Consider the following 113188-nt stretch of genomic DNA (forward strand, 5'->3'; position numbering starts at 1 on the left):
CCGGCATCGACCACCTGCAGACGCACCGCTGCGGCACCCTTGGCGCTCGGCATCACGGTGACGCCGTCGGCGGCCTTGCGCACTTCCTGCGCATGCGCGGCATTGGCCAACAAGGCCAACGACAGCGCCACGCATTGCGCGAGCGGCCGACGTCGGGATGCAGGCGCGCGGCCGGCGGAATGGTGGGTGGTTTGCATGTTCACTCCCTTTGAATGGCGAAACACTGCCGCGGGGGCGGCAGCACTGGGTTCGATGGATGTGCGGTGCACCGCACGCCACGCACTGCGCGGCGTGCGGGACTTAGTTGTAGGTGGCCAGCTTGATCTTGAGCAGCTGCGGTGCGCTGGAGAAATTGACGCCGTAGTCGGTCTGGTCGCCATTCCAGTTGCGCTGGAACTGCCAGGTGTCGCCGTCGTACTGGCCCTCTTCCACCCGGTCGTACAGCATGTTGGCGGTGGCTTCGCTGGCCGGGTGCAGGGTCACGCGCACGTGGTAACCGGTGACCAGGAATTCGTCCGGACCCAGCTCGGCAATCAACGCCGCGCCGATCGGCTCGGGGTTGCCCGGCGGCTCGCCCTTGAACCAGAACTGCGGCACGCCGTAGGTGATGGTGGCGCTCCAGCGATCGTTGAGCTTGAGCTCCTGCACGGCCTGGCCGGGTTCTTCGGCGGTGCCATGCAGCTTGCCTTCGGATGCGGCCTTGGCGAACGGACGCATGCCCAGGCTCACCAGCTTGAAGCCCAGCGCGAACGGCGCCAGGGTTTCTTCGTTGACGTGCTTGGCGCCCAGCGGATAGTTGGAATAGCGCGTGTAATCCATGCCGAATGCCGACCAGCCGATGCCGTCATGCCCCAGCGTGGGGAACAGGTAACGCGCATATTCCGGGCGGTTGCCGGTTTCGGCCACGAACAAGGCATTGTCCGGGCGCGCGTAGCGCTCCAGCACCGTGGTGTACATGCGGTACTCGGGCATGTAGATGTCCGGTGCCAGCAGGTCGATATGCGGTCCGGCGGCCTTCCACACGTCGAGCACGTTATCGGTGGGGCCACCGCTGGCGTACTGGCCGGGCTGGCCCGGATTGAACGGGCCACGCAGTGCGGCATTGACGTACATCGGCAACGGATAGGCTTGCTTGCCAGCTTCGGCCACCTGATCGATGTAACGGCCGATTGACCATGCGTGGAAGATCTCGTCGGCATCGGCGCCAAACACCTGCGCCCAGCTGCCCGGCTGCTTGTTCAAGCGCTTGAGCAGTTCGTCCGGCACCGGGCCGTCGAACAGCTTCTGCGCCATCGGCGAGAAGTCGCGCACGCTGCCGTAGGTGCCCGGTTCGTTTTCCGGCTGGATCATGATCACGGTGTGCTGCGGATCGACCTGCTTGAGATGCTGCATGAAGGCGACGAACGCCTTGCGGTCGGCATCCAGCGTGGCCTGCGCATGCGGCGACAGCGACCCGATCGCCTTGCCTTCGCGCGTCACCACGCGCGGGAAGCGCTGGTTGTCGGTCTTCACCCAATGCGGCGCGTAGGCCGGGCCATTGTTCTTCCAGGTGGCAAACCACAGCAGCACCAGCCGCACCTTGTGCTCGCGCGCCTGCGCCAGCAACGTGTCGACAAAGGAGAAATCGAACTTGCCTTCTTCCGGCTCCACCTGCTCCCAGGCGATCGGCACCTGCACGGTGTTCGGGCCCAGCACCTGCATCGCCGGCCACACCTTGTCCATCACGCCGGGATAGTTGCTGGAATTGTTGACCTGCGCGCCGAGGATCAGGAACGGCGCGCCGTCCACCATCAGGGCGTGCTTGCCGTCCTTGCTGACGAACTGCGGCATCGGTGTCTGCGTCGCCGGTGCGGCGGCAGGCGCCGTGGCCGGTGCCGTGGTGCCTGGCGTTGCGGCGGCCTGCGGCTTTGCAGCGCTGTCCGGCTCGCCGGACTGGCAGGCGGCCAGCGCCACCGCCAGGGAAGACAACAGCAACGGCCGCAGGCAACGGCCGGCCAGCGAACGGGGGATCACGCGTGCAACGGGGGAATGCATGGACATAGGACTCCGTGTCACCAGGTATCGGTTCGGAAGGGGGAAACGGGCAATTGCTCGCGGTTGACCAGGTTGGCGGCGGCGGGGTTTTCGCTCCAGCCGTAGCGCACTGCCACCGGCGCGGCCACCGCATGGCTGCGCACGATCACCCGGTCGCCAGCGATGCGCGCCTGCGCCGGGTGGAACCGCTTGTCCGCACCGGCCACCGCAAAGCCCTGCAACGTACCGCCGCCGCGCACCTGCAAGGCACTGCCCTGCAGATCGAACTGCACGCTGGCCTGGCCATCGGCATAGCTGGCGCGGGCGAACACCGGCGCGCTGTACACCAGCGTTTCGCCGTAGGCCACATGCCGCGCAGCGAGCGCCAGGCGATGGCCCACGTCGCGCTTGTTGGTGGGGTGGATGTCGGTGGGATTGCCGATGTCGATGATCACCGCCTGCCCGGTCGCCGGCAGCGCCAGCGTCTTGGACTGCGATTCGCGCAGCAGCGCCCACGGACTCAGATCGCCGGTGTCGCCGCCGGCCTTGAAGTTGGCCAGCTGCACCCACAGGAACGGCAACCGCTTGGCACCGCGCTCGGCGCGCCACTGCTGGATCATCGCGGCGAACTGGTCGCGGTATTTCACCGCACCAGTGTCGGTGGCGTTGGTTTCGCCTTGGTACCAGATCACGCCCTTGACCGGGAAGGGCTGCAGCGGGTGGATCATCTGGTTGTAGAGCAGCGTGGGGAGCTGGTTCTTGTTGTCGGTGAGCGACACGCGCACCTGCGCCGGGCGGAATTTCCAGCCGGTCAGGGAACGCTGGGTGCTGCCGACCTGCACGAAGCGCTGTTCGTCCGGGCCGTGCATGCCGCCACCGCCACTGAGGTCTTCCACGCGCACCGCGATCTGGTTGACGCCGGCCCGCAGCGCCGCCGCCGGCACTGCATACACACGCGGCAGGTTCCACTGTTTCTCGGTCTGGCCCACCTGCTGGCCATTGACGTAGGTGATGTCGGAATCGTCAATCTGGCCCACGCCCAACTGCACGCCGGCTCTGGCTTCGGCGGCGGTCAGGGTAAAGGTGGTGCGGTACCAGGCAATGCCGTCCATGCCCTCATAGCCGCTGAGTTCCCACTGCTGGGTTACCGGGATGCTGTCCCAGTCGCGGTCATCGAATTCGGGCGTGCGCCACTGCGGGGTGTCGCCTTCAACCCTGGGCCAGCGCCCGATGCGCTTGCCGGTGGCGGCCTGGGCGGCCGCATCGCGCTGCTTGATCGCCTCGATCGCGCCTTGGTTTTGCTCGGCTTTCAGGCCCAGCGAGGCCGCGTCCATCCACGCCTCGATCGCGCTGCCGCCCCAGGTGCTGTCGACAATGCCGATCGGTACGCCCGTGCTGGCGCGCAACTCTTTCGCAAAGAAATAGCCCACCGCCGAAAACGCACCTGCGTTCTCCGGCGTGGCCGCTTTCCAGTCGCCACCGGTGAGCTTGGCCTCCGGCTGCACCGACCACGACTTGGGCACCTTGAAGTGGCGCAGCTGCGCATCGTTGGCCGCCGCCACCGCCTGCGGGCCATCGCTGGCCTGGGCCAGTGGCCACTCCATGTTCGATTGCCCACTGGCCAGCCAGACATCGCCGACCAGCACGTCGCGCACCTGCAGCGCGCCGCCGTCGCCACGCACGCTCAGCATGTACGGGCCACCGGCAGTGTGTGCAGGCAAGCGAACCTTCCACTGCCCCTGCGCGTCGGTCTTGGCGGTGGCCTGCTTGCCATCGAAACTCACCGTGATTGCGGCGCCGGGCGTGGCCCAGCCCCATACCGGCATTGCCTCATCGCGCTGCAGCACTGCGCCATCGGCAAACAGCAACGGCAGGCTCGGTTGCGCGGCGGCGCTGCCGCTGGCCAACAACATACCCAGCAGGCAGGCGCGGGAAATGTGGGACGGGGTCATGCGGTGATCTCCAGGGTCGGCGGTGTCACGGCGCCCGCAGCGGCCAGGCCGGCGGCGCCGTACACGGTAAAGCAGCAGGACGTCGCGGACAGGCATGCACTGCTCATCTCGGATCGCCGTAGAAAATGCCGCGGCCGCCGGTGGCAAAGTACACACGCCCGGCGATGCGCGGATCACCGGTCACGCTGTACGGGCGCCCGAAGCGGTGCGCGTCATCGTTGATGCGCTGCCACTGCACGCCGCCATCGTCGGAGCGGAACACGCCATCCACGCCCTGCACGCGCCCGGCCAGATACAGCGCCGGCGGCGCACCGGCACGCAGCGCCTTGCCGATGCCGAGCGAGCGCGCTTCGTCTGGCTGTGAGAGCACCTGCAGCGCGCCGTCCTGCCAGCGCATTACACCCTTGCCGGGGCTGGCCAGATACACCACGCCTGCGCGCCACGGGTCCGGACGCAGCTGCGGGCGGGTGCGCTCATCGCGCGCCGGGCTGCCCACCTGCACACCGGTCGCACGGAAACTGCGCGCGGCATCAGTGCTCTCGTACAGCTGCCCGCTGGCGACATCCACCGCATACCAGCGCCGTGCATCCACCCGATCGGCCACCACCAGCGCGGTGTCCGGCAGGCCGTCCACACGCTGCCACTGCGCGCCGAAGTCGGACGTGCGCCAATTGCCGCCGCGCGCCGGTGCCCACACCACCTGCGCCGCATCGGCCCCAATGGCAATGCTGCCGGCGCCCTGCCCGGCTGGCGGCTCACTCGCAAACGCCGTCCACTGCTTGCCGCCATCACGCGAATACAGCGCGCGGATTTCGTTGCTGCGGCGATCGCGCACGGTGCCGCTGCGCACCACCCACTGCGGCGCCTGGCCGGCGGCATCGATGCTTTCGCCATTGGTCAGCCGTGGGCCGGCGTACTGCAACTGCGCGCGGTCCAGGTCGTCATGCCGGAAGCCATCGATATCGCCAAGTGCGCTGAGCAAATGCGCGCCGGCCATCGGGCTGAGCAGGTCCAGCGGCACGGTTTCTTCCAGCCCACGGTCCTGGAACCACCACTGCAGCGGGCGCTGCGGTGCGGCGAAATCCTGCAGATTGCGCGAGGCCCAGATGCCGTAGCCGGTCACGAACAGCGCGTGGTTGCCGTCGAACGGATCGATCGCCAGCGCCCCCATCCAGTGCGGCGTGGCATGTGCGGTCCACGGCGCGGCGCTGTGATCGAACACCGCATCGGCCAATAACGGCGTCCAGTGCTTGCCACCATCCACGCTGCGATACAGCTCGTCGCGCGGCGTGCGCCGGCGGAAGGTGCTGGCCAGCAGCACCTGCGGATCTTGCGGATCCACCGCCACCGCGCCCCAGCCGAATCCATCGCCACTGGCTGGCTGCGGAATCGGGCTGATCTCGCGCCAGCGCCCCTGTGCCGGCGTGAATTTCCACAAGGCTCCCCCGGCCATCAGATCCGGCCCGGGCTGGTCGCCATAGCTCAGATACCAGTGCCCATCGCTGCCGCCGGCCATGTGGCTCGGGCGTAGGCCGCGTGGTTGCCCGGCCACCGGCGCCCAACTGCGGCCGGCATCTTCGGACACATACAGGCTGGTCTGTTCGGTGGACACGCCCACGTAGATGCGCGGTGTTGGCGTGCCGGTGTTGCCACTGGCTGCGTCGAACACGACAAAGGCGATCCCCACCGCCTGCTCGCGCCCAACATGATTGCGTGCGGTGGCACCGGCCAGCGCGGCGTCGGGAAACGACGCCACTTTCGCCCAGTGCGCGCCGCGATCGTCGCTACGCCACAGGCCGGCATCGCGCGAGCCCAGCAGCAGCACGCGGCCATCGTGTGGGTCTACCGCCAGCCGCTCGCCATTGGCGCGGCCCAGCTGGTTACCACCCAGTTTGAACGGCAGGTCGGCACGCTCGAACGTGCGGCCGCGGTTGAACGAGCGCAGCACCGCGGCATTGCCGGCGCGTTCGTGCATATAGGTGCCGGCCGCCAGATACAGCGCATCGGCATCGGCAGGATCGACGGCGAATGCGTCGATGCCCATCAGGTTCCAGTCGTCAGCGCCCAACCAGTCGGTCAGCGCGGTCCACTGCTGCGCCTGCGCATCCCAGCGGTACGCGCCACCCACATCGGTGCGCGCATAGGCCAGACCACGTTCGGCGGGATGAAACAACACACCGGTGACAAATCCGCCACCGCCAATGGCAACACTGCGCCACTGGTAGGGCCCGGACGTGGCGGGCTCGGCCGCACGCACGCTGGGCGTCGAAAAGAGCAACAGCAGCAGGCTCAAGACAGCCAGCCATGCTCCTGTTGTGGTGGTGCGGCGCTTAGTAGGCGGATCGATCATTGCGATCATTCCTCCGGCTCCCCTCGCGATCGACGGCAACGCCGTCGATAGGAAAAACACCAGTCCAACGAGCTGCCTGCACAGCTCGCCGGACCGGCGACGCACTTCCTACGGCGCGTTCTACAGGCTGGCCCGCAACGTCAGGCCATACCGACGATCGTTGATCACAAAGTCGCGATAGCGCGACTCGGTTCCCAGGTAGCTTTCGCGACGGGTATCGAGCAGATTCACGCCGTCCAGCGAAATCGACCACACATCATTGATGTTGAAACGCAGCGAGGCATCCAACTGGCCGAAGCCCTTGTTGTAGACCGGCAGGTTGCCGGTGCCGTTGCCCGCGGTGGTCACCAGCCAGTCGCTGCGCCAGTTGTAGGCCACACGGCCCTGGAAGCGCGCCGTTTCGTAGCTGAGGATCGCGTTGTAGCTGTTCTTGGACAGGCCTTCCAGCGGCACCGTCAGCGACTGGCCGTTGGTGTCGGTGGCCGTCGGGCTCGGCGCCTCGCTGTCGACGTAGGTGTAGTTGGTCTGCAGGCCGAAGCCGCTCAGCCAGCCCGGCAGGAAGTCGAAGAACTGCGTGTAGCCCAGTTCCGCGCCGCGGATCTTGCCGGCATCGCCGTTGACCGGACGGGTGATCTGCCACACCTGGCCGTCGTACACCTCGTTGAAGACGGCGTTGGCGATGAAGCCTTCAACCTTCTTGTAGAACAGGGTGCCGTACATCATCGAGCCCTGGCCGAAATACCACTCCAGCGCGGTGTCGAACTGGTCAGCCTTGACCGCTTCCAGGCTCGGGTTACCCGCGGTGCCGGTGAAGGTCGAAGCGCCGTTCGAGGTGCCGGTGCTCAGGCTCAGGTTCGGGTTGAGACGGTCGAAGGTTGGACGCGAAATACCGCGCGAGGCCGCAAAACGCCACTGCAGCTGATCGCTCAGCATCCAACGCAGATTCAAGCTCGGCAGCACGTCGGTGTAGGTCTGCTGCGCAGCCACCGGAATCAGGCCACCGCCCTCGGCATCGGTACCGGTCCGCACGCCGTTGGAGCCGACTTCGGTGCGCACCACGCGCACGCCGATGTTGCCGTCGAACGGAATCGAATCGCTGTCCACACCGAAGCGCAACACACCGTAGGCCGCGTAGGTCTTCTCGGTCTGGGTGTTGATGTTGTTCGGCGCAAACTCCAGCGGGGTACCGCCGAAGGTTGCCAGGGTCTGCTCGTAGTTCGCCACTGCCGCATCCGATGCCGTCAGCGTGCGGCCGAAGGTGCTGCTTTCACCGCGGAAGAAATCGGTGATCGGATTGGTCACCACGCCGATGCTCGGGAACTGCGAGAACGGCGTGCCCGAGCAATCGTTGATGCACATGAAGCGGTACACGTTGCCCTTGGTCTCGGCATCGCGATCGGTGTAGCGCACGCCGGCCTTGAAGCTGCGCACGAAGTCGCTGTCGAACGCCAGGTCCATGTCGGCGCGCCAGGCGAACTCGGTGCCCTTGTTGTCGTCCTTGTTGTCCAGGTGCCAGCGCCAGCCGTCATAGTTGTTGACGTCGGCCAGGTAGCCTTCCGCGCCACTGGCGTCGGTGACCGACAGGCGCGGCAGATCGCCACGGAAGTCGACGTTGAACTGCGGGCTGCTGTCCTGCCCGGTCGCCACGATGTAGCGCGTGCCGGTGGTGGTGGCATCGACATACTGGAAGTCGGTGCTCAGGGTCAGCTTCTCGTTGACCGTCCACTTGGCGCCCAGCGAGTAATCGGTGGTCACCGAGTGACGCTCGGTCAGGCTGGTGTTGGATTCGGTCGGCACGTTCTGGAACGAGCCGTTGACGAACTCGTTGCGGTCGTTGACCTGGATGCCGGGCAAGCCCTGCATCGGGTTGGCGCCGGTCAGCGCGAAGAACGAGTAATCGTGCCAGCTGAAGTCATAGTCCGAACGCAACACCTGCGTGTAGACCTCGACCGAATCGTTCGGGCGCCACTGCATCGCAAACGCGCCGGTCTTGCGCTCGCGCTCACCGATGGTGGTGTTGATGCCGGCACCGTGCGGCACCGACACGCCCTGGCCTTCGTAGCCTGGCAGGTCGGTCTGGGTGTACCACGGCTCGATCGAGATGGTGTCCTGGCGGAACGGGCTCTTTTGCTGCGAGTAGTTCACCAGGATGCCGATCTCGCCGATGCCGGTCTGCCAGCGATCGCTGAACAGGCCCGAGAACGCCGGCTTGCCGTCGTCGGCCAGGTCGTAATAGTTGTACTGGACGCTGCCGGCGATCTTGCGGCCTTCGTAGTCGAACGGCAGGCGCGTACGCAGGTCGACGGTGCCGCCCAGGCCACCTTCGATCATGTCGGCCGACGGGTTCTTGTACACGTTGACGCCGCCGAGCAGTTCGGCCGACACGTCTTCGAAGCTCAGGCCACGGCCGTCGTTGGCGGTGAAGATGTCACGGCCATTGAGCTCGGTGCGCACCTGGGTCAGGCCGCGGATGGCGATCGAGCTGCCTTCGCCGTAGTTGCGCGAAATCTGGATGCCGGAGATGCGCTGCAGCGCCTCGGCGACGTTGTTGTCGGGCAGCTTGCCGATGTCTTCGGCGACGATGGAGTCGACGATCTGCTCGGCGTTCTGCTTGACCAGCTGCGCCTTGGTGACGCTGCTGCGCGTGCCGGTGACCTGCACGGTGTCCAGCTGCTGGGTGGTCGCATCCGATGCCGGTGAGGCAGTGGTGGTCGCATCCTGCGCATAGGCCTGCGCGCTCAGCAGCGTGGCCACACTGATGGCCATCACGGAGCGGCGGAATTCACGGATCGAACGCTGACCCACAGCCCGGCCTGCCGGAATGTGGCGATGTTGCACTGACATGGTGCTCCCTCCCAGGACGCATGTACTGCTTATTTTTTGGCGGGCAGGTGCGCGAACGCCCTGCCCTGTCGTCGTTGCTGCCACATCCGGCCGCGGCAAGGGCCTTGGGCTGGTGGATGCGCGGTAATCCCAACAAGGCTTACCTAGCGGCTGCGGCGGGAGCATAGGGCGGGCCTGTCATGCCACACCAATGAAATATTCCTGGAAAGGTATTCAAAACGACTATAGCAAGCCGGAGAAACCTGCTGTCTCTGGCATTGCGGCCTTCGCGCCGCGGCAGCGGGCGCGCGGGCCTGCAGCTGCAAGCCCGCGCACACTTGCCGCGTGACGCGGCGCACTACCAATTCATGCGCAGCACCAGCGAGTAGCGGCGGTCGTTGACGAACGAGGAGCGCGTGTACAGCCGCGGATCCACTTCGCCGCCCTCGTACGAGGTCGGCCCCATCAGCACCTTGGTCACGGTGTTGGTCAGGTTGTTGGCCTGCAGCCCCAGCTGCAGATGGTCGTTGAAGCGGTAGAAGAACGAGCCATCGAGCTGGCCGTAGTCATCGGCCCAGGTCGGCAACCGGGTGGCCGCATCGCTGGTGGTCAGCAGGTAGCGCGAGCGCCAGTTGTAGGCCAGGCGCAGCGACAGCGGCCCCTTCTCATAAATGCCAGCCAGGTTATAGCTCCGCCGCGACAAACCCTCCAGCGGCAACTCCACACCGGTGACCGTGGTGTTGGTGTACGGGTCGGTGGCAGTGTTGGCGCCGCCCTTGCTGTCGACGAAGGTGAAGTTGGCATTGATGCCGAACCCGTTCAGCCAACCCGGCAGGCTGTCGAAGAACTGGGTGTAGCCGAACTCGGCGCCGCGGATGGTGCCTTCGTCCATGTTGTACGGGCGGGTCACCAGCCACGGCCGGTTGTCGTAGATCTCGCTGCGGGTCTGGGTGGAGAAGTAGTCCTTGACCTTCTTGTAGAACAGCGTGGTGTAGAGCATGTCGCTGGTGTCGAAGTACCACTCCAGCGCGGTGTCGAACTGGTTGGCCACCATCGGCTTGAGGTTCGGGTTGCCGGCGGTGCCAACGAAGTCGGTCGCCTGGCCGGCGTCGTTGGTTTCCACATTGAGCAACACGTACGGCTGCAGCTGGGTGTAGTCCGGGCGCGCCATCGCCTTGGAGGCGGCAAAACGCCATTGCAGGCTGTCGCTGAAACGCAGCCGCAGATTCAGGCTGGGCAACACGTTGGTGTAGCTGCCTTGCGAATTGTTGTCGAAGTACTGCCCGGTGTAGCGCGCCTGCAACTCCGGCGAGACGTTCAGCCCGGCCAGGTTCTGGAACTGGCCAAAACCTTCGGCCTGGGTCTTGGTCTGCACCACGCGCACGCCGATATTGCCGTCCACCGGAATGCCCCACGCTTCGTCGTTGCCGAAGTACAGCGCCGCATACGCTGCCTGGGTGCGCTCGTACTGGCGATTGGTGTCCTGCGGCTGATAGGTGTCCGGTGCCCAGCCATAACCGCGCAGCGCCACGATCTGCTGGATCATCTGCGAGGCGGAGCCGTAGTTGTTGACCAGGCTGCTGTTGGGCACCACCAGCGTGGTCGGCACGTTCACGCCGCCCCGGAAGAAGTTGGAAAAGGTGAACAACGACGACTGGTCGGTCATGAAGTCCGACATGTTGGCCAGCCCGTTGCTGGTGCCCGGAATGGCGGCCCAGTTGTCGGAGATCACGCCCCAGTTGTAGCCGGAATTCTTGTTGATCTGGTTGCGGTCGGTGGCGCGCATGCCGAAGCGCGCAAAGCGCAGCCAGCTGCTGTCATCGAAGGTGTATTCCAGATCCACGCGCGTGGACAGCTGGCGCCCGCGGTTCTTGCCCAGGTGGTCCATCGCCGCCGCCCAGAAGTAATTGGACGGGTCCTGGGTGAACGCCGGGTTGGCGATCTGCACGCTGGGATATTTGCCGGAGACATCGTAGGTCAGCCCCGGCAGATAGGTGGCGCTGAACACGGTGAAATCCAGCTGCTCGTTCTCCGATTGCACCAGCTGCATGTCGCCCTTGATCTGCAGGTTGTCGTTGAAGAAGTGGCTGAAGCCCACCGACAGGTCGGTGGTGGTGGTGCGTTGTTCGGAATAGCGGTTGTCGGTGTTGAAGCGCACGCCATCGCCGGTGAGCGCGCCGCGCCACGAGCTGGACACCGGCGAGCCGCGCAGGAAGGCGCCGCGATCGTCGTAGTCGAAGGTGGTACCCGGCGCCGGGGTGATGCTGTTGTTGCTGTCGTTGAAGAACGCCGCGCGCTCCTGCCAGTTCATCTCATACCGTGAGCGCAGGAACTGGGCATAGATCTCGGTGGCATCGCTGGGCTTCCACTGGAAGGCCGCGGCAATGCCGTCGCGCTTGCGCTCGAAATCCAGCTGGCGCCAGTTCACCCCGCCCGGCACATAGACCTCGCTGCGGCCACTACCGGCCAGCACCGCGTCGTCGGTGCGGCGCACATAGGGCTCGACCTGGATGCCGTCCGAGCGCGTGGCCAGCTCCGAATGGGCGATGTCGATCATGAAGCCCATTTCGCCGATGCCGGTGTTCCAGCGATCACTGAACAGGAACGAGGCCGACGGCTTGTACTTCTTGCTCATGTCGCCGTAGTTGTAATCGACATTGCCACCGACGATGCGGCCTGGATTGTCGAACGGCATGCGCGTGCGCAGATTGACCGTGCCGCCCAGCCCGCCTTCGATGATCTCGGCCGAGGGATTCTTGTACACGTCCACACCGGCCATCAGTTCGGCCGGCACGTCTTCAAAGCTCAGGCCACGGCCGCTGGCGGCGCTGAAGATGTCGCGCCCGTTGAGCTCACCGCGCACCTGGGTCAGGCCGCGGATCATCACGCCGCTGCCTTCGGCGGAGAAATGGTCCGGGTCGCTGCGGGCGGCAAAGTGGTCGATGGTGACGCCACTGACGCGCTGCAGGGTTTCGGTGACGCTGCGGTCGGGCAAGGCACCGATGTCTTCGGCACTGACCGAATCCACGATCTGGGTGGCGTCGCGCTTGATCACCTGGGACTTGATCAGGCTGGCGCGCACACCGCGCACTTCCACCGTATCCAGGTCCACCGCGCTGCCGCCAGCGTTGGTGAGTGGCGCCTGCTGAGCATAGGCCGGTGCCGCGAGCAGCACGCCGATGCTGATGGCCATGGCGGAGTGACGCAGGCGAACCAAACGACGCGCACGCGCGCCCGTGCCTGCCGAAGCATGGCTGGAAAATGTGTACATCCGAATCCCTCCCAGGACGCAAGACGACTGAAGACTGGTTGTCGCGACCGATGGGGTCGCGTGATCGATGGGACCTGGGCACTGGGGCCCGGTTCCGCTTCCCACTACATGGCGGCTTGGCCGCCGATCACTTGCCCGACTTCACGTGCGCTTCAGCGTGCGATCTGACGCACAGGTATAGGCGCCCGGTCTAGCGCCAGCCAATGAAAAATTCACAGGCTGGTATACCAAAAAGGAATGGAAATGGAAGAGCCTGCTTAGACAGGCGATTCCGGGCTGCGCAGGCCCGGATACAGGCGACGCGCGGTGCTGCGCAGCGCCTGCAAAATGCGCTCGGCGCCGGGCGGCAGGATGTAATCGCGCCGACGGATGATGCCGAACGACTCCATCCGCACGCCCAATTCGATCGGCAGCACGGTGAGCAACTTGGCCTGGATCAGCGGCGCCACCGACTCCACCGGCAGCGCGGTCAGCATGTCGCTGCCGCGCAGCAAGGTGGAGGTCACCGGCAGCGACGAGGTCTCGATTGCATTGGTCGGGGTCTGCACGCCGTGCTCCATGAACATCGAATCCAGCCGCGCGCGCAGCACGCTGTCTGCCGGCGGCAGGATCCAGCCGTGGCGGACCAGATCGGCGTGCTGCAGGTTGGCGCGGCTGGCCAGCGGGTGGCCGGCGCGGGCGATCACCGAATGCGGCTCGTCGGCCAACGGCTCGAATTCCAGCTCGCCCACGCCTTCAGGCCCCAGGATGCGGCCGATCACGATGTCCAGCTGCCCATCCAGCAGCTTGGCCACCAGCGGCCGGCTGTAGTCCATCTCCACCCGCACCAGGATGTCGGGGAACTCGCGTTTCACCTCGGCGATCGCCTGTGGCACCAGGTTGGTGCCCGGATTGACCACCGTGCCGATCGAGGCCTGGCCCATGCGGCCGGCCCGCAACGCGGCGATCTCTTCCTGCGCCCGGCCGATCTCCGACATTGCCGCGCGGGCGCGGCGGATCAGCACGTGCCCGTACCAGGTGGGCTCTACGCCGCGCGCGTGGCGCTCGAACAGCTTCACCCCGAGCATGTCTTCCATTTCCGCCAGCAGTTTGGAGGCGGCCGGCTGGGTCATGCTGGCGGCCTCGGCCGCACGCAGGACCGAGCGCTGTTCGTGCAGATGCAACAACAACAACAGCTGGCGGGTCTTGAGCCGGGCTGCGTTGAACCAGGGAGTACCGGAATTTGCCATGGGGTGCCGTCGCGGACGTGTATTCGTCGGAGGAATAGAATATGCCGAAAATTTCATTTGCAGCACATATCTCCCCGCGCGAGGCTATCGAGCGCCGCAGCAGGAGCCCCTACCTCCCGGGCGCGGCCAGAACAGTCGTGGTTGCCCGCCAGATGGCGGCAACACGCGGATGCCATGACCGCCGAGGAGGAAGACGATGACGCCATCTTGCCGGCCAACCGCAGGCAGCCGGCCTGCGCCCGTGCTTGCGGCAATTGCCGCGCCGGGCAGCCGTAGTGTGCGCCGTGCCGCCGCCTCCGTGCCCGGGTCTGCAACGCGCACCGCCTGCCCTGCCCGATCGCGCAGCCGCGCCCCTTCCCCCGACATCGAGGGCCGCCTGGCCGTCGATGGCTGTATTCCGCTCTAGTGCGAGTAACCCGATGACTGCATCCACCACCCCCGTGTTCAACCCGTTCGCCCTGCCGCTGGTCGCCATCCTGCGTGGCATCACCCCGGAAGACACGCTGGCGCATGTCGGTGCCTTGATCGACGCCGGATTCGACGCGATCGAGATCCCGCTCAACTCGCCGCGCTGGGCCGAGAGCATTGCCCTGGCACAGCAGCGCTACGGCGCGCGTGCCTGGATCGGCGCCGGCACCGTGCTGCGCAACGAAGACGTCGACACGCTGGCCGAGATCGGCGCGCGTTTCATCGTCACCCCCAATACCAGGCCTTCGCTGATCCGCCACGCGGTGTCGCGCGGGCTGACCGTGGTGGCCGGCTTTGCCACCGCCAGCGAAGCCTTCGATGCCATCGACGCCGGCGCGCAGATCCTCAAGCTGTTCCCCGCGGCCACCTATGGCGCGGCGCATGTGCGCGCCTTGCGCTCGGTGCTGCCGACCCACGTGCCGGTCTATGTGGTCGGCGGGGTGAGCCCGCAGACCCTGGCCGGCTTCATGGCGCAGGGCGCCGCCGGCGCCGGCATCGGCGGCGAACTGTACAAACCCGGCCAATCCCTCGAAACAACCCAGACGCATGCACGCGCCTTTGTGCAGGCTTACCAGGAACTGCAAGGATGAAGATCACCCGCCTCACCACCTACCACGCCGCACCGCGCTGGTTGTTCCTCAAGGTCGAAACCGACGAGGGCATCACCGGCTGGGGCGAGCCGGTCATCGAAGGCCGTGCGCGCAGCGTGGAAGCCGCTGTGCACGAGCTGGCCGGCTACGTGGTCGGCAAGGATCCGGCCCGCATCAATGACCTGTGGCAGACCATGTACCGCGCCGGCTTTTACCGAGGCGGCGCTATTTTGATGAGCGCCATCGCCGGCATCGACCAGGCGCTGTGGGACATCAAGGGCAAGGCGCTCGGCGTGCCGGTGTACGAGCTGCTGGGCGGGCTGGTGCGTGATCGCATGAAGACCTACCGCTGGGTCGGCGGCGACCGCCCGGGCGCGATCATCGCGCAGATCAACGATTACCGTGCGCTGGGCTTTGACACCTTCAAGTTCAACGGCACCGAGGAAATGAAGCTGATCGACAGCGCGCGTGCGGTCGATGCGGCGGTAGTCAAGGTGGCCGAAATCCGCGAGACCTTCGGCAATAGCATCGATTTCGGCATCGACTTCCACGGCCGCGTCGGTGCGCCGATGGCCAAGGCGCTGCTGCGCGAGCTCGAACCGTTCAAACCGTTGTTCGTCGAAGAACCGGTGCTGGCTGAGCAGGCCGAGTACTACCCGCGCCTGGCCGCGAGCACCTGCATTCCGCTGGCTGCCGGCGAGCGCATGTTCTCTCGCTTCGAGTTCAAGAACGTGCTGTGCGCCGGCGGCATCGGCATGGTGCAGCCGGACCTGTCGCATGCCGGCGGCATCACCGAATGCGTCAAGATCGCCGCCATGGCCGAAGCTTACGATGTCGGCTTCGCACCACACTGCCCGCTTGGCCCGATCGCGCTGGCCGCCTGCCTGCACGTGGACTTCGTCTCGCACAACGCGGTGCTGCAGGAACAGAGCATCGGCATCCACTACAACGAAGGCGCCGACCTGCTCGATTACGTCATCAACAAAGAAGATTTTCACTGTGTGGATGGCAGCATTGCCGCACTGCCCAAGCCCGGGCTCGGTGTGGAGATCAACGAAGACATGCTCAAGCGCGCAAACGAAAATCCGCCGGACTGGCGCAACCCGGTGTGGCGTCACGCCGACGGCAGCATCGCCGAATGGTGAGCACCGCCGACCACACCGCCATCCTGGCCGTCGACAGCCGCTGCACGCATGGCGAAGGCGTGCTGTGGTGCGAGCAGCGTGAAGCGCTGTATTGGGTGGACATCAGCGAAAAACGCCTGTGGCGGCATCACCCCGGCAGCGCGCAGACGCGCTTCTGGACGCTGCCGGACCGCCCGGGCTGCATCGGCCTAATGGACGATGGCCGCGTGCTGATCGCGCTGGCCAAGGCCATCTGCATCGCCGACCCGGACAACGCCGACGGCGACACGCTGCCGCTCGACCATCTGGCCGATGTCGAAGCCGACAACCCGCTCACGCGCAGCAACGACGGCCGCGCCGATCGCCATGGCAACTTCGTGTTCGGCACCATGGACGAGCACGACGACAAGGCCGGGCGCGGGGCGATGTACCAGTTCTCGCTGCGCCACGGGCTGCGTCGTCTGCCGTTGCCGGGCGTGTCCATTCCCAACTCGATCTGCTTCAGCCCGGACGGCCGCACGCTGTACTACTGCGATTCGGTGCGCCCGCAGATCCTGCGCTGCGATTACGACCCGGCCACCGCGCAAACCAGCAACACGCGCGTGTTCACCACCCTGGATCGCGACGATGCCGAGCCGGATGGCTCCATCATCGACAACGCCGGCCACTTGTGGAACGCGCAATGGCGCGCCTGGCGCGTGGTGCGGTATCGCCCGGACGGCAGCGTGGAGCGGATCGTGCAGATGCCGGTCAAGCACCCCACCTGCAGTGCCTTCGGCGGTGCTGCACTGGACCGTCTGCACGTGATCAGCTCGCGCCTGGACCATAGCGATGCCGAGCTGGCACAGACCCCGCAGGCCGGCGGTCTGTACGTCTGCGACCTGCCGGTGCGCGGCCTGCCCGAAAGCAGGGTGGCCAGCGCATGATCGCGATTGATTGGGGCACCAGCAGCCTGCGCGGTTATCTGCTCGGGCCCGATGGCCAGGTGCGCGACCACCGCCGCGGCGCCGACGGCATCCTGGCCTGCCAGGGCCGCTTCAACGCGGTGCTGGAAGCGCTGATCACCGGCTGGGACGGCCCGGTACTGCTGTCGGGCATGATCGGCAGCCGCAATGGCTGGGTCGAACAGGCCTATCTGCCCTGCCCGGCCGACACCGCGGCGCTGGCCCAGGCAATGCAGCGCTACGACGACCTGCTCCCCGGCCGCACGCTGTGGTTCGTCCCCGGCGTCAGCGTCGGCGAACACGACGGCACTCCGGATGTGATGCGCGGCGAAGAAACCCAATTGGTGGGCCTGCTCGCCGCGCTTGGCGACGGCGAGCACATCGCCTGCCTGCCCGGCACCCACAGCAAATGGGCCCGCCTGACGCACGGCCAGCTCACCGGCTTTGCCACCGTCATGACCGGCGAGCTGTATGCACTGCTCCGTGAGCACAGCATCCTGGGCAAGCTGATGCAGGACGACGGCGGCAGCCTGGATGAGGGCGCCTTCCTGCAGGGGGTGACGCGCAGCGCCGAGCCCGGCGGGCTGAGCCATCACCTGTTCGGCACCCGCACCTTGGGGCTGTTCGAGCGCCTGCCCGCGCAGGCATTGCCGTCCTACCTCTCTGGCCTGCTGATCGGCCACGAACTGCGCGACCACCGCGGCGATCACCGCGCAGTGCACCTGGTCGGCAGCCCCGCCCTGGCCCAGCGCTACGCCCTGGCGTTGCAGCACCTGGGCGTGACTTCCCAGCTGCACCCGGAGGACCTCGCCGCCGCCGGCCTGTTCGCGCTCGCGCAACAGCGCGGCCTTGCCTGACCTGAGCAACGCCTTCTCGCAGTGAGGCGAGAAGGCGCGGGCCGCGCGCCACCAGCACAGGTTCGCCCTAATGCCCGCGCCCCGAGCGCCGGTCAAGCGCGAGGCGGCAGCACCCGCCAACCGCCCCCGCACCGCCAAATCACTGCAAGATCACGCCTCACCCGCACACCCACCACGCGACTGCTTTAGAATTGCGCGGCTTAACGCCGGAAGTTGCCATGCCTTTTGTTGTCACCGAAAACTGCATCAAGTGCAAATACACCGACTGCGTCGAAGTCTGTCCGGTGGATTGCTTCCACGCAGGCCCGAACTTTCTGGTCATCGACCCGGATGAGTGCATTGATTGCACCCTGTGCGAGCCCGAATGCCCGGCCAACGCGATCTATCCCGAGGACGACGTGCCGGCGGGACAGGAAGCCTTTGTTGCCCTCAACGCCGAGCTGGCCAAGGCCTGGCCGGTGCTGACCGTGCGCCAGGAGCCGCTGCCCGACGCCGCCGAGTGGGACGGCAAGCCGGACAAATTGCCGCTGCTGCAGCGCTGATCCCAGCGCCGCCGGCCGCAAATACAAAACGGGCGCCCTGGGCGCCCGTTTTGCTGTCTGCACTGCCAACCGGCCTCAGCCGCCCAACTTGCCCTTCAGCGAGGCGATCAACGCCACCGGCGCCGCCGCAGTGGCAGGCATGCCGCGCGGATCAACCGCCGAGACGTAGCTGCCGGCTTCGACCTTGACCACGCGCACCAGGAAGCTGGCGCCCTCGTAGGTGACGTCGTAGGAGCCCAGCATCTGCGCCTTGCTGGCGATGGTCAGGCCCGGGATATCGGCCAGCGCGTCGCCCACCTTGGCAAACACCGCATCGCGCTCGCCCGGCACGGTGAAGCCGCTGTTGGCGCTGGCCGACGGCGGCGTATTGGCGTTCTGCTGGGTGGTGGACGCCAGCGTCGGCACCTTCATGGCACCGGAGGTGTCGGGCAGGTTCAAATCCGGCGGCACTTCCAGCGGACGTGCCTCCGGGGCCAGCGCATAGTCGCCGCGCGCGCCCTTGTGGAACCAGCTGCAGCCGCTCGTGGCGGCGACAGTGGCGGTCGCCAGCAGCGCGAGCGAGAGCACGCGGACGGGGGAAACGGAATGACGCATCGATAGATCTCCTGGGTCAGGCCGCGAGCATTTCGCGGCTGGAAAGCGCTTCCAACGCAATTGCGTTGGCGGCAAGGCGGTCGGCGGCCGGCTGATGGGCCGCGGAAAGTGGCAGCAACGGCAAGCGCAGGCCGTGGCCGATCCCGGCGCGCTGCAGCAGCGCCTTGACGGGGATGGGATTGGATTCGATGCCGCAGAAGCTGTGGTACTCGCTCAGACGCGTGTCCCAGGCGTTGGCGGCCTCGTGTTGACCAGTGCGGGCCAGATCGCAGAGCCTGCGGTAGGCCGACGGCAGCGCGTTGGACGCCACCGACACCAGGCCGTCGGCGCCGGCCAGCATTGACTGCGCGGCGCTGCCGTCGTCACCGCTGAGCACCACGAAGCTGTCGCTGCGCAAGGCCACCAGCGCGGCAACCCGCTCCGGTTCGCTGCGTGCTTCCTTGATGCCGACGATGTTCGGGTGGCTCACCAGCGCAGCGACCGTTTCCGGCAGCAGGTCGCAGCCGGTACGGCCCGGCACGTTGTACAGCACCACCGGCAGGCCGCCGTTGTCGGCAACCGCCTGAAAGTGCGCCAGCAGGCCGGCCTGGGTGGGCCGCACGTAAGGCGGCGTCACCACCAGCGCGTACTGCGCGCCCAGCGCGGCGGCACGCCGGGTCTGCGCAATGGTTTTTGCGGTACCGGAGAGCCCGGTGCCAGCCAGCACCGGCACCCGGCCGGCCACCTGCGCCACGGCCGCACGCACTAGCGTGTCGTACTCGTCGTCGCTCAGTGCCGCCGCTTCGCCGGTCGAGCCGGCAACCACGATTCCCTGGACACCGCCGTGCAGCTGCTGCTCCAGCAGCCGCCGCCAGGCATCCAGGTCGAGTGCGCCGTCCGGCCCGAAAGGGGTCGCCAGCGCGGTGATGATGCCGGAAAGGGACAAGATTCTGCTGCTCTTACGTGACAGGAAAGGCCCGCGCGCACGCGGGTTGTGGCCGCCTGCATGTTACTTGCGGCGCGAAAGCACGGGCAAGTATGCTGGTCACCGCCAGGGCGCCTGCCCGGGCGGCCATTCAGCCTGATGCAATGCCGGAAGCCCCTTTGACTGACTCGACTCCCCGGCCTTCGCCGACCGAAAACCACCTCCTGATCAACGCCTACACGACGCATCCGGAGTCCCCCCTGTTGCCCGTCACCCGCCGCATCGCCGACAGCGGCTGCAATCTCGTGGACGCCCGCCTGGCCACCGTGGGGCGCGATGTCTCGGTCACCGCGCTGGCCACCGGCTCCTGGGACTCGGTTGCCAAGCTCGAAGCCATGCTGACGCGGCTCGAACGCGAAGAAGGCCTGAAGCTGGTGTGGTACCGCACCGGCCCCAAGCAGGCGCAATCCAATCTGCTGCCGTACATCGTCGAGGTGATCGCCGCCGACAAGCCCGGCATCCTGTTCCAGCTGGCCGATTTCTTCGACCGCCAGGGCATCACCATCGAGAACCTGCAGAGCACCCGCTACCGCGCAATGCAGACCGGTGCGGAGATGTTCTCTGCGCAGGTGACCATCGGCGTGCCGGCCAACATGCACATCGCTGCCTTGCGCGATGATTTCCTGGAATTCTGTGATCACCTCAATCTCGACGCGATCATGGACCCGATGAAGTTTTAAGACAGGAGTTCGCATGGCCATCGCGATGTCCGCGCTGAAACAGATGTTCGACCACATCCGCTCGGAAACCGACTGGAACCTGGACGGCCCGTTGCGCTGGGAATACTTCTTTGCCGATCCGGCCCAGCAACCGCTGCAGCAGCTGGCCGAACAACTGACCAAGGACGGCTACCGCGTCATCGATATCTTTCTCGGCGAACGCGACGAGGACGATGGTGACGACGAAGAGTCGTACTTCCTGCATGTGGACAAACTGGAACACCACACCCTGGAAACGCTGAATCAGCGCAATGCTGCGTTCGATGCACTCGCCAAACGTTTCCATGTGGCTGCTTATGATGGGATGGACGTCGGGCCGGCCTGATCGGCACCGACCGCCTCTCCCCTTCAGGCTGAGCAACGATGACCGACGCTGTACTGGAACTGCCCGCTGCAACCTTCGATCTGCCGCTGTCGCTGTCCGGCGGCACCCAGACCACCTTGCGCGCCCATGCCGGCCACTGGCTGGTGATTTACTTCTACCCCAAGGACAGCACGCCCGGCTGCACCACCGAAGGCCTGGACTTCAACGCGCTGCTGCCGGAATTCGACAAGGCCGGCGCCAAGATCCTGGGCGTCTCGCGCGACTCGGTGAAGTCGCACGACAACTTCTGCGCCAAGCAGGGGTTTGCATTTCCGCTGGTCAGCGACGGCGATGAAGTGCTGTGCCGCGCCTTCGACGTGATCAAGGAAAAGAACATGTACGGCAAGCAGGTGCTCGGCATCGAGCGCAGCACCTTCTTGCTGTCGCCCGAGGGGCATGTCGTGCAGGAATGGCGCAAGGTCAAGGTGGCCGGCCATGCCGACGCCGTGCTGGCTGCAGTAAAGGCGCACGCCAAACAGTGAGTTCCCTCGTTTCCCGCGTCCTCCATCACCCTGCCTGCGCAGGCGTGATGGCTCGCCCCTGCTCCATCACTTGGAAGACCCAATGACCCGAGGCAAGCGCATCTACGTGCTGGACACCAACGTGCTGATGCACGATCCCACCGCGCTGTTCAAATTCGAAGAACACGATGTCTTCCTGCCGATGCAGGTGATCGAAGAACTCGACAACGCCAAGAAGGGCACCTCCGAAGTCAGCCGCAACGCGCGCCAGGTCAGCCGCTTCCTGGACGAATTGCTGGAGAACACCAACGCCGAGCAGATCCAGGCCGGCATCCTGCTGAGCCACCCGCAAGGCATCCAGCTCAAGGGCCAGGCCGCGATCGGCCGGCTGTATTTCCAGATCCACCCGATCGAGCCGGGCCGCACCTTCGGCGCGATGCTGCCGGACAACAAGATCCTCGCCTCGGTGCTGGCGCTGCGCGAAGAAAACCCCGATGTGCCGGTGATCCTGGTGTCCAAGGACATCAACCTGCGCATCAAGGCCTACATCAGCGGCCTGGTTGCCGAGGACTACCAGAACGATCGCGCGCTGGACGATTTCAGCCTGCTGTTCACCGGCGCGATCGAGCTGCCGGAAGACTTCTGGCAAAAGCACAACGAGGACCTGCGCAGCTGGAACGAGCGCGGACGCACCCATTACGAGATCGTGCTGGCCGACGACGAAGACTGGTATCCCAATCAGTACCTGTATCTGCCGGGCGAAGACGAAGTGGAACTGCGCGTGGCCAAGGTCGGCGGCGGCAAGGCCACGCTGTGCCTGGTGGATGATTTCCGCCATACCCAGCATGCGGTCTGGGGCATTGCCGCGCGCAACCGCGAGCAGAACTTTGCGCTCAATGCGCTGATGGACCCGGAGATCGATTTCGTCACTCTGCTCGGCACCGCCGGCACCGGCAAGACGCTGCTCGCGCTGGCCGCGGGCCTGGCGCAGACGATGGACCAGCAGCGTTACCGCGAGATCATCATGACCCGCGCGACGGTGAGCGTGGGCGAAGACATCGGCTTTCTGCCCGGCACCGAAGAAGAAAAGATGACCCCGTGGATGGGCGCGCTCACCGACAATCTGGAAGTGCTCACCCACAACCAGGACGGCGGCTCATGGGGCCGCGCGGCCACCAACGATCTGCTTGCCAGCCGCATCAAGATCCGCTCGATGAACTTCATGCGCGGGCGCACCTTCCTATCGCGTTATCTGATCCTGGATGAAGCGCAGAACCTCACGCCCAAGCAGATGAAGACGCTGATCACCCGTGCCGGCCCCGGCACCAAGATCGTGTGCCTGGGCAACGTGGAGCAGATCGACACGCCCTACCTCACCGAAACCACCTCGGGCCTCACCTACGCGGTGGATCGCTTCAAGGCCTGGCCGCACAGCGCGCACATCACGCTGCGTCGCGGCGAGCGTTCGCGTCTGGCCGACTTCGCTTCGGAGGTGCTGTGATGCCCACGCTGCGCAGCGCTGCGGCGCTGACGTTGCTCACCCTGGCTGGCTGCGCAACCACGCAGCCGGCCAGCGTGCCGACCAACCTGAAAAGCGGCCAGTCGTGGGTGATCACACGTCAGACCATCGCCGAGCAGGTGCTGGACACCTGCTCGCGCGACAGCCCGGCACGCCAACCGGGCAGGATCACCGGCTACTGGGCGCCGACGCATCAGCAGATCGAATTGCTGGAATCGCGCCAGGACGCACTCACCCCTACCATCGCCGAGCCGCGCGACTTCGATCGGCAATACGTGGGCGTGGTCGTCGATGGGCGTGAGCTGATCTACATCAACGCGTTCAAGCTGCCCGACAGCCCATCACTGAAACCGGCCACGACCGCAGTGCGCGCCTGTGATGGCGGCGCTGCCTTCTGGGGCGCGTTGTACGACCCGCAAACTGGCGCGTTTTCGGAAATCGCCATCAACGGCGGCGCCTGATCGACCACGACCCAAGGCGTTGAGCGGAGTCTGCACAGCCGCGCCACGGCAGTGCAGAATCGCCGCATGACCACGCCCAGCACGCTGTCCGCATTGACCATCGCCGGTTCGGATTCCGGCGGTGGTGCCGGCATCCAGGCCGATCTGAAGACCTTCGCCGCGCATCGCGTGCACGGCTTGTCCGCCATTACCGCGCTGACCGCGCAACACACCCGTGGTGTCACCGCCGTGCACGTGCCGCCGCTGGCCTTCCTGCGCGCCCAGGTCGATGCCTGCTTTGCCGATTTCCAGATCCAGGCGGTCAAGCTCGGCATGCTGGCCAACGCCGAGGTCATCCACTGCGTGGCCGACCTGCTCGAACAGTACCGCCCGCCATTCGTGGTGCTCGACCCGGTGATGGTGTCCACCAGCGGTGCGCGTTTGCTCGAAGACGCCGCATTGGACGCACTGCGCACTCGCCTGTTGCCGCTGGCGAGCTTGATCACGCCCAATACGCCCGAGGCCGAATTGCTCACCGGCCGCCGTATCGACACCCCCGATGCCGCCGACCATGCGACCGCCACGTTGCTGGAGCTGGGCGCCAACGCCGTGTTGCTCAAGGGCGGGCATTTGCGCGAAGGCACACGCGTGATCGATCGGTTCGACGATGGCGTTGCGCAGGAAATCTTCATGCACCCGCGCCTGGAACTGGACGCACACGGCACCGGCTGCACCCTCTCTGCCGCCATTGCCGCGCAGTTGTGTCAGGGCCTGTCGTTGCTCAACGCCTGCGAGGCCGCGATCGATTATGTGGCCCGTGCAATTGCCAATGGCCAGCGTCCGGGCCAGAGCGATGTAGTGGTGCTGGATCACGTTGGTGCCGCGCCGCACGCATGGGATTGATCAACGCCGCGTATGCGGCCACCGCGGCGGATGGGCACGGCTGGCAGGTGCTGCACTACGCGCCTGCGCACCCGGTCGCCAGCCTGTTGTGGTTACCCGCACTGGGCGTGGCGGCCCGGCATTACGCGCCCTTCGCGCAGGCATTGGCCGAGCTTGGCATTGCGGTCTTCGTGCACGAATGGCGTGGCAATGGCAGCAGCACCCTGCGTGCATCGCGTCACCACGATTGGGGGTTTCGCACCCTGCTTGAACATGATTTGCCGGCCAGCCAGGCCATTGTCGCTACGCAGTTACCGCCGCTGCCGCGGCTGCTGGGCGGCCACAGCCTGGGTGGGCAACTGGCCTGCTGCCATGCCGCGTTGCATCCAGGCAGCGCGGCGCGCCTGTGGCTGGTCGCCAGCGGCTCGCCGTACTGGCGCAACTTTCCGCCACCGCTGCGTTATGGGCTGCCGTTGGCGTACCGGTTCCTGCCATGGCTGGCACGTGTGCAAGGCGTGCTGCACGGGCGGCGGCTCGGCTTTGCGGGGACCGAAGCGCGCAGCCTGATCGCCGACTGGGCGCGCGTTGGCCGCAGCAATCGCTACCGCGCTGCAGGCGCACCGTGGGATCTGGAGCAGGCACTGGCCAGTGTCATCTGCCCGGTCGACGGTGTGGTGTTCGCACACGACCGCTTCGGCCCCGCCACAGCGCTGCACGCGCTTTGCGCCAAGATGCCGCAGGCGCCCACGACGCTGCGCCTGCTCGACGACGCAGCGCTCGGCGTGCGCAGCGATCATTTCGCGTGGATGCGTGCACCCATCGCGGTCGCCGCTGCGTTACGCACGTCGCTGCACGATCGATAGCGCCACGGGATCGTCACAAAGGGATTGACGCACGCGTCAGGCATCCGCATAATTCCGCTCCTGACGAGGCGCCCGTAGCTCAGTTGGATAGAGTACCTGGCTACGAACCAGGCGGTCGGGAGTTCGAATCTCTCCGGGCGCACCATCTTCAGAACAACATAAGACAGCCTTCAACCGCTGTCTTTTTAGTTACAAAGGTTCGATCGCATTGCGGCGGATCTGCACCACTCAAACAAGACATGCGCCCGTAGCTCAGTTGGATAGAGTACCTGGCTACGAACCAGGCGGTCGGGAGTTCGAATCTCTCCGGGCGCACCATTCTTGGAAAAACGACCAGCTTGCTGGTCGTTTTTTTTGCCTATCAGATCCAGTGGACTGTCCGTCAGGCCAGCGCGCCTGCTTCGCCGGTCGGCGCAAGCGCGGCCAATGGCACCAGTGACACCACCGGATGCCCCGCATCGCGCCAGGCATCCAGCCCACCCAGTAACGGACGCACATCGCGATACCCGCGCTCGCGCAAGCGCCCAGCCAACCAGGCGGCGGACACTTCATCCGGGCAGGCGCAATAGATCACCACGCTGCGATCGCGCGGCACCGTTGCCAGGATCTGCGCCAGCTCGCGCTCATCGGCGAACACCGCACCGGGAATCGTGTACGGCTGCAGATCGCGAAAGCCCTGCGCGCGGATATCCAGCACCGCCGGCCGCATCGCTTCGTCGGCGGCGAGCATCGGCACCAGTTCTTCCACCGCAATGCGCGCGGTCTCCAGCGAGCGCAGCAGCGTATGGCGGCGCCACCAGCGCCAGCCGACATAACCGGCCAACAGCAACGCCACCACCAGCACGGCGCCCGAGCCCAGGGTGGAGAGAAAGTGCAGCACGTCCTGCACCTGATTGGCGAACAGTGCGCCCAACCCAAGCCCCACCGCGGCCCATAGCAACGCGCCAAACGCGTCGTAGCGCAGGAATGCTCCTGGCCGCACCTGCATCGCGCCCGCCATTGGCACCGACACCATCGACAGGCCAGGCACGAACTTGGCCACCGCCAGCACGCGTACGCCCCAGCGCCCGAAGAAACGCTCGGTCTTCTTCATGCAGGTATCGCGCGACAGCGACAGCCGGCACAGCGACTGCAAGGTGCGATTGCCGAAACGGCGCCCGGCCAGATACCAGACCAGATCGCCCAGCACGCTGGCGAATACCGAAACAGCCAGTGCTGCCAGCGCGGCACTCCACGCGGCGTTGCCGCCATGCAAGGCATAGCCGGCGCCCACCAGCACCAGGGTCGGCATGGCCGGCACCGGCAGACCGAGCGACAACGCCAGCACGTTGGCGAACACCAGCGCCAATCCGTACTGTTCGATCAAGCCTTGCATGCGACACCCTGGCGCGACGGCGAGCGGCCATTATCCGCCTATCGCTACGCCACCGGCTGCCCAGTGGCGACGGAACGATACGTTTCGGCCAGCTGCTCCAGCCAGCGCGCAAATAACCCGTCGCTGCGCAGCGCCTGCCGCCACCAGCCCAGCGCCTCGCCCTCCTCGCCCGGGCGCCACGCCAGGTAGAACGTCTCGTCCGGCTTGTGCGTTTCCACCGCAAGCGCGCGCAGGGCGCCGGCCTGCAATGCGCCGCGCGCGTAGGGCTCGGGCAGGAAGCCATAGCCGGCCCCAGCCAGCTGCAGCTGCAACTTGGTCTGCATGTCCGGCACGGTGAGCACGTCGCGGCCGGAGAGCAGCCCCACCGTGCGTGGCAGCAGCCGGCGCGCAGAGTCCGCTGCCGCGATCGCGCGATGCTCGGCCAGCTCCGCCACGCCCAGCACTCCGGCGTCCACCAGCGGGTGCGTAGCGGCCACTGCAAACACGAACCGCAGCGAGCCGATCGGTTCGGCCACATAACCGCCACCGCTCGGCCCCTCGCCAGCAGCAACCACCAGATCCACGCGTCGATCCAGCAACGCCTCCCAGCTGCCGGAGAGCGACTCGCTCACCACGCGCAACCGGGTGCTGTCGGCGATGCGATAGAAGTCCAGCAATTGCGGCAGCAGCAATGACGCCGGCAGGACCGCGTCCAGGCCAATGGCGAACTCCGACTCCCAGCCGGAGGCGACCCGCCGCACCCGCACTTCCAGCTCTTGCGCCGCGCGCAGCAGTTGCCGCCCCTCACGCAACAGCTCGCGGCCGGCCTGCGTTGGCATGGCCTTGGGGCCAACGCGCTCGAACAACAGCACCCCCAGGTCCTCCTCCAGCTTGGAGACCGTGTAGGAGATCGTCGACGGCACCTTGAACAGCACCTTCGCCGCAGCGGTGAAAGAGCCACGGCGGTCGATCGCGTCCAGGATCTGCAAGGCATCCAGGCTGATTTTCATTGTTCGGTTTTTTCGATGATAGCAGTCAAATCTACTCGCTTTTTTTACCCGGGGCACCTCTCCAAACTACGCATCAACGGAACGGGCAAGCAAAACGCACCTTCCGCCACATTCGAATCTTTCCAAGGAGAAGCACCATGTTGACTGTCCGCAAGAGCGAAACCCGTGGCCGCGCCGAGCACGGCTGGCTGTCCTCGCGTCATACCTTCTCCTTCGCCAGCTACCACGATCCGCGCCACATGGGCATCGGCCCGCTGCGCGTGATCAACGAAGACAAGGTAAAGGCGGGCGAAGGTTTCGGTACGCATGCCCACCGCGACATGGAGATCATTTCCTACGTGCTGGACGGCGCACTGGAGCACAAGGACAGCATGGGCACCGGCTCTGTCCTGCATTACGGCGATGTGCAGCGCATGAGCGCCGGCAGCGGCGTCACCCACAGCGAGTTCAACCACTCGGCCAGCGACCCGGTGCACTTCCTGCAGATCTGGGTGATGCCCGAGCGCAACGGCATTGAGCCCAGCTACGAAGAAAAGCATTTCGACGCCGACAGCAAGCGCAACACCTTGCGCCTGATCGCCTCGCCCGACGGCGACGGTGGCTCGCTGAAGCTGCACCAGGATGCGCGCCTGTACGCCACCATCCTGGACGGCGAAGGCCGTCTGCAGCACCCGCTGGCTCAGGGCCGCCTCGGCTATGTGCAGGTGGCGCGCGGCAGCCTGACCGTCAACGGCCAGGTGCTGTCGGCCGGTGATGCCTTGCAGGTGACGGGCGAGCCGGAGATCGTGCTGGCCGATGCCCGTGATGCCGAAGTGCTGGTGTTCGACCTGCCGCAGTGAGTGGTTGGCAGTGCCTCGCCTTCATGCATCGGAGTCACGTGCACGGCGATTGCGCACCAGTAATGCAAAAACCCGCCGACTGGCGGGTTTTTGTTGTGGCATCGGCTGCCTCGACGGCAGCAGGCGTTAGAACATGCCTGCTTGATTGAATGACAGGTGACGTAGGCACCGTGTCATGCCAAGGGTGGAGCCGCCTTTGCGCTGCGGCTTGCGCTCCTGCTTGGCGGCGATAACGGCCGTAGAACCATAGGCGCTGCGCTTCTTGCAGTAGTCGTCAACCACGCGACGACACCGGCCAAACGCAATGAAAGCGCCGCGATTTGATGCGATGCAAGCAATCCGAACCAACGCACGACGATTCGAGAAGCACTCTGCTCGGCACGTCACAAACCGCAGGACGTACAAGCGTGCATTTCGCACAGGCCTGCTCTGCAACGTGGGCGCTTCCGGGTCCACCGCACTACGCACAAATCGCACCACACGCGCCACACGGCGACCAACGCGGAGCACTCCAGCGGCGCTGCACACACGGCGCGTTGCATCACTCGCTAGCCACGCACTGAGCATACCGGTCGATCAGCAGAACGAGCATGCCTGCAACTGCTCCAGCACACGCGCTTCATCCAACCAACCGGCACTCCAACCTACGTGCAAGCGAAACAGTCAGCGCCCGCAAACAATGCTAGCCACATGCATCACGCACGCCGTGCCAGCACCTCCACCGCGGGTGCGTCCTGCGGCGGCTGACCAACCTCGTCGCCATTGACCAGCGCGAACAGCGCGTCCGCATCAGCCTCCAGCACACGCGCAGAGCGCGCCAGATCATCGACCATCCGCGCCTGATCACGCGCCTGCACACCGATCGACTGCAGCGCTTGGTTGGCAGTGGAAATGTCCTGCGCCTGCACCTGGCTGGCTGCGGCGATCTGCTCCACGGTCGCGGTCACCTTCAACACCGAGGTGACCATGTCCTGCATCACCTTGCCGGCCTGCTCGGCCAGGCGTGAGCCATCGCCCACCTGATTGGTGGCGTCTTCGATCAGCGAGCGAATTTCGCGCGCAGACACGCTGCAGCGCTGCGCCAGGCTGCGCACCTCGGTCGCCACTACGGCAAAGCCCCTGCCCTGCTCACCTGCACGCGCGGCTTCCACCGCCGCGTTGAGCGCCAGGATATTGGTCTGGAAGGCAATGCCGTCGATCACCTCGATGATCTGGCCAATACGGTCGGTCGCCTTGCGAATGCTGGAAGTGGTTTGCACGACCTCGGCAATGACGTGCGCGCCCTTGCGCGCCACAGTGGCTGACTCTTCGGCCATGTGTTGCGCAGCGCCGGCGTTTTCCGAATTGGCGCGCACCGTCTCGGCTAGCTGCTCGATGCTGGTGGATGTCTGCTGCACGGCATCGGACTGGCTGGCTGCACGGCTCACCAACTCCTGATTGCTTGCCGAAATATGGTGCGCCTCGCGCTGCACGTTCTGCGCGATGCCCATGGTTTGCCGCACCAGATCGCGCATGCGCTCGGCCGAGCGCACCTGGTCGGTGACGTCGGTGGCGTACTTCACCACTTTGTATGGGCGCCCGGATACATCCAGGATCGGGTTGTAGGAGGCCTGGATCCAGGCTGTACTGCCATCCTTGCGCAGGCGCCGATACCGGCCCGCATCGAACTGCCCGCGCGCCAGCTTGGCCCAAAACTGACGATAGTCTTCCGAGGCGCTGTAGGCAGCATCGACGAACACGCTGTGATGCTTGCCGATCGCCTCGTCGGCGCGGTAACCAAGGATCGCCAGAAAGTTGTCATTGGCGCTCAACACCCGGCCATCCAGGTCGAACTCAATCACACCCATCACCTTGGCAATCGCCTGGATCCGGCCGTCCGCATCGGCGGATTCCACCACCTGGCGCGTGATGTCGGTGGCGTACTTAATGACCTTGTAAGGGCGCCCGCGCTCGTCCAGCACCGGGTTGTAGGAGGCCTGGATCCAGACCTCGCGCCCGTCCCTGCCCACGCGTTTGTAGCGCCCGGCATCGAATTCGCCGCGCCCGAGCTTTTCCCAGAACACGCGGTACTCGGCCGACTGCCGCTGCGCCGGTTCGACAAACAGACGGTGGTGCTGACCACGGATCTCTTCGAGCCGGTAGCCCATGACCTCTAGGAAATTGGCATTGGCATCGAGCACCGTGCCATCCAGCGAAAACTCGATCACCGCCATCACCTTGTCGATCGCGTCGATGCGGCCTTCGAAATCGGCGGTCTGGCGCACCTGCGCGGTGATGTCGGTGGCGTACTTCACCACACGATACGGCTTACCGGAGCGATCCAGCAGCGGGTTATAGGAGGCGTTGATCCACACCTCCCGCTCACCATTACCCAGGCGGCAATAGCGCCCGGCATGGAAGTCGCCGCGCCGCAGCGTGTCCCAGAACTGCCGGTACCCATCGCTCTCGCGCTCGCTCGGGTGCACGAACATGCGGTGGTGCTTGCCGACCACATCTTCAAGCCGATAGCCCATCAAGGCGAGGAAGTTGTGGTTCGCATCCAGGATGCGGCCCTCCAGATCGAACTCGATGACGGCCATGACCCGATCCATCGCGGTGGCCTTGTGCTGCAGCCCTCGGGTCCAAAGAGAGGTAAGACGTCCAACAAGCGGCTGCAAGCGCATTCCAACTTTCCGTGGTGTGGGTCACATCTTTAGCGGCTTACTGATTGAATTCTTGACCGTTTCCAAGCGCGCATGGAGGCAGGTTTATGCATGATTTATGGCGAAAACCGGGCTCTTCTGGACCGACCACGTCACTGAAGAAGCTTAGGTAGCGCTATCGCGCGACCGCCTATCGATCAGTTGTTCCTATCCATCGGCGGCCGGCATGGCTGGCGCGCATGCAAAGGCCGCCCTGGCATTGCGAGTTCAGTCTTCGCAATGCGATGAAATCGCTCCAAGGACGAAGCACCCACGTCAGGCGGCAATCGCACTATCGTTTCGTGGACGCCAAGGAAATAGATCGCGTGATCATCGGACGCGGTGATGTGTCACGGATGCGGTTGAAACACCATCGCATCCTTTGATGCGACCACGACGCAACGCATCCAATCAATGCCAGCCACGCCAGTAGCCTCAATCTGCGGGCAGAGACTGTCGCGCCGAAATTCCGGAGCGACCTTCGCTAGAAACCGAAACCATCACCAAGCGAAGGCATCTCACCCAGATCAGCCGGCGAGCCAGTGCGGCCGAAGTACGCCAGACGATGCTGCGTTTAGCTGTTTAGCTGATCGAACACAGGATGTAGCCAAAGGAACAGCCATGCGCTCAAGGCCAGGCGATACGCGGCCAGACGCCGGACCCAGCAAAACAGCCGAATCGCACGTCGGCACGCGCTGGTGCCATTCGACACCGGCACAGCAATGCACGGCACCAGCAGCCGCCATCGCGCTATCCGCAACTCCAAGATGCCTGCATAGATCTGCAAGTAGCGCCGAGGCGGCTTCAGACACTGCATGCGGGCGGACAAGGTCATCGCCTGCAAGTGATCGCACTGCACGTGTGATGTTGGGTAGCGCCGCCCGCCTGGACAATCACTTTGACCACTGCAACCACACGGAGCATCCGAGCGCGCGAAGCAGGTGGCGCAGTATCTTCTACTTGGCGAACGCACAAATGAAAACACCCGCAAATCAGGGATTTGCGGGTGTTTTTTAACTGGCGGAGCGAGAGGGATTCGAACCCTCGATAGAGCTTTTGACCCTATACTCCCTTAGCAGGGGAGCCCCTTCAGCCGCTCGGGCATCGCTCCAGTTTTTGCATCCTGCCGCAGTGTCTCGTGGCAGGCCGCGAAGAATACCGGGTAAGAGGGGCTAACGTAAACCCTTTTGAATCGATCAGTCCGAAGAATCGTCGTTGTGATGCGCACCGGACGCAACCGGCTCGTCACCGCGCTGGATGCGCTGATAGATTTCTTCGCGATGCACGGCAACATCCTTAGGCGCGGTAATGCCAATGCGCACCTGATTTCCCTTGACGCCGAGCACGGTCACGGTGACCGAGTCGCCGATCATCAGGGTTTCGCCTACTCGGCGAGTGAGGATCAACATTTTGCAAATCTCCTGGAACTGGCGGGTATCCCACCAGCATCGACGGCCTCCTGAATGAGACGCGCCCTAGGTAAAGGGGATAAAGACCAGAAATGGTAGCGGGACATCCTGCCAGCCAGCAAGGCTTGGCAGGACAAGTGTTCAGCCCAAGTGTTGCTTGACCCAGGAGGGCACGCCTTGGAGCGCAGTCGCAAGGGCGGGCCCGTCCTCGCCACCACCCTGGGCGAGATCCGGACGGCCACCGCCCTTGCCCCCGATCTGACTGGCGATATGGCCGAGGAGTTCCCCTGCCTTCACCTTGCCAGTTGGGCTGCCGTTCACGCCGGCCACCAGGGCGACCTTGCCGCCTGCAGCGCCGGCCAGCACGATCACCGAATCGCCCAATTGTTGTTTCAGGCGATCCATGGCCTCGCGCAGCGCCTTGGCCTCGAATCCTTCCAGACGCACCGCGATCACCTTGACGCCAGCCACGTCCACCGCGCTGGCGCCGAGGTCGGCGGTCGCGCCGGATGCAAGCTTGGCCTTGAGCGACTCCAGCTCGCGCTCCAGGCGCTTCTGGCGATCGGTCAGCGCCCGCACCTTGTCGACGATCTCGGTGCTGTTGCCGCCGAGCAGGCTTGCGGCCTCACCCAGACGACGCTCCTCTTCAGCCACGTAGTCGAGTGCGCCCTGCCCTGTCACCGCTTCGATGCGGCGCACGCCGGAAGAGACGCCGCCTTCAGAGGTGATCTTGAACAAGCCGATGTCACCGGTGCGGCTGACATGGGTGCCGCCGCACAGTTCGGTCGAATAGCCGCCCATCTTGAGCACGCGCACGCGCTCGCCATACTTTTCGCCAAACAGGGCCATTGCACCGAAGTCCAAGGCCTCCTGCATGGCCATGTTGTGCACTTCAACGCTGTGATTGGTGCGCACTTCCGCATTGACCTTGCGCTCGATCACTGCAAGTTCTTCCGCAGTGATCGGCTGGAAATGCGAGAAGTCGAAGCGCAGGCGATCCGGCGCCACCAGCGAGCCCTTCTGCTGCACGTGGGTCCCGAGCACCTCGCGCAAGGCGGCATGCAGCAGATGCGTGGCCGAGTGGTTGAGGATGGTCTTGCCACGACGCTGCACATCGATACCACCGGACAACACGTCGCCAAGTTTCAGCATGCCCTCCGCGATACGTCCGACATGCCCATGGAATTGGCCCGCGAACTTTTGTGTATCGGCGACCTCAATGCTGACGTCCGTGCCGCTGAGCTGACCGCTGTCGCCGACCTGGCCGCCAGATTCGGCGTAGAACGGCGTGCGATCGGTGAACACGATGACCTCATCACCGGCCTCGGCACGGTCCACCGGCCGCCCCTGCTTGAGCAGCGCGACGACCTTCAGCGCATCCGCGTCCTGGGCTTCATAGCCGAGGAATACGGTTGGCGCCATGGTGGCCACCAGATCCGCAGGCAGCGCCACGCCGCCACCGAACTTGCCTGCCGCGCGCGCGGTTTCGCGCTGACGCTCCATGGCGAACTCGAAGCCCTCCATGTCCACGCGCATTCCGCGCTCACGTGCGATGTCGGCGGTGAGATCGACCGGGAAGCCGTAGGTGTCGTAAAGACGGAACGCATCCGCGCCCGGAATGATCTCCTGCGAGCGCGACGCGACGTCGTCGAAGATCTTCATGCCGGCGTCGAGCGTCTCGGCAAACCGTTCTTCTTCGGCCAGCAACGCACGCGCCACAGTCTCCTGCGCGACCACCAGCTCGGGATAGGCCTCGCCCATCAGCTCGACCAGCGTTGGCACCATCTTGCTGAAGAACGGCTGGCGGACGCCCAGCATCCAGCCATGCCGCAACGCGCGACGGATGATCCGGCGCAGCACATAGCCACGCCCTTCGTTGGATGGCAACACGCCATCCACGATCAGGAACGAACAGGCGCGGATGTGATCGGCGATCACCCGCAGCGACTTGTTTTCCAGATCCGCAATACCGGTTAGCGCGCTGGCCTTACCGATCAGCGCCTGGAAGACGTCGATTTCATAATTGGTGTGCACGTGCTGCAGGATGGCGGCCAGCCGCTCCAGGCCCATGCCGGTATCCACGCACGGGGCCGGCAACGGCACCAGGGTGCCGTCTGGCTGGCGATCGAACTGCATGAACACCAGGTTCCAGATTTCGATGAAGCGGTCGCCGTCTTCATCGGGCGAACCCGGTGGGCCGCCGGCGATGTGATCGCCATGATCGAAGAAGATTTCGGTGCACGGACCGCAGGGACCGGTGTCGGCCATCTGCCAGAAGTTGTCCGACGCATACGGCGCGCCCTTGTTGTCGCCGATGCGCACGATGCGGCTTTCCGGGATGCCGATCATGTCGCGCCAGAGTTCAAAGGCTTCTTCGTCGGTGTGGTACACCGTGACCAGCAAGCGATCAGCCGGAAGCTTCCAGACCTGCGTCAGCAGCTCCCACGCCCAGGCAATGGCGTCCTTCTTGAAGTAATCACCGAACGACCAGTTGCCCAGCATCTCGAAGAAGGTGTGGTGGCGCGCGGTGTAGCCCACCGAATCCAGATCGTTGTGCTTGCCACCGGCACGCAGGCAGCGCTGCACGTCCGCGGCACGCACGTAGCTGCGCTTTTCCGCGCCAAGGAAGACATCCTTGAACTGGACCATGCCGGAATTGGTGAATAGCAAGGTCGGGTCGTTGCCCGGCACCAGCGGCGCGGATGGCACGATGGTGTGGCCCTTCCCCTCGAAGAACGCGAGGAAGTCACTACGGATCTGGGAAGTGCTGAATTTGGCAGGTGCGTTCATGGGCTGGCATTGGGCGGGCGGTGGTCCCGGTCACCCCATGAGATGTGGGCGCAGAGGGGCGGAACAACCTGAAACCACGAAGGGTAGCAGGCCTGACGCCCTCAGTCCTCAAGGTCGAAGCGTGTTGCCAGCCGAATGCTGTTGCCATCGAAGCCGCGCCGCGCCAGCAGGTCGGCAGCCTTGCGCCGCTGTACCAGGTCAACCGGCCCATCCTCGCCGAAACGACGACGTATCAAATCGCGTGCGTTCTCGGTCCAGTCCCCTTCGAACGTCGCCATCGCTGCACTGACCGCGTCGCTATCCAGGCCGTGGGTTCCGAGTTCTGCGCGGATGTGCAACGGCCCATACCCCGAACTGGCCCGGTTACGGACCACCGAGGCAGCAAAGCGTACATCGTCCTGCCAGCCCTCGCCTGCGAGCCGCTCCACGGCCGCCTGTGCGGCCTCGGGCTCGACTCCACGCGCCTGCAACTTGCGGTTCAACTCTTTTTTGGAATGTTCACGGCGCACCAGTAATCCCAGTGCACGTTGGACCGGCGTCTGTTCCTTGAACCGACGTCCCCGCTTCGGTGCGGGCGTTTGCTCACTCATCGTGACGTGTCCCGAAGGTAAATGCGCCGTCCGTGGCGCCCGCCCTCCTGGCTTTCAATAGAACTACCGCGAGGAGCGACGGCACTGACTCCGCCGTCCCCGCGATAGGGAAAACTCACTCGCTCTCGGTCTCGCCGGCTTCACGCGGTGCCTCGGCGGGCTGGAACTTCTCGCGCAGCTCGGCTTCGAGCTTGATCGCCACCTGCGGGTTGTCGCGCAGATACCCGCGGGCGTTGTCCTTGCCTTGGCCGATACGCTCATCGCCGTAGCTGTACCAAGCACCTGCCTTGTCGACCAGCTTGGCTTCCACGCCCATATCGATCAGCTCACCCTCGCGGCTGATGCCTTCGCCGTACAGGATCTCGGTAATGACCTGCTTGAAAGGAGGTGCCAGCTTGTTCTTGACCACCTTGATCTTGGTCTGGTTGCCGATGATCTCGTCACCCTTCTTGATCGCACCGATGCGGCGGATATCCAGGCGCACCGAGGCGTAGAACTTCAACGCATTGCCGCCGGTGGTCACTTCCGGGCTCTGGCCCGGCATCATCACGCCGATCTTCATGCGAAGCTGGTTGATGAAGACCACCAACGTGTTGGAGCGCTTGATGTTGCCGGTGAGCTTGCGCAGCGCCTGGCTCATCAAACGGGCCTGCAGGCCAGGAAGCTGGTCGCCCATCTCGCCTTCGATTTCGGCCTTCGGAGTCAGCGCGGCAACCGAGTCGATCACCACGATGTCCACCGAGCTCGAACGCACCAGCATGTCGGCAATTTCCAGCGCCTGCTCACCGGTATCCGGCTGCGACAGCAGCAGGTCATCGACATTGACGCCCAGCTTGGCGGCATAGATCGGGTCCAGCGCATGCTCGGCGTCGATGAAGGCCGCGGTGCCGCCCAGCTTCTGGCATTCGGCAATGGCCTGCAGGGTCAGGGTGGTCTTGCCCGAGGATTCCGGCCCGTAGATCTCGACCACGCGGCCCTTCGGCAGGCCGCCGATCCCCAGTGCGATGTCCAGCATCAGCGAACCGGTCGGGATGACCTCGACGGCCTCGATGACCCGGTCGCCCATTCGCATCACCGAGCCTTTGCCGAATTGCTTTTCGATCTGGCTCAGGGCGGCGGAAAGGGCGCGCTTCTTGTTCTCATCCATCTGGGTGATCCTCGTCAGTGATTTCGGTATGGGGCTAATGTAGCGGCGGTGTATCGCACGGACTGAGACTGCCTGCGACACACTTAGATTAGGGAGGCCAACCTGGTGGCGGCAGCGGGAAATTCTGCGCTACCGGCTCGGGAAACGGCCAGCGCATGCATCGGCGCAGTGCTCAACGGTTGGGCCGCAACAGGCCGCAATACAGGCCCTCGATGGCGAAATCCTGATCCGGCAGCACTTCGATCGGCGCGTAGTCCGGATTGCGCGGCAGCAGCCGGATGCGGTCCTTGCCGATCTTGAGCAACTTGACGGTGATCTCTTCGTCGATCCGCGCCACCACGATCTGCCCCGAGCGGGCGTCGCGGGTGCGATGCACACCGATCAGGTCGCCGTTGAAGATGCCTTCGTCGCGCATCGAATCGCCCTGCACCTTGAGCAGGTAATCCGGCGATGGCGAGAAGAACACCCGGTCCAGCACCACGAAATCGTCTGACCCGATGTCGGCGCCGATCGGCAGCCCGGCCGCCACTCGCCCTAGCACCGGCAAGCGCAGCACATCATCGCGAACCGGCTCCTCTGCAGAGGTGGCCTTGGCGTGCGCAGCGGCGCCGGCCAACCGGATACCGCGCGCCTGGCCCGGCACGCGGCGGATGGCGCCGGCCTGCTCCAGCGCTTCCAGATGGTATTGCGCGGCGCGCACGCCCTTGAAGCCGAATGCCCGCGCGATCTCGGTCTGCGAGGGCGGTACGCCATCGGTCTCGATCCGCTCGGCGATGAGGGCGAGGATTGCTTGCTGGGTATCGGTCAGGTCCATGGTTAGTAGTATTACTACTAACGACCATCCACGCAAGCGATTGCTTGCAGCGCCGCAGGGACGGCGTCAGCGGCGGCTGCGCCAGATCGAAAACAGGATCCAGACCCCGCACAAGGCCGCGCCGATGAACCCGCTGACGCCCAGTGCCAGCAGCCATCGGCTGGCAATGCCGCCAACGCTGTTCATCACGATCGACGAGCCAATCACTAATGCGGCGGTGACGATTCCCATGGTGAGGCGGTTGGCGGCGCGGTCGACCTGCTCGCCGAATTCGCGCAAGGCACGCGTTTCCACATGCAACTGCAGCTTGCCGCGCCGCGCGGCCTGGATCAGCCGCTTGAGATCGCGCGGCAGATCGCCGATCAGGTCGATCGCCCCGGTCACCGTGCGCCGGCCACGCCGCAGCATCGCGCTGGGCGCATACCGCTGCAGCACCACGCGTTCGAGATACGGGCGGGCTTCGCTGGCCATGTCGAAATCCGGGTCGAGCTGGCGCCCCATGCCTTCCAGGGTGAGGAAGGCCTTGATCATCAGCGCCAGGTCCGATGGCAACGTCAGCCCGTGATCGCGCAGGATGGCGGTGACATCGCCCAGCATCGCGCCGATGCGCAGTTCCTTGAGCGGTACGCCGCGATAGGCATCGACGAAGGCGCCGATGTCCTGTTGCAGGCGCGGCTCGTCGATGTCCAGGCTGGTGCCGGCCCATTCCAGCAACACGTCGATCACCGACTCGGCGTCGTAGCTCACCATGCCGTGCAAGAGCTGCGCGACCTGGAAACGGCGCTGTTCGGAAATGCGCCCGACCATGCCGAAGTCGATGACCGCGATGCGCCCGTCGCGCAGATAGAAAATATTGCCGGGATGCGGATCGGCATGAAAACAGCCGTCCTGCAGCACCATCTTCAACACGATGCCGGCGCCGGTGCGTGCCAGCGCCTTGCGGTCCAGGCCGGCGGCATCCACAGCGACCAGATCGCGCCCGGGAATGCCGTCGACGAAGTCCTGCACGTTGAGCGACTCGCAGGTCCATTCCCAATGCACGGCGGGAATGAGGATCTGTGGATCGTTGGCGAAGTTGGCGGCGATGCGCTCGGCATTGCGGCACTCGGCGGCGAAGTCCAGCTCGCGGCGCAGCGACAGCGTGAACTGCTGCACCACTTCGGCGGGGCGATACCGCTTCAGATCCGGCGCGCGGGTTTCGACGATTTCGGCCAGCCGTGCGAGCAGGCGCAGGTCGGCATCGATGGTGTCGCCGATGCCGGGGCGCCGGATCTTGAGCACCACCGCGGTGCCGTCGGCCAGCCAGGCGCGATGTGTCTGCGCCAGCGATGCGGCCGCCAGTGGTTCTTCATCCAGCCGCGCGAAGACCTGCTCCGGCTCCATTCCCAGCGCAGCCACCAGCTGCGGGCGAATGTGTTCGAACGGCAGCGCCGGCACCGCGTTCTGCAGCTCGCCGAGTTCCTCGATCCAGTCTGGCGGCAACAGATCCACGCGCGTGGCCAGCACCTGCCCCAGCTTGACGAAGGTTGGACCGAGCTCTTCCAGCGCGCGGCGGACACGCGTGGCCGCGGACATGCGCAGACGGCCTTCGGCATTGGTCCAGTGCAACAGCCGGCCCGCACGCTCCAGCACGTCGGCCAGGCCGATCCGCCGCACCACATCGCCGAAGCCATAGCGGATCAGGACGGATGCAATTTCCTGCAGGCGCCCAAGGTCACGGACGGTGCCAAGTGCTTCCCACATCAGCGCGCTCCTTGCGACGCAGCGATCGCGCAACGCAGCGACGCAGATGCCTGGACACTGCCCTGCACGTTGACTCGCCATAACGCAGCGGCCGCGCGCGCAAGCCACGCGGACCCCACAGCATCAGCACGCAGTGCCATCCACACAGACTGTTGAAAGCGAGGCGCATGCTGCGGCACACGCGTGCGCGCACTGGGACGCAGCAGGCCCGTGGCGAGCGACTGCGCGACGAGCGCGCGCAAGGAGAAAGCAGGAGACAAACGCATGGGTCATGCACACGGGAACGATGTACGTTTGTAGCCGATCCGCCCGCATCTGTCGCCTGCGCAGCTGAAGCAGACGCCGCATCCAGGCCTTGGATTACCCAGGCCATGCAGCGCGGAAGCGCGCGCAGGCGGGCGCTGCACCTATCTCAGTAACGCAAGCGCAGCGTCATGCCGAAGGTGCGCGGCGCACCCAAAAATGCATTCCACGAGCCGGCCTGCAGCGGCGCATCGATGGCCACCTGCCGATAGGTCACATTGCCAAGGTTCTCGGCCCAGGCTTCCAGTTGCCAGCGTTTATCGCTGGCGCCGATGCCCAATCGCGCGTTGACGATGGTGTAGGACGGCTGCAGCTTCTGCGGATCCAGGTCGGTGCCGACGTTGTAATCGGAGCTGTACTTGGCGCCCAGATTGGCGCGACCGATCAGCTGGCTGCCGATAGCGTGTTCGTAGCTCAGCGCGAGGTTGCCGGACCAGCGCGGCGCAAAACTCGTACGGCTGCCGGGCAGCAATGCCAGGTCTGCATCGGGCAGGCGGTCCTGACCGTAGGCGGTATCCGTATAGCTGAGGCCACCTTGCAGCATCAGGCCGGGCAACCCGGTCTGCCACAGCACTTCCGCGTCCACGCCTTGCGAGATCACTGTCGGAATGGCGCGCACCACGAAGCTGGTGCCCAGAAAATTATTGAGCTGGAAGTCGCTGAAATCCTGGTAGAACAACGCGGCGTTCAGTAGCAGGTTGCCACCCAACCACGTGGTTTTGGCGCCAAGCTCGTAACTGTCGACGAACTCGCCCGGGAAGGCGGTGTCGTCCACCGGCACGATGCCTTGCACGCCACTGGACAAACCATCGGCAGATTGCACGCGGTCCAGATTGAAGCCGCCGGCCTTGTAGCCGCGCGCCGCCGACACATACGTCATCAGCGCGTCGTTCCAGCGATACGCCAGCTTGGCAGTGCCGGACCATTCGCGCTCGGTGAGTTGTTGTTGGGTCCTGCGGCCGTCATGCGCCACATTGCTCCACGGCAGGCAGGTAAAGCCCACCACTTGCGGAGCGATGCTCGGCACGGCTGCTGCCGGTACGCCACGCGCAGTCAGCGCCGCACCAATGCGTCGCGCCGCAGCCGGATCCAGCTGCCCGTTCGCAGCGAAGTAGCTCGCGCAGGCCGGGCTGCCATCCGGGTTCTCGAACGAGGAAGCCAGCGCCTTGTGTTCGTGGGTGTAGCGCAGCCCCACCACCACATCCAGCGCATCGGTGGCGTGCCAGGTGTTGTTGGTGAACACCGCAACGCTCCGGCCATCCTGGCGGAAGCGGTCCTGGCTGCCCTGGCCGCGAAACAGCGAACCGGTGGGCAAGCCGGTGGCATCGGCGAGAAAGCGCGGTGCATCTGCACGTGCGGCCAGCGCAGGGTTGATGCGTCCCAGCAGCGCCGTGGAGAGGTACGGCTCGTAGGCCGTTCCAAAGCGGTACGACTCGTTGCGATGCACGGTTTCATCGGCGTAGAACGCACCCACCATCCAGTCCAGCTGCTCACTGGAACCGGCCAGCCGCAGCTCCTGGCTGAAGGTTCTGAACCCGGTGAGCATTTCATCCTGCTGCGGTGCGCGGTACAGCACGTCTGCGGCACTGAAATCGAAATCCAGGCCGTTGACCGAGGTCCAGTCACGTAACGCGGTGATCGACGTCAGCACCGGCGCGCCCAGCCAGGGCGTGGTCCAGTCCACCTGCGCCGACACCCCACGGTCGCGAATGTCCTGCGCGGTGCTGCGATTGCTGTAGGCCAGCCGCCGGGATGGATCCGCCTGCCCGATGATGCCCTGCCCGCCCGGCGTTAGTGCGTTGAGGATCGCGGCGGTCGGCCCACGCTCGGTGGTGACGGTGACACAGCAGTTCTCGTCGCGATTGGTGGCATCGGCGGCGATATTGATGGCCAGATCATGCGACGGCTCCCACAGCAGCTGGATGCGGCCGGTCTCCAGATTCTGGTCGCCGTCGTCGGTCGCCGTGCGCGGGCCGGCACCAGTCACGACATTTTCAAACCCGTCGCGGCGGCGTTTGGCGGCATAGACGCGCAGCGCGCTGGTTTCTCCCACTGCATCGTTGAATGCCGCAGCCAGACCGAACGCTCCGTAGTTGCCGGCCGTCAGTTCCGCTTCCGCACTGCGCGTGAAGCTGGGGCGGCGCGTCACCACATTGATGACGCCGGCCGAGGTGTTCTTGCCGAATACAGTGCCCTGTGGACCCTTCAGCACCTCGATGCGTTCCAGCTCGCCGAGGTCCGAGAACCCCACACCGTTACGCGCACGCGGCACCCCGTCGATCACCACGCCCACCGAAGATTCCAGGCCTGCGTTGTCGCCCACCGTGCCGATGCCGCGGATACGTGCAGTGGTTTGCGCGGCGCTTTGGGTACTGGTGACGATCAATCCCGGCACCAGCACCTGCAAATCCTTGATGTCGTGGACGCCGTTGTCCAGCAGCAGTTGCTCGGGCAGCACCGAAACGATGATCGGCACGTCCTGCAATGCTTCTTCGCGCTTCTGCGCAGTGACCGTCAAGGCGGCCAAGGTCGCCGGTTCCGTGCGCTCGGCAGGCGCGTCACTCTGCGCTTGTGCGTACAGCCAGGGCGCGTGCGTCGCTACGAAGATGGCAAGCGCAAGCTTGCCACCGCGTCGATGGTCGATATGCATTGGGTTCCCCGGCGGTGAGACGCTGCGACTGCATCATGCGGCGACGGCCGCGAGATGTGTCGCAAGCGACGCTACCGTTCGCGCATCTACCCAGCGGGCGCATGACCGAATCCATCGCTCGCGCGACGAACGCCAGGCGACTCCGTGCTCGCTTGTGTGAGCACGGCCGCGGTTTACAGCAGCCATCAACACGACTGCGCGGCCGCCAGGGGAGCGCGGCCGGCGCTCGGAATTCTCGTTTGCAGCCGTACACTCCGGATCCTCTGCGCCGTCCGAGCTCGCCTGCCAATTGCTTGCTACGTTTTGTCAGCCACTCTTAGATCGGTCGTGACCTCGCAGGATGCGGTACTGCCGCTGCTTACATGCAACGCGAACGGCCTCTCGCGCTGAGGCGCGGCCTTACAACTACCGGGTATTCGACACTTCAGGGATGACGGCGCCGCAGCGCGTGCCTGCAGCACCCACAAAGCAGCGCGCCGTGCAGCAGTGTGCATGCGCGTGCTAAAGCAGGGCGCTCAGGCCACGTAGCGCAGCGGCCACCGTCTGCCGACGTACCGCGTCGCGGTCGCCGCTGAAATGGAACAACTGCGCAGTGGCGTAGCCGCCGCGCCGCTTCCAGCCGATCCAGACCGTCCCGACTGGCTTGTCGTCGCTTCCGCCACCGGGCCCGGCAATGCCCGTCACCGCGACGGCGATGCTGGCACCGGAATTGACCAGCGCGCCGGAAACCATCTCGATCACCGTCTCGCGACTCACCGCACCATGTACTTCCAGCGTCTGCGGCCGCACACCAAGCAAGGCCTGTTTGGCCTCGTAGCTGTAGGCGGCCATGCCGCACTCGAACCAGTGCGAGGAGCCGGCCACGTCGGTCACCGCCTTGGCAATCCAGCCGCCGGTGCAGCTCTCGGCGGTGACCAGGCGCTCGCGCGCGGCAAGCAACTGCTGCCCCAACACCTCGGACAGCTGCTGCAATTCGGAATCGGTGGACATGGACATGGGCACGGCGTGTGGGGAATCGACGTTTTAGCCCAATTCATCGCCAATGTCTGCGGTGAGACCAGCACAGGACAGGTTACTGGGCGGCCGCGGTTCAGTGGCTACATGGGCAGCGCGTCGCCACTGCCCCGACGCGGGCTGCACCAGAAAAGAATAGCCACCGCGTCAACCGACCAAGCTGGCCGTCTGCTAGCCGCAGACACGCCTATAGCTCTTTGCGAGATTCTCGGCCGCGTGTGCGATGCGCATTGCGGGGCCGCAGGCGACCACAGGAAGGTGGATCTGCCGCTAACAGACTCCATCGGTCGCCAGCATGCAGTACACGCGCGTTACGCGATGCCGCGGGAGCAACGGATGACATGCAATGCCGGAGCGGCCGCATTGCAGCGGCCGCACCGCCATGCATCAGGTCTCCCAGTCCTCACGGCGATCCGGCAACAACGCGCGCAGCGGTGCACCGTCTTCGCCGGCGGCAAGACGTTCGGCTTCGACATAGGGCAAGTCGACTTCCAGCAACCAGCCCTCCTCGTCCACCTGCTCGCTACGGATCACTTCCAGCTGATGCAGCCTGGAGCGCAGACGACCGGCAGAGGCCGGCAAGCGAAGCGAACCGGTGATGTGCCGCAGGTCCAGCCGATGGCCCAACGCACGCTGCAGTTCTTCCAGGCCACGTCCATCACGCGCAGAAATCCAGACGCGCTCGCGGCGTGCCTGGTCGGGGATGCCGTCCTGCGCGTCATGGCGCACCTCGGCGCCCTCGATCTTGTCGATCTTGTTGAACACCAGCAGCTGCGGCAGATCGCCTGCACCGACGGCCTGCAAGACCTCATCGACCTGATGGATACGTTCTTCGCGCAACGGGTCCGCCGCATCGACGATATGCAACAGCAGATCCGCATCGCGCGCTTCGGACAAGGTCGACCGGAATGCAGCCACCAGTTCGTGCGGCAGATCCCGCACGAAGCCCACCGTGTCGGCCAGCACCGCGCTGCCGCCTGGCAAGGCAATGCGCCGCACCGTGGGGTCGAGCGTGGCGAACAGCTGGTCGGCCGCGTAGGCATCGGCGCCGGTCAACGCATTGAACAGCGTGGACTTGCCGGCATTGGTGTAGCCCACCAGCGCAATCCGCGGCAATTCGCTGCGCATGCGCGCACGACGCATCTGGGTACGCTGCACTTCGACTTTTTCCAGCCGCTTCTGCAACTGTTCCACACGCTTCTGCAGCAGGCGGCGGTCGGTTTCCAGCTGGGTTTCGCCTGGGCCGCGCAGACCGATCGCACCGCCGCGCTGACGTTCCAAGTGAGTCCAGCCGCGCACCAGGCGCGTGGCCATGTGGCGCAGCTGCGCCAGTTCCACCTGCAACTTGCCTTCGTGGCTGCGCGCGCGTTGCGCGAAGATATCCAGGATGAGCCCGGTGCGGTCGATCACGCGCCGCTCCAGATACCGCTCGAGATTGCGCTCCTGGCCAGGCGACAAGGTGTGGTTGACCAGCACCAGATCCGCGCCGGTGGCCTCGGCCGCAGCCTTGACCTCTTCCAGCTTGCCGCTGCCGATCAGTGTCGACGGGCTGGGTTTATCGATGCGCGCGGTGAGCGTGGCCGCTACCGTGGCGCCCGCCGACTTGGCAAGCTCGGCGAACTCCTCCAGCACATCCTCTTCGGCAGGCCCACCGGAGTGGGTCTGAATCAACAACGCGTGTTCACCCTTGCGTGAGCGATCAAACACGCGCTACTCCATCATTGCTCGACGTCGTCATCTTCCGCCTGGTTGTTTTCATTGGATTGCACATAGCCGCCACCCGGGCCCACGCGCACGTTGCGCGCCGGAACAACGGTGGAAATGGCGTGCTTGTAGACCATCTGGCTCACGGTATTGCGCAGCAGTACCACGAACTGGTCGAACGATTCGATCGTACCCTGCAACTTGATGCCGTTGACCAGATACACAGAGACCGGCACCCGCTCGCGACGCAGCGCGTTAAGGAATGGATCCTGTAGAGATTGCCCCTTGGCCATCGAAAAATCCTCTTCATTATTGTTCTTATGATTCCGGTCGACCCTGCTTTCCCCAGCCGGTCCCGGAAACGGGATGTTACACGGCTGAAGGCTGCTGCATAGTGCGCTGTTGGCCGAGGAAGCCGGCAACGGCCTGTTCCAATTGACCGCGATCACGCTCCGGGTCGAACCAGCGTGCGTCGAGCTCGCCACGCAGCCAGGTCAGCTGCCGCTTGGCCAGCTGCCGGGTGGCCTGCACTGCCTTGTCGCGGAACTCGGCCAGGCTGCCGGCCCCATCCAGATACTCCCAGGCCTGCCGGTAGCCCACTGCCCGCACCGCCGGCAAATCCAGTGGTGCCGCCACCGCGCGCATCTGCGGCAACGCGCGCAGCTGCTCGACCTCGGTCAGGAAGCCGTCCACCAACATCGCGTCCAGGCGCATGGCAATGCGTGCATGCAGCACCGCGCGTTGCCGGGGCGCGAGCACCAGTTTGAGCACCCGCACCGGCGCACGTGGGCCCGCCGGTCGCGTCTGCCAGTAGCTGATCGGCTTGCCGCTGATGCGGTAGACCTCCAGCGCACGCTGGATGCGTTGCGGGTCGGTGGCATGGATGCGCGCGGCAGCAACCGGATCAATCCGTGCCAGTTGCGCATGCAGTGCCCCCCACCCCACCTGCTCGGCTTCGGCAGCGATCGCCAGCCGCACCGCGGGGTCGGCTTCGGGCATCTGCGCCAGCCCCTCCAATGCCGCACGGAAATACAGCCCCGTCCCGCCCGCCAGGATCGGAATCTTGCCGCGCGCTACGATCTGCGCCATGGCGGTGCGCGCGTCTGCGGCAAATTCCGCCGCCGAATAAACCTGCCACGGATCGCGCAGGTCGAGCAGATGGTGGGGAACGGCCGCACGCATCGCCGCGTCCGGCTTGGCCGCACCGATGTCCAGCCCGCGGTAGACCAGCGCGGAGTCGACACTGACGATCTCGCCGCCCCAGCGCTGCGCTGCCTCGATCGCCAGTGCCGTCTTGCCGCTGGCGGTCGGGCCCATCACGGCGATCGCCAGCGGGCGCTGGTCGGCTGCCATCAGTCCTCGTCCGGCCAGCGAATCGTCGGCGCCGCAGGTGCTGCCACGCGCGGGGTGGGAATTGCAGCCACCGCACGCCATACCTTCAATGCATCCACGGTCGCCGCCACGTCATGCACGCGCAGCAGTTGCGCGCCCTGCTGGGCGGCGATCAGATGCGCGGCCACCGAGCCATGCACGCGGTCGGCCGCAACCTGACGACCGGTCAATTCACCGATCGTGCGCTTGCGCGAGAATCCCGCCAGCACCGGCAGGCCAAATTCCTGCAGCCGCTGCAGTTGCGCCAGCACGGTGAGGTTGTGCACGGTGCTCTTGTCGAAGCCGAATCCGGGGTCAAGGATCAGCCGCCGCTTGTCGATGCCGGCCATTTCCGCAGCAAAAATGCGCTCGGCCAGAAAGCGATGCACCTCGGCCACCACATCGTCGTAATGCGGCTCGGCCTGCATCGCGTGCGGTGCGCTCAGCGCATGCATCAGCACCACCGGCACTGCGAGTTCCGCAGCGGCCTCCAGCGCGCCCGGCGACCGCAACGCGTGTACATCGTTGATCATGCCCGCGCCCGCGGCGACTGCGGCGCGCATGACCTCGGGCTTGTAGGTGTCCACGCTGATCGGCACAGCGGTCTGCGCGCTCAGGGCCTGGATCACCGGGATCACCCGCTGCAGTTCCTCTTCCAGCGATACCGCACTGGCGCCAGGCCGGGTGGATTCACCGCCCACATCCAGCACCGCCGCACTTTCTGCGACCAGTCGCAGCCCATGGGCCACCGCCGCGTCCACCGTCGTGTGCTGACCGCCATCGGAGAACGAGTCCGGCGTGACATTGACGATGCCCATCACCTGCGGGCCATCCAGGCGCAGGAGGCGGCCGGCGCAGTTCAATTGCGGTGTGGTGTCGAACATCGGCAATTCTCGATCAGGAAGAAGGATCCGCATGCGCACTTGGCATGCAGCCGTGCGCGCATTTCGCTGCGCAGCATCTTGTCGCGGAACGCGGACGCGTGGTTGAGACAGCGGCGACCTCAGCCCCGCTTACTTGGCGTGGGGCGGGCATTGTCGCGCAGCGCATCGGCCTCTGCACATCATCCCTGCACTCGCCGTCGGTGGCGCAGGAGCCACTGACATTGGACCGGCAATTCAATCCACACAATGCAACAAGGCCAGGATCGCTCCTGGCCTTGCGCGTTTCATCCAGCTGTCCACCAGGCGTTATAGCTGCTCGGCAGGACCTGCGATCGGCGGCAACGGACGCGGGCTACCCTTGTCGTTGTTGTTGCCACCGTCCTTGTCGGACTTGCCCCAGCCAGCTGGCGGCGGCGGGTCGCGGCCTTCCATGATGGCGTCGATCTGCGGCACGTCGATGGTTTCGTACTGCAGAAGCAGCTGCGACATCGCATGCAGCTTGTCCAGATTCTCCGTGAGGATGGTCTTGGTCTTGCTGTACGCCTTGTCCAGGATCGACCGCACCACTTCGTCGATCTTGCGTGCGGTCTCATCCGAGACGTTCTTGTGCTGGGTCACCGAACGGCCCAGGAACACCTCGTCCTCTTCCTCGCCGTAGGCCACCGGGCCGAGTTCGTCAGACAGGCCCCACTTGGTGACCATGTTGCGGGCCATCTTGGTGGCGCGCTCGATGTCGTTGGACGCACCGGTGGTGACCTTGTCGCCACCGAAGATCAATTCTTCGGCAACGCGGCCGCCATACAGCGAGCACAGCTGCGATTCGATCGCCACGCGATTCATCGAGTAGCGGTCACCTTCCGGCAGGTACATCGTCACGCCCAGGGCGCGACCACGCGGAATGATCGTGACCTTGTAGACCGGGTCATGCTCAGGCACCAGGCGGCCGACAATGGCATGACCAGCCTCGTGATATGCAGTCAGGGTCTTCTCGTCCTCGCTCATGGCCATCGAGCGGCGCTCGGCACCCATCAGGATCTTGTCGCGTGCACGGTCGAAGTGGTCCATGCGGACTTCCTTCTCGTTGCCACGTGCGGCAAACAACGCAGCCTCATTGGCCAAGTTGGCTAGATCGGCACCGGAGAAGCCCGGGGTACCACGTGCAATCACCAGCGGCACGACGTCGTCGGCCAGCGGCAGCTTACGCATGTGCACGCGCAAGATCTGCTCACGGCCCTTGACGTCCGGCAGGCCGACCACGACCTGGCGGTCGAAGCGACCCGGACGCAGCAGCGCGGGATCCAGCACGTCGGGGCGGTTGGTCGCAGCAATCACGATCACGCCTTCGCCGCCTTCAAAGCCATCCATCTCGACCAGCAACTGGTTGAGGGTCTGCTCGCGCTCGTCATGACCGCCGCCCAGACCGGCACCGCGATGACGACCCACCGCATCGATTTCGTCGATGAAGATGATGCACGGCGCATGCTTCTTGGCCTGCTCGAACATGTCGCGCACGCGGCTGGCGCCGACGCCCACGAACATTTCGACGAAGTCCGAACCGGAGATGCTGAAGAACGGCACCTTGGCTTCGCCAGCGATCGCCTTGGCGAGCAAGGTCTTACCGGTACCCGGCGGGCCCACCATCAACACGCCGCGCGGAATCTTGCCGCCCAGCTTGGTGAACTTGGTGGGATCGCGCAGGAAGTCGACCAGCTCGCCCACTTCTTCCTTGGCTTCGTCGCAGCCCGCCACGTCGGCGAAGGTGACCTTGACCTGGTCTTCGCCCTGCAGCTTGGCGCGCGACTTGCCGAAGCTCATCGCCCCCTTGGCGCCGCCGCCACCGCCCTGCATCTGGCGCATGATGAACAGCCAGAAGCCGATGATCAGGATGACCGGCAGGAAGTTGAGCACCAGCGACCAGAAGCCCGGCCCGGTGGACGGCTTCTGGCGGGTCATTTCGATGTTCTTGCTGTACAGCACGTCGACCAGCTTGTCGTCGCGCGGACCGTAGACGGTGGCTTCGCTGCCGTCGGTGCGCTTGAAGCGGATCGCGTTGACGGCCAAGTTGGTCTCATCGGTGTAATCCACCGACTTCACCCGGCCCGAATCCACTTCCTTCAGGAACTGGGTATAGGTGATCGAGTCAGGGCCCACTCCGCCGGCCATGCGCGGCGAGAAGCTCTGGAAGACGACCATCAGCACAACCGCGACGACCACCCATAGCAGCAGATTCTTGGTCAAGTCGTTCATCCTCATTGGCTCCGGTGCCCTCTACTCTTCTATTCTTGAAAAAACAATCATCGTAGGCAGCTTACTTGATCTGGGCACGCTTGCCCTGACCAAGCACATAAACTTCCGCGGAGCGCTTTCGCGAGGCCGCCGGCTTGCGAATCGTCACCTTCTCATAGCGGCGGCGAAGCTCACGAATGTAGTCGTCGGACCCTACACCCTGGAACAGCTTGATCAGGAATGCCCCGCCCACCTTGAGGTGGGTGTCGGCAAATTCCATGGCAAGTTCCGCCAGGTGCATCATCCGCGGTTGGTCGACCGCATCCATACCGCTCTTATTGGGGGCCATATCCGACAGAACAAGGTCTACCGGCACATCGCCCAGCATGGCCTCGAACTCCGATAGGACGGCCTGCTCCCTGAAGTCGCCGTGAAGGAACTCCACCCCGGCCAGCGGCGGCATCTCCAGGATGTCCAGCGCCACCACCCGGCCGCTCGCACCCATCGACTTGCGCACTTGCTGAGACCATCCGCCCGGCGCCGCGCCCAGGTCGACCACCACCATGCCGGGCTTGAGCAGGCGGTCGCGCTGCAGCAGCTCTTCCAACTTGTAGGCGGCACGCGAGCGCATGCCTTCGGCCTGGGCCTTTTTGACGAAGGGGTCGGCGAAGTGTTCCTTGAGCCAGCGCTGGCTGCTTTTACTACGGGAAGGCATTGGCAAAGGGGTCCGAACGGGCCGCCATGATACCCTGAACACCCTTTGCTTCCTTTCGATCCTGCATGTCCATCGTTCTAACCTCCGCCCAGAACCGTTTCCTGCGCGGCCAGGCCCATGATCTCAAAGCACTGCTGCAGACCGGCGGCAAGGGCGTCACGCCGGCATTCGTGGCCGAGCTGGAAGACGTGCTCGAACGCCACGAGCTGATCAAGGTGAAGGTGGCAGCGGAAGACCGTGAAACCCGCGACGCGTTGATCGCCGAGATCATCGAACACACTGGCTGCGCGCTGGTGCAGCGCATCGGCCATGTCGCCATCCTGTACCGCCCCAGCAAGGAAAAGCGCCAGATCGTGCTGCCGCGCGGCTGACCCGACGAGTTCTGCCATGCCTTTGAACCAGGAACACCCCGACTACACCTACGCGCTACGCGCAGCCGATGGCCGCCACGCCAAGGTGAACGAGCAGATTCTGCAGCAGAGTTTCATCCTGATGCCCGACGAGCTGGTGGAACACTGGCCCGTCTCCTCGCTTGACCAGCTGCAGCCTGCCCACATGGACGCCGTGCTGGCGTTGAGCCCGGCAGTGATCCTGCTGGGGACCGGCGAGCGCCAGCAGTTTCCGTCTACGGACGTCCTGGCCGCCTGCCTGACCCGCGGCATCGGCCTGGAAGCCATGACCAACGCGGCGGCGGCACGCACCTACAACGTGCTGGCCAGCGAAGGCCGCCGGGTGGCGCTGGCGATGATCGTAGGCGGGTGAGTTGGGGATTCGGGATTCGGGATTCGGGATTCGGGATTCGGGATTCGGGATTCGGGAAAGCCTGCCTAAGCACTCGTCGCTGTCAAGCAAGCCATGCCACTTCGCTGGATGACGCGCCCTTGGTGAAGCGCAGAATTCGCGCCTTACCGTAGTGCCTCAGCCCAAGGCCGGCACGATTCCCGACTCCCCATTCCCGACTCCCAGCTTCACTTCTTGGGCAAATACAGCAGCGGGTCAACCGGCTTGCCGTTGTAGCGGATCTCAAAGTGCAGCATGTCGCGGGCGGCGCCGCTGCGGCCCATCTCGGCGATCTGCTGCCCGGCCTTCACGTTCTGGCCTTCGTTGAGTAGGCGCTTGCGGTTGTGGCCGTAGGCCGACAGCCACTGATCGTTGTGCTTGATGATGATGAGCTCGCCGTAGCCGACCAGGCCGGCGCCGGAATACACCACCACGCCGTCAGCTGCGGCGCGCACGGCTTGCCCGCTGGCACCGGCAATGTCGACGCCTTGCTTAGTGGTCTCGCCGGTGACGAAGGTCCCCACCACCACGCCGTCGGCCGGCCAGCGCCAGCTGAAGCCGCTACTGACCGGGGCCGCAATCGGTGCGGCCGGGCGCGGCGGAACCACGGTGCCGCCACTGGCCACCGGTGCACTTGCACCAGGCTTGCTCGCGCCGGGCGGATACAGCTTGAGCGTCTGCCCGGGGTAGATCGTGTTCGGCGAAGACAGCCCGTTCCAGGCAGCCAGGTCCGGCGCGGTGATATTGGTACGGCGCGAAATCGCATACAGCGTGTCGCCGCGCTGCACGGTCACGGTTGCACCGGGACGCGGCACCGACGGACGCGGCGCTGCACTGGGCCGTGAAGCGCCACCACCACTGCCCGAGTTGGGCGAGCGCACCACTGTCGCACTGCTGCAGGCCGTCAGCCCTGCCGCCACTACCAGCATCACCGCTGTCTTGCGTACCGATTTCATCTGCGCCCTGCTCATCCGTTCGTTGCCTTCCACACCAGCCAGCCGGCCACCATCGCCAGGACCGCCATCGCCACCCAGCCCAGGGGTTCGATCCAGCGGTGCAGCGCCGCTTCCGCACGCGCGCCGCCAAGGCGGATCGCGCCGGCCACCAGGTACACGCGCTTGCCGCGCCCCACCAGCATGCTGGCAATGAACGGCAGGATCGGCACGCCGACCACGCCCGAGGCCCAGGTAAAGATCTTCAAGGGAATGGGCGTAAAGCCCACGATCACCAGCAACCAGAACGCCTTCCACGGCGATTCGGCCACCACCTGCCGCAGGTTCTGCACCTGCTCGTCGATGCGCGCGCTCCAGCCCAGCCACTCGATCAGCGGCTGCAAGGCAGCGAACGCGAAGTGACCAAGTAGATAGCCCACCAGCGCACCGCTGAGCGATCCGATCAGGCTCAGCGTGGCGAACCACAGCGCGCGTCGCGGTTCTGCCAGCGACATCGGCGCCAGCATCACTTCCGGCGGGACCGGAAAGATGAAGCCCTCGACGAAACTGAGGCCGGTCAGCAGCGCTGGTGCGCGGCGGTGGCGGGACCAACGGATGGCCACGTCGTACAACGGCCCGAATATCTTCATCGAGAAACTCTCATGGGTTCAATCCAGCATGCCCGACAACAGCGGGACGAACGTGACCGGCGCCAGAACCTCTTGCGCGATCTCGCCATCGGCGCCGCGCGTCAGCTGCACCAGCGATTGCGACGAGGCGCCACCGACCGGGGCCACCAACCGGCCACCGACCGCCAGCTGATCGACCAAGGCGTCGACCAGCGCCGGCGCGGCCGCGGTGACCACGATCGCATCATAGGGGCCGTGTTCCGGCCAGCCGATCCGGCCATCGTCGTGCTTGCTGCGCACGTTCATGCCCAGATGGCGAAAGCGCTTGCGCGCTTGGCGCAGCAGATCGCCGATGCGCTCGACGGTATAGACCTCCAGGCCCAGTGCCGCCAGGATCGCGCCCTGGTAGCCAGAGCCGGTGCCCACTTCGAGCACTTTCTTCGGCGCCACCTGCAGCACTGCCTCGGTCATGCGCGCGACCACCCATGGCTGGGAAATGGTCTGGCCATGGCCGATCGGCAGCGCGGTGTCTTCATAAGCGCGCGAGGCCAGCGCTTCATCGATGAACAGATGACGCGGCACGGTACGCACGGCGTTGAGCGTGGCTTCGTCCTGGATGCCGGACTCGCGCAAACGCTCGACCAGACGGTCGCGCACCCGCTGCGAGGTCATGCCAATCCCCACCGATTCTGGTTGCAGGCGCAGCCGCGGGGTCATGCCGGCGCGTCCAGCGCAGCGGTCAGGCCGCCGACCCAGCCGGCGACGGTGTCCAGCGCCTGGTAGCGAGTGAGATCGACATGGATCGGCGTGATCGAGATATGCCCGGTGCGCACGGCGTGGAAGTCAGTGCCGGCGCCGGCATCCTGCTCGGGACCGGCCGGGCCAATCCAGTACACGGTACGGCCACGCGGATCGCTCTGCGGCACGCACGGCTCGGACCGATGCCGGTTGCCAAGACGCGTCACTTCGAAACCGAGCACATCCGCCCAGGCCAGATCCGGCACGTTGACGTTGAGGATGGTGTCGGCGGGCAATGGATCGGCCTTCAACCGCGCCACGATTTCCACCGCGGCGCGCGCGGCGGTCTCGAAATGACGGGCTTCGTGATTCTGCGTCACCAGCGAGACCGCCACTGCGGGCAGGCCGAGAAAACGCCCTTCCATCGCAGCAGACACCGTGCCCGAATAGATCACGTCGTCGCCGAGATTGGCGGAATTATTGATGCCCGAGACCACGATATCCGGGTCGTAATCGAGCATGCCGGTGAGCGCCAGATGCACGCAGTCGGTGGGGGTGCCGGCAACCGCGCAGGTCTGTGCGTCGATGCGGCGGGTGCGGATCGGCACATCCAGGGTCAGCGAATTGCTGGCACCAGAGCGATCGCGATCGGGCGCGACTACCATCACTTCATGACCGGCGCGTCGCAGCGCCTCGGCCAGGATCTGGATGCCGGGGGCGTCGACACCGTCGTCGTTGCTAACCAGTACGCGCATGGGACTCCTCGGAAAACCCGGCCATGATACCGGATGCGTCCGTCCGCTTCGCGCTTGATCTTCGCTTGCGCCTGAGGTTGGGCAGGGTACGCTGTGACGATGTCGCATCCTGAAGACGAAGACGACGGCGCGCTGTTCCGTGCAGCCATTGGCGAAGTGAAGCCGATCCGCGCCGTTGCGCCGCCCGCCAACACCAAGCCGCGGCCAAAGCCGCGTGCGCGTATGGCCGAGCGCGACGAAGCCGAGGCGCACAGCGAATTTGCGCGCCTGCTGCGTGATTCTTCGCCGCTGGAAGCTGGTGACACCGCCAGCTACCGGCGCGACACCCTGCCCGCGCGGCTGTTTCAGCGACTCAAACGCGGGCAGTTTTCGGTGCAGGACGAACTGGACCTGCACGGCGCCACTGCCGCACAAGCCGACGCCTTGCTACGCCAGTTCCTGTTGGAGGCGCATGCACACGAGCACGGCTGCGTGCGCATCATCCACGGCAAGGGCCTGCAATCGGACAGTGGCGCACCGGTGCTGAAGAATCTGGTGGACCGTGTGCTACGCCAGCGCAACGATGTGCTGGCCTTCCATTCCGCACCGCCGACGCAAGGCGGAACCGGTGCTCTGCTGGTGTTGTTGGCACGGCGTTAGAGCAGCTATCAAAACGACTGCGCAGCCGCCAGGCGGGCGCGGCCGGTGCTCAAAATCGGTATGTACTGCTCCTGCACACCGGCTCTTCCGCGCCGCCCGCAACCACCTGGCGGCTGCTTACTACGTTTTGATAGCCGCCCTTAGTCGCACCGGTCATGCACCGTAGGAGCGGCCTTGGCCGCGATGCGTTATCGGGAACGCCTCATCGCGGCCAAGGCCGCTCCTACGGGAATGCTAGTGCTGGCGTACCACTCAGCCCTCGGAACGCGACTGCGGTGCAACGCGCGCTGCATCGACGACCTCGCCCAGTTCCCACAACACCGCGGTTGCGTAGCAGCCCGGTGGCAAGGCGAAGGTGAGCTGCAGCGTCTGCGCGTCCAACCAGGCATGTGCCAACGCCTGAGGACGCAGCCGCAACGCGCGGCGCTCCTGCTTGAGGCCGGCCGCTTCCAGGCCCGTGCGCAACGCAAGCGATTGCGGATCCGACAGTGCCGCCTGTTCAATCGCCGCGGCATCAGCGCTGCAGCGTAATTCGCCAGCGCCCCACAACGGGCCGCTGGGATGAATGTCGAAACGTGCAAGACGCTCGGCCAACACATCGCTCCAGGGTTCGGGACCGAACACGCTGCGTGAGCCGTCCAGCATCCAGGCCTCGCCGTCCAGTGGCGCATCCCAATTGCCCTGCTCCACGCGCGCACTCAGCACCTGGTTGAACAGTGCCGAGCGTGCTGCCGACAACAGTAGCGAACGTTGATCGTTGCGCAGGCGACGCTTGGGTGCCGGCGCGAGCGTGCCATCCAGCTGCCGCGTGTAACCGAACATCGCCAATGCCGCGGCGACATTGCCGCCATCGCGGCCGAAGCGCTGCTCGCCAAACCAGTTGGGGATGCCGCGCGCAGCGATCGCGTGCAGGCGCGCATCGATGGCCGCCTGATCGCCCACCACCTCACGCAGCGTCAGCATGAAGCGATTGCCATGCAAGGCGCCGCGCTGCAGCTTGCGGTTGTGCCAGGTGTGCTCCACCACCTGCATGTCGTCATCGTCCAGCGCGCTCAGGTCCGGGGCGATGCGCTTGGGCAGATGCACGCTGAAGCGTTGCGTGGTCACCGCGTGGCGGTCCTTCAGACCCGCGTAGCCAATGCCCATCTCCGCAATGCCGGCCCACTGCGCCAAACGCTTGGCCACGTAAGCAGTGTTCTGGCCACGCTTGCGCACGGTCAGCAGCAGATGCTCGCCTTCACCCGATGCATCGAACGCGGGCAACTCATCAACCTGGAAATCCTCGGCAGTGCTGCGCATTGCCGCAGTGAGCACCGCGGCGCCATGCGCGCGCGGCAAAACGGGTGAATCGCTCATGGGAAAGTCCAGTGAGATGCGACAGGTGATGTACGCATGCTGCCGGCACCGCCGGCGTCACAATGCAATCGCACGCCTCGCGCGTGCGACGCCAGTTAGGCGGCGATCTTGCCGAGCAGCACCGCGGCCTGTGCGGCAATGCCTTCGCTGCGCCCGGTGAATCCCAGTTTCTCGCTGGTGGTCGCCTTGATGCTCACCGCATCCAGTTCGATGGCCAGCAGCCCGGCAATGCGCTCGCGCATCGCCAACGCATGCGGGCCTACCTTGGGCCGCTCGCAGATCACCGTGATGTCGGCATTGCCCACCCGCCAGCCCCGATCACGCAGCAACTGGTCGCAGTGCTGCAGGAACTGCGCACTGTCGGCACCCTTCCAACGCGCATCGGAGGGCGGGAAATGCACGCCGATATCGCCCAGCGCCAAACCACCGAGCATCGCATCGCACAACGCATGCAGCACCACGTCGCCATCGCTGTGTGCCAGCACACCGTGACTGTGCGCCACGCGCACGCCACCCAGCATTAGATGATCGCCCGGGCCGAACGCATGCACGTCGTAACCCTGGCCGATGCGGAAATTGAAGGACATGTTGCTTACACCTCTTCGGAACCGGACGCCGCAGAACGCGCACCGGAAAAAACGGACGTTGCAGCAGAGGACATAGCGCTGCGCTCAGCCTCCCGGCTTGCGCCACCGCGGTCGCGGTTCGCCAGCTCGAATTCAAAACGCGCCAGGTCCGCAGGCGTGGTCACCTTGAAGTTGTCTTCGGCACCTTCCACCAGCAAGGGACGCAAGCCAAGCCGCTCGATCGCCATCGCCTCGTCGGTCACGTCCACGCCGGCAGCCGATGCCTCGGTGAGACCGCGAATCAACTGATGGCGCCGGAACAACTGTGGCGTCAACGCGCGCCACAACCGCTCGCGCGGCTCGGTGCCGTCGATCCCGCCATCGTCGCCTGCGCGTTTGAGCGTATCGCGCACCGGCGCGGCCAAAATGGCACCGACCGGATCGCCGCGGCCGATCTCCAGCAACCGGTCCAGATCGGCCAGCGCCAGGTTGGGCCGGGCCGCATCGTGCACCAGCACAAAGTCATCGGCGCGCACGCCGTCGGGTAACGCCAGCAACCCGGCCAGCACCGACGCCGCACGCGTGGCGCCGCCCACGCAGGTGAGCACGGGCTTGGCGTGCACGGCTGTCCAGCCCGGCCAGTCGGCATCGTCGGGAGCAATCGCCACCACGATCCCGGCCACCGCCGGATGTGCTGCCAGGGCCGCCAAGGTGTAGGCCATCAGCGGCTGGCCCGCCGCGTGCAAATACTGCTTCGGCACCGCACCGCCGAAGCGCGTGCCACGCCCGGCCGCCGGGACGATCGCCCACACCGAGCCGGTCATGGGTGATCTACCGGGTCGGCAGACGCCGCGGGCGGTTGTGCAGGCGGTGCTGCTTCCTGCGCTGCCGGTGGCAACAGCGGCGCATCTTCGACCACGCGATAGAACGTTTCGCCGGGCTTGATCATGCCCAGCTCGCTGCGCGCGCGTTCCTCGATTGCCGCCTCGCCGTCCTTCAAATCCTTGACCTCTGCCGCCAATGCCTGATTGCGTTGGCGCAGGCCTTCATTATCCCGTGTCTGATGGGCAACCTGGGCTTCCAGCATCATCACTTCACCGGAATTCCCAGGCCCGAACCAGAAGCGGTACTGCAGCCACGCCAGCAGTACCGCCAGCACCAGCAGGAGCCAGCGCCAGTTGCGCACGGCTTATCGCTTGAGCGAAACGAACGCGTCGCGGCCGGCGTAACGCGCGCCGGACCCCAGTGCCTGCTCGATGCGCAGCAACTGGTTGTACTTGGCCACGCGGTCGCTGCGGCACAGCGAGCCAGTCTTGATCTGGGTGGCGGTGGTGGCCACGGCGATATCGGCGATGGTGGTGTCTTCGGTCTCGCCCGAACGGTGCGACACGATCGAGGCGTAGTTGGCCGCATGCGCCATGGCAATGGCTTCCAGCGTCTCGGTCAGCGTGCCGATCTGGTTGACCTTGATCAGGATCGCGTTGGCGGTGCCGCTGTCGATGCCTTCCTTGAAGATCTTCGGGTTGGTCACGAACAGATCGTCGCCCACCAGCTGCACCTTCTTGCCGACGCGATCGGTCAGCAGCTTCCAGCCGGCCCAGTCGTCTTCGGCCAGGCCGTCTTCGATGCTGATGATCGGGTACTGCGCCACCCAGTCGGCCAGGAAGTCGACGAACTGCTCGCTGGTCAGGCGCTTGTTCTCGCCGACCAGGTTGTACTTGCCGTTGTCGTAGAACTCCGACGAGGCCACATCCAGGCCCAGCAGGATGTCTTCGCCAGCGGTGTAACCGGCCTTGCCGATCGCCTCGAGGATGGTGTCCAGCGCTTCGACATTGCTGCGGAAGTCCGGGGCGAAGCCGCCCTCGTCACCCACCGCCGTGCTGAGGCCGTGGCCCTTGAGCACCGACTTCAGCGAATGGAAGATCTCGGTGCCCGCACGCAGCGCTTCGGAGAACGAGCTGCAGCCCACCGGCAGCACCATGAATTCCTGGAAGTCGACATTGTTGTCGGCATGCGCGCCGCCGTTGATGATGTTCATCATCGGCACCGGCAGGGCGACATCGGATTCGGTGATGGTGGACAGGTACTGCCACAGCGGCTGCTTGCGCGAGGCGGCGACCGCATGCGCGGCGGCCAGCGACACCCCAAGCAGCGCGTTGGCGCCCAGGCGGCCCTTGTTCTCGGTGCCGTCGAGGTCGATCAGGCGACGGTCCAGACCCTGCTGGTCGGCCGCATCGAAGTCCTTGAGCGTCTCGGCGATGGTGCCGTTGACGTTCTCCACGGCCTTGCGCACGCCCTTGCCCAGGTAACGGGTCTTGTCGCCGTCGCGCAGTTCCACCGCCTCCTTGGTACCGGTCGAGGCGCCCGAGGGCACGGCGGCGCGGCCGAACGAGCCGTCTGCCAGCGTGACTTCCGCCTCCAGCGTGGGATTGCCGCGGGAGTCGAGGATTTCACGGGCGAGAATCTTGGCGATAGTGGTCATAGGTCCGATCGGTTACCAGTAAGGGGGGAAGTACACCGGAAACAAGCTGCCGGATTATCGCCGCACACTGCCCCGTTGCCAAATCGCATGGGCAGCGAACGCACGGCGAGCCAGCCGGCGCGCCGCTAGGCCATCACGCCCAGCAGCGACAAGCCAAACAACAAGAGCAAGAACAGCAGCGACGCCAGCCCCATCGCCGCGGCAACAGGCTGGCGACCCAGCCGAAGCGCAAGGGGGCCGACCACCAGGCCGCCCAACGTCACCAGCGCGCCCACCACCAGCGTGACCAGCATCGGGGTGCGCGTGGCCTGCATGGCATGACTGCCGTCGCCCGGCATGCCGAAGCTGGCGGCCGCCAGGAAGGCCATTACCGCAAAACAGGCCCACGCGGACAGCGACAGGCCGAGCGCCACCCAGCCCCAGGGCCAGTGACGCCACTGCCGGCGCTGGCGGCGCACTGCCGCCTGCGCCCATGGATCAAGACTCATGCGAAGCGCGCGAACCCGTGCTTCTTGGTCACTGCATCCAGTTCCATCAGCGTCTCGAGCAACTCTTCCATGCGGTCCAGCGGCCAGGCATTGGGGCCATCGGACAACGCCTTGGACGGGTCCGGATGGGTTTCGGCAAACAGGCCGGAAATGCCCACTGCGACAGCGGCACGTGCCAGCACCGGCACAAATTCGCGCTGGCCACCGGAACTGCTGCCCTGCCCGCCCGGCAACTGCACCGAATGGGTGGCATCGAACACCACCGGGCAGCCGGTGTCGCGCATGACGCTGAGCGAGCGCATGTCGCTGACCAGGTTGTTGTAGCCGAACGAGGCGCCACGTTCGCAGACCATGATCTGCTCGTTGCCGGTCGACTTGGCCTTGTCCACTACTGGCTTCATGTCCCACGGCGCCAGAAACTGCCCCTTCTTGATGTTCACCGGCTTGCCGGCGGCGCAGACGTTCTTGATGAAGTCGGTCTGGCGCACCAAAAACGCCGGGGTCTGCAGCACGTCGACGACGGCGGCCACTTCATTCATCGGGGTGTATTCGTGCACGTCGGTGAGCACCGGCACGCCGATCTGCTTTTTCACCGCGTCCAGCACCTTCAGGCCTTCTTCCAGGCCGGGGCCGCGGAAGCTGGTGCCGGAGGTGCGGTTGGCCTTGTCGAAACTCGACTTGAAGATGAAGTTGATCCCGAGCTTGCCGGTGATCTCCTTGAGCTTGCCGGCCACGTCGAGCTGCAGCTGCATCGACTCGATCACGCAGGGGCCGGCAATCAGGAACAACGGCTGATCCAGGCCAACTTCGAAGTCACACAGTTTCATCAGGTCACCTTGTTGATTGAAGCCCCTCTCCCACCGGGAGAGGGGTTGGGGTGAGGGTACGAATAAGGGCACCAAGCGCTTATGAAGCCGGGTGGTTTGCGTTGGTTGACGCGTGGCGACGCGTTCATCAGGGCCGCCATCTTCCGGTGTGTTGCGGCGCCCCTCATCCGGCGCTTCGCGCCCCCTTCTCCCGATGGGAGAAGGGAGCTGCTGCGCGCTTTTTGATTTGAGCCCCTCTCCCACCGGGAGAGGGGTTGGGGTGAGGGTACGGTTGCGAAGCATCGCTAAAGCAACATGGTCTGCCTTGGCTTCCGCGTCGACGCGTTCGTCATGGCTGCCACCTTCCAGTGCGTTGCGGCCCCCCATCATCCACATCTACAGACCACATTCTCCCAACGGGAGAAGGAACGGCTCACGCACGCGCTTCCTTCAACAGCTTGCCGCCGGCCTTCTTCTCGCGCGCGGCGCGCACGAAGCCGATGAACAGCGGATGCCCGTCGCGCGGGGTGGACAAGAATTCCGGATGCGCCTGGCAAGCCAGGAACCACGGATGCGCATCGCGCGGCAGCTCCACCATTTCCACCAGCGTGTCGTCCATCGACTTGCCGGAAATCACCAGGCCGGCATCTTCCAGCTGGGTGCGGTAGCGGTTGTTGAACTCGTAGCGATGGCGATGCCGCTCGGCCACCACGTCCTTGCCGTACACCTCGCGCGCCAGCGTGCCCGGCTTCAGGCGCTGCTCCTGCAAGCCCAGACGCATGGTGCCGCCCAGGTCGGATTTTTCATCACGCTTTTCGACCTCGCCGGTGGCGGTGCGCCACTCGGTGATCAGGCCGATCACCGGGTGCGGCGACTGGCGATCGTTTTCGGTGCTGTTGGCAGCGTCCAGATCGGCCACGTGGCGGGCATAGTCCACCACCGCCGCCTGCATGCCGTAGCAGATGCCGAAATACGGCACCTTGTGCTCGCGGGCGTACTTGGAGGTCTGCACCTTGCCTTCGAAGCCGCGATCGCCGAAGCCGCCCGGCACCAGAATGCCGTCGATGCCCTGCAATGCGGCCATGTCGCTGCCTTCCAGATCCTGCGCTTCCAGCCAGGTCAGGTTGACCTTGGTGCGCTGACGCAAGCCACCGTGCTTGAGCGCCTCGGCCACCGACTTGTAGGCGTCCTGGTGATCGACATACTTGCCGACCACCGCGATGGTCACCTCATCGAGCGGATGCTTGACCGCATCGACCACCGCTTCCCACTCGGACAGATCGGCCGTGGCGACCTTGTCGCGCAGCTTGAATTGATCGATGACCAGTTCGTCCAGGCCCTGGCGGCGCAGCTCCAGCGGCATGCCGTACAGCACATCGATGTCGGGGCAGCTGATCACCGCACGCTCGGAGACGTTGGTGAACAAGGCGATCTTGCGGCGCTCCGAATCCGGCACCGCCTGTTCGGAGCGGCACAGCAGCACGTCCGGCTGGATACCGATCGAGCGCAGCTCCTTGACCGAGTGCTGGGTCGGCTTGGTCTTCAACTCGCCGGCCGCAGCGATGTACGGCACCAGGGTGAGGTGCATGAACATGGCCTTCTCGGCGCCGCGTTCGGTGCGCACCTGGCGGATGGCCTCCAGGAACGGCAACGACTCGATATCGCCCACGGTGCCGCCGATCTCGATCAACGCCACGTCGAAGCCGGCCGTGGCCTCGTCGATGCAGCGACGGATTTCATCGGTGATATGCGGAATGACCTGCACGGTCGCGCCCAGGTAGTCGCCGCGGCGCTCCTTGCGGATCACGTTTTCGTAGATGCGGCCGGTGGTGACCGAGTTCTTGCGCGACAACCGCGTGCGCACGTAGCGCTCGTAGTGGCCCAGGTCCAGATCGGTTTCGGCGCCGTCATCGGTGACGTAGACCTCACCATGCTGGAACGGGCTCATCGTGCCCGGGTCCACATTGATGTAGGGGTCCAGCTTCATCATCGTGACCTTCAGGCCACGCGCTTCAAGAATGGACGCAAGCGAAGCAGCGGCGATGCCCTTGCCTAGCGAGGACACTACACCGCCTGTTACAAAAATCAGGGGAGTCATGGGGCTCAAGGCCTCCCGGAAAGCCATAGTTTAACGGGTGACGGGCGAATGCCCAAGGGTTGCGTGCACTCCAGGCGTCCGTGACGCCACTGGATGCACGCACACCGTGCAAATGCAGACGCCCCGGCCGGAGCCGGGGCGTCTGCGGGCGAAACCTGCGCTGTCCTCAGCGCGACGGCTTCTCTTCTTCCTCTTCCTCGCGCGGGGCCTGGCCGGCTTCCGGCTTGGCCTTGGCAGCAGCGGCGCGGCGCTCGGCCTTGCGCTCGGCCTCGGTCTTGGCCTTGTCGTCATTGGACTTCTGCGTACTGGCGCCCTGCCCCTGCGGCGGAGCGGTCTGCGCGATGGCCGGCAATGCTGCAACCGCGGCGGCGCCCAGGGTGAGCATCAGAATGTGCTTGAACTTCATGGGTCTAGTCCTGGTTCGGTGACATCCTAAGGTGGGGACGTTTGGTTCCGAATCCAACGCCAGCATAGTCAGCGGCGCCCGGCCGGGCACTGAACGCCTGTCGCGTGCAAAAAATCGCCCCAGACCCCACACTTGCGCGTCGTTTCACGTGCCAACGAGATGCATGAACACCCGTTATAACGCCGCCGATATTGAAGTCCTGTCGGGCCTTGACCCGGTCAAGCGCCGCCCTGGCATGTATACCGACACCGCGCGCCCGAACCATCTGGCGCAGGAAGTCATCGACAACTCGGTGGACGAGGCGCTGGCCGGTCACGCCAAGCAGGTCGAAGTGACCCTGTACAAGGATGGCAGCTGCGAGGTCTCCGACGATGGCCGCGGCATGCCCGTGGACATGCACCCGGAGGAGAAGATCCCCGGCGTGGAGCTGATCCTCACCCGCCTGCATGCCGGCGGCAAGTTCAGCAATCGCAACTACACCTTCTCTGGCGGCCTGCATGGCGTGGGCGTGAGCGTGGTCAATGCGCTGTCGACCAAGGTCGAGCTGTTCATCAAGCGCGAAGGCAACGAGCACCGCATGGAGTTTCGCGACGGCAACGCCGCCTCCAAGCTGGAAGTGGTGGGCACGGTCGGCAAGAAGAACACCGGCACGCGGCTGCGTTTCTGGGCCGACCCCAAGTATTTCGACACCCCCAAGTTCAATGTGCGGGCGCTGCGCCATCTGCTGCGCGCCAAGGCGGTGCTATGCCCCGGCCTGACCGTGAAGCTGCATGACGAGGCTACCGGCGAGCAGGACAGCTGGTACTTCGAGGACGGTCTGCGCGACTACCTCAAGGGCGAAATGGCCGACCGCGAGCTGCTGCCTGCGGATCTGTTCGCCGGCAGCCTCAAGAAGGACACAGAGATCGTCGATTGGGCGGCCGCGTGGGTGCCGGAGGGCGAGCTGACCCAGGAAAGCTACGTCAACCTGATCCCCACCGCGCAGCACGGCACCCACGTCAACGGCCTACGCTCGGGCCTGACCGATGCGTTGCGCGAGTTCTGCGACTTCCGCAACCTGCTGCCGCGCGGCGTGAAGCTGGCGCCGGAAGACGTCTGGGACCGTGTCACCTTCGTACTCAGCCTGAAGATGACCGACCCGCAATTCTCCGGGCAGACCAAGGAACGGCTGTCGTCGCGCCAGGCCGCCGGCTTCATCGAAGGCGCCGCGCACGATGCCTTCAGCCTGTACCTCAATCAGAACGTGGAGATCGGCGAGAAGATCGCGCAGATCGCCATCGACCGCGCCAGTGCGCGCTTGAAGACCGAAAAGCAGATCGTCCGCAAGAAGGTCACCCAGGGCCCTGCCCTGCCCGGCAAGCTAGCCGACTGCATCAGCCAGGACCTGTCGCGGACCGAGTTGTTCCTGGTGGAAGGCGACTCTGCCGGCGGCTCGGCCAAGCAGGCACGCGACAAGGATTTCCAGGCGATCCTGCCGCTGCGCGGCAAGATCCTCAACACCTGGGAAGTGGCGTCCGGCAGCGTGCTGGCGTCCGAGGAAGTGCATAACCTGGCCATTGCGATCGGCTGCGACCCGGGCAAGGACGACATCACCGGGCTGCGCTACGGCAAGGTGGTGATCCTGGCCGACGCCGACTCCGACGGCCTGCATATCGCCACCCTGCTCACCGCGCTGTTCCTGCAGCATTTCCCCGCGCTAGTGGCCGCCGGCCACGTCTTTGTGGCGATGCCGCCGCTGTTCCGTGTGGACGTGGGCAAGCAGGTGTTCTATGCGCTGGACGAGGAAGAAAAGACCACGCTGCTGGACAAGATCGCGCGCGAAAAGATGAAGGGCCAGATCAGCGTCACCCGCTTCAAAGGCCTGGGCGAAATGAATCCGCAGCAGTTGCGCGAATCGACCATCCACCCCGACACGCGCCGCCTGGTGCAGCTGACGATCGACGACGGCGAACAGACCCGCTCGTTGATGGACATGCTGCTGGCCAAAAAGCGCGCGGGCGACCGTAAGCAGTGGCTGGAAACCAAGGGCGACCTGGCGTCGCTGGAAGTCTAGGACGCGGTGATTCGGAACTGCCTTCTCGCTGCTCGTTGCAGCGGCGAGAAGGCATCTCTTCGCGCGGAAGTGAGCGTGTTCTGGAATGACCGCACCGCATGCACGGGCCGAGTGGAGCTCGAATTTCAGCAGCGTGTAACGGCGACGCATGTGCGTGTAGAACTTTCAGACGACTGACGTTTCACTGGATCCCGGTGCGCGCGTCACCAACAGCCCGCAACAGCAACCGCTTCAGCACGCATCGCGACCACACGCTCAAGCATCACTCAGCGCACACCCGGCAACACCTCGTGTGCGCCGGTGACCAGGCCACAGGCGTGGTCCTGCAATTCTTCGCCGCTGGCCCGATTGCCGGTGGCCACATCCTGCCGCGTCGCCAGCAACACGAAGCCCGGCTGCCCATCGCGCAAGTGCGTGCCTGCCACCACCAGCGAGTAATCGCGCAGGCTCGCATCGGCAGGAATGGCGCTGGCGAGCAGGCGAATCGGATCGTCGTTGAGCGTATCGCCCGGCAGCGTCCTGGCCAGATATACATGGCCCAGCAAGGGCTCGGCCAACGCACGCCATTGCGGGCTGATCTGCGCGTGCTCACGCCGCAGAGCGGCGTACACATCCGGGCGCAGGCAATCGATGTGGATGTGCAGCTGTTCCTGCGAGCGCCCGTGCGGCGAGTTGAGCGCCAGGCTCACATAGGCGCGCGGCAACGGCTGCGCCAGCGCGGATGCAACGAAGCTGCGCGCCGACCATGCGCTGGCGAAATAGTTCGGCGCATCGGCCTGCAAGAGCGAGGGATCTTCGATCCCGCTGACACGCACGCTGGGCACCAGCAGATATTGGAAGCGCCCGTGGTTGTCCTTCAGCACTACCGCCTGCCGCTGCGGATCAGCCCACACCGCGGCGCAATCGTCCGGCACCGGCCCGGCCTGCAGGCAGTGCGTGGTGACGATGCGCCACAGCGCATCCGGATCGCTGGCATGCCGCACCGGCGGCGGCGAGGCGCAGCCGGCCACCAACAGCGTGGCAGCTGCAAGGAATTGGGCAACACGGCAACGCATGTTCGTCTTCAACCAGCGCCTGCGGCGCGCCATCATAACCAGCCGCGCCGCTTCGGTCAGCGCGTCCTGCCATGCCTTTGGGCACATCCAGGAGCGATCGCAGGCGCCTAGGATCGTCGCTCCCCCATCGCTGTTGACCACCATGCCTTCTTTCCTGCGCGCCAGCGTGCTGACGCTTCTTCTGTTGGGCGGGCCGGCCCTGGCGGCCGCGCCGGCAGACAAAAAGACCGACCCCGCCGCCGATGCACCCGCTGCCAAACCGGCGCCCTTGCCTGCCGATGCCAGCGTGCGCCAGAGCACCCGCGTGGCCGGGCGCGCACTGAGCTACACCGCCACCGTGGGCACCCTGCCGGTCCGCGATGCGCAGGGCAAGACCACCGGCGAGGTGGTCTTCACCGCTTACACCGTCGACGGCAAGGACCGCCCGGTCACCTTTGCGTTGAATGGCGGCCCGGGCGCTTCATCGGTGTATCTCAACATGGGCGCGATCGGCCCAAAGGTGGTGGCGTTTGGCGCCGAAGGCGACAGCGCCTCGGCACCGGCCGCGCTGCGCGACAATCCCGGCACCTGGCTGGACTTCACCGACCTGGTATTCATCGACCCGGTCGGCACCGGCTTCAGCCGCTCTTTGATCAGTGACGACGAAGCCAAGAAGCAGTTCTACAACCCGCAGGCCGACGTCGAATATCTTTCCCGCGTGGTCTACGACTGGTTGCTCAAGAATCGCCGCCTGCAGGCACACAAATACCTGGTGGGCGAAAGCTACGGCGGCTTCCGCGGCCCACGCATCACCCACTACCTGCAGACCCGTCTGGGCGTGGCAATGAATGGCGTGGTGCTGGTGTCGCCGTATCTCAACCCGACCCTGGACGACAACAGCGACGTCTCGCCGCTGGGCTGGATGATGACGCTGCCCTCCATCGCCGCTGCGCACCTGGAACGCCAGGGCCAGCTCACCGATGCGGCAATGCGCCAGGTCATCGACTACACGCGCGGCGACTACGCGGTGGCACTGATGAAAGGACGCACCGACCCGCAGGCCAGCGAGGCGATGCTGCAGCAGGTCACGCGCATGACCGGGCTGGATCCGGCCTATGTGCGGCGCTCCGGCGGGCGCCTGGAAACCCAGGCGTATCTGCGCGAAGTCTTCCGCGATAAAGGCGAGTTGGGCAGCCGTTACGATTCCAACGTGACCGCGTTCGACCCGTTCCCCAACGACCCCGAGCAACGCGCCAACGACCCACTGCTGGACAGCATCATCGCGCCCACCACCACCGCGATGGTGGACTTCGTGACCCGCGTGGTGGGCTGGAAGATCGATGCGCGCTACCAGGCACTCAATTACGACGTCAACAAGCTCTGGGACTGGGACGATGAGCTGCGCAAGGGCGCGGTGACGCAATTGCGCCAGGCGGTGGCGATCGACCCGAAGTTGCGCGTACTGATCGCGCACGGCTGGAACGACCTCTCCTGCCCCTTCATGGGTTCGGTGCTGACCGTGGACCAGATGCCGGCGATGGGCAGCGACCCGAAGCGCGTGCAGGTGCGCGAGTACCCCGGCGGCCACATGTTCTACAACCGCGCCGACAGCCAGGCCGCGTTCCGCAGCGACGTCAAGGCGATGTACGAGACACGCTGAGGTTGGTCCTGCCGGCGGCAGCAGTCGCCGGCAGTGCGCAATGCCTTGCAGCGATCACAGCGCACCGGGCAGCGTGGCCTCCACGTTCCAGCCCAGCCATTCGTAGACACGGTAACGCGCGATGCCCAGGTATTCGTGCAGCGCCACATCGGCCAGCGTGAAGTTGTAGCTCTGCGGCAGCAGCGACCACGAGGCGCGCAACCAGTCCGAGCGGACCGGCGTGGTGCGCATACCGAAGTGCAGGAAATACAGCTCGGCGCGATGCAGATGCGTGGCCGAGGACACCAAGACGATGCGCTGCGGCCGGTACGCGCGCAGCAGCGGCTGGCTGAACTGCGCGTTCTGCCAGGTGGTCATGCTGGAAGGCTCCAGGATCAGGTCACCGGCCTCCACGCCCAGACCCAGCAACACCCGCCGGTACACCACTGCCTCGCTCAGCCCGAGCCCGCGCGCATCGCCGCCGCTGATCTCGATCTTGCAGTCGTTGCCGGTGGCGGCGCAGGCGCGGTACAGGCGCGCCGCCTCGACGATGCGGCCATAGGCGAACACGTTTGCTTCGGCCGGCGCGCCCGCACGGTCGGAGCGCACCGTGCCCGCGCCAAGCAGCACGATGGCGTTGCGCGCGCCCCAATCAGTGAAATCGTTGGCGCCGGTGCGTTGCAGGTCGCGCAGCATCCATGACGGCAGCGGGCCGCAGCCCACGGCCAGCACCAGCACCAGGCTCAGCGCGCCGAGCAGGCGCGAGAAGCGCCGCATGCCCAGCCGATCGATCAGCCAGGCAAAGCCGAACAGCACACAGACCAGCGACAGCATCATCTTGCGTCTCCCTCAGCCAAGAGCGGGACTTCAGGCGTTTGCGTCGCGCAGACGCAGGCGCGTGATGCCTGACAGCGGCGCATGTGTCGCACCCATCCCCCGGCCAGCATGCCTCATTCGTGGACTACTGACCGCATCCGCCCAAGCGTCGGACAGCGCCGTGCGAGGCGGCGCATCGTCGACGATGCAGATGACCGCCGCGCGACAGACCTCAGGTCCAGCCGAACAGTTCGAACCCACGCAGGATCAGATACGCCACACCGCCGGCAGCCGGAATGGTGAGGATCCAGGCCCAGACGATGCGTTCGATCACGCCCAGCCGCAGCGAGCGCGGATTCTTGGCAAAGCCCACGCCCATGATCGCAGTGGAAATGCTGTGCGTGGTCGATACCGGCATGCCGAAATGCGCGGCCACGGTAAGCACGGTCGCCGAGCTGGTTTCCGCCGCAAAGCCGTGGATGGGGTGCAACTTGACCATCTTGTGGCCGAGCGTCTTGATGATCTTCCAGCCGCCCGAGGCGGTACCGGCAGCCATCACCACTGCGCAGGTCAGCACGATCCACATCTGAATGCCGGCACCTGCGGCCAGCCCGGTGCCCGGATGCAGAAACGACAGCCAGCTCGGCAGATCGTCCAGTGCACCGGCCGACTGCGCGCCGATCAGGGTCATCGCGATGATGCCCATGGTCTTTTGCGCATCGTTATGGCCGTGCGCGTAGCCCATGTAGGCCGCCGAGGCGATCTGCGCCTTGCCGAAGAACGCGTTGACCCAGCGCGGACGCGCCAGCCGGCCGATCGGCCCGCCCAGCTTGGCCATGCCGGCGATCAACGCCCACAGCAGCAGCATCACCACGATGCCGAGCAGGAAGCCGGCGATCGGCGAGGTGATCATCGGCACGAACACTTTCCACAACAGGCCCTTGTTCTTGGCCCAGTTGCCGATGTTTTCCGACCAGATCAGCGCATCCCAGTTGTTATGCGCGGCAGCCAGGCCGGCACCGCACAGCCCACCGATCAAGGCGTGCGAGGACGACGACGGCAGCCCCTTCCACCAGGTGATCAGGTTCCAGATGATGCCGCCCAGCAGCGCGCACAGGATCACCTGCGGAGTGACATCCACCACGTTGGTGTTGAGCAGGCCCGAGGCGATGGTGAGCGCCACGGCGGTGCCGGTGAGCGCGCCGATGAGGTTCATGCCGGCCGCCAGCATCACCGCCCAGCCGGGCGACAACACCTTGGTGGCCACCACGGTGGCAATGGAGTTGGCGGTGTCGTGGAAGCCGTTGATGAACTCGAACACCAGCGCCGCCAGGATCACCACCAGAACAAGGGTAAGCACGCGGCGACCTCAGCTGTTCTTCAGCACGATCTGGTACACCACCACACCGGCCTCGCGGCAACGGTCGATGGCCTTTTCCAGGATCTCGAAGAACTCCTTGAGCAGGAACATCTGCAGGGTATCCAGGCGGCCGGAATAGATGTCGCGGTACAGCTCGAGCATCAGACGGTCGGCTTCGTTTTCCAGCATGCGCAGCTTGTCGTTGAGCGCGGTCATGCGGTCGATGTTCATGCGCGGCAGGTCGGTGACCATTTCCACCACCACCGCGGCGGCCTGCTCCAGCATCGAGGCACGCGGGGCGAAATCGATGTGTTCCAGGTGCTGGGTGGCCAGCGAATAACGGTCGGCGAACTTCTCGACCTGCTTGGGAATCTTGTACAACGCCGAGCCCAGCGCTTCGATGTCTTCGCGCTCGATCGGGGTCATGAAGCTGTCCACCAGCGCCTGGCCGATCTTGTCGGAGGCAGCGCGTTCGCGCAGGCGGGCCAGCTTGAAAGCGTCCAACGCGGGTTGCCGGTCGGATTCGCGCATCATGGCGTGCAAGGCCTTGGTGCTGTCGTAGGCGGCCTCGGCCGCTTCGTTCAGAAGCGCGTAGAACTGCTTGCCGGAACCGAAGATGGTCTGCAACGAGAACATGGGTGGAGGACTTCCTGCCGTCGAGGGAGAGACGGCACCAAGGGCGAATTATGACCGTTCCATGACCTGTCTGGGTATATCGGCGCTGCGCGGTCCCTTCACATGGGCATTTCCCGGCTCGAACCACCCTGTGATTTGCTAACATGCCACCGCGCCTTCGGGCGCATCCTATGGAAGACGACCCTAGCCCCCCCTGTTGCCGCTCCGCCCTTGAGGCCGCCGGCGACCCGCGTCCCACCCCGCCCTCCCCTTCACTGACCGGGGAATGCGCCCGTGGTTGAGTTCCTGATCGTCATCGCCCTGATTCTGTTGAACGGCTTCTTCGCCATGTCGGAGATGTCGCTGATGACCTCGCGCAAGAGCCGCCTGAAGCAGATGGCAGGCTCGAGCAAGCGCGCCGCGCGGGCGCTGGCCCTGGCCGAGAGCCCGGAAAACTTCCTGTCCACGGTCCAGATCGGCATCACCCTGATCGGCATCCTGACCGGCGTGTTCGGCGGCGAGGCGATCGGCATCGCCATCGGCACCTGGCTGCAGGGCATCGTGCCGGCGCTGGACCCGTACGCGCCGGTGATCGGCAAGACCCTGGCGGTGGCGCTGATCACCTTCCTGACGCTGATCTTCGGCGAGCTGGTGCCTAAGCGCCTGGCCCTGCGCAATTCCGAAGACATTGCCGGCGTGGTGGCCGTGCCGATGGCCTGGCTGGCGAAGATCGCCGCGCCCGGCGTGTGGGTGCTGGCGCGCTCCACCCGGCTGGTGCTGCGCATGTTGGGCATGGGCAAGGACGAATCGGCGTCTGTCAGCGAAGAAGAGATCCGCATGCTGGTGGCCGAAAGCCACGAAGCCGGCGTGATCGACGCGCACGAGCGCGACATGATGAACCGGGTGATGCGCCTGGGCGACCGCACCGCCGACAGCCTGATGACGCCACGCAACCGCATCGCCTGGCTGGATGCCAACGCCGAACCCGAACGCAATCTGCATGTGATGCGCGAACACGAGTTCTCGCGCTACCCGGTGTACCGCGGTAGCGACCAGGACATTGCCGGCGTGCTGGAGGTCAAATCGCTGGTGACGCGTATGGATGGCCACGGCGCGCACTTGTTCCAGAACCTGCGCGACACCTTGTTCGTCTCCGAATCCACGCATGCGATGAAGCTGCTGGAAATCTTCCGCGAAGAACAGCAATCGATGGCGCTGGTGGTGGACGAATACGGCGAGATCCGCGGGCTGGTCACCATCAGCGACCTGATGGGCGCGGTGGTCGGCCGCCTGCAGGCGGTGGAGAACACCGACGACGATGCCCTGGTGGTCACGCGCGCCGACGGCTCGTTGCTGATCGATGGCTCACTGCCGGTGGAAGAACTGCGCGAAGTGCTGGGCGCCGAGCTGCCGGAAGCCGATGAGGGCGATTACCACACGCTCGCGGGCCTGTGCATCTACTACTTCGGCCGCATTCCGCAGGCCGGCGAATTCTTCGACTGGGCCGGCTGGCGCATCGAGATCGTCGACCTGGACGGTGCGCGCGTGGACAAACTGCTGTTGCGCCGCGTGGGCGACGAGGACAGCGATGACATCGTCGGGTGATGCCGCGCCGCCGCCCGATGCGGCGGCAGACAGCGAGCAGATGCGCTACCGCAACGAAGGTATCCGCAGCCTGCTGGCTGCCTTCAGCGACGGCGACCCGCAGCAGGTGCTGCGCGTGCGCGAGATCCTGGCCGACCTGCAGCAGAGCGCGTTCGGCGTGTTTCTGTTCCTGGCGATCCTGCCCTCTTTTATCCCGATTCCGGGCGTGGCCGGCGGCATCAGCGGCCCGCTGACGGTACTCATTGGCGTGCAGATGATGTGCTGCCTGCGCAAGCCCTGGGTGCCGCACTTCATTGGCGAACGCGGGCCGCGCCGCAGTACCGGCCAACGCTTCATGAAGCGGTTGGCGCCGACGCTGCGACGCCTGGACCGGATGCTCAAGCCGCGTCTGCACGGTTTGGTCGATCGACGGCCGGCGCAGGTGTTCACCGGCTTGCTGCTGGTGCTGGTCGGCATTCTGCTGACCCTGCCGATCCCATTTACCAACTACATCTTCGGGCTGATCCTGCTGCTATTCGCGCTGGCGTTGCTCGAACGCGATGGCGCCCTGCTGCTGGTTGGCTGGGGCGCGGCGTTGCTGTCGGTGGCTGCCTTTGGCGTGACCTCCGACCAATTGGTGGACCTGATCCGTGGCTGGTGGCCTGCCGCCTGGCGCTGAGCGCAGACGGCAGGCACGTGCATCGCCTGGTTTACTTGAGGTCCACGACGCGGTTGTCCGACAGGCTGCCCGGATCGTCGGTCACTGCAGTCATCACGAAGTACAGCGCCTTGCCGAGCAGCCCGCCGGGGCCATCCCAGTACTCGGCCGATTCGGCGCGCACGTGGATCAAGCGCAGGTTCGGGTCGTCCTTTCCACCTGGGAAAAATACTTTCATTGCCGGCGACCACAGTTGCTCGATCTTGGCGCGGTCATCGATCACCCGCGCAGTGCCGGCCACCGAGACGTAGCTGTTCTTCGATGCCGAGGCATAGGCGACATTGACGCGCGGGTCGGCGGCGATTTCGGCCACCTTCGGGCTGTCGGCGGCGGTGGCAAACCACAGGTCGCCATCGAACTCCACTTCCTGCGTGCCGAGCGGCCGGCTGACCAGCCGGCCGTCGGCCGAGACGGTGGTGAACATTGCCACGTTCACCCCGCGGATCAATTCCGCCAGTTGCTTGATGCTCTCGCCACGTTCCTGGATCTGCATGCAGTCACTCCCAATAGATGTGGCTGCATCTGAGCGGATCGGCGCGCAAAGCAACGTGAATCACGCGGTGGTCACGTCCAGCTCGCGGCAGGCCGCCGCAGCGATCTCGAACGAGCGCAGACGCGCGGTGTGTTCGTAGATATTGGCGGTGAACAACAGCTCGTCCGGTGCGTGCCGCTCGATGAAGGCGGCAACGCCCTGCGCCACCTGATCCGCATCGCCGAGCACGGTGCAGGCCAATGCACGCTCCACGCCGGCTTTTTCATGCGGCTGCCAGAACGTTTCGATGTCGTCCACCGGCGGCGGAATCTTGCCCGGCCGGCCGCGACGCAGGTTGACGAAGCTCTGCTGCTGGGTGGTGAACAACTTGCGCGCCTGCGCGTGCGTATCGGCAGCCACCACGTTCAGTGCCAGCATCACGTATGGCTTGGACAGCTGCGCGGAGGGTCGGAACTCGCGGCGGTAAATTGCCACTGCTTCATCCATTGCGTCGGGTGCGAAGTGCGAGGCAAAGGCAAACGACAGCCCCATCGCCGCGGCCAGCCGCGCACTGAACAGGCTGGAGCCGAGCAGCCACACCGGCACGTCCAGGCCCGCACCGGGCACGGCCTGCACCAACTGGCCCGGCACGGCCGGCGCGAAATAGCGCAGCAGTTCGGCCACGTCCTGCGGGAATTGGTCGGCACTGTCGAAGTAACGGCGCAGGGCGCGGGCGGTGGGCTGGTCGGTGCCGGGCGCGCGGCCCAGGCCTAGGTCGATCCGCTGCGGATACAGCGAGGCCAGCGTGCCGAACTGCTCGGCCACCTGTAGCGGGGCGTGGTTAGGCAGCATGATGCCGCCGGCGCCCACGCGGATGGTCTTGGTGCCGCCGGCGACATGGCCAATCAAGACCGCGGTGGCGGCGCTGGCGATGCCCGGCATGTTGTGGTGCTCGGCAAGCCAGTAGCGCTGGTAACCCCAGCGTTCGGCGTGCTGCGCGAGATCGAGCATGTTCGCGAAGGCGTGGGTGGTGTCGCTGCCTTCGCAGACCGGTGCCAGGTCCAGCACGGAAATGGGCGTCATTGGATGACTCCGGGAAGAATGATGGGACAGAGATGGGGCTGCGCTGCGCACATTGCCAGCGATACAAGGGCTGGCTGGGGGATTACAGCGTCCCAGCAGGTGAACACCGGTGGGCGCGTCTGTGGCTTTCGGGCAGACGGCAGCGAAGCGTCTGGTGTCGCGGGAATGGTCGGGCTTGCTTGAGCGGATTGATGGCCAGCGAACGGCAGCCGCGAGGCATGCGTGCGCAAGTTGGGCACGGCATTGCGCGTGCATTTCGCAGGGGTGAAATCACGCAAAGCCGCGCTGCAGCCCTCCGCCAGCGGGCATGTCAGGCGAGCACACACCCCCTTGCGAACACGCAGCGCAGGTGGCGAAGCCGCACTGCGCAATGCCGCAGCCGGCTTGGCTATGCTCAGGCGCCCTGCCCCGGCGCCTGCAATGACGTCTTCTTCTACCTCGGCTGCCGCGACGGCGAGCAGTGCGCAGATCGCCGCGCGCATCGACCGCCTGCCCGCCAGCGCCACGCTGTGGCGGCTGGTGGGGCTGCTGGCGCTGGGCGGTTTCTTCGAGTTGTACGACCTGTTCCAGACCGCCTACATCAGCCCGGGGCTCATTCGCGACGGCATCTTTGCCAGCGGCAATGACGGCGCCTTCGGCATGTCCGATCAAGCCGCGTTTGCCGCGGCGACCTTTCTTGGTCTGTTCGTCGGGGCCGCCCTGCTCAGCCCCTTTGCCGATCGCTTCGGCCGCCGCCTGGTGTTCACGGTGGCGTTGGTCTGGTACACGACCGCCACGGTGGCCATGGGCCTGCAGAGCACTGCCACGGCAGTGATCGTGCTGCGCTTTGTGGTGGGGATCGGGCTGGGCATCGAACTGGTGACCATCGATACCTATCTGTCCGAACTGGTACCACGGCACATGCGCGGGGCCGCATTTGCGTTCGCGTTTTTCCTGCAGTTCCTGGCGGTGCCCAGCGTGGCGCTGACCGCCTGGCTGCTGGTGCCGCACGCGCCGCTGGGTGTCAGCGGCTGGCGCTGGGTGGTGTTGCTGAGCGGTGTGTTTGCGCTGGCGATCTGGTGGCTGCGCAGCCGATTGCCGGAGTCCGCCCGCTGGCTGGCGGCGCAAGGGCGGCATGCCGAGGCCGAGGCGGTGATGGCGCAGCTCGAAGCTGCCTGCAGCCGCGATCTTGGCCAGGCGTTGCCGCCGCCGGAACCGGTGCAACGGGTTGCCGCACCCGATAGCCGTCTATCCGCATTGTGGCGGCCGCCCTACCGCGGGCGTATCGGCATGCTGGTGGTGTTCCAGATCTTCCAGGCCATCGGCTTCTTCGGTTTCGGCAACTGGCTGCCTGCGCTCATCAATGCGCAAGGCGCCGGGGTGACCAAGAGCCTGGCGTATGCCTTTGCGATTTCGCTTGCTTACCCGTTGGCGCCACTGTTGCTGCTGCGTGTTGCGCATCGCTGGGAAAACAAATGGCAGATCAGTGCATCGGCACTGGGCGCAGTGGTCTTTGGCGTGCTGTTCGCGCTACAGCACGCGCCGCTGGGCATGATTGCCTGCGGGGCGATGATCGCCTTCTGCAATGCGTGGATGAGCTTTGCCTACCACGGCTACCAGGCCGAACTGTTCCCCACGGCACTGCGCGCACGTGCGGTAGGTTTTTGCTATTCCTTCAGCCGGTTGTCCACGGCCGGCAGCAGCGTGTTGATCGGCTGGCTGCTGGCGCAGACCGGCAGCCACGGCGTGCTGGCCTTCATCGTGATCAGCATGACGATCGTGGCCAGCGTGATTGCTGCGTTCGGCCCACGCACCCGCAATCGTGCTTTGGAAGACATCGCGGGCTGATTGCCGCGTAGTGCCGTGTAGCGCCTGTAGCGCAAAGCCGTGCGGCGTCGCGCAAGCGTCGTGCGTTGATGGTTGAGCCGCTGCGCTACGGCACGGTTTCAGCGGAGGTAGTCGCCGCAGCACCCAGGGGCACCGTGTGGTCGGCGATGCTGGCCAGGCTGGTGCGATGCGAGACCACCACCAGCGCGGTCTGCGGTAACTGCTGGCGCAACATGCACAGCACCTGTTGCTCAGACTGCGCATCCAGTGCGCTGGTCGCTTCGTCCAGCAAGGCCAGCGCTGGGGCGCGCAACAACACTTGTGCCAGCAACAGCCGTTGCAGTTCACCGCCGGAGAGCCGGCCATCGCTGCCATTGATCGGCGCATCCAGCCCGAGCGGATCGCGTTGCAGCCGCGCACCCAGGCCGACATCGGCAAGCGCCGCCCACATGTGTGCCTCCGACGCGCCGGGCAGCGCCCACTCCAGGCAATCGCGCACGCATCGCTGCCATGGCCGTACGCCCTGCCCCACATACGCACTGTGGCGGATCAGTGCGCGGTACTCGGGAAACCCAAGCATGCGGCCCGCCATGCGTGCCTGCAGGTGCAACGGCGCGGTCTGGCCCGACAGCGCATCCATCAGGCTGCTCTTGCCGATGCCCGATGGCCCCACCACCAGGGTGATCTGACCGGGCACCAGCGCCAGGGGGGGAATCTGCAGCGCGCACAGTGGCTGCAGCAGCGTGACGCGATCGATCTGCAGCGGCGCCGGCAATGTCGAAGCATCCGCGCGTGTCGATTCACTGCGCGGGGCGGCGAGCGCCACGTAGCGGCGCCACAGTTGCAAGGCCGGCCACGCCGAACGCAACTGCTGCACGCTCTGCCGGGTGGAGACCAGATACGGCAGCAAGCGGCCCAGCAACAGGCTGACGGTGATCAACGCGGCGCGATCGGCGCCTTGCCACAGGTTGGCCACCACCAGAATGCCGGCGATGGCGGCCACTGCGGTGAGCTCCAGCAGCAGGCGGCTGTTGGCCACCAATGCCTGCTGCTGCGCGTAGCCCTGCCCCAGGCGATCGGAAATGCGCGTGTAGTGGCCGGTTTCGACATCCTCGCGCTGGAACGAGCGCACGTGGCGCAGCCGCCGCGGGAAGTCTTCGCTCAGCCAAAACAGCCGGGTCATGTCGGCCACGTAGTCGCGACTGATGCGGGCCTGCTGCGCACTGCCCGAGGCCCGCAGCCCGCACCAGGCCAGCACCAGCAACACCGGCGCGGCGGCAGCCAGACCCGGCACGATCAACAGCGCCAGACACACACTCACCACTGCGGTGATGCTGGCCACCAGCAACTGCAGCACCGCACTGAACCCCTGCGTGGCGATCTCGATGTTGTAGGTCAGCACGTTGGCGATTTCCGCCGAGCTGGCATCGGCCAAGGCCGGCAATGGCGCCTCGAGCAAGGAGGTATGCACACGCTGGCGCAGGCCGATGGCATAGCGGCTGGTCAAGCGGGCCGCCAACCGCGCGCTCTGCCAGCGCAACACGGCAAACAGCAGGCTCACCAGGACGAACAGGCTCGCCTGCAATGGCAGGCCGCCGGGCAGGACCAGTACCTGCCCGGCCACGCGCAGGCCCTGGCCGGGCTGCACCAGCGGCACCAGGCACACGGCCACCGCGCTGCCCGCCAAGGCGGCGGCGAGCGACAACAGCACGTAGAGCGCAATGCGGCTGCGATCGGCGCGTACCAGCGTGGCGGCAAAGCTGCGCACCACCAGGCGGACCGATGCACGCGATGTGGCGGCGTCCATTTCAGTGCTCGTCATGGGTTCACGTCTTGCGCCATGCGCTCACGCGCCCGGCAGTGAGGATGCGGCGCGGTGCAGCAGGCGCAGCAGCGCATCCACTGCGGCATCCGGATGCGCGCCGCGTTGCATGCGGTACACGCCACGCTGCTGCACCTGCGCGATGAAATGCGACCAGCCAGGCTGGCCGGCCGCATATGGCTGATCCGCCGCCAGGCACGCAGCGATCTCGTCGTGCGCCATCGGCGTCAGCAGATGGTCCGGATCGGTGGCCGGCACATCGCTCAGCAACACCACCGCTGCTAGCGGCAGCGGTGCCGGCGCGAGCACCGCGCGGCTATCGCGCAGATCGACCTCGAACTTTTCTACCCCGCTGCGCCGCCGGATGGTGGGCGCCGCACTGATCCAGGCGCGGGTGGGTGCGTCCAGCAGGCCCAGCGATGCCGGCCGCAGATGCAGGAAATTGGCTACGCCGGTTGCGACCAGGCTGTGCGGATCCACAAAGACACCGTCTTCGGCCACGAACTGCAGCCCACGCAACAGGCTGTGCAAGGCCAGGGTCGACTTGCCGGCGCCACTGGCCCCGAGCAAGAGCGCACCACGTCCCTGCCAGCCAACGCAGGCGCCGTGCAGCGGCACCAGCGACATGCCACGCGCTGCCAACAGGAACACCGCGAATTCGATCAACTCGTAGCGCAGGTGATAGGCATGCATCAGCATGTCGTCCGACACCACCACCATGGCGCGCCGCTCGGCCACCGACACCATCAGGTAGTTGCATTCGTCCATCACACCGCACAGCAGGCCGGCAGCGGCATGCGTGCGAACCGGCGGCGGCTCGGCCACCGGCAGGCGCGGCGCACGCGCCACCACATCCAGGGTGATATGGAACTGCGGCGCGCCATCGAAGCGATGCGCAGGCAGCCCGGCATACGCGGCCTCGACCAACGCGAGCAGCGCCGGGCTGTCGCTTTCAAAATGGAACCAGGCGCCAAGTACTTGCTTGCGCACGCCATGCCGGCGTGGCCGTTGCTCGTCAAACGGATCCAGCGGGGCCGACATTGCAGCGTGCGCGCGCTCGGCCCGCAACGCGCTGATTGGCGCCAATTCCGCCACTGCGGCCGACTGCGGCATGCCGTTTCATCCGTGCACAAGTTCAGCCGGTGTGTGCGGCTCGGCCGCCGAAAGGTTGCGTGCATTGCCAGCCGCGCGCATGAACGGCGCGCAGCGCACGGCTCGTGCATCGGCACAACCAAAGTGGCTTGCATGCGCACCTACTGCCGAGCCGAATGCCGGTGTCTTGCGCGCGCCGCTGCTGCGCCCACCTGGCGACAGAACGAGAACCTTGCGCAGATGCTAAAGATCCAGGTCAGCCATTCGTACTTCCTGCGTTACGACCCCAAACAATGGGAACGCGGCAAGCCCTATCCGCCGCTTGCCACGTTGCAGGTGGCCGCCTTGCTGCGCGAACACGGCCATCATTTGAGCCTGTTCGATGCCATGCTTGCCGACGACGCGCAGGACTACCCCGGCGCGCTGCAGGCAGCGCAGCCGGACTTGGTGGTGTTCTACGAAGACAACTTCAACTTCCTCACCAAGATGTGCCTGAGCCGCATGCGCGAGGCGGCGTGCACGATGATCGCCGCCGCACGCGCGCAGGGCTGCCGCGTGCTGGTGGCCGGTTCCGATGCCTCCGACAATCCGGACGTATTTCTGGCCGCCGGTGCCGATGCGGTGTTGATCGGCGAAGGTATCGCGCCGTTGCTGGAACTGGTGGCGCGGTTGGACGCGAACCCGCAGTGCGCCCCCGACACCTGGCTGGACGGCGTGGCACGCATCGCCACCGCACATCCGGCCGCCGCTCGCGAACACGTGGGCGCGCAGCCGCCGGATGCGCGGCTGGGCGGCTTGCCGGCGTGGGATCTGGTGGACATCCCGCGTTATCGCACCTTCTGGCAACAACGCCAAGGCTATTTCAGCCTCAACATGGCTGCCTCGCGCGGCTGCCCGTTCCGCTGCAACTGGTGCGCCAAGCCGATCTGGGGCAACCACTACAAGCGCCGCAGCGCAGAGGACGTGGCCGCAGAGATGATCCACCTCAAGCGCACATTTGGGCCCGATCACATCTGGATGGCCGACGACATCTTCGGCTTCCATATCGACTGGGTGGAAACCTTCGCCGAGCAGCTCAGCGATGCCGATGGTGCAATCCCCTTCATGATCCAGACGCGCGCCGATCTTGCCAGCGACCGCATGGCCACCGCCCTGGCGCGTGCCGGTTGCGCCGAGGCGTGGCTGGGGGCGGAGAGCGGGAGCCAGCGCATCCTGGACAAGATGACCAAGGGCACGCAGGTGGCTGATGTCATCGCCGCACGCCGCCGTCTGGGTACGCGCGGGATCCGCGTGGGCTTCTTCATCCAGCTGGGCTATCTGGGCGAAGAACTCGCCGACATCCTGGCCACCCGCGCCTTGGTGCGCGAGGCCGCACCGGATCTCATCGGTGTCAGCGTGTCGTATCCGCTGCCCGGCACCAAGTTCTACGAGGAAGTGAAAAATCAGCTGGGTGGCAAGACGCATTGGCAGGACAGCGACGACCTGGCAATGATGTTCCGCGGCGCCTACGACTCGGAGTTCTACCGCAGCGTGCGCAATCTGTTGCACACCGAAGTGGACCTGCAGCAGGCGCGCACCGCAATGGGCGATGTGGCGTATGCGCAGGCGTGGCAAGCGCTGGAGCAGCGCTGGGACAGCTTGATCGCCTCCGAGCACGCGCATCGCACCGAACCGTTGACGGCGGCGCCGCGACCAGTGCGCCAGCTGGCCAGCGTGCTGGTCGGCTGAAACACTCCAGCGCCCTGCACCACCGTTGTTACCTCTCTTCCGGATTGCCTCGATGCAGCCTTCGCTTCGCACGATCAAACACGGCCTGCGCACGGCCACCGAACGGCTCGCCCGGGAGCTTGCGCAGCCCAGCGAGGCGCCGCCACGCTGGGATCGCCTGCAATGGCAACTGGCAGCAGCAGCCGCTGCTGCACATGGTGTTTCGCCGCTGCTGCAACGCCAATCGCTGTGGCAGACAGCCGAATGGACACGCTTCCTGGATGAGCAGCGTACGCACGTAGCGCATCGCCATCGCCGTATCGCCTTGCTGTTGACCCAGATCGATGCCGCCGCAAGAAGTGCCGGCATTGCAGTGACTGGACTCAAGGGCACTGCCCTGCATCGGCTGGGCGTGTATCTGCCCGGCGACCGACCCATGGCCGACATTGACCTATTGGTGGAGGCAGAGGACGCACCGCGTGCGGCCGAGCTGCTGTGTGCGCTGGGCTATGTGGCCTCGTTCGACCAGTGGAAGCACCAGGTGTTCAAGCCGGTGCACGGCGAGGCCGTGGCCGGGTTGGGCGAGCACCGCAATGCACCGATCAGCATCGAGCTGCACACGCGCATCCAGGAACGCTTGCCGGTGGCGTGCGTGGACATCACCGCGCGTGTACTGCCGGAGCGGCCGCAGCCGGGTCTGAATGCCTATCCGTCGATCGGCGCGTTGATGTGCCATTTGCTGCTGCACGCCGCCGGCGGTATCTGCCACCGCAGCATCCGCCTGATGCACCTGCACGACCTGGCGCTGCTGGTCACGCGCATGGGCCCGCGCGATTGGGAGGTGCTGTGGGAAGACAGCGCCGCGCCGCCGTGGTGGGCGTTGCCGCCGCTGCTGTTGCTGCAGCGCTACTACGGCGACGTGGTGCCGGCCGCGGTGCTCGCACGCCTGCGTGCGCAGTGTGCGCCACTGTTGCGGATGCGCGCCGCGCGCCTGACCTTGACGACCGCGTCCTGCTCCAACCTGTGGCTGCCGGCGTTGCCCGGCATCGAATGGTCACGTTCGCTGGGCGAGGCACGCCAGTACCTGCGCCAGCGCATCGCGCCGTCGGCAGAGAGCCGCAAGGAGCGCGCCGACATGCTGCGCACGCAGCTGTGGCTGCAAGACCAGCCATGGGTGCGCCAGTCACAGACGCGGCGACTGATGACGCGCCTCACCCGGCCGGTGCCACGCACCGACATGCTATACGTGGTGCGCGCGGCGCTGGATGGGTATCTGCAGCCGGCCTGAGGCCAACCTGCAGTTGATCAGCGCAACGGTCGCTCCGCGCAGAGTTCGCGGTACAGTGTTTCGAACAGCCGGGTGGTCAGCCCGGCATCTTCGCGGGTGGCGCGGCATTGCGCGGCCCAGGCAAGCCGCAGGCGCAGTTCGTCATCGGCCAGCACCTGGCGGATCGCTTCGGCCAGGCCGGCCCAATCTCCAGGTGGTACCGCCAGTGCGGCGCTGGGCGCCCACTCGGCCAGATGACCGACCGCCGTCCCCACCGTGGGCACGCCCACCAGCGCGGCTTCCAGCAACACCATCGGCCCGGCTTCGTGCAGCGAGGACATCAGCAGCAGATCGGCGGACTGCATGATCGGGCGCAATTCGCGCTGTGTCTTGAAGCCCACAAAGCGCACCTGCGCGCCGAGATCCAGCTGTTCGGCCAATGCGTGGATCCTGCCGTCGAGCGTGTCGACACCGACGATGTCCACCACGAACGCCACACCGGCACGCTTGAGGGCAGCCAGGGCGCGCAGCAAGGTGGTCTGATCCTTGACCGGGTTGAGGCTGGCCACGTGCAGCAGCCGCGCCACACCGCCGCTGCGTGCACGTGGCGGCGCCGGTGGCCAGGCGCGCAGGTCCACACCCAGCGGCACACGCTGCGCCGTCACGCCCAGCGCATGCAACGAAGCAATGATGGGCAAGCTGGCTGCGGTGACACGGTCTGCCAGGCGCAGGATCACCGCCTCGCGCAGGCGCCCGCGCCAACGCCGGCGGCCGCCGTAGCCGATGCCGTGAAGCGCCACCAGCTCGCCGCCGGCGATATGCACCACGCTGGGCCGCCGCAGCAGCTTGGCCGCCACCACCGCGATCAGGCTGCAATAGCCGGAAAACAGGGCCTGCACCACGTCGAATGGCGCGCGCCGATGCTCCTCGCGGATCGCGGCGATCGCACGCAGGCGGGTGCGGTGTTGGCCGATGTTGTGCACGGTGGCGCCGCGCAGCATCCAGGTCGCCGGCTCCGGCTCCTGGTGCAGCACGAACACATGCACCTCGTGGTTGCGCGCCAACCAGTCGATCAAGGTCAGAAACACCGGAATCACGCGCACTTCGCCGCTGCGATCCACGCCACCGGGCACCACTACCGCCAGTTTCATTGCCGTTGCCCCGCTGCCGTGCGCAGCACCTGTGTGTAGGCGTCGCGCCATTGCCGGCCCACTGCGGCAAACGACAACCGCGCATCGAAATACGCACGCACCTGCGCCCGGCCGGGGCGCTGGCGTGCGTGTGAAACCAGAAGATCGGACAGGCGCGCGGCATCGCCCACCGGAAACAGCGCGCCCATGGACGCGTTGTCGCTGAGCGCACGGAAGGCGGGAATGTCGCTCAGCAGCGGCAGCGTTCCGCAGGCATAGGCTTCCAGCGCGGCATAGCCGCAACTCTCCGCATGGCTGGCAGAGACGAACACATCCGCCGCCCGTTGCAGCTGCTGAATCTGCGCATGCGTGACCTTGCCCAGCAAGTGCACGCGTGATGCAAGCCGTGGGTCGTCGTGGATGCGCTGGCGCACTTCCTCCAGCAGCGGCGTCTCATGGAAGGCGCACCACAGCCGCAGGCCAGGCAGACGCGCTGCCGCCATAGCCACGGCATCCAGCACGCACAGCGGGTCCTTGCCCTCGCTCAAATGGCCAACCCACAACACGCATGGGCCGCCGGCCAGGCCGGTGACCGCGCGCGCCTGGATGCGGTCGCCCGGCGTGAAGCGGCTACTCGATTCGGGGATCGCAAACAGCTGCGTGCGCGGTCCAAACAGCCTGGCACGGACGAAGGGCTGCGCCAGCGCCAGCGAGGTGAACGCGATGCCGGCCGCCGCTGCGTAGCGCGCGCGCCACACTGGCCTGCGCCACCAGCGCGGCGGCCGATTGGCATGGTCCTGCAGCACGATCGGCACCTGCGGCAACAACCGTGCGAGGCGCCGTGCATCGCCGGCAAATTCCAGCCCGTGTACATGGATCACCGCAACGTCGAGCTGTTGCAACAGATCAGCCAGCCGCCGCGCACGTACGGCGCTGCCGCGTTTGCCAGGGTCGAGAAAGTGATATGCCACACCCTGCCGCGTCAGCTGCTCGGTGTGCGCAGACACCTGCACTACCGTCACCTGAGTGCCGGTGCTGGCGACTGCCTCGGCAATGTCGGCCAGCGATGGCCACTGCGCGAATACCTGCGCCGCGTCCCAGCCGCTTGGCGCAGGCAGCAGATTGAGATGGGCCACGTGCACGTCAGTCCCCGGAGCGCAGGGGACGTGCCGGGCGCGCGATGTAAGCGCGACTGCCCGCGTTCTGCGCGACCCGTTGCACGGCGCGGCGCCGAACTGCCGCCTGCACACAGCTCACCATGCAGCTCACGCGAGCCGTCGCAGGCGTAGCACCAGCGCCACCGGCACTTGCAGCGCGGCGGTGTCGAAGCGCGCGCCGGGCGGGATGTCGGCAGGATCGAGCATCGGCTCGGCCACCGCCTCGATCGCCAGATCCAGCGCCGCGCATGCCGAATGCCAATGGCTGTAGAGATGTTGGGTATGGCGGATGGCGTAGTGCTGGCCGTCGGCCTTGAAGTCGCGTCGCCAGCCCAGCGCATGGCCGATCGGATGCACGTCGCTGCACAGCACGCTGCCGCCGATGCGGGTGACGCGCCGCAGTTGCTCCAGCGCAGTCCACAGCCGTGGCAGATGCCCGACCACCAGGCCGCACACGGTGATGTCGGCCATGGCATCGGCCACCGGCAACTGTTCCAGGCTGCCCTGCTGCAGGGAGAAGCACGTGGAGGGCCAGCGTTGCGCCAGTTCGTGCGCGGCGCGTTGCAGCATTTCCGGCGAGAGATCTACGCCAGTGACCTGCGCAGCGCCGCGTTGCAGCGCCTGCAGCATGTAGCGCCCGCTGCCACAGCCGGCATCGAGCACATGCTGGCTGCGCAGATCGGTGGGCAACAGCGCCAGCATGGCCCGCTGCTCGGCGAGCATCACCGGGTTATGCGCATGTGGCGGATACGCCTGCGCCCACAACGCATACGCTGCGGCCGGTTCCAGGGTGGGCATACTGCTCATTGCACTGCTCATTGCACTGCTCATTGCACTGTTCATTGCGCGGCTCATTGCGCGGCTCCAAGTACCACGCGCGTTGCGGCATGCGTGTGCGGCGACAGCAGCTGCACGCCGGGTTCAAGTGCCAGCACCTGTGGATCGGCCAACGCGGCGTCCAGCAATTTGGGGCAGCCATCCAGCAACACCGGCACGGTTGCGATGCCGGCTGCGTCGAACCAGTGGGCGAAATCGGGGTCGGCAATCCGCGGTTTGCCATCGCGGATCACCGCGCGCAGCTGGCTGCGGCTGCAACCCACCACACTCGCCGCAGGCTCACCGCCGCGGTCGCGCACGATCACCAGGTCGGCCACTGCGCCCGGTGCCAGGCTGCCGCGCGCGGGCAGGCGCAGGATGCGCGCCGCTTGATGCGTGGCCAGGCCCAGCAACAGGTCCGGGGCCAACCCGCTGTCGGTGGCCAGGCGTAGATCGTCGAGTAGGTCGCGCCCGCCGCTGACGCGCGCGTCGCTGCCAAGCGCCAGCCGCCCGGCCATGCACAGGCGCCAGGGGTCCAGCGTTTGGCCGAGCAGCGCCAGATTGCTCGACGGGCACCACACCACAGCCGCACCGCAGGCGATGATGCGGTCGATATCCTGCTCGCCCAGCCCCACGCCATGGATCAACACGCTGTTGCCGGCCAGGCAACCGAGACGGTCCAAGGCGTCCAGCTCCGCGCGTGCAACCGCGTCGGTGCCTTCGGCCAGATGGATCATCCAGGGCTGCTCGGCCGGGGTCGCGGCGAAACTCTCCTGCACCGGCGGCCCATAAGCCGGCCCACCCAACGCATAGCTCCAGCCGAATGCACGCAGGAGCGCCACCGGGAAATCCGCCGCATCCAGTGCGGCGTGCCAGGGATCGTGCTGGGCCACGCAGGTAACCCCGGCGAGCAGATTCTTCAGCCCGCCCTGGCGCAGGCGTATGTCCTTGGGCACCTGCAGCGCAACGGCCACCTCGCGACGCTGGAAATGCGCCTGAAAGGCATCGATCCACGCATAGCTGTTGGCGAACGGTGCACTCTGCGGCAGCGGCGGCACGGCGTTGATCTGCAGATGCTCATGCGCGTTGATCAGGCCCGGCGCCAGCACATGCCCCTGCAGATCCAGCCGCAGCGTGCCGGTGCCCAACGTGCCACCGAAGTGGCCGGCACGCAGGGTCACCGGCGCACGCGACGGCCCGGCCAGGGTGATCGCGCGCGCGCCGTGCAGGCACACATCGGCCATGGCCATCGCGGTCTCCACTCAGCGCTTGCGCATCACGATCAGGAAGTGATCGCCCATGTCGCGCAGCAACGGCCAGCCGCCCATGCGGTCGTCCAACTGCCCCAGACGCGCGGACAGGCGCGGATGGCGCTCATAGAAGTCCACCAGATACGGCGGCGGCAGGAACAAGCTCAGCGCCTGGTAACGATCGAGCACGAAGTGCTGGCTGAAAGCGCGGTAGAACTCGCGCGGCAGGTGGTACCAGGTCCAGATGGTGTGGCCGTTCATGCCCACCGCGGTCGCACCCTGCGCCGCACGCACCGCCGCGCGCTTGAAGCGGCCGCGCAGTGCGTAGTGGCCGACTTCCCACGGGCAGATCCGCCCGATCACCGAAAACACCAGGCAGCCATCCGGGCGTAGCAGGCGCGCGCACTCGGCAGCGACGGCCGGCAGGTCCGGCGCGCAGTTGAGCGGGCCGAAGTTGGAATACATGCCATCGAACTCGCCTTCCAGCCGCTCCAGCTGCTGGATGCCGACATGCGCGGCAGTGAGGCGCTCCTCAAGGCCTTGTCGGGCAGCACGCTCACGGGTGCGCGCCACCATTGCCGGCGACCAGTCAGTGGCCAGCACGCTGTAGCCACGGCTGGCGAACTCGCCTGCATCCAGCCCGGTGCCGCAGCCCAGGTCCACCAACCGAGAGCCGACCGGGAGTTCGGTCGCCACGGTATCCCATAGCGTAGTGCGCATGCGCTGGATCAGCGCGTTGTTGCCGCGCGGCCCATCGTAGTCGGCGGCCACGCTGTCGAAGGCACGCTGGGTTTCCAGCAACTGCGACGCATCCACACCGCGGCCACGCCGCGCCAGTGGCTCATTGGTTGCCGACATGCGCGCGCTCTCCCACCGGTCCTGCTGTTGTCACGACACTCTCCAGACGCGGCGCCGCACTCGCGGCATCGCTTGATTGAACCGTGAGTGCCGGCTGCCGCCACTTTGGTTGCGGCACTGCGTGGGTACGGACGATCTGGGCGGAACGCGTGCGCGGGGCAGCGCTCACACCGTCGCGTGCGGTCCCTGCCCACGCGCACGGCGGCGCACGGCATTGCGCAACACTGCGGCCAGTACGCCAAGCGCACCGCCACCGAGAATGCCGGCAGCCCAGGCCATGATCGCGTTAGGAAACGCCTGGTGGTCCGGCACATACAGCGGCCACGCCAGCGAGGTCTGGTAGGTGTAACGCTCGGTGAGCCGTGCGACCAGATCGTCACGCTCGGTCTTCAAGGCGCGGATGGTGGTGTTGCTGTCGGTGAGCAGGACGCCGGCCAGCACCTGCGCAGGCGTGGCCTGGCCATTGGCTTGCGGGTTGCCCAGTTGCTGCTGCAGCTGCGCGCGGCTGGCCGTGGCCACGCGCAGGTCTTCGTCCAGGCCGCGCAGGCGCGTCTTCGCGAGCGCCAATGCCGCGGTGTTGGTCTGGCCATGCAATGCCTGCAGCTGCGCCACGGTGGCCATTGCGAGCGTGCGCGCCTGTGTTGCGGATTCGGCACGGATGGTGATGCCGATCAGGTTGGCGTACGGATCCGGGTCGGGTTTGAGACTGCCGCGGTACAGCTGCGCGGCACGGCTCTTCAGTGGCACGCCGGCGTGCGTCAGCACCGCATCCTGGAACAGCCGCGTCTTCATCCGGTCGATCACCCGCTGGAACGGCTCCACCTTGGGATCGCGCCCGGCCGGGGTCGGCCCAATCTCGCCGACCTGGATCCAGGCCGTGGCCTCCCACTGCGGCTTGGCCACGCGGGTAAAGGCGAACGTGATTGCCAGCACCACCAGCAGCGCGGCGAGCGCCCAGCGCCACTCGCGCAGCAGGATGCGCCACAGGTCGATCAGGTAGATCTCGTCTTCATCTTTCATCAGGCTTGGCTCGGCAATCGAAAACAAACGGAGGCGGCTACGCGGAGGCAACCGGCAGGGCGCGGCGGTTCGGCAACAGCAGCGTGCAGGCGTGCAAGCCCAGGCACAGGCCGATGAAGGCGAAGTTGGTCCAGGTGAATGCCTGCGGGGCGAATGGCGACATCAGGCAGGCGTAGGCGATCCGCAAAAAAATCAGCACGTGGAAGATCGACAGCGACGCATTGAGCCGGCGCACGCTCCACAGCAACGCGGCATACAGCGCCAGCAGTGCGATCACCGCGCCGGGTGCGCCCCAGGCCATCAGGAACGGGAAGAACTCGGTGCCCACGTTGATGTTGGGCGCATCCAGCGGAATGCTGGTGCCGGCGGTGGCGATGGAACCGCTCAGCGGCACCAGCTGGTTGACCAGAAAACTGGCATTGACGTAGCCCTTGGCCAGGATCGCGCCGAAGTTGTACGGGCCCGCGCTGATGTACAGCAGCAGCCATTGCACGCCTTGCGGCATGGCGCGGTAGAACGCGCTGAAGGGCAGCGCCACGGTGGCCAGCGAACCCGAACGCAGCGCGCCGAGCACCGAGAACACCGCGCCACCTGCCATCACCAGCAAGGCAATGCGCTTCCAGGGCAGCTGCCGCGCGGGGTCGCGGCGCAGCAACAGCACCACCACGAACGAGAACAGCCCGGCAAAGATGCGGTTGCGGTCAATCACCACGATCGGAAATACGAACCCCACCAGCACCATCGCGGTGCGCAACCCGCGGTGGCGCACGCACAGCAGCGCAACCGGCGGCAGGATCCAGCACATGTTGGAGATGTGCCGCACATGTGAGCGCAGCGGACTCAAGGTGGCATACGAAGACGGATCACTGAACAGCGGAATCGGAAACAACGCCACGTCCAGCAGGCAGAACACCGCCACCCCGGCGGCCAGCGCCATCACCAGGAATGATTCGCGCGTGCCGGCATACCGCTGCAGGCGGAACTGCTGCACGCCTGGCAAGCCGGTGCCCAGCACGCCGTCCAGCACCAGGACGACCAAGGCGGCGACCGCCAGCAGCGCCACCCCGTCCAGATACCCGTCCGGCAACGTGTAGGTCAGTAGCGTCAGCGCACAGCTGAGCAACAGCGGCAGGGCCAGATACGTGGCCGGGCGGCGCAACAGCCTCATGCAACACCCCGCTGTGGGCGCAGGCGGCCACTGCGCATCTGCGCAGGCAGCGACACCCACGCATAACGCAACAGGTGGCCCAGCGTTCTGATCGGCTGCCGCCGCAGGAACGCGACCTTCGCGGCGATATAGTGGGCCTGGGCGCGCAGCAAGCCTTGTTCGGGCGCGTCGAACAGCTCCACGCAGCGCAGCGCCACCTCGCGTGATTCACTCAGGTTGGCAATACGCGCACGCACATCGGCAGTCTTGCTGAGATTGCTGCCATGCAAGCGGTAGGCACACACCGGCAGGTCGACGAATCCCAATGCATCGCGTGCTGCCAGGCGCAGGAAAAAATCCCAATCTTCGATCCGCAGCGATTCATCCCAGCCGGTGCGCGCATCGAAGGCACTGCGTCGCAGCAGCGCCACCGCGCCACTCACCGCCCAATGCCGGATCACCGCGCGGCGCAGGCCGGCGTCCGACCCATAGAGGGCGGTATCCACCCCATGCAGGTCGCGCATGGCGCTGGCATGCAGCAGCTGCCCATGCTGATCCACCACCCGCGCATCGCCGATCACCGCCAGTTTTTGCGGATGCGCGCGCAGATAGCGCACTTGCGCATCCAGCCCACCTGGCAGCAGGTAATCGTCGCTGGCGCCTAGCCGCAGATACTCCCCGCGTGCGCGCAGCGCCAGCTCGTTGAGCGTGGCCGCCACGCCGCGGTTGCTGCGCTGGACGAACTGCACCGGCACGCGATGGCCGTGCAGCGCGATCCATGCGGCGATCTGCTCGCCGGTGTCATCGCTGGAGCCATCATCGATGATGACGATCTCCTTGGACGGGTACGGGTCCTCCAGCACGCTGTCCAGGCAGCGCTGCACGAAACGCGCATGGTTGAACGCGGGAATCAGCACCGACACCAGCGGCCAGCGCGCACGTCCGCTCGGGCGTTCCAGCACGCTCATGCCGTCGCCCTCAGATAGCGGCTCACCACCACGATGTTGAACAGCAGATACAGCACGTAGTTGACGACGAACGCATACATGGCGCCGATCAGGCCGAACTGCGCAGTGAACAGGTACACCAGCCCCAGATAGCTGGCGGCAAACACGCATTCGGACACCACGAACAGCCGCGTCATCGCCTTGGCCAGCATCACGTAGGAGAGCACGAACGCGGCGATCTTGATCACGTCGCCGAGCAGCTGCGGGCCATACAACGGAGCGGCCGCGGCGAAGCGGGCATCGAACAACAACCAGGTCACCCAGTCACGCAACAGGTAGACGCCCGCGGCCATCGCCACCACCGCGGGCATCACGTAACGATAGGCGGTACGCAGCTCGCGCTGCAGCGCCTGGCGGTCCTGCAGCGAGGCCAGTTTGGGCAGGTAATAGACGTTGATCGCGGTGGTAAAGAACAACAGGTAGGCATCGGAGACCCGGCTCACCGCCTGCCAGTAGCCGACCTGCTGCCAGCCAAACTGCAGCGCCAGATGATCACGCACCAGCATGCCCACCAGCTGCGGCACCAGGGTGGCGGTGAGGGTCATCACCGAAAACGCCGCAAGCTGGCGGGTCATCTGCGCGTCCAGCCGCATGCGCAGCATCTCGCGCTGGAAATACGGGCTGCGCAGCAAGGCCGGCACGGCGGCGATCAACCACAGCACCTGGCCCAGCACCAATGCCAGCAAGGCGCCCTGCAACTGCCACCCGCTGCCCAGCCAGGCGACCAGGGCAACGCTCAATACCGCCCCGCTCACCTGCACGATGGCGAGCCGGCGTACGTCCATGAAGCCGTTGATGATCGCCAGGATGTAGTTGACCAGCGCGATGCCGATCTGCGCCACCGCCAGCACACAGATCAGCCAACGCGCCTGTGAATCGCCCAACAACCGTTCGGCAAGCACGTCGCTGAAGACCAGCGCCAGCACCGCCATCACGCACGCCGCACCACAGGCGTAGCCGAGCGCTGCGCTCAATAGCCGTTGCAGCGCGAGTGCATCGCTGCGGTACTGCGCCACGTACTTGACGATCCCGGCGCTGATGCCACCACCGGCCAGCACCGCCAGCACCGACATCAGGGCCAGGAACTGCCCCAGCCGGCCAACTCCCTGCGGGCCGGCAAACACCGCCACCAACTTGATCACCACCAGCGCCGCCAGGAGCTTGGCCAGCGTTGCAACGCCGGTGTAAGCGCTGCTGCGCAGCAGATTCACGGTGCGCTACCGAATACTTGGCAGGCGGTGATGACGCGGCTGACGGCCGCATCGTCCAGCGCCGGGCTCATCGGCAGGCTCAACACTTCGCGATGCAGCTGCTCGCTGATCGGCAGGCAGGTATCGCCCAGCGTTGCATAGGCCGGCTGCAGGTGTGGCGGCACCGGGTAATGAATCTGGGTCTGGATGCCGAGGTGCTGCAGATGGCTTTGCAAGGCATCGCGGCGCGGGCTACGCACCACGAACAGATGCCAGACATGCTGCTCGGCATGCGCCACCGGCGGCAACGTGATCCAGGGGTGATCGATCTCTCGCAGGTAACGCTGGGCCACTGCGCGGCGCTGTGCGATCTCCTCATCCAGATAGCCCAGCTTGACGCGCAAAAATGCCGCCTGCAGCTCATCAAGGCGCGAATTGACCCCCTGGAACAGGTGCTGATATTTCACCTCCGAGCCATAGTTGCGCAGCGCGCGCACGCGCTCGGCCAGGCGCGGGTCGGAGGTCACTACCGCACCGCCGTCGCCCAGCGCACCGAGGTTCTTGGTGGGAAAAAAACTGAACGCCGCCGCATCGCCAAACGCGCCGGCACGCACACCATCGCGGCTTGCGCCGTGCGCTTGCGCGGCGTCTTCGATGAGCAGCAAGCCATAGCGGTGCGCCAACGTTTGCAGTGCCGGCATGTCGGCAAGCTGTCCGTACAGATGCACGGCCAGAATGGCGCGCGTGCGCGGCCCGATGGCACGCTCCACCTTGCACGGATCCACGTTGAAGGTCTGCGGATCTGGCTCCACCGGCACCAGCACCAGATGGTTGTGGCTGATCGCCAGGAACGTCGCAATGAACGTATTGGCCGGCACGATCACCTCATCGCCCTCGCGCAACACGCCCAGTTCGCGGTAGGCGCGCAGGATCAGCGACAACGCGTCCAGCCCGTTCCCCACCCCCACCGCCTGCTGCACGCCGCAGTAGCTGGCGAACTCCTCTTCGAACGCTGCAAGCTCCTGGCCAAGCACATACCAGCCAGAATCGATCACCCGCGCAGCGGCGGCCTTGAGCGCATCCGCGTAACGCGCGTTGACGGCACGCAAATCCAGAAACGGAACATCCATCACAGCGTCCACAAATAGAAATCCTGCACCACGGCGCGCGCGCCGAAACGTTCCTTCTGGGTGACCAGCCCGTCGTTGAGCACCTGCCCGCCCTGCTCGGTCGAAATGCCAAAACTGAAAGCATGCCGCTGCGCGTACACCGTGCCGATCAGCTCGCCCAACAGCAGGCTCAAGGCATCCAGCTGGCGTCCGCGCTCGGAGGCGGCCAGATACTGGGTATGGACGGTGCGGCCAAAATCGAACACCAGCGCGGCGGCCAGCAATTCGCCTTCCAGGCGCGCTTCGTGCAGCAAAATCTCTTTCGGAAAGCGCCCTTGCAGCAGCTGCAGCTCGTCCAGCCGATGGGTTGGCGTGGCGTCATGGCGGTGCAAGACCTCGCTCAGCAAGGCATGGAAGGCAACCAGGTCCGTACTGGTGTGGAGCTGGATGCCGGCCTTGCGCGCCTTGGCAATAGCGCGGCGACGTTCGGCACTGAAGGAAAATGGCTCGCGCAGCGCAATCGCCGAGGACAGGTCGCGCCGGCACAGCTGCGCGCCCAGGCGATGCAACGCATACAGGTCTTCTTCGGCCGGGAAGGCATGAAACAGATGCGGCACCGGCTTGTACACCACCTCCTGCACGCCCTGCGCCCGGTAGTGCGCGCCAATCAGGTCGAATACCTCCAGTGTGCCGGTCGCACGCAGCGCACTGGACGAGAGCAAACCGGCGTAGGTCAGCCCGGCATGACTGCTCACCCGCGTGCCCTCCCGGTTGGCCGGCAACACCGCCACGATTGCTCCCTCGCGCTCGATCAGCAGCGACGCTTCGGTAAAGCGCTCGGCGTGATAGTCCATGTAGCCGCGCCGATGCAGCAGGTTGCCGTTGCGCGAGCTGACCACCAAGTCATCCCAAGCCTGCGCATCATCAGCGTGGTATGGCCTAACCGAAAACATGGCGCCCCTGCAGCTGCGTCGGCAAGGGGGCCTCGGCCAGACCGAAGCCATCGCGCCCCATCGCGTTGCCGTTGTAGAACATCAACACGCGATCGTCCTGCTGGATCAGCGCCGGGTAGCACAGCGTGTGCGCATCCCAGCCGTCCTGCGACAAGGCCAGACCCAACTGGCTGTCGTCCCGCGCCCAATGCACGCCGTCATGGCTGTCGGCAAAACCAGGGACATAGCCACCATGGATGTCGCCACGGGTGAAATACATCAGATAGCGCTCGCCCAGGCGATACACGCGCGGGCGCCCGATGCGGTATTCGTCGCCAACGGGCGCCAGGCACACCACGTCATCGCGTGGAATCTGCTGCAGATCCTCGGTCTGCGCATAGCGGATGTGGTAGCGCGGAAAGGGCGTACCGCCAATGACTTCCCACGCGTCGCCCACCGCATACCAGAGCCGCCAGACGCCATCTTCGAAGCGTGCCGAATGCACCGCGGCAATCGTGCTGCGCCCTGGCGCGCGATCCAGCAATGGCGTCTCCTGACGACGCTGGAAGCTGTCGCCACCATCGGTGGACACGGCCAGCCCGGTGAAAGCGAGAAACTTTGCCTTGGCCACCTGCTGAAAGCCGACGTAGAACATGTACAGGCCATCGGGGCCGTCCACCACATCGCCCAGGATCATGCCGTTGTCGTCGAAACAGCCGTCGCGGCCGATATCCAGCACCGGCTGCGCACTGACACCGACAACCTGCGTGGGTGCGTCCGCGCGCACATCGACATAACCGATGCGGCTGACGCCCTGCGCATCGCGAAATCCGGCGTACACGCGCAATACCTCGGCTGAACGCCGATACGGCGTGGGTGTCAGCGCCGCATGTTGCATCCAGCCGCCCACGCCATCGCGCGCGACGTCGAACACCAGGCCCCGTTTTTCCCAGGCGAACATCGGCTCAGAGCACCACGTCGAGACTGGACTTGCCGGCCACCGCGCGTGCGGGCGCACCGACATAGACGCGTTGCGCTTCGGTATGCCGGGTCACCAAGGCACCGGCGCCGATGACGTTGTCCTCGGCAATGCGCACCTTGTCGCTGAGCGTGGCATTGACGCCGAGGAAACTGCGCGCCCCGATCTCGCAATAGCCGGACACCACCACATGCGATGCCAGAAATACGTGGTCATGCACCACGGTGCGGTGACCGATATGGTTGCCGCTCCACAGGATGCAGTTGTCGCCAATGCGCGTGAACGGTTGGATGACGTTGCCTTCGAAGATGAAACAGTTGGCGCCGATCTGTGCATTGCGCCAGACGAACGCGCGCGAGCTCACATAGCTGGCACAGCGGTAACCCCGCTGCACCATGTCTGCATAGAAGCGCATGCGCAGCCGGTTGAGCTGCGTGGCGGGAATCGCCACGAACACCTCCACCGCCTCCGGCGGGTAATGCAGCTCCAGGTCTTCGTACGGCAGTACCGGCAACTCGGCCAGGGTGGGCCGCAGCAGGAAATCGCGTTCCACGCTGAAGGCCACCACGTCGTAGTCGCTGTCGTGCTGAAAATACTCGCAGGCGATCTGAGCAAATTCGCCCGCTCCGATGATGATCAACGGCTTGCGCATGCTCATGCCTCCAGCCGGCTGACGCCGCGGGCTTCGGTGAGGAATTCGTCGTAGTCCAGGATGTAGTCGCCCGGGTCGTAGTACTGGTCGGCCAGCACCATCAGTACGCAGTCGTCGCTGAAATGATGCAGGTCGCGCCACACCATGCGCCCGAGCAGCACGCCCTGCGACGGGTCGTCCAGCACCACTTCTTCAGGGCCCTGGCCCTGGCCTTCATCCAGCAGCAGCGTCACCGACCCATGCAGGGCCACTGCCAGCTGATTGAGCTGGCGGTGCGCATGCTGGCCGCGGTGCACGCCCTGGCGCGTACCGAAGATGTAGTACACGCGACGGATCTCGAACGGGACGTTGCGCTGCTGCTCCAACGAAATGAGCAGCCCGCGGTCGTCGCCGTGCGTATGCAACTGGATGCGTTCGATGGCCATGTTCCGGGGGGCGTAACCGCTGACTGCACGTAGTGCGACATGCCTGTGTGCGTCCGGATGTGCGAAAGGTTGCCGCCCATCACGCCATGCGCACACGCCAGTCAGGCACGCCCATCTCGTTGCGCGCATGCCCATGCACGACGCACCGGCGTGCGATTTCACGGCGATGCAACCTTTCGTCGGCATCGCCGCACATATCCGTGCACGTTCACCTGGCTGTCATGGCCGGCGTGGGGAGCGCAGGCCCGGCGACGCATCGCATTGCCGGATCCAACGACCACCTCCGAAGAGGACCCCAACCCGATGAATGCCCCACGGCATGCCCCTGACATGTCCGCCAGTAACGGCGCCGACGCACTGCCGCCGCCGTCGGCGACCACCGCGCCGCGCGTGGTTCCCCTGCCCCGCTCCATGCGTGTCCTGCACTGGCTGACGGTGCTGTGCCTAGTAATGGCCGCCAGCCTGATCCTGCTGCGCGCCGAACTGGAGGGCCGCGCCCTGCGGCAGTGGTTGCTGGAAGGCCACCGCCACTTCGGCCTGATGGTGCTGTTGCTCTTTGTCTTACGCGTCAGCCTGCGTCTGCGCTTGCGCGCCTTGCCGCCCGGGCCGCCCTCGCCGCTGATCATGCGCCTGGCTGCCGGTGGCACGCATGTGGTGATGTACGCGCTGATGCTCGCGCTGCCGCTGATCGGCTGGTCGTTGAGCAATGCCTACGGCAAGACGGTCTACCTGTTCGGGATAACGCTGCCAAACCTGGTCGCCGCGGATGAGGATCTGGCCGACACCCTCGGCACCTGGCACTTGAATGCGGCCTGGGCACTGCTCGCATTAGTCACGGTGCATATCGTTGCCGCACTCGTGCACCACCTGGTGTTGCGCGATGGCCTGCTGCATCGCGTGCTGCCCGGCAAACATCACCGATGACCCGCTTCCTGCTGCCCGCCCTCGCCCGCTCCCGCACCGCCGAACAAGGACTTCCCATGCCTTCCACACTGCCCGCTCCCCGCCGCACCCATGCCGCACGCACGGCGTCGCTGACCTCCATGTTGTGCGTGTCAGGCCCGTTGCTGCTACTTGCCAGCACCCAGGCCCAGGCCATTCCCTCGTTCGCGCGGCAAACCGGTTCGTCGTGCGCAGACTGCCACATCGGCTCCTACGGCCCGTCGCTCACGCCCTACGGCATGCGCTTCAAGCTGGGCGGCTTCACCGACACCGACGGCAACGGCACCAAGATCCCGGCGTCCGGCCAGCTCACCTGGGCCCGCACCAACCCCAGCCGCGGCGACAGCACCGCGCGCCTCACCCAGGCCGACCTGTATCTGGCCGGCCGGGTCAACGACAACATCGGCGGCTATTCGAAGATCCGCTCCAACAACAGCGGCAACGCCACCTTCGACACGCGCCTGGACGATGTGGATCTGCGCTTTGTCAGCAAGCCGTTCCAGATGGCGGGCAAGGACGCGATGCTCGGCGTCAGCGTCAACAACAACCCCGGCATTTCCGACCCGATCCACGTACTGCCGAATGCCTCGACGCTGACACCGGCCTCCAATGGCGGCGCCTCCACGATGCTCAGCTCCTCGGCGCTGTCCAACCGCGTGATCGGCGCCAGCGTGTACGGCCTGTATGACCGCAACTGGTACGGCGAAGTGGGCACCTACAAGGCGCTTTCCACCGATACGCAGGACCGCCTGGGCTGGCCGATCAACGGCGACCCGGGCCGGCTGAGCGACACCAGCTACGCACGCGTGGCCTACATGAAGGACATGAAGCGGCAGTTCTTCTCGATCGGCATGACCGCGTTGAACACGCGCCGCCAGCGGCCGCGCAACGGGCCCAGCGACGACCTCACCGACCTGGGTTACGACCTGACCTATCAGTTCCTCGGCACCCGCGAGCACACCATGTCGCTGGCCTACGTCAACGTCTACGAGCGCCGCAAGTACGGCAGCCCGCTGGTGTCCTCGGACCCGAGCATGGGCCCGCTGGATCGCGGCAGCGTGCGTGACCAGACCCTCAGCATGAACTACGCGTTCAAGCAGACCTACGGCGTGCTGGCCGCGCACATGATCAATACCGGCTCCTTCGATGCGGCGCGCTATTCGCCGGTCGGCATTCCCGACACCACCAGCAATCTGATCCTGGTGTATTGGAGCCCATTCGGCCGCGAAGGCACCTACACCACCAACGCCAACCTGCGCGTATCGGCCGGCTGGTTCCGCTTCGACAAGTTCAACGGCAGCACCTCCAACGTGTTCCGTGGCCCCCCGATCACCAACCCGCGCGATCTGGACAGCTTCTCGCTGTCGGTGAACCTGGCGTTCTGATCCCCATCGCTGCACGTACTCCGACGGACCCCCATGCATCCATTCCACAAGACCCTGTTGTGCGCCCCGCTCGCCGGCCTGCTGTTGGCCGGCGCCACCCTGGCACCGCCGGCGCGTGCCGCCGACGGTGCGGGCAAGGACACCTTCATGGCCGAATGCGCCGAGTGCCACAGCGCGGCGCAAGGCAAGAACAAGAAAGGCCCGTCCATGTTCGGCATTGGCAACCGCCAGGCGGCCAGCCTGCCGGACTACAGCAACTACTCCGACGCGCTCAAGAACAGCAAGTGGCAGTGGACGCCGGCACAGCTGAAGACCTACCTGTCGCAGTCTTCGTCCAAGGCGCTGCCCGGCACCAAGATGAAGTACGAAGGCCTGGATGATCCCAAGGAGTTGGACGCACTCATCGTCTATCTCAACAGCCTCAAATGAGGCTCGGCATGACCGGCAGCGGGCGGCCAGGCGCGGTGCACGGCGCCTGACTGCCCTGGGCCAGCCGCGTTGTCGGCAGTGGTTTGTTCGCGTATACGAACGGAACTGCTGTTGCCGACGCGGCTGCACCTGGCCCGACCGGGCAGTATCGCCCACCGTTCACCGTAGACACCCACCGTTGCCGTACGCCTTCATCGCCAGCGCCGACTGCCCGCCCTGCTATGCCCAATTGAGCATGGCAGCGGGCAGCTGTGGGCCATGCTGACCCCGCCTGCCTGCCTGCGCCACGGCGTTTCGGCCTCCTTTCGAAACGCAGGCCACCCGTGGCCCGGCCGCCACCGCGTCCGCAGCCACGGCCTATGGCTCGCCCTGGCGCTCACGCTGGGGCCGTGTAGCCACGCCCTGGCTGACAACGTCGGCGGTGCTGTCTCGCTCTCCTCCAGCCTGATCGACCGCGGCATCTCGATCGCGCCGGACAAGGCCACCCTGCAGCTGGCCGGCTATTGGCTGCCCTCACCCGGGTGGTCGGTCTCGGTGTCCGGCGCGCTGCAGTCGCCGTCATTGAGCGACCCGGTGGCGGTCACCGCCCAGATCGGGCGCGCCTGGATGCTGGGCGATCGCTGGCAGATGCAGGCCAGCGCGCTGTATTACGGCTACCCGACCAATCAGGCCACGCGCACCTTCGACCGTCAGGAAGGCAGCCTGGCCTGGTCCTACCGCGATGTACTCACCTTCTCGGTCTCGGTCTTCAACTTCCCGCGCGCCGACCAGTCGCCGTGGAATGTGGCGGTCGACGTCACCGCCAATGTGCCGCTGCGTCACGATGTCAGCCTGGTACTGGGCGCGGGGTCGTCGCGATTTCCGGCAATGGCCTACGGCGCCAGCGAAGCCGGCCGCTATCAATACGGACAGGTGGGCCTGCGCTGGAGCCGTGCCGGCTGGGCATTGAAGCTGGAGCGCGTGATCACCAGCAGCAACACCCCGCGCATGCAGGGCGGGCCGGGCGAAACCCCCTGGCTGAGCAGCGTCTCCAAGTCGTTCTGATCCAGACGCAACCTTTTGCCCGGTGATGGGCACTGACCGATAACCTTTGCAGCGCCTCTTCGATGACTGACACCGATACCCTGGGTGACGCGACCGACCGCATGCTGCTGCGCCGCATGGCTGCGGGCGACCGTGACGCCCTGGCGACCATGTACACCGCCTATCACGGGCGGCTCTGTCGCTTCCTGTCGCGTCTGACCCGGCGCCCGGACATCATCGAAGAAGCGATCAACGACTGTTTCTGGATCGCCTGGCAAAAAGCCGGCGACTTCCGCGGCGATTCGCAGGTGTCGACCTGGATCATGGGCATCGCCTACCGCTGCGGCTTGAAATGCCTGCGCCAGCATGACGGCGAGGCCATCGACGACACCGCCACGGTCGAAGACCATGCCCCCAGTACCGACGACAACGACGACCGCGAACTGCGCGACTGGCTCGACAAAGGCATGGAACGGCTGTCGCCGGACCAGCGGCTGGTGATCGAACTGGTCTACGGCGTCGGCCACAAGCTGGAAGAAGTCGCCGAAATCATGCAGTGCCCGGTGGGCACGATCAAAGCCCGGCTGTTCCATGCGCGGGTCAAATTACGCAATGTGCTGCCCGGCCTGGCCGGCAGCGCGCCATCTACGGAGACCATGCAATGAAGACGTTCTTCATCGCGCCGGGCAAGGAATGCTCGCACGCCTGGGAGTTGATGCCCGCCGTCCTGCTGGACAGCGCCAGCGAAGAAGAGAACACCTGGCTGATCGCACACGTGGCCAAGTGCCCGTCGTGCAGCGCCGAGTTCGCCCAGCAGAGCCGCCTGCGCCAGGCGCTGGCCTTGCCCTGCGCGGTCAAGCTGGATGCCAATGCCGGCCTGCTGCGGCTGCTCGGCAAGATCGATGCGCCCGAGCAGGTGCCGGTCCCGGCACGCGCACCGCCCGTCCGCCGCTCCGGTAGCTGGACGGTGCGTGCGCTGGCCGCCGCCGCCCTGGTGCAGGCAGTCGGCCTGGGCGTCATGGGCGTCAAGCTGGCTGCGCCAGCGCCCGTGCACGACTACCGCACGCTCAGCAGCGCCACTGCCTTGCCGGTGCCGAAGGGCGCGATCCGGGTGGTGCCTGATGCCGGCCTGACCGTGGCCGACTGGGATCGCCTGCTGCATGCACAGCAGCTGCAGGTGGTGGGGGGCCCCAACGAAATGGGCGCCTACACCGTGGTACCGGCCGCACAGCCGCCGGCTCCGTCGCAACAGACCGTGCAGCAGCTGCGCGCCACCCCGGGCATCCGGCTGGCCGAGATCGTGTCCGCGCCATGACCACGCCCTGGGCCATCGGTCTGCTGGCGGCACTGCTGAGCCTCACCACCCCCGTGTGCGCGCAGGCGGCCGATCCGCAGGCCATCGCCGCGGCTGCCGAGGCAGAGAAAGCGGACGCCGACGCAAAGGTGCCCGATAGCAGCCGCGACATCCTGCTGGCGGTGGCCAACCCGCTCACCGCGCCGCCGGCGCGCGCCGGCTCCAGCCTGATCGGGTACGCCTCCAGCTACTACGGCGCCGGCCAGCATGCGGCCGCACGCATGGAAGCGTTGAAGCAGCGCTACCAGTTGCGCGAAGTCTCGGCCTGGCCGATCACCTCGCTGGGCCTGTATTGCGCGGTGCTGCACCCGCCGGCCGGTGTCTCGCGTGACGAATTGATCAAGGCGCTGTCCGACGACGACGGCGTGGAGTTGGTACAACCGGTTCAGGAATTTTCGGTGTTTTCCACCGATGCCTCGGAAAAGACCGGTGCTCTGACCGGCTACAACGACCCGTACGTGGACCTGCAACGCGGCTTCATCGCCACCGACGCGGCAAGTGCGCAGGCCGTCACCCAGGGCCGCGGCGTGACGGTGGCGGTGGTCGATACCGGCGTGGACACCAGCCACCCGGATCTGAAGTCACGCATCCGCGAGGTGCACGACCTGGTGGACGACACCCCGGTCACCACAAGCACCGATTCGCACGGCACCGAAGTGGCCGGCATCATTGCCGCCGGCAGCAACAACCATCAGGGCATTGTCGGCATGGCGCCGCGGGCCATGCTGAGCATCTACAAGGCCTGCTGGTATGCGCCCAGCGCCGGCAGCACCGGCAGCACCGCCCGCTGTAATTCGTTCACCCTGGCCAAGGCGCTGGCGGCGATCAACAACAGCTCCGCGCGCGTGGTCAATCTGAGCCTGGGCGGCCCGGCCGACCCGCTGCTGCGCAAGATGCTCACCCACCTGGTCGACCAGGGCCGCATCGTGGTCGCGGCCATGCCGCCGAACGGACGCCTGGACGGCTTTCCCAACGATGTACCGGGCGTGCTGGTAGTGCGCAGCAGCAGCGCCACGGCGGCCCTGCCCGGCGTGCTCAGCGCACCGGGCAAGGACATCCTGACCACCCAGCCCAACGGCCGTTACGACTTCACCTCCGGCTCGTCGATGGCCACCGCGCATGTCAGCGGCATGGCCGCGTTGCTGTTGTCGCTGTCGCCATCGATGGACGCCAATGCCTTGCGTGCGCTCATGCAGCGCACCAGCAAGGTCTCCGATGGCCAGTTGCAGGTCAACGCCGGCGCCGCGGTCGACGCGCTGGCGCTTTCCAAACACCCCAACTGACGACGCGCATGGCCAAGTGGATTCCCCTGTGGCTGCACAAGCTCAGCTCGCCGCCCATTTTCTACCGGTTCGCCGGTGTGGTGCGCCCGTGGGCGCTGGGCCTGGCACTGCTGCTGGCTGCGGTGGCCGCCTACGGCGGGCTGGTGCTGGCGCCGCCGGATTATCAGCAGCACGACGCCTACCGCATCATCTTCATCCACGTGCCTAGCGCCTGGATGAGCCTTTTCATCTACGCGGCGATGGGCGTATCGGCGTTCATTGCGCTGATCTGGCGGATCAAGCTGGCCGAAGTGGTGACCATGGCCTCGGCACCGATCGGCGCCGCCTTCACCTTGATCACCCTGTGCACCGGCTCGCTCTGGGGCAAGCCGATGTGGGGCACCTGGTGGACCTGGGATGCCCGGCTCACCTCCGAACTGTTGCTGCTGTTTCTGTACCTGGGCGTGCTGGGCCTGTACCACGCGGTGGAAGACCGCCGCCAGGCGATGCGTGCGGCCGGGCTGTTGGCGCTGGTCGGCTTGGTGAACCTGCCGATCGTGCATTACTCGGTGGTGTGGTGGAACACGCTGCACCAGGGCTCCACGGTGCGCCTGCTCGGCCCCTCCAAGATGGGCGCGGACATGCTGTGGCCGCTGCTGCTGATGCTGGTGGCGACCAAGCTGTATTACCTGGCCAGCCTGTTCGGCCGCGTGCGGGTGGACCTGCTTGCGCTGGAAAGCGGCAAGGACTGGGCACGCCGCATCGTCTTGACCGAGCGCACCGCATGAGCGCCTTTCTCGCCATGGGCGGCTACGGCGCCTACGTATGGACCGCGTATGCCTTGTTCGTGCTGGTGCTGCTGGCCGACCTGATCGCCCCGTGGCTGCGCCGGCGGCGCTTGCCCGCGCAACTGCGCGGACAGCTGCAGCGGCAGGCGCCGCGCCGGCCGCGCGAGCAGCCGGTGCCGGTGCTGGAGCGCGACGCATGAACGCCACGCGCAAACAACGCCTGTGGCTGGTGATCGGCGTGCTGGCGGCGGCAGCGCTGGCGGTGACACTGATCGTGCTCGCCCTGCAGCGGAACATGAGCTACCTGTTCACGCCCAGCCAGGTGGATGCGGGCGCGGCGGCCGGCTACCAGCAGTTCCGCCTTGGCGGCATGGTCAAGGCCGGCTCGATCCAGCGCGCCACCGACAGCCTCACCGTGACCTTCACCGTGATCGACAAGCACGCCGCCACGCAGGTGGAGTACACCGGCATCCTGCCGGACCTGTTCCGCGACAACCAATCGGTGATCGCCAACGGCCGCATGCAGGCGGGGCGCTTTGTCGCCAACGAAGTGCTGGCCAAGCACGACGAAACCTACATGCCGAAGGAACTCAAGGACGCGATGGCCGAAGGCCACGTCGGCAAGCCGATCCCAGCGGCCGCGGCCCCGTTGAGCGGTGTGCGCTGACCCGCGCCACCGCTCCATCACTCCGGATCCAGATGACTCTCTCCCGTTGCCCGCAGCGCCACGCCCATGACGCCTGAACTTGGCCAGATCGCGCTGATCCTGGCGTTGCTGTTGTCGCTGGCGCAGGGCGTGTTGCCGCTGATCGGCGCCTGGCGCGGCAACACCGCGCTGATGGCGGTTGCGCGGCCTGCCGCCGCCGGCCAGGCGGTGTTCGTGTGGCTGGCCTTCGGCCTGCTGGCCTGGTCGCTGCTGTCGCTGGATTTTTCGGTGCGCTATGTCGCCGACAACGCCAACATCGCGCTGCCCTGGTATTACCGCATCGCCGCGGTGTGGGGCGCGCACGAAGGTTCGCTGCTGCTGTGGATCGCGATCCTGTCCACCTGGACGGTGCTGCTGGCCGCCTGCAGCCGGCACCTGCCGCAGCACTTCGCCGCACGCGTGCTGGCGGTGCTGGGGCTGGTATCGGTGGGCTTTCTGGCCTTCATCCTGCTGACCTCCAATCCGTTCGGGCGGCTGTCGCCGATTCCGCTCGACGGCAGGGAACTCAATCCGGTGCTGCAGGACCCGGGCATGACCTTCCACCCACCGGTGCTCTACACCGGTTATGTCGGTTTCTCGGTGGCATTCGCGTTCGCGGTAGCCGCACTGCTGGGCGGCGAACTCGAACAGGCCTGGGTGCGCTGGGCGCGGCTGTGGACCAATGTCGCCTGGGCCTGCCTCACCGCCGGCATCGTGGCCGGCAGCTGGTGGGCGTATGCGGAACTGGGCTGGGGCGGCTGGTGGTTCTGGGACCCGGTGGAAAACGCCAGTTTCATGCCGTGGCTGGTGGGCACCGCGCTGATCCACACCCAGGCGGTGACCGAAAAACGCGGCAGCCTGCGTGCCTGGACCATCCTGCTGTCGATCCTGGCATTTTCGTTGTCGTTGCTGGGCACCTTCCTGGTGCGCTCGGGCGTGCTCACCTCGGTGCATGCGTTTGCCGCCGACCCACGGCGCGGGCTGTACATCCTGATTTTCCTGGTGGCGGTGGTGGGCGGATCGCTGCTGCTGTATGCGCTGCGCGCGCCCAAGATCGCCACCGGCAAACCGTTCGCAGCGGCCTCGCGCGAGACCGCGATCCTGGTCGGCAACCTGCTGCTCACCGTGGCCGCGGCGATGGTGTTGCTGGGCACCTTGTTCCCGCTGGTGGCCGATGCGTTCGGGCTGGGCAAGGTGTCGGTGGGCCCGCCCTATTTCGGCCTGCTGTTTCCGTTGCTGATGGCGCCGGTGGTGCTGTTAATGCCATTCGGCCCGTACTTGCGCTGGGGCAAGGCCGAGATGGCACCGCTGCTGTCGCTGGGCGCGCGTGCGGGCATTGCCGCCATCGCCTGCGCGCTCGTCGCCAGCGTGTTTGCCGAGGGCCAGGCGAAGGCCATTGCCGGCATCGGTGCGGCCGCCTGGGTGGCTGCCGGCACCGCGTTGTACATGCACAAGCGCTGGCGCGAGATGCCGCGCGGCCGGCGCTTTCCTGCGGAGATGGCCGGCATGTTGCTGGCGCATGCCGGTGTGGCGGTGTTCGTAGCCGGCGTGCTGGTGTCGGACAGCCTGTCGGTGGAACGCGACGTGCGGCTGGCGCCCGGCCAGAGCGCGGAGATCGCCGGCTACAGCTTCCGCTTCGATGGCGTGCAGCTGGTGGATGGGCCCAACTGGAAAGCCGAACAAGGCAGCGTGCAGGTCAGCCGTGATGGTGCGCCGGTGGCCACCTTGCATCCGCAAAAACGCCTGTACAGCAGTGAGCGCATCCAGACCGAATCGGCGATCGACGCCGGCGCCACCCGCGACCTGTACGTGGCACTGGGCGAGCCGCTGGACGACCAACACATCGAAAACGACTGGACGCTGCGGCTGTACTACAAACCGTTGATCCGCTGGATCTGGGCCGGCGGGCTGTTGATGATGCTGGGCGGATTCGTCAGCGCCTGCGCACGGCGCTTCCGCGCACCGGCGCCTGCGGTTGCCGCGGTGTCGTCGCCTGCTCCCATCGCCCCCACTCCCCTCGCCGTTGCCGGAGAGTCGCACCTGTGAACCGCCTCCTGCCCCTGTTGGGCTTTCTGGCGCTGGCCGCGCTGTTCGGCTTCGGCATCTACTGGACGATGCAGCACAACCCGCGCGACGTGCCCTCGCCACTGATCGGCAAGCCGGCGCCGGCGTTCTCGCTGCCGCTGCTGGATCAACCGCAGCAGCAGGTCACCCGCGATCAATTGCTGGGCAAGCCCTACGTGCTGAACGTCTTCGGCAGCTGGTGCGCCGCCTGCGCGCAGGAGCATCCGGTGCTGATGGCGCACGGCCGCACGCTCGGCGTGGCGTTGATCGGCTACAACTACAAGGACGCGCCGGCCGATGCCAACGCCTGGCTCGCGCAGCACGGCAATCCCTATGGCATGGTGATTGCCGATGAGCCCGGCCAGACCGCGATCGACTTCGGCGTGTACGGCGCGCCGGAAAGTTTCCTGATCGATGCGCACGGAATGATCCGCTACAAGCACATCGGCGTGCTGACGCCAGAGGTCATTCGCAACGAGTTGATGCCGGCGATTGCGGGCTTGTCCCAAGGCGCACCGTGAGCCTGCGGCAACGCATCGCGCGCCTGCTGCTGGCGCTGCTGCTGGGCATGCTGCTGGCCCCACCGCTGGCCGCCCAGGCGGTGGACCCGTTGCCGTTCAAGGACCGCAACGAAGAAACACGCTTCCAGCGATTGACTGCGCAGCTGCGCTGCCTGGTCTGCCAGAACGAGAACCTGGCCGACTCCAATGCAGACCTGGCCCGCGACCTGCGCCACCAGGTGTTCGCGCAACTTCAGGCCGGCCGTAGCGATGCGCAGATCAAGCAGTACATGGTGGAGCGCTATTCGGATTTCGTGTTGTACGACCCACCGGTCAAGCGCGGCACCTGGCTGCTGTGGTTCGGGCCGTTGCTGATGTTGGGCGCAGGCGCGGCCGTGGTCCTGCACACCGTGCGCAAACGGGCGCGTGCCGGCACACCGGTGGCGCCACAGACCGAGGAAGACTGGTGATGATGGGCTTTTATCTCGCAAGCGCCGCGATGGTGGTGGGCGCCACGGCGCTGCTGGTGATGCCGGTACGCCAGCATGCGCAGCGCAACGGCAGCGCGCGGCATGCGCTGCCGTTGCTGCTGATGCTGGGCCTGCCACTGGGCACGGCGGGGCTGTATCGCCTGGTAGGCACGCCCGATGCAATCGCCAGCTTGCAGCCACAGCGTGCGGCTGCAAGCGCCCCTGCGCAGCCCGGCAATGCAGCGCCTGCACCTGGCATGGCTGCTGCGGTGGATGCAACACCAACACCGGACGCGCAACAGGCCGCCGCGCTACAGGCGCTCACCAGCTGGATGCAGCGGGCCAAGGCGCACGAGCAGGAAAACCGCCCTGCCGAGGCACGCGATGCGTATGCGCAGGCGTTGCAGCTGGCACCGGACAACAGCGCGGCCATCGTGGGCTGGGTGGCCTCGGACATGGCCACGCGCGCAGACTTCGCCATCGATGCGTCCTCGCGGACACGTCTGCAGCAAGTCGTTGCCGCCGAGCCGGACAACCAGCGCGGCCTGTGGCTGCTGGGCATCAGCGATTTCCAGCAACACGACTACGCCGCGGCCACCGAGCACTGGCAGCATCTGCATGGGTTGCTCGACACCGGCTCGCCGATGCAACAGGCCGTTGCCGACAAGATCGCAGTGGCGCAATCGCTAGCCAGCGCGCGGCAATCGAAGGCAGCCACGCGTTGATCGCCTGCAGCGCGTGGCTGCAGCGACGCACGCGCAGCGTTACGCGGAAGGCCCCAGCACTTCGTGCAACTTGCCGCTGAACTCGCCCAGCGTAAATGGCTTGGCGATCATGCTCATGCCCTCGCCCAGGAATTCGCCGCGATCGCGCGCGGTTTCCGCATAGCCGGTCATGAAGATCACCGGCAGATCGCGACGCGACTGGCGTGCGATCTCGGCCAGCTGGCGGCCGTTGAGGCCAGGCAAGCCGACATCGGTGACCAACAGATCGATGCGCTGCGGTGAGGCCAGGATCGGCAATGCCGCATCGGCATCGGCCACCACTTCGGCCTGGTAGCCGAGCTCCTGCAGTAATTCGGTGACCAGCAGCCGCACCTGTGCATCGTCTTCGACCACCAGCACCTGCTGGCCCTGCCCGGCGACCACGCTGCTGGGCAGCACGGCCGGGCGCGCATCGTGCACGTTGACGCCGGAGGGCAGATACAGGCTCACGGTGGTCCCCGCGCCCGGTTCCGATTCCACCCACACCTGGCCGTTGGACTGCTGCATGAAGCCGTAGATCATCGACATGCCCAGGCCGGTGCCCTGGCCGATCGGCTTGGTGGTGTAGAACGGTTCGAACACCCGCTCCAGCACGTCCGGGGTCATGCCGGTGCCGCTGTCGGTGACCGAGACCACCGCATAACCGCCCACTGCCAGCGTGATGCCGCGGCCGAGCAGCAACGGCGCGTCGGTGACGGTCAGATGCCGGGTGGCGATGCGCAGCTGGCCACCATCGGGCATGGCGTCGCGCGCGTTGATCGCCAGATTGAGCAAGGCGCTTTCCAGCTGGTTTTCATCCACGTACGCCGCCGGCATGTCCGCCTGCAGGTCGGTCACCAGCTGCACCGATTCGCCCAGCGTGCGCGCCAGCAATTCCTGCAGCGACACCACCAGGTCATTGACGTGCAGATGCCGGGCCTCCAGCGATTGCCGGCGCGAAAACGCCAGCAGCCGCTGGGTCAACGCTGCAGCGCGCAGCGCCGAGGCCGAGGCCACATCCAGGAACCGGCCCAGCCCTTCGCTGCGGCCCTGGTCGATGCGCAGCCGCGCCAGATCCAGTGCCGAGAGAATGCCGGTGAGCATGTTGTTGAAATCGTGCGCGATGCCGCCGGTGAGCTGGCCCACCGCTTCCATCTTCTGTGCCTGGCGCAACGCCGCTTCGCTGCTTTCGCGCGCCTGCATCTGCTGCTCCAGCTCGGCGGTGCGTTCGGCCACCTTGGCTTCGAGCAGCGTGGCCTGCTGCTGGATCGACTCCATCGCCACGGTGCGCGCGGTCACGTCGGTGGCGAATACATGAAAGCCGTCCACCTCGCCATGTGCATCGAAGCGTGGCAGGTAGCGGATCTCCGCATCGCGGCGGCGGCCGTCTGCATGCGGCCAGCTCACCTCCACGGTGAGCGCCTTCCCGGCAAGGGCGGCATCGATCCAGCCGCGCCGCTGGCGCACCAGCGCCGGCCCCATCACCTCGTCCAACGACCGCCCCACCACTGCGGCGGGCGACTGCCCGATCCACACTTCATAGGCCTGGTTGGCGAAGCGGTAGATCAGATGTTTGTCGATGAAGGCGATCAGCACCGGCAACGCATCGGTGACGCGGCGCAGCTCGGCTTCGCTCAGCGCCAGCGCCGCCTGGCTTTCGGCCAGCTGCGCCATCTGGTCGCGAATGACGAATTGCTTCTGACGTGAGCGCAGCGCCGTGGAGATGGCGCTCTGCAACGACACCGCACCCAACGGGCGTTCCAGCTCGATGACATTGATCGCCGCCGCCGGCAGCGTGGTGTGCCGATTGTAATAGGCCCCGCGCGAGGAGCGCAGCAGCACGAACGGAATGTCCGACCATGGCGGCTGCGCCTGCAGCGCGGCGGTCAAGGCCTCCACATCACCGGCCACCGCTTCTTCGGTCAGCACCACTACGCCCGCGGAATCGTCCAGCTGCCGCGCCATCTGCGCGAGCGAGTCGTGGATGCACACCGACAGGTCCTGACGATCCAGGATGACCGCAATGCTCTCCGCATCACGGCCAAATGGCGCCACGATGTGGACCGTGCAGCCGGGGGCCTCAACGCCGCGCAAGATCGTTGCCCAGCAGCGGCGCCTCGTCACCGATGAAATGCGGCGTCCCGGTCAGCACGCCGTGGAAGTCGTTGAGCGGCGCGCTCAGGCGAATGCCCGAATTGCCGATGCGCAGCTCGCGGATGGCATCTTCGTGCGCGCCGCTGCGGTTCTTGATCACCGACAGCGCCTTGCGGATGCGGCCCTGTGCTTCGAAGAAGCGGAACAGGATGACGGTGTCGGCCATGTAGGAGATGTTGAGGTTGCCGGTGGACATCGTGCCCACCAGACCATGCTGCGGATTGATCAGGAACGTAGTCACGCCGCTCTGGTTGAGATACGACAGCAGCTCGTGCATCTGCAGCATCAGCTGTTTTTCCTGCGGCATCGACGACAGATAGCCGTTGAGGCTGTCGATCACCAGCAGGCGGCAGTTGCGCTGCTCCACGCTGGCGCGCACCTGCCAGGCGAACTCGCCCGGCGACAGCTCGGCCGGATCCATCTGGCGTAGCTCGAGCAACCCCGACTCCAGATGCCGGCGCAGATCCAGCCCCAGCGATTCGGCACGGGCCAGCAAGGTGCCGGTGCGCTCGTCGAATTCGAAGATGCAGCAGTGCTCGCCACGCGCACACGCCGCAGCGACGTATTGCAGGGCGACGTTGGTCTTGCCACTGCCGGCCGGGCCGGTGAGCAAGGTGCTAGTGCCACGCAACGGCCCGCCGTGCAGCAGATCGTCGACTTCCTGCACCCCGCTCGACACGGCATCGCCGATGAAGGTGACATGGTGGTCGGAGGCGATCAGGCGCGGATAGATCCGCATGCCGCCACGCAGGATCGACAGATCGTGATAGCCGGCAATGAAATCCACGCCGCGCAGTTTCTGCACCTGCATGCGCCGACGTGCGGCGCCGAAATCCAGGGTCAACCGCTCCAGCGATACCACGCCATGACACAGGCTATGCAGATGCGAATCGCGTCCCTCGCTGGTGCCGGTCAGATCGTCCACCAGCAGCACGGTGATGTTGCGCGGTGCAAAGAACTGCTTGAGCGCCAGCACCTGGCGGCGGTAGCGCAGCGAGTCCTGCGCCAGCAGGCGCAGCTCGGACAACGAGTCGAACACCACGCGCTGCGGCTTGACCCGGTCCACCTCGGCCTGGATGAGCTTGACGGTGCCATCCAGTTCCAGTTCCCACGGGTGCAGGATGGATTGCTGCCGCCCGTCGCCCAGAAACGCTTCGGCCGACGCCAACTCGAAAATATGCAGCGCATCCAGCGACCAGCCGTGCGACTGCGCAACCTCTTGCAGCTCATCCAGCGTTTCGGACAAGGTGATGTACAGGCAACTCTCGCCCTTGGCCGCGCCTTCCAGCAGGAACTGCAGCGCCAGCGTGGTCTTGCCCGAGCCTGGCTGGCCCTCGAGCAGGTACAGCCGGTTGGACGGCAACCCACCACGCAGGATGGTGTCGAGTCCGCTTGTTCCCGTGGCGATACGCGTTGAGGTCATTGGATGAAGTGTCCCTAGGCCATTCAGGTTAACACGCGCATTCACTCCTACATCGAAGCCGGCTGAAGTGCTCAGCTTGCTGCCAGGGCTGCCGCTGGACACCGTCACACCTGCCCCAACGCAACCCTCACGGCCCCTGCCCTAGCGTTGCACGCAGATCGCTGCACCGCGACAGATGGTTTTGAGGCTCTGGTGAATCACGCAACTGCACACGCACGCATCCTGCTGGTGGAAGACAACGACGCTATCCGCCTGATGACCACCGACATCCTGAGTGACGAAGGCTACACGGTGGTCGCCGCAGAGGATGCGGAAGTTGCGTTGCAGCAGCTGCAGAACCTGCCCGTCTTTGATTTGCTGTTGTCCGATATCTGCTTGCCTGGCATGAACGGGCGCGACCTGGCCGACAGCGCACGTGTGTTGTACCCGAGCTTGCCCATCGTGTTCATGACCGGGTTCGCAGGTGCGGCATCGGCGCGCAAGGACTTTCTGGCCAGCGGCATGCGTCTACTCACCAAGCCGTTCACCCTGCGCGATCTGCTGGACACCGTTCGCACTTCGCTGTAACTCACCGCACTGGCAGCAGCAGTCAGCCAGCACCGCCGCCAGAGCGTGCGAGCAGTTGGCCGACCCTGCGCTCCAGGTCGGCTGCCAGGAATGGCTTGGTCAGCACCTCCATGCCTGTCTCCAGTTGCCCGGCGCCTACGGCCGCGCTCGCTGCGTAGCCGGTCACGAACAACACCGGCAGCGCTGGCCGCTGCAGACGGCCGGCATCGGCCACCTGCCGCCCATTGAGCGCGCCAGTAAGGCCGACGTCGGTCACCAGCAGGTCGATCACCTCCGCCGATTGCAGGCGCTCCACCGCGGTACTGCCGTCCGCGACGTCGATGACCCGGTAGCCGGCATCGGTCAGCACTTCGCAGATCAGGATGCGGATCGGCGCTTCATCTTCCACCAGCAACACCGTCTTGCTGTCGCCGGTCGTTGGCAGCGTGGGTGAGTCGATGGCGGCCTGGTCGGCGGGCACGGGTTCGCCGGTAAAGCGCGGCAGGTACAGCGACATGGTGGTGCCGACCTCGGCTTCGGAATGCATACGCACCTGCCCGCCGGACTGCCGGGTAAACCCGTAGATCATCGACAGACCGAGGCCGGTGCCCTGCCCGATCGGCTTGGTGGTGAAGAACGGTTCGAACACTTTTTCCATGACCTCTTCGCTCATGCCGGTGCCGGTGTCCTGCACGCTCAGGCACACGTATTGCCCTTCCGGCAGCTCCAACTGCTGCGCGGCGCTGCCACGCAACTCGGCATTGGTAATGGCGATGGTCAGGGCGCCGCCATCGGGCATGGCGTCACGTGCATTGATGCACAGGTTGAGCAAGGCGTTTTCCAGCTGCGGCGCATCGACCAGCACCTGCCACGCTTGCGCATCGGCACGCAGTTGCAGCGCGATCGATGGTCCCAGCGTGCGCGCAATGATCTCGCGCATGCCGCGCACTAGCGCTTCCACTTCCAGCGCGGTGGGCGCCAGCGTTTGCCGCCGTGAAAACGCCAGCAGGCGTTGGGTTAGCGCCGCCGCACGCGCCGCGCTGGATTGCGCCATCTCCACATAGCGCTCCAGCCGGTCGTACCGGCCTTGCGCGATGCGCGTTTGCAGCAGCTCCAGCCCCACGCTGATGGCAGTCAACAGATTATTGAAGTCATGCGCCAGCCCGCCGGTGAGCTGCCCCACCGCTTCCATCTTCTGGCTCTGGCGCAATTTTTCTTCGGCCAACAACAACTCGGCGGTGCGCTCGCGCACGCGCTCTTCCAGGGTATCGGTGAGCTGGCGCAACTGCGCCTCGGCCTGCCGCTTGTCGGTGATGTCGGTGGCGGTGCCGAACCACTCGATGATGCGTCCGTGCGCATCCAGCAGCGGAACCGCACGCATCTGCGTCCAGCCGGTTTGCTGGTCGGGAAGATTGACGCGGTACTCCACATCCAGGCTGGCCGTGTTTGCGATCGCGGTGGCAATGGCTTGTGCCAGCTGCGCGCGATCGTCCGGATGCACCAGCTCCTGCTGCCAGCGCGGATTGGCCGGCAGGTCGTCACTGAGCACGCCATTGCCCACGCGGTGGCGCAAGGCGCTCCAATCGGCACTGGCCGAAAAGATCGCATGCGACGACGCACGCACCAGCGCATCCAGGCGGCGCTCGCTCTTGAGCAGCGCTTCGCCGGCCAGGCGCTCGGCGGTGCGGTCGCGCAACACCTTGACGAACCCGATGGCCGCGCCGGTTTCCTCGCGCAACACCATCATCGAGCCGTTGGCCCAGAAGCGCTCGCCGGAGCTGCGCACATGCCA

At 65.9% G+C, this 113188-nt stretch carries 102 protein-coding genes, 3 tRNA genes and 2 other RNA genes (2 of these 107 cut by a window edge); 42 read left to right on the top strand and 65 right to left on the bottom strand.

Features of this window, described 5'->3' with window-relative positions:
• The 7 genes from QRM60_RS00635 to QRM60_RS00665 all read right to left on the bottom strand — a co-directional run.
• Positions 1-197, bottom strand: partial view of a TIM-barrel domain-containing protein gene (locus QRM60_RS00635; protein ID WP_285445380.1) — the beginning only. It extends 2707 nt beyond the left edge of the window; only the first 197 of its 2904 coding nucleotides appear in the window; the start codon lies at positions 195-197; its stop codon lies beyond the left edge, outside the window.
• Between the two features lie 103 nt (positions 198-300).
• A complete protein-coding gene (gene galD, locus QRM60_RS00640; RefSeq protein ID WP_075287474.1) occupies positions 301-1968 on the bottom strand; it encodes a GH35 family beta-galactosidase GalD in 1668 nt (555 codons plus the stop codon).
• Positions 1969-2051: 83 nt separating this feature from the next.
• Entirely contained in the window at positions 2052-3965 is a 1914-nt protein-coding gene (locus tag QRM60_RS00645; RefSeq protein WP_285445381.1) for a sialate O-acetylesterase, read from the bottom strand.
• Between the two features lie 103 nt (positions 3966-4068).
• Positions 4069-6324, bottom strand: coding sequence for a cellulase (locus QRM60_RS00650; protein WP_285445382.1), 2256 nt, complete (start codon positions 6322-6324; stop codon positions 4069-4071).
• A 111-nt stretch (positions 6325-6435) separates the two neighbouring features.
• Positions 6436-9159 carry a TonB-dependent receptor gene (locus QRM60_RS00655; protein ID WP_285445383.1) on the bottom strand — a complete coding sequence of 908 codons (2724 nt, stop codon included), beginning with the start codon at positions 9157-9159 and terminating at the stop codon, positions 6436-6438.
• 337 nt (positions 9160-9496) lie between these two features.
• Positions 9497-12409 (bottom strand): TonB-dependent receptor, encoded by a 2913-nt coding sequence (locus tag QRM60_RS00660; protein ID WP_042598922.1) that lies wholly within the window; start codon positions 12407-12409, stop codon positions 9497-9499.
• Between the two features lie 257 nt (positions 12410-12666).
• Positions 12667-13638 carry a LysR family transcriptional regulator gene (locus QRM60_RS00665; protein WP_011036922.1) on the bottom strand — a complete coding sequence of 324 codons (972 nt, stop codon included), beginning with the start codon at positions 13636-13638 and terminating at the stop codon, positions 12667-12669.
• Positions 13639-14057: 419 nt separating this feature from the next.
• On the opposite strand from QRM60_RS00665, the gene QRM60_RS00670 reads away from it, so the two are divergent.
• The 5 genes from QRM60_RS00670 to fdxA all read left to right on the top strand — a co-directional run bounded on the left by QRM60_RS00670 (position 14058) and on the right by fdxA (position 18163).
• Entirely contained in the window at positions 14058-14696 is a 639-nt protein-coding gene (locus tag QRM60_RS00670; RefSeq protein WP_076039136.1) for a 2-dehydro-3-deoxy-6-phosphogalactonate aldolase, read from the top strand.
• Positions 14693-15841, top strand: coding sequence for a galactonate dehydratase (gene dgoD / locus QRM60_RS00675; protein WP_011036920.1), 1149 nt, complete (start codon positions 14693-14695; stop codon positions 15839-15841). The genes QRM60_RS00670 and dgoD overlap by 4 nt, the downstream gene beginning before the upstream one ends.
• On the top strand, positions 15835-16746 hold the full coding sequence (locus QRM60_RS00680; protein WP_274348762.1) for an SMP-30/gluconolactonase/LRE family protein: 912 nt from the start codon (positions 15835-15837) through the stop codon (positions 16744-16746). Before dgoD ends, QRM60_RS00680 begins: the two co-directional genes overlap by 7 nt.
• Positions 16743-17621 (top strand): 2-dehydro-3-deoxygalactonokinase, encoded by an 879-nt coding sequence (locus tag QRM60_RS00685; RefSeq protein ID WP_115555853.1) that lies wholly within the window; start codon positions 16743-16745, stop codon positions 17619-17621. The genes QRM60_RS00680 and QRM60_RS00685 overlap by 4 nt, the downstream gene beginning before the upstream one ends.
• Positions 17622-17839: 218 nt before the next feature.
• A complete protein-coding gene (fdxA, locus tag QRM60_RS00690; protein ID WP_011036917.1) occupies positions 17840-18163 on the top strand; it encodes a ferredoxin FdxA in 324 nt (107 codons plus the stop codon).
• A gap of 75 nt (positions 18164-18238) precedes the next feature.
• Here the strand turns inward: fdxA and QRM60_RS00695 are convergent, their stop codons facing one another.
• Both QRM60_RS00695 and dapA read right to left on the bottom strand, forming a co-directional pair.
• Positions 18239-18757: a hypothetical protein gene (locus QRM60_RS00695; RefSeq protein WP_012438549.1), complete on the bottom strand. Its 519-nt coding sequence runs from the start codon at positions 18755-18757 to the stop codon at positions 18239-18241.
• A gap of 16 nt (positions 18758-18773) precedes the next feature.
• Positions 18774-19682 carry a 4-hydroxy-tetrahydrodipicolinate synthase gene (gene dapA / locus QRM60_RS00700; RefSeq protein WP_103701283.1) on the bottom strand — a complete coding sequence of 303 codons (909 nt, stop codon included), beginning with the start codon at positions 19680-19682 and terminating at the stop codon, positions 18774-18776.
• Between the two features lie 92 nt (positions 19683-19774).
• Here dapA and QRM60_RS00705 point away from each other — a divergent pair, with 92 nt between their 5' ends.
• The 9 genes from QRM60_RS00705 to QRM60_RS00745 all read left to right on the top strand — a co-directional run bounded on the left by QRM60_RS00705 (position 19775) and on the right by QRM60_RS00745 (position 25287).
• The gene (locus QRM60_RS00705; protein WP_011036914.1) at positions 19775-20401 is read left to right on the top strand and encodes a glycine cleavage system protein R; all 627 of its coding nucleotides are present in this window, start codon (positions 19775-19777) and stop codon (positions 20399-20401) included.
• A gap of 13 nt (positions 20402-20414) precedes the next feature.
• Positions 20415-20765 (top strand): ribonuclease E inhibitor RraB, encoded by a 351-nt coding sequence (locus QRM60_RS00710; RefSeq protein ID WP_016945239.1) that lies wholly within the window; start codon positions 20415-20417, stop codon positions 20763-20765.
• A gap of 38 nt (positions 20766-20803) precedes the next feature.
• Complete coding sequence (locus QRM60_RS00715) at positions 20804-21286, top strand: peroxiredoxin (protein WP_285445384.1); 483 nt, start codon at positions 20804-20806, stop codon at positions 21284-21286.
• 82 nt (positions 21287-21368) lie between these two features.
• Positions 21369-22766, top strand: coding sequence for a PhoH family protein (locus QRM60_RS00720; protein WP_011036911.1), 1398 nt, complete (start codon positions 21369-21371; stop codon positions 22764-22766).
• Complete coding sequence (locus QRM60_RS00725) at positions 22766-23245, top strand: hypothetical protein (RefSeq protein ID WP_076039141.1); 480 nt, start codon at positions 22766-22768, stop codon at positions 23243-23245. Before QRM60_RS00720 ends, QRM60_RS00725 begins: the two co-directional genes overlap by 1 nt.
• 66 nt (positions 23246-23311) lie before the next feature.
• A complete protein-coding gene (gene thiD, locus QRM60_RS00730) occupies positions 23312-24127 on the top strand; it encodes a bifunctional hydroxymethylpyrimidine kinase/phosphomethylpyrimidine kinase (protein ID WP_285445385.1) in 816 nt (271 codons plus the stop codon).
• Complete coding sequence (locus QRM60_RS00735) at positions 24118-24969, top strand: alpha/beta fold hydrolase (protein ID WP_115555848.1); 852 nt, start codon at positions 24118-24120, stop codon at positions 24967-24969. Before thiD ends, QRM60_RS00735 begins: the two co-directional genes overlap by 10 nt.
• A gap of 68 nt (positions 24970-25037) precedes the next feature.
• Positions 25038-25114: transfer RNA gene (locus QRM60_RS00740), tRNA-Arg, on the top strand.
• Between the two features lie 96 nt (positions 25115-25210).
• Positions 25211-25287 (top strand) — tRNA-Arg (locus QRM60_RS00745).
• Positions 25288-25351: 64 nt separating this feature from the next.
• Here the strand turns inward: QRM60_RS00745 and QRM60_RS00750 are convergent.
• Positions 25352-26344, bottom strand: coding sequence for a DedA family protein/thiosulfate sulfurtransferase GlpE (locus tag QRM60_RS00750; protein WP_115555847.1), 993 nt, complete (start codon positions 26342-26344; stop codon positions 25352-25354).
• Positions 26345-26388: 44 nt separating this feature from the next.
• Complete coding sequence (locus QRM60_RS00755; protein WP_115555846.1) at positions 26389-27333, bottom strand: LysR substrate-binding domain-containing protein; 945 nt, start codon at positions 27331-27333, stop codon at positions 26389-26391.
• 137 nt (positions 27334-27470) lie between these two features.
• Between QRM60_RS00755 and QRM60_RS00760 the strand changes: the two genes are divergently transcribed.
• The gene (locus tag QRM60_RS00760; protein WP_115555845.1) at positions 27471-28172 is read left to right on the top strand and encodes a pirin family protein; all 702 of its coding nucleotides are present in this window, start codon (positions 27471-27473) and stop codon (positions 28170-28172) included.
• Between the two features lie 695 nt (positions 28173-28867).
• Here the strand turns inward: QRM60_RS00760 and QRM60_RS00765 are convergent.
• The 9 genes from QRM60_RS00765 to QRM60_RS00805 all read right to left on the bottom strand — a co-directional run bounded on the left by QRM60_RS00765 (position 28868) and on the right by QRM60_RS00805 (position 42299).
• The gene (locus QRM60_RS00765; protein ID WP_285445386.1) at positions 28868-30835 is read right to left on the bottom strand and encodes a methyl-accepting chemotaxis protein; all 1968 of its coding nucleotides are present in this window, start codon (positions 30833-30835) and stop codon (positions 28868-28870) included.
• Between the two features lie 1036 nt (positions 30836-31871).
• Positions 31872-31964: transfer RNA gene (locus QRM60_RS00770), tRNA-Ser, on the bottom strand.
• Between the two features lie 85 nt (positions 31965-32049).
• Complete coding sequence (gene csrA / locus QRM60_RS00775) at positions 32050-32262, bottom strand: carbon storage regulator CsrA (RefSeq protein WP_042598908.1); 213 nt, start codon at positions 32260-32262, stop codon at positions 32050-32052.
• A gap of 141 nt (positions 32263-32403) precedes the next feature.
• Complete coding sequence (gene alaS, locus QRM60_RS00780; RefSeq protein ID WP_285445387.1) at positions 32404-35052, bottom strand: alanine--tRNA ligase; 2649 nt, start codon at positions 35050-35052, stop codon at positions 32404-32406.
• A gap of 101 nt (positions 35053-35153) precedes the next feature.
• On the bottom strand, positions 35154-35642 hold the full coding sequence (gene recX / locus QRM60_RS00785) for a recombination regulator RecX (RefSeq protein WP_115004474.1): 489 nt from the start codon (positions 35640-35642) through the stop codon (positions 35154-35156).
• 115 nt (positions 35643-35757) lie between these two features.
• Entirely contained in the window at positions 35758-36789 is a 1032-nt protein-coding gene (gene recA, locus QRM60_RS00790; protein WP_011036899.1) for a recombinase RecA, read from the bottom strand.
• 172 nt (positions 36790-36961) lie between these two features.
• Entirely contained in the window at positions 36962-37603 is a 642-nt protein-coding gene (lexA, locus tag QRM60_RS00795; RefSeq protein ID WP_115555842.1) for a transcriptional repressor LexA, read from the bottom strand.
• Between the two features lie 66 nt (positions 37604-37669).
• On the bottom strand, positions 37670-39346 hold the full coding sequence (gene ubiB, locus QRM60_RS00800; RefSeq protein ID WP_115555841.1) for a 2-polyprenylphenol 6-hydroxylase: 1677 nt from the start codon (positions 39344-39346) through the stop codon (positions 37670-37672).
• Between the two features lie 412 nt (positions 39347-39758).
• Positions 39759-42299: a TonB-dependent receptor gene (locus tag QRM60_RS00805; protein ID WP_285445388.1), complete on the bottom strand. Its 2541-nt coding sequence runs from the start codon at positions 42297-42299 to the stop codon at positions 39759-39761.
• Positions 42300-42538: 239 nt separating this feature from the next.
• Between QRM60_RS00805 and QRM60_RS00810 the strand changes: the two genes are divergently transcribed.
• Positions 42539-42611: non-coding RNA, sX9 sRNA (locus QRM60_RS00810), on the top strand.
• A 189-nt stretch (positions 42612-42800) separates the two neighbouring features.
• Here QRM60_RS00810 and QRM60_RS00815 read toward each other — a convergent pair.
• From QRM60_RS00815 to rlmE, 7 genes are all read right to left on the bottom strand, one after another.
• Positions 42801-43295 (bottom strand): CinA family protein, encoded by a 495-nt coding sequence (locus QRM60_RS00815; RefSeq protein WP_016945236.1) that lies wholly within the window; start codon positions 43293-43295, stop codon positions 42801-42803.
• Between the two features lie 405 nt (positions 43296-43700).
• On the bottom strand, positions 43701-45020 hold the full coding sequence (gene hflX, locus QRM60_RS00820) for a ribosome rescue GTPase HflX (RefSeq protein ID WP_014507487.1): 1320 nt from the start codon (positions 45018-45020) through the stop codon (positions 43701-43703).
• An 11-nt stretch (positions 45021-45031) separates the two neighbouring features.
• Complete coding sequence (hfq, locus tag QRM60_RS00825; protein ID WP_011036893.1) at positions 45032-45310, bottom strand: RNA chaperone Hfq; 279 nt, start codon at positions 45308-45310, stop codon at positions 45032-45034.
• Between the two features lie 76 nt (positions 45311-45386).
• Positions 45387-46370, bottom strand: a complete 984-nt coding sequence (miaA, locus tag QRM60_RS00830; RefSeq protein ID WP_115555838.1) for a tRNA (adenosine(37)-N6)-dimethylallyltransferase MiaA — start codon at positions 46368-46370, stop codon at positions 45387-45389.
• Positions 46370-47272 (bottom strand): dihydropteroate synthase, encoded by a 903-nt coding sequence (gene folP, locus QRM60_RS00835; protein WP_161962653.1) that lies wholly within the window; start codon positions 47270-47272, stop codon positions 46370-46372. The genes miaA and folP overlap by 1 nt, the downstream gene beginning before the upstream one ends.
• 306 nt (positions 47273-47578) lie before the next feature.
• Positions 47579-49519 (bottom strand): ATP-dependent zinc metalloprotease FtsH, encoded by a 1941-nt coding sequence (gene ftsH / locus QRM60_RS00840; protein ID WP_016945233.1) that lies wholly within the window; start codon positions 49517-49519, stop codon positions 47579-47581.
• A 61-nt stretch (positions 49520-49580) separates the two neighbouring features.
• The gene (gene rlmE / locus QRM60_RS00845; protein WP_012438562.1) at positions 49581-50213 is read right to left on the bottom strand and encodes a 23S rRNA (uridine(2552)-2'-O)-methyltransferase RlmE; all 633 of its coding nucleotides are present in this window, start codon (positions 50211-50213) and stop codon (positions 49581-49583) included.
• Between the two features lie 65 nt (positions 50214-50278).
• On the opposite strand from rlmE, the gene yhbY reads away from it, so the two are divergent.
• Together yhbY and QRM60_RS00855 are read left to right on the top strand one after the other, a co-directional pair.
• Complete coding sequence (gene yhbY, locus QRM60_RS00850; protein ID WP_011036888.1) at positions 50279-50584, top strand: ribosome assembly RNA-binding protein YhbY; 306 nt, start codon at positions 50279-50281, stop codon at positions 50582-50584.
• Between the two features lie 16 nt (positions 50585-50600).
• Positions 50601-50975, top strand: a complete 375-nt coding sequence (locus QRM60_RS00855; RefSeq protein WP_285445389.1) for an Mth938-like domain-containing protein — start codon at positions 50601-50603, stop codon at positions 50973-50975.
• A 206-nt stretch (positions 50976-51181) separates the two neighbouring features.
• Here QRM60_RS00855 and QRM60_RS00860 read toward each other — a convergent pair whose 3' ends face one another.
• Genes QRM60_RS00860 through surE form a run of 4 tightly spaced genes read right to left on the bottom strand, consistent with a single transcriptional unit; the run spans position 51182 to position 54047 of the window.
• A complete protein-coding gene (locus tag QRM60_RS00860) occupies positions 51182-51964 on the bottom strand; it encodes a peptidoglycan DD-metalloendopeptidase family protein (RefSeq protein WP_042598898.1) in 783 nt (260 codons plus the stop codon).
• Positions 51961-52575: a YqaA family protein gene (locus QRM60_RS00865; protein ID WP_115555835.1), complete on the bottom strand. Its 615-nt coding sequence runs from the start codon at positions 52573-52575 to the stop codon at positions 51961-51963. The genes QRM60_RS00860 and QRM60_RS00865 overlap by 4 nt, the downstream gene beginning before the upstream one ends.
• A gap of 18 nt (positions 52576-52593) precedes the next feature.
• Positions 52594-53271 carry a protein-L-isoaspartate(D-aspartate) O-methyltransferase gene (locus QRM60_RS00870; RefSeq protein ID WP_011036884.1) on the bottom strand — a complete coding sequence of 226 codons (678 nt, stop codon included), beginning with the start codon at positions 53269-53271 and terminating at the stop codon, positions 52594-52596.
• The gene (gene surE / locus QRM60_RS00875) at positions 53268-54047 is read right to left on the bottom strand and encodes a 5'/3'-nucleotidase SurE (protein WP_119959804.1); all 780 of its coding nucleotides are present in this window, start codon (positions 54045-54047) and stop codon (positions 53268-53270) included. The genes QRM60_RS00870 and surE overlap by 4 nt, the downstream gene beginning before the upstream one ends.
• 99 nt (positions 54048-54146) lie before the next feature.
• Here surE and QRM60_RS00880 point away from each other — a divergent pair, with 99 nt between their 5' ends.
• A complete protein-coding gene (locus tag QRM60_RS00880) occupies positions 54147-54686 on the top strand; it encodes a Smr/MutS family protein (protein ID WP_161962652.1) in 540 nt (179 codons plus the stop codon).
• Positions 54687-54746: 60 nt separating this feature from the next.
• A non-coding RNA gene (locus tag QRM60_RS00885) (sX9 sRNA) lies at positions 54747-54822 on the top strand.
• A gap of 116 nt (positions 54823-54938) precedes the next feature.
• On the opposite strand, the gene truD is transcribed toward QRM60_RS00885, so the two are convergent.
• From truD to QRM60_RS00930, 9 genes are all read right to left on the bottom strand, one after another.
• Positions 54939-56042: a tRNA pseudouridine(13) synthase TruD gene (gene truD / locus QRM60_RS00890; RefSeq protein ID WP_115555833.1), complete on the bottom strand. Its 1104-nt coding sequence runs from the start codon at positions 56040-56042 to the stop codon at positions 54939-54941.
• Between the two features lie 95 nt (positions 56043-56137).
• On the bottom strand, positions 56138-56629 hold the full coding sequence (ispF, locus tag QRM60_RS00895; RefSeq protein WP_115555832.1) for a 2-C-methyl-D-erythritol 2,4-cyclodiphosphate synthase: 492 nt from the start codon (positions 56627-56629) through the stop codon (positions 56138-56140).
• 5 nt (positions 56630-56634) lie between these two features.
• On the bottom strand, positions 56635-57432 hold the full coding sequence (ispD, locus tag QRM60_RS00900; protein WP_285445390.1) for a 2-C-methyl-D-erythritol 4-phosphate cytidylyltransferase: 798 nt from the start codon (positions 57430-57432) through the stop codon (positions 56635-56637).
• Positions 57429-57794 (bottom strand): cell division protein FtsB, encoded by a 366-nt coding sequence (ftsB, locus tag QRM60_RS00905; RefSeq protein WP_011036878.1) that lies wholly within the window; start codon positions 57792-57794, stop codon positions 57429-57431. The genes ispD and ftsB overlap by 4 nt, the downstream gene beginning before the upstream one ends.
• 3 nt (positions 57795-57797) lie before the next feature.
• On the bottom strand, positions 57798-59090 hold the full coding sequence (eno, locus tag QRM60_RS00910; protein ID WP_011036877.1) for a phosphopyruvate hydratase: 1293 nt from the start codon (positions 59088-59090) through the stop codon (positions 57798-57800).
• A gap of 125 nt (positions 59091-59215) precedes the next feature.
• A complete protein-coding gene (locus QRM60_RS00915; RefSeq protein WP_285445391.1) occupies positions 59216-59578 on the bottom strand; it encodes a hypothetical protein in 363 nt (120 codons plus the stop codon).
• The gene (kdsA, locus tag QRM60_RS00920; protein WP_011036875.1) at positions 59575-60405 is read right to left on the bottom strand and encodes a 3-deoxy-8-phosphooctulonate synthase; all 831 of its coding nucleotides are present in this window, start codon (positions 60403-60405) and stop codon (positions 59575-59577) included. The genes QRM60_RS00915 and kdsA overlap by 4 nt, the downstream gene beginning before the upstream one ends.
• Before the next feature lie 412 nt (positions 60406-60817).
• Positions 60818-62482, bottom strand: a complete 1665-nt coding sequence (locus QRM60_RS00925; RefSeq protein WP_103699625.1) for a CTP synthase — start codon at positions 62480-62482, stop codon at positions 60818-60820.
• 166 nt (positions 62483-62648) lie between these two features.
• Positions 62649-62888 carry a hypothetical protein gene (locus QRM60_RS00930; protein WP_161961914.1) on the bottom strand — a complete coding sequence of 80 codons (240 nt, stop codon included), beginning with the start codon at positions 62886-62888 and terminating at the stop codon, positions 62649-62651.
• A gap of 163 nt (positions 62889-63051) precedes the next feature.
• On the opposite strand from QRM60_RS00930, the gene parE reads away from it, so the two are divergent.
• On the top strand, positions 63052-64941 hold the full coding sequence (gene parE, locus QRM60_RS00935) for a DNA topoisomerase IV subunit B (RefSeq protein ID WP_076035918.1): 1890 nt from the start codon (positions 63052-63054) through the stop codon (positions 64939-64941).
• Positions 64942-65207: 266 nt separating this feature from the next.
• Here parE and QRM60_RS00940 read toward each other — a convergent pair whose 3' ends face one another.
• Complete coding sequence (locus tag QRM60_RS00940; protein ID WP_285445392.1) at positions 65208-65996, bottom strand: CDP-diacylglycerol diphosphatase; 789 nt, start codon at positions 65994-65996, stop codon at positions 65208-65210.
• A gap of 142 nt (positions 65997-66138) precedes the next feature.
• Here QRM60_RS00940 and QRM60_RS00945 point away from each other — a divergent pair, with 142 nt between their 5' ends.
• Positions 66139-67635 (top strand): S10 family peptidase, encoded by a 1497-nt coding sequence (locus tag QRM60_RS00945; RefSeq protein WP_285445393.1) that lies wholly within the window; start codon positions 66139-66141, stop codon positions 67633-67635.
• Positions 67636-67689: 54 nt separating this feature from the next.
• On the opposite strand, the gene QRM60_RS00950 is transcribed toward QRM60_RS00945, so the two are convergent.
• The 3 genes from QRM60_RS00950 to QRM60_RS00960 all read right to left on the bottom strand — a co-directional run bounded on the left by QRM60_RS00950 (position 67690) and on the right by QRM60_RS00960 (position 70426).
• Positions 67690-68451, bottom strand: a complete 762-nt coding sequence (locus QRM60_RS00950; protein ID WP_285445394.1) for a YdcF family protein — start codon at positions 68449-68451, stop codon at positions 67690-67692.
• Between the two features lie 211 nt (positions 68452-68662).
• Entirely contained in the window at positions 68663-69790 is a 1128-nt protein-coding gene (locus QRM60_RS00955; protein ID WP_285445395.1) for an inorganic phosphate transporter, read from the bottom strand.
• A gap of 9 nt (positions 69791-69799) precedes the next feature.
• On the bottom strand, positions 69800-70426 hold the full coding sequence (locus tag QRM60_RS00960) for a DUF47 family protein (protein WP_011036867.1): 627 nt from the start codon (positions 70424-70426) through the stop codon (positions 69800-69802).
• 273 nt (positions 70427-70699) lie between these two features.
• Here QRM60_RS00960 and QRM60_RS00965 point away from each other — a divergent pair, with 273 nt between their 5' ends.
• Positions 70700-72010: a hemolysin family protein gene (locus QRM60_RS00965; RefSeq protein WP_014507468.1), complete on the top strand. Its 1311-nt coding sequence runs from the start codon at positions 70700-70702 to the stop codon at positions 72008-72010.
• On the top strand, positions 71994-72668 hold the full coding sequence (locus tag QRM60_RS00970) for an exopolysaccharide biosynthesis protein (protein ID WP_285445396.1): 675 nt from the start codon (positions 71994-71996) through the stop codon (positions 72666-72668). The genes QRM60_RS00965 and QRM60_RS00970 overlap by 17 nt, the downstream gene beginning before the upstream one ends.
• Before the next feature lie 31 nt (positions 72669-72699).
• Here the strand turns inward: QRM60_RS00970 and QRM60_RS00975 are convergent, their stop codons facing one another.
• The gene (locus QRM60_RS00975) at positions 72700-73200 is read right to left on the bottom strand and encodes a pyridoxamine 5'-phosphate oxidase family protein (RefSeq protein ID WP_011036864.1); all 501 of its coding nucleotides are present in this window, start codon (positions 73198-73200) and stop codon (positions 72700-72702) included.
• Between the two features lie 60 nt (positions 73201-73260).
• Entirely contained in the window at positions 73261-74262 is a 1002-nt protein-coding gene (locus QRM60_RS00980) for an LLM class flavin-dependent oxidoreductase (protein WP_285445397.1), read from the bottom strand.
• Between the two features lie 420 nt (positions 74263-74682).
• Here QRM60_RS00980 and QRM60_RS00985 point away from each other — a divergent pair, with 420 nt between their 5' ends.
• Complete coding sequence (locus tag QRM60_RS00985) at positions 74683-76089, top strand: MFS transporter (protein ID WP_285445398.1); 1407 nt, start codon at positions 74683-74685, stop codon at positions 76087-76089.
• Positions 76090-76174: 85 nt separating this feature from the next.
• Here QRM60_RS00985 and QRM60_RS00990 read toward each other — a convergent pair whose 3' ends face one another.
• Both QRM60_RS00990 and QRM60_RS00995 read right to left on the bottom strand, forming a co-directional pair.
• Entirely contained in the window at positions 76175-77875 is a 1701-nt protein-coding gene (locus QRM60_RS00990) for an ABC transporter ATP-binding protein (RefSeq protein ID WP_285445709.1), read from the bottom strand.
• Positions 77876-77914: 39 nt separating this feature from the next.
• Complete coding sequence (locus QRM60_RS00995) at positions 77915-79003, bottom strand: HPr kinase/phosphatase C-terminal domain-containing protein (RefSeq protein ID WP_285445399.1); 1089 nt, start codon at positions 79001-79003, stop codon at positions 77915-77917.
• 219 nt (positions 79004-79222) lie between these two features.
• Between QRM60_RS00995 and QRM60_RS01000 the strand changes: the two genes are divergently transcribed.
• Together QRM60_RS01000 and QRM60_RS01005 are read left to right on the top strand one after the other, a co-directional pair.
• The gene (locus QRM60_RS01000) at positions 79223-80710 is read left to right on the top strand and encodes a radical SAM protein (protein WP_285445400.1); all 1488 of its coding nucleotides are present in this window, start codon (positions 79223-79225) and stop codon (positions 80708-80710) included.
• A 52-nt stretch (positions 80711-80762) separates the two neighbouring features.
• Positions 80763-81977, top strand: a complete 1215-nt coding sequence (locus tag QRM60_RS01005; protein ID WP_285445401.1) for a nucleotidyltransferase family protein — start codon at positions 80763-80765, stop codon at positions 81975-81977.
• A 17-nt stretch (positions 81978-81994) separates the two neighbouring features.
• On the opposite strand, the gene QRM60_RS01010 is transcribed toward QRM60_RS01005, so the two are convergent.
• From QRM60_RS01010 to QRM60_RS01075, 14 genes are all read right to left on the bottom strand, one after another.
• On the bottom strand, positions 81995-83107 hold the full coding sequence (locus QRM60_RS01010) for a glycosyltransferase family 4 protein (protein WP_019237733.1): 1113 nt from the start codon (positions 83105-83107) through the stop codon (positions 81995-81997).
• The gene (locus QRM60_RS01015; protein WP_285445402.1) at positions 83104-84228 is read right to left on the bottom strand and encodes a glycosyltransferase family 4 protein; all 1125 of its coding nucleotides are present in this window, start codon (positions 84226-84228) and stop codon (positions 83104-83106) included. Before QRM60_RS01015 ends, QRM60_RS01010 begins: the two co-directional genes overlap by 4 nt.
• A gap of 123 nt (positions 84229-84351) precedes the next feature.
• Positions 84352-85050 carry a class I SAM-dependent methyltransferase gene (locus QRM60_RS01020; protein ID WP_285445403.1) on the bottom strand — a complete coding sequence of 233 codons (699 nt, stop codon included), beginning with the start codon at positions 85048-85050 and terminating at the stop codon, positions 84352-84354.
• A gap of 44 nt (positions 85051-85094) precedes the next feature.
• Positions 85095-86309, bottom strand: a complete 1215-nt coding sequence (locus QRM60_RS01025) for an amidohydrolase family protein (RefSeq protein ID WP_285445404.1) — start codon at positions 86307-86309, stop codon at positions 85095-85097.
• 12 nt (positions 86310-86321) lie between these two features.
• Positions 86322-87167 (bottom strand): class I SAM-dependent methyltransferase, encoded by an 846-nt coding sequence (locus QRM60_RS01030; RefSeq protein ID WP_228439991.1) that lies wholly within the window; start codon positions 87165-87167, stop codon positions 86322-86324.
• Between the two features lie 165 nt (positions 87168-87332).
• The gene (locus QRM60_RS01035; protein WP_285445405.1) at positions 87333-88187 is read right to left on the bottom strand and encodes a Wzz/FepE/Etk N-terminal domain-containing protein; all 855 of its coding nucleotides are present in this window, start codon (positions 88185-88187) and stop codon (positions 87333-87335) included.
• 37 nt (positions 88188-88224) lie between these two features.
• Positions 88225-89355 carry a hypothetical protein gene (locus QRM60_RS01040; protein ID WP_285445406.1) on the bottom strand — a complete coding sequence of 377 codons (1131 nt, stop codon included), beginning with the start codon at positions 89353-89355 and terminating at the stop codon, positions 88225-88227.
• Complete coding sequence (locus QRM60_RS01045; RefSeq protein ID WP_285445407.1) at positions 89352-90302, bottom strand: glycosyltransferase; 951 nt, start codon at positions 90300-90302, stop codon at positions 89352-89354. Before QRM60_RS01045 ends, QRM60_RS01040 begins: the two co-directional genes overlap by 4 nt.
• Positions 90299-91552 carry an O-antigen translocase gene (locus tag QRM60_RS01050; RefSeq protein WP_285445408.1) on the bottom strand — a complete coding sequence of 418 codons (1254 nt, stop codon included), beginning with the start codon at positions 91550-91552 and terminating at the stop codon, positions 90299-90301. Before QRM60_RS01050 ends, QRM60_RS01045 begins: the two co-directional genes overlap by 4 nt.
• Positions 91549-92661: a DegT/DnrJ/EryC1/StrS family aminotransferase gene (locus QRM60_RS01055; RefSeq protein ID WP_285445409.1), complete on the bottom strand. Its 1113-nt coding sequence runs from the start codon at positions 92659-92661 to the stop codon at positions 91549-91551. The genes QRM60_RS01050 and QRM60_RS01055 overlap by 4 nt, the downstream gene beginning before the upstream one ends.
• A complete protein-coding gene (locus QRM60_RS01060; protein ID WP_285445410.1) occupies positions 92661-93593 on the bottom strand; it encodes a GNAT family N-acetyltransferase in 933 nt (310 codons plus the stop codon). Before QRM60_RS01060 ends, QRM60_RS01055 begins: the two co-directional genes overlap by 1 nt.
• Positions 93580-94533, bottom strand: a complete 954-nt coding sequence (locus tag QRM60_RS01065; RefSeq protein ID WP_285445411.1) for a hypothetical protein — start codon at positions 94531-94533, stop codon at positions 93580-93582. Before QRM60_RS01065 ends, QRM60_RS01060 begins: the two co-directional genes overlap by 14 nt.
• Positions 94534-94537: 4 nt before the next feature.
• Complete coding sequence (locus QRM60_RS01070; protein ID WP_285445412.1) at positions 94538-95209, bottom strand: acetyltransferase; 672 nt, start codon at positions 95207-95209, stop codon at positions 94538-94540.
• Positions 95206-95628 carry an FdtA/QdtA family cupin domain-containing protein gene (locus tag QRM60_RS01075; protein WP_114997883.1) on the bottom strand — a complete coding sequence of 141 codons (423 nt, stop codon included), beginning with the start codon at positions 95626-95628 and terminating at the stop codon, positions 95206-95208. The genes QRM60_RS01070 and QRM60_RS01075 overlap by 4 nt, the downstream gene beginning before the upstream one ends.
• Positions 95629-95958: 330 nt before the next feature.
• On the opposite strand from QRM60_RS01075, the gene QRM60_RS01080 reads away from it, so the two are divergent.
• From QRM60_RS01080 to QRM60_RS01145, 14 genes are all read left to right on the top strand, one after another.
• Positions 95959-96552 (top strand): cytochrome b/b6 domain-containing protein, encoded by a 594-nt coding sequence (locus QRM60_RS01080; protein WP_228426609.1) that lies wholly within the window; start codon positions 95959-95961, stop codon positions 96550-96552.
• A gap of 56 nt (positions 96553-96608) precedes the next feature.
• Positions 96609-97955, top strand: a complete 1347-nt coding sequence (locus tag QRM60_RS01085) for a cytochrome c (RefSeq protein ID WP_042599102.1) — start codon at positions 96609-96611, stop codon at positions 97953-97955.
• Between the two features lie 33 nt (positions 97956-97988).
• A complete protein-coding gene (locus QRM60_RS01090) occupies positions 97989-98384 on the top strand; it encodes a c-type cytochrome (protein WP_161961908.1) in 396 nt (131 codons plus the stop codon).
• Between the two features lie 258 nt (positions 98385-98642).
• The gene (locus tag QRM60_RS01095; RefSeq protein WP_285445413.1) at positions 98643-99428 is read left to right on the top strand and encodes a hypothetical protein; all 786 of its coding nucleotides are present in this window, start codon (positions 98643-98645) and stop codon (positions 99426-99428) included.
• A gap of 62 nt (positions 99429-99490) precedes the next feature.
• On the top strand, positions 99491-100072 hold the full coding sequence (locus QRM60_RS01100) for a sigma-70 family RNA polymerase sigma factor (protein ID WP_011036842.1): 582 nt from the start codon (positions 99491-99493) through the stop codon (positions 100070-100072).
• Positions 100069-100722 carry a zf-HC2 domain-containing protein gene (locus tag QRM60_RS01105; RefSeq protein ID WP_161962644.1) on the top strand — a complete coding sequence of 218 codons (654 nt, stop codon included), beginning with the start codon at positions 100069-100071 and terminating at the stop codon, positions 100720-100722. The genes QRM60_RS01100 and QRM60_RS01105 overlap by 4 nt, the downstream gene beginning before the upstream one ends.
• On the top strand, positions 100719-102044 hold the full coding sequence (locus QRM60_RS01110) for a S8 family serine peptidase (RefSeq protein ID WP_115555812.1): 1326 nt from the start codon (positions 100719-100721) through the stop codon (positions 102042-102044). Before QRM60_RS01105 ends, QRM60_RS01110 begins: the two co-directional genes overlap by 4 nt.
• A gap of 8 nt (positions 102045-102052) precedes the next feature.
• Positions 102053-102811, top strand: coding sequence for a heme ABC transporter permease CcmC (gene ccmC / locus QRM60_RS01115; protein WP_285445414.1), 759 nt, complete (start codon positions 102053-102055; stop codon positions 102809-102811).
• Positions 102808-103011 (top strand): heme exporter protein CcmD, encoded by a 204-nt coding sequence (gene ccmD / locus QRM60_RS01120; RefSeq protein WP_011036838.1) that lies wholly within the window; start codon positions 102808-102810, stop codon positions 103009-103011. Before ccmC ends, ccmD begins: the two co-directional genes overlap by 4 nt.
• Entirely contained in the window at positions 103008-103478 is a 471-nt protein-coding gene (ccmE, locus tag QRM60_RS01125; RefSeq protein WP_040941453.1) for a cytochrome c maturation protein CcmE, read from the top strand. Before ccmD ends, ccmE begins: the two co-directional genes overlap by 4 nt.
• Before the next feature lie 66 nt (positions 103479-103544).
• Complete coding sequence (locus QRM60_RS01130) at positions 103545-105542, top strand: heme lyase CcmF/NrfE family subunit (protein WP_115555810.1); 1998 nt, start codon at positions 103545-103547, stop codon at positions 105540-105542.
• Complete coding sequence (locus tag QRM60_RS01135) at positions 105539-106081, top strand: DsbE family thiol:disulfide interchange protein (protein WP_076035934.1); 543 nt, start codon at positions 105539-105541, stop codon at positions 106079-106081. Before QRM60_RS01130 ends, QRM60_RS01135 begins: the two co-directional genes overlap by 4 nt.
• 47 nt (positions 106082-106128) lie before the next feature.
• Positions 106129-106530, top strand: a complete 402-nt coding sequence (locus QRM60_RS01140; RefSeq protein ID WP_225443923.1) for a cytochrome c-type biogenesis protein — start codon at positions 106129-106131, stop codon at positions 106528-106530.
• Positions 106530-107255, top strand: coding sequence for a tetratricopeptide repeat protein (locus QRM60_RS01145; protein WP_285445415.1), 726 nt, complete (start codon positions 106530-106532; stop codon positions 107253-107255). The genes QRM60_RS01140 and QRM60_RS01145 overlap by 1 nt, the downstream gene beginning before the upstream one ends.
• A 39-nt stretch (positions 107256-107294) precedes the next feature.
• On the opposite strand, the gene QRM60_RS01150 is transcribed toward QRM60_RS01145, so the two are convergent.
• Together QRM60_RS01150 and QRM60_RS01155 are read right to left on the bottom strand one after the other, a co-directional pair.
• Positions 107295-109367, bottom strand: a complete 2073-nt coding sequence (locus QRM60_RS01150; protein WP_184396033.1) for an ATP-binding protein — start codon at positions 109365-109367, stop codon at positions 107295-107297.
• The gene (locus QRM60_RS01155; RefSeq protein ID WP_115572835.1) at positions 109354-110850 is read right to left on the bottom strand and encodes an ATPase domain-containing protein; all 1497 of its coding nucleotides are present in this window, start codon (positions 110848-110850) and stop codon (positions 109354-109356) included. Before QRM60_RS01155 ends, QRM60_RS01150 begins: the two co-directional genes overlap by 14 nt.
• Positions 110851-111042: 192 nt before the next feature.
• Here QRM60_RS01155 and QRM60_RS01160 point away from each other — a divergent pair, with 192 nt between their 5' ends.
• Positions 111043-111417 (top strand): response regulator, encoded by a 375-nt coding sequence (locus QRM60_RS01160; RefSeq protein ID WP_081340786.1) that lies wholly within the window; start codon positions 111043-111045, stop codon positions 111415-111417.
• 22 nt (positions 111418-111439) lie between these two features.
• Here the strand turns inward: QRM60_RS01160 and QRM60_RS01165 are convergent, their stop codons facing one another.
• Positions 111440-113188 carry the 3' portion of a PAS domain-containing protein gene (locus tag QRM60_RS01165; RefSeq protein WP_285445416.1) on the bottom strand. It continues 1119 nt past the right edge of the window, so 1749 of the gene's 2868 nt are visible here — the last part of the coding sequence; the start codon falls outside the window, past its right edge; it ends in the stop codon at positions 111440-111442.

This window comes from Xanthomonas sp. fls2-241-TYG-148, assembly GCF_030208815.1.
GTDB classification, from domain to species: Bacteria; Pseudomonadota; Gammaproteobacteria; order Xanthomonadales; family Xanthomonadaceae; genus Xanthomonas; species Xanthomonas campestris.

What these genes read in the sequence shown, in the direction of transcription:
- QRM60_RS00805 (WP_285445388.1), bottom strand. Translation starts at nt 42,299, where the DNA reads ATGCATATCGACCATCGACGCGGTGGCAAGCTTGCGCTTGCCATCTTC.
- QRM60_RS01110 (WP_115555812.1), top strand. Translation starts at nt 100,719, where the DNA reads ATGACCACGCCCTGGGCCATCGGTCTGCTGGCGGCACTGCTGAGCCTC.
- QRM60_RS00865 (WP_115555835.1), bottom strand. Translation starts at nt 52,575, where the DNA reads ATGAAGATATTCGGGCCGTTGTACGACGTGGCCATCCGTTGGTCCCGC.
- recX (WP_115004474.1), bottom strand. Translation starts at nt 35,642, where the DNA reads ATGAGTGAGCAAACGCCCGCACCGAAGCGGGGACGTCGGTTCAAGGAA.
- QRM60_RS01105 (WP_161962644.1), top strand. Translation starts at nt 100,069, where the DNA reads ATGAAGACGTTCTTCATCGCGCCGGGCAAGGAATGCTCGCACGCCTGG.
- QRM60_RS00710 (WP_016945239.1), top strand. Translation starts at nt 20,415, where the DNA reads ATGGCCATCGCGATGTCCGCGCTGAAACAGATGTTCGACCACATCCGC.
- QRM60_RS00655 (WP_285445383.1), bottom strand. Translation starts at nt 9,159, where the DNA reads ATGTCAGTGCAACATCGCCACATTCCGGCAGGCCGGGCTGTGGGTCAG.
- QRM60_RS01085 (WP_042599102.1), top strand. Translation starts at nt 96,609, where the DNA reads ATGCCTTCCACACTGCCCGCTCCCCGCCGCACCCATGCCGCACGCACG.
- QRM60_RS00760 (WP_115555845.1), top strand. Translation starts at nt 27,471, where the DNA reads ATGTTGACTGTCCGCAAGAGCGAAACCCGTGGCCGCGCCGAGCACGGC.
- QRM60_RS01005 (WP_285445401.1), top strand. Translation starts at nt 80,763, where the DNA reads ATGCAGCCTTCGCTTCGCACGATCAAACACGGCCTGCGCACGGCCACC.
- QRM60_RS00960 (WP_011036867.1), bottom strand. Translation starts at nt 70,426, where the DNA reads ATGTTCTCGTTGCAGACCATCTTCGGTTCCGGCAAGCAGTTCTACGCG.
- surE (WP_119959804.1), bottom strand. Translation starts at nt 54,047, where the DNA reads ATGCGCGTACTGGTTAGCAACGACGACGGTGTCGACGCCCCCGGCATC.
- QRM60_RS00975 (WP_011036864.1), bottom strand. Translation starts at nt 73,200, where the DNA reads ATGCAGATCCAGGAACGTGGCGAGAGCATCAAGCAACTGGCGGAATTG.
- recA (WP_011036899.1), bottom strand. Translation starts at nt 36,789, where the DNA reads ATGGATGAGAACAAGAAGCGCGCCCTTTCCGCCGCCCTGAGCCAGATC.
- fdxA (WP_011036917.1), top strand. Translation starts at nt 17,840, where the DNA reads ATGCCTTTTGTTGTCACCGAAAACTGCATCAAGTGCAAATACACCGAC.
- QRM60_RS01040 (WP_285445406.1), bottom strand. Translation starts at nt 89,355, where the DNA reads ATGAGGCTGTTGCGCCGCCCGGCCACGTATCTGGCCCTGCCGCTGTTG.
- QRM60_RS00945 (WP_285445393.1), top strand. Translation starts at nt 66,139, where the DNA reads ATGCCTTCTTTCCTGCGCGCCAGCGTGCTGACGCTTCTTCTGTTGGGC.
- QRM60_RS00985 (WP_285445398.1), top strand. Translation starts at nt 74,683, where the DNA reads ATGACGTCTTCTTCTACCTCGGCTGCCGCGACGGCGAGCAGTGCGCAG.
- QRM60_RS00720 (WP_011036911.1), top strand. Translation starts at nt 21,369, where the DNA reads ATGACCCGAGGCAAGCGCATCTACGTGCTGGACACCAACGTGCTGATG.
- QRM60_RS01080 (WP_228426609.1), top strand. Translation starts at nt 95,959, where the DNA reads ATGTCCGCCAGTAACGGCGCCGACGCACTGCCGCCGCCGTCGGCGACC.
- QRM60_RS00970 (WP_285445396.1), top strand. Translation starts at nt 71,994, where the DNA reads ATGACATCGTCGGGTGATGCCGCGCCGCCGCCCGATGCGGCGGCAGAC.
- QRM60_RS00660 (WP_042598922.1), bottom strand. Translation starts at nt 12,409, where the DNA reads ATGTACACATTTTCCAGCCATGCTTCGGCAGGCACGGGCGCGCGTGCG.
- QRM60_RS01155 (WP_115572835.1), bottom strand. Translation starts at nt 110,850, where the DNA reads ATGACCTCAACGCGTATCGCCACGGGAACAAGCGGACTCGACACCATC.
- thiD (WP_285445385.1), top strand. Translation starts at nt 23,312, where the DNA reads ATGACCACGCCCAGCACGCTGTCCGCATTGACCATCGCCGGTTCGGAT.
- eno (WP_011036877.1), bottom strand. Translation starts at nt 59,090, where the DNA reads ATGACCACTATCGCCAAGATTCTCGCCCGTGAAATCCTCGACTCCCGC.
- QRM60_RS01140 (WP_225443923.1), top strand. Translation starts at nt 106,129, where the DNA reads ATGCTGCTGGCCCCACCGCTGGCCGCCCAGGCGGTGGACCCGTTGCCG.
- QRM60_RS00685 (WP_115555853.1), top strand. Translation starts at nt 16,743, where the DNA reads ATGATCGCGATTGATTGGGGCACCAGCAGCCTGCGCGGTTATCTGCTC.
- csrA (WP_042598908.1), bottom strand. Translation starts at nt 32,262, where the DNA reads ATGTTGATCCTCACTCGCCGAGTAGGCGAAACCCTGATGATCGGCGAC.
- QRM60_RS00725 (WP_076039141.1), top strand. Translation starts at nt 22,766, where the DNA reads ATGCCCACGCTGCGCAGCGCTGCGGCGCTGACGTTGCTCACCCTGGCT.
- QRM60_RS00755 (WP_115555846.1), bottom strand. Translation starts at nt 27,333, where the DNA reads ATGAAAATCAGCCTGGATGCCTTGCAGATCCTGGACGCGATCGACCGC.
- QRM60_RS00695 (WP_012438549.1), bottom strand. Translation starts at nt 18,757, where the DNA reads ATGCGTCATTCCGTTTCCCCCGTCCGCGTGCTCTCGCTCGCGCTGCTG.
- QRM60_RS00915 (WP_285445391.1), bottom strand. Translation starts at nt 59,578, where the DNA reads ATGAGTCTTGATCCATGGGCGCAGGCGGCAGTGCGCCGCCAGCGCCGG.
- QRM60_RS00940 (WP_285445392.1), bottom strand. Translation starts at nt 65,996, where the DNA reads ATGCGTTGCCGTGTTGCCCAATTCCTTGCAGCTGCCACGCTGTTGGTG.
- dgoD (WP_011036920.1), top strand. Translation starts at nt 14,693, where the DNA reads ATGAAGATCACCCGCCTCACCACCTACCACGCCGCACCGCGCTGGTTG.
- QRM60_RS01055 (WP_285445409.1), bottom strand. Translation starts at nt 92,661, where the DNA reads ATGGATGTTCCGTTTCTGGATTTGCGTGCCGTCAACGCGCGTTACGCG.
- QRM60_RS00670 (WP_076039136.1), top strand. Translation starts at nt 14,058, where the DNA reads ATGACTGCATCCACCACCCCCGTGTTCAACCCGTTCGCCCTGCCGCTG.
- ispD (WP_285445390.1), bottom strand. Translation starts at nt 57,432, where the DNA reads ATGACCGGCTCGGTGTGGGCGATCGTCCCGGCGGCCGGGCGTGGCACG.
- ispF (WP_115555832.1), bottom strand. Translation starts at nt 56,629, where the DNA reads ATGTCCTTCAATTTCCGCATCGGCCAGGGTTACGACGTGCATGCGTTC.
- ccmC (WP_285445414.1), top strand. Translation starts at nt 102,053, where the DNA reads ATGGCCAAGTGGATTCCCCTGTGGCTGCACAAGCTCAGCTCGCCGCCC.
- QRM60_RS01100 (WP_011036842.1), top strand. Translation starts at nt 99,491, where the DNA reads ATGACTGACACCGATACCCTGGGTGACGCGACCGACCGCATGCTGCTG.
- alaS (WP_285445387.1), bottom strand. Translation starts at nt 35,052, where the DNA reads ATGAACGCACCTGCCAAATTCAGCACTTCCCAGATCCGTAGTGACTTC.
- QRM60_RS01075 (WP_114997883.1), bottom strand. Translation starts at nt 95,628, where the DNA reads ATGGCCATCGAACGCATCCAGTTGCATACGCACGGCGACGACCGCGGG.
- QRM60_RS00680 (WP_274348762.1), top strand. Translation starts at nt 15,835, where the DNA reads ATGGTGAGCACCGCCGACCACACCGCCATCCTGGCCGTCGACAGCCGC.
- QRM60_RS00880 (WP_161962652.1), top strand. Translation starts at nt 54,147, where the DNA reads ATGTCGCATCCTGAAGACGAAGACGACGGCGCGCTGTTCCGTGCAGCC.
- QRM60_RS01070 (WP_285445412.1), bottom strand. Translation starts at nt 95,209, where the DNA reads ATGAGCATGCGCAAGCCGTTGATCATCATCGGAGCGGGCGAATTTGCT.
- QRM60_RS00765 (WP_285445386.1), bottom strand. Translation starts at nt 30,835, where the DNA reads ATGCGCTTGCAGCCGCTTGTTGGACGTCTTACCTCTCTTTGGACCCGA.
- QRM60_RS00855 (WP_285445389.1), top strand. Translation starts at nt 50,601, where the DNA reads ATGCCTTTGAACCAGGAACACCCCGACTACACCTACGCGCTACGCGCA.
- miaA (WP_115555838.1), bottom strand. Translation starts at nt 46,370, where the DNA reads ATGGCAGCCGACCAGCGCCCGCTGGCGATCGCCGTGATGGGCCCGACC.
- QRM60_RS00860 (WP_042598898.1), bottom strand. Translation starts at nt 51,964, where the DNA reads ATGAGCAGGGCGCAGATGAAATCGGTACGCAAGACAGCGGTGATGCTG.
- QRM60_RS01035 (WP_285445405.1), bottom strand. Translation starts at nt 88,187, where the DNA reads ATGAAAGATGAAGACGAGATCTACCTGATCGACCTGTGGCGCATCCTG.
- rlmE (WP_012438562.1), bottom strand. Translation starts at nt 50,213, where the DNA reads ATGCCTTCCCGTAGTAAAAGCAGCCAGCGCTGGCTCAAGGAACACTTC.
- QRM60_RS01010 (WP_019237733.1), bottom strand. Translation starts at nt 83,107, where the DNA reads ATGAAACTGGCGGTAGTGGTGCCCGGTGGCGTGGATCGCAGCGGCGAA.
- ubiB (WP_115555841.1), bottom strand. Translation starts at nt 39,346, where the DNA reads ATGTGGGAAGCACTTGGCACCGTCCGTGACCTTGGGCGCCTGCAGGAA.
- yhbY (WP_011036888.1), top strand. Translation starts at nt 50,279, where the DNA reads ATGTCCATCGTTCTAACCTCCGCCCAGAACCGTTTCCTGCGCGGCCAG.
- QRM60_RS01065 (WP_285445411.1), bottom strand. Translation starts at nt 94,533, where the DNA reads ATGTTCGCCTGGGAAAAACGGGGCCTGGTGTTCGACGTCGCGCGCGAT.
- QRM60_RS01000 (WP_285445400.1), top strand. Translation starts at nt 79,223, where the DNA reads ATGCTAAAGATCCAGGTCAGCCATTCGTACTTCCTGCGTTACGACCCC.
- folP (WP_161962653.1), bottom strand. Translation starts at nt 47,272, where the DNA reads ATGTTCGACACCACACCGCAATTGAACTGCGCCGGCCGCCTCCTGCGC.
- QRM60_RS00650 (WP_285445382.1), bottom strand. Translation starts at nt 6,324, where the DNA reads ATGATCGCAATGATCGATCCGCCTACTAAGCGCCGCACCACCACAACA.
- kdsA (WP_011036875.1), bottom strand. Translation starts at nt 60,405, where the DNA reads ATGAAACTGTGTGACTTCGAAGTTGGCCTGGATCAGCCGTTGTTCCTG.
- QRM60_RS01060 (WP_285445410.1), bottom strand. Translation starts at nt 93,593, where the DNA reads ATGTTTTCGGTTAGGCCATACCACGCTGATGATGCGCAGGCTTGGGAT.
- QRM60_RS01130 (WP_115555810.1), top strand. Translation starts at nt 103,545, where the DNA reads ATGACGCCTGAACTTGGCCAGATCGCGCTGATCCTGGCGTTGCTGTTG.
- QRM60_RS00995 (WP_285445399.1), bottom strand. Translation starts at nt 79,003, where the DNA reads ATGCCGCAGTCGGCCGCAGTGGCGGAATTGGCGCCAATCAGCGCGTTG.
- QRM60_RS00870 (WP_011036884.1), bottom strand. Translation starts at nt 53,271, where the DNA reads ATGACCCCGCGGCTGCGCCTGCAACCAGAATCGGTGGGGATTGGCATG.
- QRM60_RS00735 (WP_115555848.1), top strand. Translation starts at nt 24,118, where the DNA reads ATGGGATTGATCAACGCCGCGTATGCGGCCACCGCGGCGGATGGGCAC.
- ftsH (WP_016945233.1), bottom strand. Translation starts at nt 49,519, where the DNA reads ATGAACGACTTGACCAAGAATCTGCTGCTATGGGTGGTCGTCGCGGTT.
- QRM60_RS01090 (WP_161961908.1), top strand. Translation starts at nt 97,989, where the DNA reads ATGCATCCATTCCACAAGACCCTGTTGTGCGCCCCGCTCGCCGGCCTG.
- QRM60_RS00645 (WP_285445381.1), bottom strand. Translation starts at nt 3,965, where the DNA reads ATGACCCCGTCCCACATTTCCCGCGCCTGCCTGCTGGGTATGTTGTTG.
- QRM60_RS01020 (WP_285445403.1), bottom strand. Translation starts at nt 85,050, where the DNA reads ATGAGCAGTATGCCCACCCTGGAACCGGCCGCAGCGTATGCGTTGTGG.
- QRM60_RS01030 (WP_228439991.1), bottom strand. Translation starts at nt 87,167, where the DNA reads ATGTCGGCAACCAATGAGCCACTGGCGCGGCGTGGCCGCGGTGTGGAT.
- hfq (WP_011036893.1), bottom strand. Translation starts at nt 45,310, where the DNA reads ATGGCCAAGGGGCAATCTCTACAGGATCCATTCCTTAACGCGCTGCGT.
- QRM60_RS00750 (WP_115555847.1), bottom strand. Translation starts at nt 26,344, where the DNA reads ATGCAAGGCTTGATCGAACAGTACGGATTGGCGCTGGTGTTCGCCAAC.
- ccmD (WP_011036838.1), top strand. Translation starts at nt 102,808, where the DNA reads ATGAGCGCCTTTCTCGCCATGGGCGGCTACGGCGCCTACGTATGGACC.
- QRM60_RS01025 (WP_285445404.1), bottom strand. Translation starts at nt 86,309, where the DNA reads ATGGCCATGGCCGATGTGTGCCTGCACGGCGCGCGCGCGATCACCCTG.
- QRM60_RS00705 (WP_011036914.1), top strand. Translation starts at nt 19,775, where the DNA reads ATGCTGGTCACCGCCAGGGCGCCTGCCCGGGCGGCCATTCAGCCTGAT.
- lexA (WP_115555842.1), bottom strand. Translation starts at nt 37,603, where the DNA reads ATGGACCTGACCGATACCCAGCAAGCAATCCTCGCCCTCATCGCCGAG.
- QRM60_RS00715 (WP_285445384.1), top strand. Translation starts at nt 20,804, where the DNA reads ATGACCGACGCTGTACTGGAACTGCCCGCTGCAACCTTCGATCTGCCG.
- QRM60_RS00815 (WP_016945236.1), bottom strand. Translation starts at nt 43,295, where the DNA reads ATGTCCATGTCCACCGATTCCGAATTGCAGCAGCTGTCCGAGGTGTTG.
- parE (WP_076035918.1), top strand. Translation starts at nt 63,052, where the DNA reads ATGAACACCCGTTATAACGCCGCCGATATTGAAGTCCTGTCGGGCCTT.
- QRM60_RS00930 (WP_161961914.1), bottom strand. Translation starts at nt 62,888, where the DNA reads ATGAAGTTCAAGCACATTCTGATGCTCACCCTGGGCGCCGCCGCGGTT.
- QRM60_RS00925 (WP_103699625.1), bottom strand. Translation starts at nt 62,482, where the DNA reads ATGACTCCCCTGATTTTTGTAACAGGCGGTGTAGTGTCCTCGCTAGGC.
- QRM60_RS00950 (WP_285445394.1), bottom strand. Translation starts at nt 68,451, where the DNA reads ATGATGCTGTCGCTGGTCTGTGTGCTGTTCGGCTTTGCCTGGCTGATC.
- QRM60_RS00980 (WP_285445397.1), bottom strand. Translation starts at nt 74,262, where the DNA reads ATGACGCCCATTTCCGTGCTGGACCTGGCACCGGTCTGCGAAGGCAGC.
- QRM60_RS00665 (WP_011036922.1), bottom strand. Translation starts at nt 13,638, where the DNA reads ATGGCAAATTCCGGTACTCCCTGGTTCAACGCAGCCCGGCTCAAGACC.
- QRM60_RS01045 (WP_285445407.1), bottom strand. Translation starts at nt 90,302, where the DNA reads ATGAGCGTGCTGGAACGCCCGAGCGGACGTGCGCGCTGGCCGCTGGTG.
- ccmE (WP_040941453.1), top strand. Translation starts at nt 103,008, where the DNA reads ATGAACGCCACGCGCAAACAACGCCTGTGGCTGGTGATCGGCGTGCTG.
- QRM60_RS01145 (WP_285445415.1), top strand. Translation starts at nt 106,530, where the DNA reads ATGATGGGCTTTTATCTCGCAAGCGCCGCGATGGTGGTGGGCGCCACG.
- QRM60_RS01095 (WP_285445413.1), top strand. Translation starts at nt 98,643, where the DNA reads ATGCTGACCCCGCCTGCCTGCCTGCGCCACGGCGTTTCGGCCTCCTTT.
- QRM60_RS00990 (WP_285445709.1), bottom strand. Translation starts at nt 77,875, where the DNA reads ATGGACGCCGCCACATCGCGTGCATCGGTCCGCCTGGTGGTGCGCAGC.
- truD (WP_115555833.1), bottom strand. Translation starts at nt 56,042, where the DNA reads ATGAGCGATTCACCCGTTTTGCCGCGCGCGCATGGCGCCGCGGTGCTC.